Source organism: Flavobacterium bizetiae, assembly GCF_902804475.1.
Classification (GTDB): domain Bacteria; phylum Bacteroidota; class Bacteroidia; order Flavobacteriales; family Flavobacteriaceae; genus Flavobacterium; species Flavobacterium bizetiae.
This window is the reverse complement of the sequence record NZ_CADCSU010000087.1, coordinates 1-115343: the sequence shown is the minus strand read 5'-3', so window position 1 is coordinate 115343 and position 115343 is coordinate 1. Positions and strand designations below refer to the sequence as shown.

Annotated in this window: 101 protein-coding genes, 2 tRNA genes and 1 riboswitch (1 of these 104 running past the window's edge); of the genes, 60 read left to right on the top strand and 43 right to left on the bottom strand. The window is 33.4% G+C overall.

The features are described 5' to 3' along the window. From FLACOL7796_RS11120 to FLACOL7796_RS11110, 3 genes are all read left to right on the top strand, one after another. On the top strand, nt 1–230 hold the end of the coding sequence (locus FLACOL7796_RS11120; protein ID WP_173970858.1) for an energy transducer TonB. It extends 715 nt beyond the left edge of the window; only the last 230 of its 945 coding nucleotides appear in the window; its start codon lies beyond the left edge, outside the window; the stop codon is at nt 228–230. 87 nt (nt 231–317) lie between these two features. After that, nucleotides 318–584 (top strand): 30S ribosomal protein S15, encoded by a 267-nt coding sequence (gene rpsO, locus FLACOL7796_RS11115; protein WP_041516556.1) that lies wholly within the window; start codon nt 318–320, stop codon nt 582–584. 165 nt (nt 585–749) lie between these two features. Continuing rightward, a complete protein-coding gene (locus FLACOL7796_RS11110) occupies nt 750–2885 on the top strand; it encodes a polyribonucleotide nucleotidyltransferase (protein ID WP_173970857.1) in 2136 nt (711 codons plus the stop codon). Nucleotides 2886–2981: 96 nt separating this feature from the next. Here the strand turns inward: FLACOL7796_RS11110 and FLACOL7796_RS11105 are convergent, their stop codons facing one another. Together FLACOL7796_RS11105 and FLACOL7796_RS11100 are read right to left on the bottom strand one after the other, a co-directional pair. Further along, nucleotides 2982–3584, bottom strand: a complete 603-nt coding sequence (locus FLACOL7796_RS11105; protein WP_173970856.1) for a CDP-alcohol phosphatidyltransferase family protein — start codon at nt 3582–3584, stop codon at nt 2982–2984. 4 nt (nt 3585–3588) lie between these two features. Next, nucleotides 3589–4335 (bottom strand): LA_2272 family surface repeat-containing protein, encoded by a 747-nt coding sequence (locus FLACOL7796_RS11100; protein ID WP_173970855.1) that lies wholly within the window; start codon nt 4333–4335, stop codon nt 3589–3591. Nucleotides 4336–4437: 102 nt separating this feature from the next. Here FLACOL7796_RS11100 and FLACOL7796_RS11095 point away from each other — a divergent pair, with 102 nt between their 5' ends. The 7 genes from FLACOL7796_RS11095 to rpe all read left to right on the top strand — a co-directional run bounded on the left by FLACOL7796_RS11095 (nt 4438) and on the right by rpe (nt 11236). Next, entirely contained in the window at nt 4438–5400 is a 963-nt protein-coding gene (locus tag FLACOL7796_RS11095; protein ID WP_173970854.1) for a hypothetical protein, read from the top strand. 207 nt (nt 5401–5607) lie between these two features. Then, a complete protein-coding gene (locus tag FLACOL7796_RS11090; protein ID WP_173970853.1) occupies nt 5608–6030 on the top strand; it encodes a hypothetical protein in 423 nt (140 codons plus the stop codon). Nucleotides 6031–6175: 145 nt separating this feature from the next. After that, on the top strand, nt 6176–7906 hold the full coding sequence (locus tag FLACOL7796_RS11085) for a tetratricopeptide repeat-containing sensor histidine kinase (protein ID WP_173970852.1): 1731 nt from the start codon (nt 6176–6178) through the stop codon (nt 7904–7906). After that, nucleotides 7899–8645 carry a LytR/AlgR family response regulator transcription factor gene (locus FLACOL7796_RS11080; RefSeq protein ID WP_173970851.1) on the top strand — a complete coding sequence of 249 codons (747 nt, stop codon included), beginning with the start codon at nt 7899–7901 and terminating at the stop codon, nt 8643–8645. Before FLACOL7796_RS11085 ends, FLACOL7796_RS11080 begins: the two co-directional genes overlap by 8 nt. A 203-nt stretch (nt 8646–8848) precedes the next feature. After that, nucleotides 8849–9100, top strand: a complete 252-nt coding sequence (locus FLACOL7796_RS11075) for a hypothetical protein (protein WP_173970850.1) — start codon at nt 8849–8851, stop codon at nt 9098–9100. A 157-nt stretch (nt 9101–9257) separates the two neighbouring features. Continuing rightward, nucleotides 9258–10121 (top strand): sigma-70 family RNA polymerase sigma factor, encoded by an 864-nt coding sequence (locus tag FLACOL7796_RS11070; RefSeq protein WP_007804760.1) that lies wholly within the window; start codon nt 9258–9260, stop codon nt 10119–10121. A gap of 452 nt (nt 10122–10573) precedes the next feature. Next, the gene (gene rpe, locus FLACOL7796_RS11065; protein ID WP_173970849.1) at nt 10574–11236 is read left to right on the top strand and encodes a ribulose-phosphate 3-epimerase; all 663 of its coding nucleotides are present in this window, start codon (nt 10574–10576) and stop codon (nt 11234–11236) included. Nucleotides 11237–11580: 344 nt separating this feature from the next. Here rpe and FLACOL7796_RS11060 read toward each other — a convergent pair whose 3' ends face one another. Further along, complete coding sequence (locus tag FLACOL7796_RS11060) at nt 11581–12420, bottom strand: helix-turn-helix domain-containing protein (protein ID WP_173970848.1); 840 nt, start codon at nt 12418–12420, stop codon at nt 11581–11583. Between the two features lie 84 nt (nt 12421–12504). Between FLACOL7796_RS11060 and FLACOL7796_RS11055 the strand changes: the two genes are divergently transcribed. Beyond that, on the top strand, nt 12505–14040 hold the full coding sequence (locus FLACOL7796_RS11055) for an MFS transporter (protein WP_173970847.1): 1536 nt from the start codon (nt 12505–12507) through the stop codon (nt 14038–14040). A 210-nt stretch (nt 14041–14250) separates the two neighbouring features. Here the strand turns inward: FLACOL7796_RS11055 and FLACOL7796_RS11050 are convergent, their stop codons facing one another. Continuing rightward, nucleotides 14251–15030, bottom strand: coding sequence for a DNA/RNA non-specific endonuclease (locus FLACOL7796_RS11050; protein ID WP_173970846.1), 780 nt, complete (start codon nt 15028–15030; stop codon nt 14251–14253). A 144-nt stretch (nt 15031–15174) separates the two neighbouring features. Then, nucleotides 15175–17361, bottom strand: a complete 2187-nt coding sequence (locus FLACOL7796_RS11045; protein ID WP_173970845.1) for a carboxy terminal-processing peptidase — start codon at nt 17359–17361, stop codon at nt 15175–15177. 212 nt (nt 17362–17573) lie between these two features. Between FLACOL7796_RS11045 and surE the strand changes: the two genes are divergently transcribed. From surE to FLACOL7796_RS11020, 5 genes are all read left to right on the top strand, one after another. Then, nucleotides 17574–18353 carry a 5'/3'-nucleotidase SurE gene (surE, locus tag FLACOL7796_RS11040; RefSeq protein WP_173970844.1) on the top strand — a complete coding sequence of 260 codons (780 nt, stop codon included), beginning with the start codon at nt 17574–17576 and terminating at the stop codon, nt 18351–18353. Beyond that, the gene (locus FLACOL7796_RS11035) at nt 18346–18618 is read left to right on the top strand and encodes a hypothetical protein (RefSeq protein WP_173970843.1); all 273 of its coding nucleotides are present in this window, start codon (nt 18346–18348) and stop codon (nt 18616–18618) included. Before surE ends, FLACOL7796_RS11035 begins: the two co-directional genes overlap by 8 nt. 67 nt (nt 18619–18685) lie before the next feature. Then, nucleotides 18686–19798, top strand: coding sequence for a lipid-A-disaccharide synthase (gene lpxB / locus FLACOL7796_RS11030; protein WP_173970842.1), 1113 nt, complete (start codon nt 18686–18688; stop codon nt 19796–19798). Between the two features lie 15 nt (nt 19799–19813). After that, nucleotides 19814–20299 carry a C40 family peptidase gene (locus FLACOL7796_RS11025; RefSeq protein ID WP_173970841.1) on the top strand — a complete coding sequence of 162 codons (486 nt, stop codon included), beginning with the start codon at nt 19814–19816 and terminating at the stop codon, nt 20297–20299. Between the two features lie 56 nt (nt 20300–20355). Beyond that, complete coding sequence (locus FLACOL7796_RS11020; RefSeq protein WP_173970840.1) at nt 20356–22377, top strand: ComEC/Rec2 family competence protein; 2022 nt, start codon at nt 20356–20358, stop codon at nt 22375–22377. A gap of 12 nt (nt 22378–22389) precedes the next feature. On the opposite strand, the gene FLACOL7796_RS11015 is transcribed toward FLACOL7796_RS11020, so the two are convergent. The 7 genes from FLACOL7796_RS11015 to FLACOL7796_RS10985 all read right to left on the bottom strand — a co-directional run bounded on the left by FLACOL7796_RS11015 (nt 22390) and on the right by FLACOL7796_RS10985 (nt 31427). Next, on the bottom strand, nt 22390–22839 hold the full coding sequence (locus FLACOL7796_RS11015) for a thioredoxin domain-containing protein (RefSeq protein WP_173970839.1): 450 nt from the start codon (nt 22837–22839) through the stop codon (nt 22390–22392). A gap of 272 nt (nt 22840–23111) precedes the next feature. Then, complete coding sequence (locus FLACOL7796_RS11010) at nt 23112–23564, bottom strand: thioredoxin family protein (protein WP_173970838.1); 453 nt, start codon at nt 23562–23564, stop codon at nt 23112–23114. A gap of 223 nt (nt 23565–23787) precedes the next feature. After that, on the bottom strand, nt 23788–24255 hold the full coding sequence (locus tag FLACOL7796_RS11005; protein ID WP_173970837.1) for a thioredoxin family protein: 468 nt from the start codon (nt 24253–24255) through the stop codon (nt 23788–23790). 52 nt (nt 24256–24307) lie between these two features. Next, nucleotides 24308–25792 (bottom strand): peptide MFS transporter, encoded by a 1485-nt coding sequence (locus FLACOL7796_RS11000; RefSeq protein ID WP_173970836.1) that lies wholly within the window; start codon nt 25790–25792, stop codon nt 24308–24310. 15 nt (nt 25793–25807) lie between these two features. Further along, a complete protein-coding gene (locus tag FLACOL7796_RS10995; RefSeq protein WP_173970835.1) occupies nt 25808–27466 on the bottom strand; it encodes a peptide MFS transporter in 1659 nt (552 codons plus the stop codon). Nucleotides 27467–27542: 76 nt separating this feature from the next. Next, nucleotides 27543–29219 (bottom strand): peptide MFS transporter, encoded by a 1677-nt coding sequence (locus tag FLACOL7796_RS10990; RefSeq protein WP_173970834.1) that lies wholly within the window; start codon nt 29217–29219, stop codon nt 27543–27545. Between the two features lie 36 nt (nt 29220–29255). After that, entirely contained in the window at nt 29256–31427 is a 2172-nt protein-coding gene (locus tag FLACOL7796_RS10985) for a S9 family peptidase (protein WP_173970833.1), read from the bottom strand. A 183-nt stretch (nt 31428–31610) separates the two neighbouring features. On the opposite strand from FLACOL7796_RS10985, the gene FLACOL7796_RS10980 reads away from it, so the two are divergent. After that, a complete protein-coding gene (locus FLACOL7796_RS10980; protein ID WP_173970832.1) occupies nt 31611–32924 on the top strand; it encodes a hydroxymethylglutaryl-CoA reductase, degradative in 1314 nt (437 codons plus the stop codon). 101 nt (nt 32925–33025) lie between these two features. Beyond that, on the top strand, nt 33026–33946 hold the full coding sequence (locus tag FLACOL7796_RS10975) for a GYDIA family GHMP kinase (protein ID WP_173970831.1): 921 nt from the start codon (nt 33026–33028) through the stop codon (nt 33944–33946). 64 nt (nt 33947–34010) lie between these two features. Here the strand turns inward: FLACOL7796_RS10975 and FLACOL7796_RS10970 are convergent, their stop codons facing one another. The 7 genes from FLACOL7796_RS10970 to FLACOL7796_RS10940 form a co-directional block, all read right to left on the bottom strand. Beyond that, nucleotides 34011–34391: a hypothetical protein gene (locus tag FLACOL7796_RS10970; protein ID WP_232067354.1), complete on the bottom strand. Its 381-nt coding sequence runs from the start codon at nt 34389–34391 to the stop codon at nt 34011–34013. Between the two features lie 312 nt (nt 34392–34703). Continuing rightward, the gene (locus FLACOL7796_RS10965) at nt 34704–36803 is read right to left on the bottom strand and encodes a peptidylprolyl isomerase (protein ID WP_173970829.1); all 2100 of its coding nucleotides are present in this window, start codon (nt 36801–36803) and stop codon (nt 34704–34706) included. Nucleotides 36804–36911: 108 nt separating this feature from the next. Then, nucleotides 36912–38174, bottom strand: coding sequence for a hemolysin family protein (locus FLACOL7796_RS10960; RefSeq protein WP_173970828.1), 1263 nt, complete (start codon nt 38172–38174; stop codon nt 36912–36914). 3 nt (nt 38175–38177) lie between these two features. Beyond that, nucleotides 38178–38372: a hypothetical protein gene (locus tag FLACOL7796_RS10955; protein ID WP_173970827.1), complete on the bottom strand. Its 195-nt coding sequence runs from the start codon at nt 38370–38372 to the stop codon at nt 38178–38180. A gap of 2 nt (nt 38373–38374) precedes the next feature. Then, nucleotides 38375–38932 carry an LPS export ABC transporter periplasmic protein LptC gene (gene lptC, locus FLACOL7796_RS10950; protein WP_173970826.1) on the bottom strand — a complete coding sequence of 186 codons (558 nt, stop codon included), beginning with the start codon at nt 38930–38932 and terminating at the stop codon, nt 38375–38377. Between the two features lie 50 nt (nt 38933–38982). After that, nucleotides 38983–40212: a hypothetical protein gene (locus FLACOL7796_RS10945; RefSeq protein ID WP_173970825.1), complete on the bottom strand. Its 1230-nt coding sequence runs from the start codon at nt 40210–40212 to the stop codon at nt 38983–38985. Continuing rightward, nucleotides 40209–40940: a type III pantothenate kinase gene (locus FLACOL7796_RS10940; protein WP_173970824.1), complete on the bottom strand. Its 732-nt coding sequence runs from the start codon at nt 40938–40940 to the stop codon at nt 40209–40211. The genes FLACOL7796_RS10945 and FLACOL7796_RS10940 overlap by 4 nt, the downstream gene beginning before the upstream one ends. Nucleotides 40941–41044: 104 nt before the next feature. Between FLACOL7796_RS10940 and FLACOL7796_RS10935 the strand changes: the two genes are divergently transcribed. Continuing rightward, nucleotides 41045–41120: transfer RNA gene (locus tag FLACOL7796_RS10935), tRNA-Phe, on the top strand. Between the two features lie 388 nt (nt 41121–41508). Here FLACOL7796_RS10935 and FLACOL7796_RS10930 read toward each other — a convergent pair. Then, complete coding sequence (locus FLACOL7796_RS10930; protein ID WP_173970823.1) at nt 41509–42828, bottom strand: DUF5074 domain-containing protein; 1320 nt, start codon at nt 42826–42828, stop codon at nt 41509–41511. Nucleotides 42829–43141: 313 nt separating this feature from the next. Continuing rightward, a riboswitch (cobalamin riboswitch) is annotated at nt 43142–43333 on the bottom strand. Between the two features lie 244 nt (nt 43334–43577). Between FLACOL7796_RS10930 and FLACOL7796_RS10925 the strand changes: the two genes are divergently transcribed. Together FLACOL7796_RS10925 and FLACOL7796_RS10920 are read left to right on the top strand one after the other, a co-directional pair. Then, nucleotides 43578–45074: an MFS transporter gene (locus FLACOL7796_RS10925; RefSeq protein ID WP_173970822.1), complete on the top strand. Its 1497-nt coding sequence runs from the start codon at nt 43578–43580 to the stop codon at nt 45072–45074. Nucleotides 45075–45085: 11 nt separating this feature from the next. Continuing rightward, on the top strand, nt 45086–45313 hold the full coding sequence (locus FLACOL7796_RS10920) for a DUF6814 family protein (RefSeq protein ID WP_173970821.1): 228 nt from the start codon (nt 45086–45088) through the stop codon (nt 45311–45313). Nucleotides 45314–45421: 108 nt separating this feature from the next. Here FLACOL7796_RS10920 and FLACOL7796_RS10915 read toward each other — a convergent pair whose 3' ends face one another. The 4 genes from FLACOL7796_RS10915 to FLACOL7796_RS10900 all read right to left on the bottom strand — a co-directional run bounded on the left by FLACOL7796_RS10915 (nt 45422) and on the right by FLACOL7796_RS10900 (nt 53778). Next, nucleotides 45422–48295 carry an alpha-amylase family glycosyl hydrolase gene (locus tag FLACOL7796_RS10915; RefSeq protein ID WP_173970820.1) on the bottom strand — a complete coding sequence of 958 codons (2874 nt, stop codon included), beginning with the start codon at nt 48293–48295 and terminating at the stop codon, nt 45422–45424. Between the two features lie 73 nt (nt 48296–48368). Then, the gene (locus tag FLACOL7796_RS10910; protein WP_173970819.1) at nt 48369–49115 is read right to left on the bottom strand and encodes a SusE domain-containing protein; all 747 of its coding nucleotides are present in this window, start codon (nt 49113–49115) and stop codon (nt 48369–48371) included. 10 nt (nt 49116–49125) lie between these two features. Continuing rightward, nucleotides 49126–50691, bottom strand: coding sequence for a RagB/SusD family nutrient uptake outer membrane protein (locus tag FLACOL7796_RS10905; protein WP_173970818.1), 1566 nt, complete (start codon nt 50689–50691; stop codon nt 49126–49128). Nucleotides 50692–50706: 15 nt separating this feature from the next. Continuing rightward, nucleotides 50707–53778, bottom strand: a complete 3072-nt coding sequence (locus FLACOL7796_RS10900; RefSeq protein WP_173970817.1) for a SusC/RagA family TonB-linked outer membrane protein — start codon at nt 53776–53778, stop codon at nt 50707–50709. 235 nt (nt 53779–54013) lie between these two features. Between FLACOL7796_RS10900 and FLACOL7796_RS10895 the strand changes: the two genes are divergently transcribed. The 15 genes from FLACOL7796_RS10895 to FLACOL7796_RS10825 all read left to right on the top strand — a co-directional run bounded on the left by FLACOL7796_RS10895 (nt 54014) and on the right by FLACOL7796_RS10825 (nt 72504). Continuing rightward, nucleotides 54014–55045 (top strand): LacI family DNA-binding transcriptional regulator, encoded by a 1032-nt coding sequence (locus FLACOL7796_RS10895; protein WP_173970816.1) that lies wholly within the window; start codon nt 54014–54016, stop codon nt 55043–55045. A gap of 180 nt (nt 55046–55225) precedes the next feature. Next, nucleotides 55226–56578: an MFS transporter gene (locus tag FLACOL7796_RS10890; RefSeq protein ID WP_173970815.1), complete on the top strand. Its 1353-nt coding sequence runs from the start codon at nt 55226–55228 to the stop codon at nt 56576–56578. Between the two features lie 21 nt (nt 56579–56599). Further along, entirely contained in the window at nt 56600–57253 is a 654-nt protein-coding gene (pgmB, locus tag FLACOL7796_RS10885) for a beta-phosphoglucomutase (RefSeq protein ID WP_173970814.1), read from the top strand. A gap of 192 nt (nt 57254–57445) precedes the next feature. Further along, nucleotides 57446–59749 (top strand): glycoside hydrolase family 65 protein, encoded by a 2304-nt coding sequence (locus FLACOL7796_RS10880; protein WP_173970813.1) that lies wholly within the window; start codon nt 57446–57448, stop codon nt 59747–59749. Between the two features lie 29 nt (nt 59750–59778). Continuing rightward, nucleotides 59779–61893: a glycoside hydrolase family 97 protein gene (locus FLACOL7796_RS10875; protein WP_173970812.1), complete on the top strand. Its 2115-nt coding sequence runs from the start codon at nt 59779–59781 to the stop codon at nt 61891–61893. Between the two features lie 105 nt (nt 61894–61998). Then, entirely contained in the window at nt 61999–63876 is a 1878-nt protein-coding gene (locus tag FLACOL7796_RS10870; RefSeq protein ID WP_173970811.1) for a glycoside hydrolase family 13 protein, read from the top strand. A 402-nt stretch (nt 63877–64278) separates the two neighbouring features. Continuing rightward, nucleotides 64279–65868 (top strand): alpha-amylase family glycosyl hydrolase, encoded by a 1590-nt coding sequence (locus FLACOL7796_RS10865; RefSeq protein WP_173970810.1) that lies wholly within the window; start codon nt 64279–64281, stop codon nt 65866–65868. A gap of 302 nt (nt 65869–66170) precedes the next feature. Further along, nucleotides 66171–66848: a glycerophosphodiester phosphodiesterase gene (locus tag FLACOL7796_RS10860; protein WP_173970809.1), complete on the top strand. Its 678-nt coding sequence runs from the start codon at nt 66171–66173 to the stop codon at nt 66846–66848. 156 nt (nt 66849–67004) lie between these two features. After that, nucleotides 67005–68213 carry a BaiN/RdsA family NAD(P)/FAD-dependent oxidoreductase gene (locus FLACOL7796_RS10855; protein WP_173970808.1) on the top strand — a complete coding sequence of 403 codons (1209 nt, stop codon included), beginning with the start codon at nt 67005–67007 and terminating at the stop codon, nt 68211–68213. Nucleotides 68214–68217: 4 nt separating this feature from the next. Further along, nucleotides 68218–68865, top strand: coding sequence for an HAD family hydrolase (locus FLACOL7796_RS10850; RefSeq protein ID WP_173970807.1), 648 nt, complete (start codon nt 68218–68220; stop codon nt 68863–68865). A gap of 3 nt (nt 68866–68868) precedes the next feature. Beyond that, nucleotides 68869–69441 carry a Crp/Fnr family transcriptional regulator gene (locus tag FLACOL7796_RS10845; protein ID WP_173970806.1) on the top strand — a complete coding sequence of 191 codons (573 nt, stop codon included), beginning with the start codon at nt 68869–68871 and terminating at the stop codon, nt 69439–69441. 59 nt (nt 69442–69500) lie between these two features. Then, entirely contained in the window at nt 69501–70169 is a 669-nt protein-coding gene (locus FLACOL7796_RS10840) for an MBL fold metallo-hydrolase (protein WP_173970805.1), read from the top strand. A gap of 82 nt (nt 70170–70251) precedes the next feature. Beyond that, nucleotides 70252–70974, top strand: coding sequence for a hypothetical protein (locus tag FLACOL7796_RS10835; protein ID WP_173970804.1), 723 nt, complete (start codon nt 70252–70254; stop codon nt 70972–70974). Nucleotides 70975–70983: 9 nt separating this feature from the next. Next, entirely contained in the window at nt 70984–71733 is a 750-nt protein-coding gene (locus FLACOL7796_RS10830; protein ID WP_173970803.1) for a hypothetical protein, read from the top strand. Between the two features lie 21 nt (nt 71734–71754). Continuing rightward, complete coding sequence (locus tag FLACOL7796_RS10825) at nt 71755–72504, top strand: hypothetical protein (protein ID WP_173970802.1); 750 nt, start codon at nt 71755–71757, stop codon at nt 72502–72504. Between the two features lie 4 nt (nt 72505–72508). On the opposite strand, the gene FLACOL7796_RS10820 is transcribed toward FLACOL7796_RS10825, so the two are convergent. Continuing rightward, a complete protein-coding gene (locus FLACOL7796_RS10820; protein WP_173970923.1) occupies nt 72509–72985 on the bottom strand; it encodes a TspO/MBR family protein in 477 nt (158 codons plus the stop codon). Nucleotides 72986–73138: 153 nt separating this feature from the next. On the opposite strand from FLACOL7796_RS10820, the gene FLACOL7796_RS10815 reads away from it, so the two are divergent. The 5 genes from FLACOL7796_RS10815 (at nt 73139) to FLACOL7796_RS10795 (ending at nt 78313) form a co-directional block, all read left to right on the top strand. Then, on the top strand, nt 73139–74239 hold the full coding sequence (locus tag FLACOL7796_RS10815) for a diphosphomevalonate/mevalonate 3,5-bisphosphate decarboxylase family protein (RefSeq protein WP_173970801.1): 1101 nt from the start codon (nt 73139–73141) through the stop codon (nt 74237–74239). A 183-nt stretch (nt 74240–74422) separates the two neighbouring features. After that, nucleotides 74423–75361 (top strand): mevalonate kinase family protein, encoded by a 939-nt coding sequence (locus FLACOL7796_RS10810; RefSeq protein WP_173970800.1) that lies wholly within the window; start codon nt 74423–74425, stop codon nt 75359–75361. Nucleotides 75362–75436: 75 nt separating this feature from the next. After that, on the top strand, nt 75437–76027 hold the full coding sequence (locus tag FLACOL7796_RS10805) for a DUF502 domain-containing protein (protein ID WP_173970799.1): 591 nt from the start codon (nt 75437–75439) through the stop codon (nt 76025–76027). A 64-nt stretch (nt 76028–76091) separates the two neighbouring features. Beyond that, nucleotides 76092–77048 (top strand): geranylgeranylglycerol-phosphate geranylgeranyltransferase, encoded by a 957-nt coding sequence (locus FLACOL7796_RS10800; RefSeq protein ID WP_173970798.1) that lies wholly within the window; start codon nt 76092–76094, stop codon nt 77046–77048. A gap of 356 nt (nt 77049–77404) precedes the next feature. Further along, nucleotides 77405–78313 (top strand): pseudouridine synthase, encoded by a 909-nt coding sequence (locus FLACOL7796_RS10795; RefSeq protein ID WP_173970797.1) that lies wholly within the window; start codon nt 77405–77407, stop codon nt 78311–78313. A 67-nt stretch (nt 78314–78380) separates the two neighbouring features. Here the strand turns inward: FLACOL7796_RS10795 and FLACOL7796_RS10790 are convergent, their stop codons facing one another. Beyond that, nucleotides 78381–78983, bottom strand: coding sequence for a DUF937 domain-containing protein (locus tag FLACOL7796_RS10790; protein WP_173970796.1), 603 nt, complete (start codon nt 78981–78983; stop codon nt 78381–78383). 272 nt (nt 78984–79255) lie between these two features. Next, nucleotides 79256–79756, bottom strand: coding sequence for a DUF456 domain-containing protein (locus FLACOL7796_RS10785; protein WP_173970795.1), 501 nt, complete (start codon nt 79754–79756; stop codon nt 79256–79258). Nucleotides 79757–79805: 49 nt separating this feature from the next. Here FLACOL7796_RS10785 and FLACOL7796_RS10780 point away from each other — a divergent pair, with 49 nt between their 5' ends. Together FLACOL7796_RS10780 and FLACOL7796_RS10775 are read left to right on the top strand one after the other, a co-directional pair. Then, nucleotides 79806–80189: a hypothetical protein gene (locus FLACOL7796_RS10780; RefSeq protein WP_173970794.1), complete on the top strand. Its 384-nt coding sequence runs from the start codon at nt 79806–79808 to the stop codon at nt 80187–80189. A gap of 47 nt (nt 80190–80236) precedes the next feature. Next, complete coding sequence (locus FLACOL7796_RS10775; RefSeq protein ID WP_173970793.1) at nt 80237–80722, top strand: hypothetical protein; 486 nt, start codon at nt 80237–80239, stop codon at nt 80720–80722. A 399-nt stretch (nt 80723–81121) separates the two neighbouring features. On the opposite strand, the gene FLACOL7796_RS10770 is transcribed toward FLACOL7796_RS10775, so the two are convergent. Together FLACOL7796_RS10770 and FLACOL7796_RS10765 are read right to left on the bottom strand one after the other, a co-directional pair. After that, nucleotides 81122–82228, bottom strand: coding sequence for a glycosyltransferase family 2 protein (locus tag FLACOL7796_RS10770; RefSeq protein ID WP_394367909.1), 1107 nt, complete (start codon nt 82226–82228; stop codon nt 81122–81124). 204 nt (nt 82229–82432) lie between these two features. Next, on the bottom strand, nt 82433–83377 hold the full coding sequence (locus tag FLACOL7796_RS10765; RefSeq protein WP_173970921.1) for a lysylphosphatidylglycerol synthase transmembrane domain-containing protein: 945 nt from the start codon (nt 83375–83377) through the stop codon (nt 82433–82435). A gap of 178 nt (nt 83378–83555) precedes the next feature. Between FLACOL7796_RS10765 and FLACOL7796_RS10760 the strand changes: the two genes are divergently transcribed. From FLACOL7796_RS10760 to FLACOL7796_RS10725, 8 genes are all read left to right on the top strand, one after another. After that, nucleotides 83556–85229 (top strand): WG repeat-containing protein, encoded by a 1674-nt coding sequence (locus tag FLACOL7796_RS10760; protein WP_173970792.1) that lies wholly within the window; start codon nt 83556–83558, stop codon nt 85227–85229. A gap of 5 nt (nt 85230–85234) precedes the next feature. Beyond that, nucleotides 85235–85789 carry a crossover junction endodeoxyribonuclease RuvC gene (ruvC, locus tag FLACOL7796_RS10755; protein WP_099710470.1) on the top strand — a complete coding sequence of 185 codons (555 nt, stop codon included), beginning with the start codon at nt 85235–85237 and terminating at the stop codon, nt 85787–85789. A gap of 77 nt (nt 85790–85866) precedes the next feature. Beyond that, entirely contained in the window at nt 85867–87024 is a 1158-nt protein-coding gene (gene hemW / locus FLACOL7796_RS10750; RefSeq protein WP_173970791.1) for a radical SAM family heme chaperone HemW, read from the top strand. 87 nt (nt 87025–87111) lie between these two features. Beyond that, nucleotides 87112–87912 carry a cyclase family protein gene (locus FLACOL7796_RS10745; RefSeq protein WP_173970790.1) on the top strand — a complete coding sequence of 267 codons (801 nt, stop codon included), beginning with the start codon at nt 87112–87114 and terminating at the stop codon, nt 87910–87912. Between the two features lie 41 nt (nt 87913–87953). Next, nucleotides 87954–88352 (top strand): GNAT family N-acetyltransferase, encoded by a 399-nt coding sequence (locus tag FLACOL7796_RS10740; RefSeq protein ID WP_173970789.1) that lies wholly within the window; start codon nt 87954–87956, stop codon nt 88350–88352. Continuing rightward, nucleotides 88352–88702 carry a DUF4260 domain-containing protein gene (locus FLACOL7796_RS10735; RefSeq protein ID WP_173970920.1) on the top strand — a complete coding sequence of 117 codons (351 nt, stop codon included), beginning with the start codon at nt 88352–88354 and terminating at the stop codon, nt 88700–88702. Before FLACOL7796_RS10740 ends, FLACOL7796_RS10735 begins: the two co-directional genes overlap by 1 nt. Nucleotides 88703–88710: 8 nt before the next feature. After that, nucleotides 88711–89082, top strand: a complete 372-nt coding sequence (locus FLACOL7796_RS10730) for an MmcQ/YjbR family DNA-binding protein (protein WP_173970788.1) — start codon at nt 88711–88713, stop codon at nt 89080–89082. Between the two features lie 71 nt (nt 89083–89153). Beyond that, nucleotides 89154–89870: a PH domain-containing protein gene (locus FLACOL7796_RS10725; RefSeq protein ID WP_173970787.1), complete on the top strand. Its 717-nt coding sequence runs from the start codon at nt 89154–89156 to the stop codon at nt 89868–89870. A 114-nt stretch (nt 89871–89984) separates the two neighbouring features. On the opposite strand, the gene FLACOL7796_RS10720 is transcribed toward FLACOL7796_RS10725, so the two are convergent. Beyond that, entirely contained in the window at nt 89985–91085 is a 1101-nt protein-coding gene (locus tag FLACOL7796_RS10720) for a DUF4407 domain-containing protein (RefSeq protein ID WP_173970786.1), read from the bottom strand. Nucleotides 91086–91321: 236 nt separating this feature from the next. Here FLACOL7796_RS10720 and FLACOL7796_RS10715 point away from each other — a divergent pair, with 236 nt between their 5' ends. Together FLACOL7796_RS10715 and FLACOL7796_RS10710 are read left to right on the top strand one after the other, a co-directional pair. Continuing rightward, a complete protein-coding gene (locus FLACOL7796_RS10715) occupies nt 91322–94132 on the top strand; it encodes a TonB-dependent receptor (protein ID WP_173970785.1) in 2811 nt (936 codons plus the stop codon). A gap of 73 nt (nt 94133–94205) precedes the next feature. After that, complete coding sequence (locus FLACOL7796_RS10710) at nt 94206–95264, top strand: phytase (RefSeq protein ID WP_173970784.1); 1059 nt, start codon at nt 94206–94208, stop codon at nt 95262–95264. Between the two features lie 164 nt (nt 95265–95428). On the opposite strand, the gene pckA is transcribed toward FLACOL7796_RS10710, so the two are convergent. Together pckA and FLACOL7796_RS10700 are read right to left on the bottom strand one after the other, a co-directional pair. Then, nucleotides 95429–97033: a phosphoenolpyruvate carboxykinase (ATP) gene (pckA, locus tag FLACOL7796_RS10705; RefSeq protein ID WP_173970783.1), complete on the bottom strand. Its 1605-nt coding sequence runs from the start codon at nt 97031–97033 to the stop codon at nt 95429–95431. Between the two features lie 300 nt (nt 97034–97333). Continuing rightward, on the bottom strand, nt 97334–97720 hold the full coding sequence (locus FLACOL7796_RS10700) for a DUF423 domain-containing protein (RefSeq protein WP_173970782.1): 387 nt from the start codon (nt 97718–97720) through the stop codon (nt 97334–97336). Nucleotides 97721–97914: 194 nt separating this feature from the next. On the opposite strand from FLACOL7796_RS10700, the gene FLACOL7796_RS10695 reads away from it, so the two are divergent. After that, the gene (locus tag FLACOL7796_RS10695) at nt 97915–99279 is read left to right on the top strand and encodes a saccharopine dehydrogenase family protein (protein WP_173970781.1); all 1365 of its coding nucleotides are present in this window, start codon (nt 97915–97917) and stop codon (nt 99277–99279) included. A gap of 303 nt (nt 99280–99582) precedes the next feature. On the opposite strand, the gene FLACOL7796_RS10690 is transcribed toward FLACOL7796_RS10695, so the two are convergent. The 4 genes from FLACOL7796_RS10690 to FLACOL7796_RS10675 all read right to left on the bottom strand — a co-directional run bounded on the left by FLACOL7796_RS10690 (nt 99583) and on the right by FLACOL7796_RS10675 (nt 103912). Beyond that, on the bottom strand, nt 99583–100806 hold the full coding sequence (locus FLACOL7796_RS10690) for a M56 family metallopeptidase (RefSeq protein WP_173970780.1): 1224 nt from the start codon (nt 100804–100806) through the stop codon (nt 99583–99585). Beyond that, nucleotides 100803–101174, bottom strand: coding sequence for a BlaI/MecI/CopY family transcriptional regulator (locus tag FLACOL7796_RS10685; protein ID WP_173970779.1), 372 nt, complete (start codon nt 101172–101174; stop codon nt 100803–100805). Before FLACOL7796_RS10685 ends, FLACOL7796_RS10690 begins: the two co-directional genes overlap by 4 nt. Nucleotides 101175–101292: 118 nt before the next feature. Continuing rightward, nucleotides 101293–101715, bottom strand: coding sequence for a toxin-antitoxin system YwqK family antitoxin (locus FLACOL7796_RS10680; protein WP_173970778.1), 423 nt, complete (start codon nt 101713–101715; stop codon nt 101293–101295). Between the two features lie 808 nt (nt 101716–102523). After that, a complete protein-coding gene (locus tag FLACOL7796_RS10675) occupies nt 102524–103912 on the bottom strand; it encodes a dipeptidase (protein WP_173970777.1) in 1389 nt (462 codons plus the stop codon). A 109-nt stretch (nt 103913–104021) separates the two neighbouring features. On the opposite strand from FLACOL7796_RS10675, the gene FLACOL7796_RS10670 reads away from it, so the two are divergent. After that, a tRNA-Leu gene (locus FLACOL7796_RS10670) sits at nt 104022–104103 on the top strand. A gap of 192 nt (nt 104104–104295) precedes the next feature. Here FLACOL7796_RS10670 and FLACOL7796_RS10665 read toward each other — a convergent pair. Continuing rightward, on the bottom strand, nt 104296–104757 hold the full coding sequence (locus FLACOL7796_RS10665; protein ID WP_173970776.1) for a hypothetical protein: 462 nt from the start codon (nt 104755–104757) through the stop codon (nt 104296–104298). Between the two features lie 318 nt (nt 104758–105075). On the opposite strand from FLACOL7796_RS10665, the gene FLACOL7796_RS10660 reads away from it, so the two are divergent. Continuing rightward, on the top strand, nt 105076–105834 hold the full coding sequence (locus FLACOL7796_RS10660) for a hypothetical protein (protein ID WP_173970775.1): 759 nt from the start codon (nt 105076–105078) through the stop codon (nt 105832–105834). Between the two features lie 273 nt (nt 105835–106107). Here the strand turns inward: FLACOL7796_RS10660 and FLACOL7796_RS10655 are convergent, their stop codons facing one another. Next, a complete protein-coding gene (locus FLACOL7796_RS10655) occupies nt 106108–106341 on the bottom strand; it encodes a hypothetical protein (protein WP_173970774.1) in 234 nt (77 codons plus the stop codon). A gap of 86 nt (nt 106342–106427) precedes the next feature. On the opposite strand from FLACOL7796_RS10655, the gene FLACOL7796_RS10650 reads away from it, so the two are divergent. From FLACOL7796_RS10650 to FLACOL7796_RS10640, 3 genes are all read left to right on the top strand, one after another. Continuing rightward, nucleotides 106428–106658 carry a helix-turn-helix domain-containing protein gene (locus tag FLACOL7796_RS10650; RefSeq protein WP_173970773.1) on the top strand — a complete coding sequence of 77 codons (231 nt, stop codon included), beginning with the start codon at nt 106428–106430 and terminating at the stop codon, nt 106656–106658. Nucleotides 106659–106680: 22 nt separating this feature from the next. Continuing rightward, nucleotides 106681–107100, top strand: a complete 420-nt coding sequence (locus FLACOL7796_RS10645; RefSeq protein WP_173970772.1) for a hypothetical protein — start codon at nt 106681–106683, stop codon at nt 107098–107100. Nucleotides 107101–107223: 123 nt separating this feature from the next. After that, a complete protein-coding gene (locus tag FLACOL7796_RS10640; protein WP_173970771.1) occupies nt 107224–108150 on the top strand; it encodes a hypothetical protein in 927 nt (308 codons plus the stop codon). A gap of 79 nt (nt 108151–108229) precedes the next feature. Here FLACOL7796_RS10640 and FLACOL7796_RS10635 read toward each other — a convergent pair whose 3' ends face one another. Beyond that, entirely contained in the window at nt 108230–108889 is a 660-nt protein-coding gene (locus FLACOL7796_RS10635; protein WP_173970770.1) for an HAD family hydrolase, read from the bottom strand. A gap of 123 nt (nt 108890–109012) precedes the next feature. On the opposite strand from FLACOL7796_RS10635, the gene FLACOL7796_RS10630 reads away from it, so the two are divergent. Further along, nucleotides 109013–109669 carry a hypothetical protein gene (locus FLACOL7796_RS10630; RefSeq protein WP_173970769.1) on the top strand — a complete coding sequence of 219 codons (657 nt, stop codon included), beginning with the start codon at nt 109013–109015 and terminating at the stop codon, nt 109667–109669. 331 nt (nt 109670–110000) lie between these two features. On the opposite strand, the gene FLACOL7796_RS10625 is transcribed toward FLACOL7796_RS10630, so the two are convergent. From FLACOL7796_RS10625 to FLACOL7796_RS10610, 4 genes are all read right to left on the bottom strand, one after another. Continuing rightward, nucleotides 110001–111584, bottom strand: a complete 1584-nt coding sequence (locus FLACOL7796_RS10625; RefSeq protein WP_173970768.1) for an MFS transporter — start codon at nt 111582–111584, stop codon at nt 110001–110003. Nucleotide 111585: 1 nt separating this feature from the next. After that, a complete protein-coding gene (locus tag FLACOL7796_RS10620; protein ID WP_173970767.1) occupies nt 111586–112638 on the bottom strand; it encodes an HlyD family secretion protein in 1053 nt (350 codons plus the stop codon). Nucleotides 112639–112704: 66 nt separating this feature from the next. Further along, nucleotides 112705–114015 (bottom strand): TolC family protein, encoded by a 1311-nt coding sequence (locus FLACOL7796_RS10615; protein WP_232067353.1) that lies wholly within the window; start codon nt 114013–114015, stop codon nt 112705–112707. 323 nt (nt 114016–114338) lie between these two features. Further along, on the bottom strand, nt 114339–115160 hold the full coding sequence (locus FLACOL7796_RS10610; RefSeq protein WP_173970765.1) for an AraC family transcriptional regulator: 822 nt from the start codon (nt 115158–115160) through the stop codon (nt 114339–114341). Nucleotides 115161–115343 lie beyond the last annotated feature (183 nt).

The window sequence follows — 115343 nt, the reverse complement described above, 5'->3', positions numbered from 1 at the left end:
TGGATCTTCCTGAAAACAATATATGCGGCAGTATGTATATCTATTTTATCATCAATAAAGAAGGAACCCTGACTGAACTAAGAGTTTTAAAAGGACTTAGTACCGTTTTAAACGAAAGAGCAATAGCCACAATAATAAGTGCTGGAAAATGGAATCCGAGACTAATAAGAGGCATACCAGCACAGGGAAGCTATTCAATACCTATTACAATTGTAAAAAACAATCAATAAAATTCGTTTTTCCAAAAAAAAGTTCTAATTTTGCACCGTCTTACAAAAGATGTACGACATACATAAAAATCATTAAATAATATTGGAATGTATTTAACTAAAGAGAAAAAAGAAGAGATTTTCGCTCAACACGGTGAAGCAACAAACACTGGAAAAGCAGAAGCTCAAATCGCATTGTTTACTTACAGAATTAGTCACTTAACTGAGCACTTGAAAAAAAATCGTCATGATTACAACACTGAGCGTTCATTAGTATTACTAGTAGGTAAAAGAAGATCGTTGCTGGATTACTTGAAAAAGAAAGAGATCAACAGATATCGTGAGATTATCAAAGTATTGAATATCAGAAAATAATCAATATAGAAAAGAGGTGCGAGAGTGCCTCTTTTTGTTTTTACATTACAAGCATTTTATAAGAAAAAAAGTTTGGTTTTTCATTGGGTTTTAGATTAACAACAACTACACACACAACAACTACAACACAACTAAAACCCATTGTATAACCAATAAGGAAAAATTATGATTCCACAATTATTTGTAGAAAAAATCGATTTAGGTGATGGCAGAAGCATCACAATCGAGACAGGACGTTTAGCCAAACAAGCTGATGGTTCTGTAGTAGTAAGAATGGGCGACACTATGATACTTGCAACAGCAGTTTCAGCTCGCACTTCTAACCCAGGCGTTGATTTCTTACCATTAACGGTAGATTACCGCGAAAAATTCGCAGCAGCTGGTCGTTTCCCAGGAGGTTTCTTCAAGAGAGAAGCTCGTCCAAGCGATAGCGAAGTATTAACAATGAGATTAGTAGACCGTGTTTTACGTCCGCTTTTCCCAGACGATTACCATGCTGAAACACAAGTTATGATTCAATTAATGTCTCATGACGAAGAAGTTATGCCTGATGCTTTAGCTGGTTTAGCTGCATCTGCTGCATTAGCTGTTTCAGACATTCCTTTTTACAACTTAATCTCTGAAGTACGTGTTGCACGTATCGACGGTAAATTTGTAATCAACCCAAGCAGAGAAGACTTAGCAAAATCTGACATCGACATGATGATTGGTGCTTCTATGGACTCAGTTGCAATGGTTGAAGGAGAGATGAAAGAAATTTCAGAAGCAGAAATGGTAGAAGCTATCAAATTTGCTCACGAAGCGATAAAAATTCAAATTCAGGCTCAATTACGTTTGCAAGCTGCTTTTGGTAAAAAAGAAATTCGTATTTACGAAGGTGAGAAAGAAAACGAAGAAATTTACAAAAAAGTAAAAGCTGCAGCTTACGATAAAATTTATGCTATTGCAAAAGTTGGATCGGCTAAACACGAAAGATCTGCTGCATTTGCTGAAGTAAAAGAAGAAGTTAAAGCTTTATTTACTGAAGAAGAATTAGCTGCTGACGGAGATTTAGTTTCTAAATATTTCTACAAAACAAACAAAGAAGCTGTTCGTAATGTAGTATTAGAATTAGGTTTACGTTTAGATGGTAGAAAAACTACAGATATCAGACCAATCTGGTGTGAAACTGATTATTTACCAAGAGTTCACGGTTCATCTTTATTTACACGTGGAGAAACTCAGGCATTGGCTACTGTAACTTTAGGAACTTCAAGAGAAGCGAATCAAATCGATTCTCCATCTGAACAAGGTGAAGAGAAATTCTACTTACACTATAACTTCCCTCCTTTCTCTACTGGTGAAGCAAAACCACTAAGAGGAACTTCAAGAAGAGAAGTTGGTCACGGTAACTTAGCTCAAAGAGCATTAAAAAATATGATTCCTGCTGATTGTCCTTATACTATCCGTATTGTTTCTGAAGTTTTAGAATCTAATGGTTCTTCTTCTATGGCAACGGTTTGTGCAGGAACAATGGCTTTGATGGATGCTGGAGTTCAAATGGTAAAACCAGTTTCTGGAATTGCTATGGGATTGATTACTGATGGTGAGAAATTTGCTGTATTGTCAGATATTTTAGGTGATGAAGACCACTTAGGAGATATGGACTTTAAAGTAACAGGAACTGCTGACGGTATTACAGCTTGTCAAATGGATATTAAGATTGATGGTTTACGTTACGACATTATGGAGCAAGCTTTAGGGCAAGCACGTGAAGGACGTTTACACATTTTAGGAAAATTAACTGAAACTATCGCTGCTCCTAGAGCTGATGTTAAAGCACATTCTCCAAAAATCATCACCAGAACTATTCCTGGAAACTTTATTGGAGCATTAATTGGACCTGGTGGAAAAGTAATTCAGGAATTACAAAAAGCTACAGGAACAACTATTGTAATCAACGAAGTTGATGAGCAAGGTGTTATCGAAATTTTAGGTACAGATCCTGCAGGAATTGAAGCAGTATTGGCAAAAATCCAATCTATTACTTTCAAACCTCAAATGGGAGAAGCTTACGAAGTTAAAGTAATTAAAATGCTTGATTTTGGAGCTGTAGTAGAATATACTGCTGCACCAGGAAACGAAGTATTGCTTCACGTATCTGAACTAGCTTGGGAACGTACAGAAAACGTTACTGATGTAGTAAACATGGGAGATGTATTCCAGGTTAAGTATTTAGGACTTGATCCTAAAACAAGAAAAGAAAAAGTGTCAAGAAAAGCACTTTTACCAAGACCTCCACGTGAGGAGAAAAAAGAGTAATCAGATCTTAGTTTACTAAAGGTTTATTCATAGAAAACCCCAATTCAATTGAATTGGGGTTTTTCGTTTTTAGATCTCTTTCAAATCTTAGGTAATTTATCCATTAAACCATTTATGCCTCTTAATTGATTTTCCATCCCGAATTAAATAAGCATGATAAGAACTAGGCACGTCATGTGTCCATTTTGGTAAAAAGCAAATAATGAGATACACATCAATATGCCCTATTACTCCAAAAAATACTGCAAGAAAAAAAGGAATTCCTGCATGACCAAAACCTATCATCGAAACAAATGCAATAAGTAAAGTCACTCCCCATAATTTAGACAAGAGCGCATGTGTACATGTTTCTTTTCCAAATTTTAAAATGCTAAAAACGTACGTTAGTCCTTCCATTACAAAAATTGAAATAATAGCAAATTGGTGCTCAATTATTATTTCGGGATTTAATAACCACGTACACCAGCCCACGCAAAGCCAGAAAACCAAATCGACCTGACTATCCATTCTTCTTAATTTTTCAGACGACACACCTACCTTTCTGGCAATGATACCATCAAAAATATCAGTCAACAATCCAAATATCATTAATGACACTAAAATCATCCTAACGTAGGCAAAATTACTATTCGCAATAAAAATCATTACGAAACCCAACAGTAATCGAATACCAATAAGCAACACAGGAACTCTTTTCATGATTTTACCAGTTTAAAAAAGGCATTGACCTTTTATTGTTAACATTCCAAATCCCTAACTGAAAACCCTTAGAGTTCGACTTATTAAAAACTCCAACCTGTAAACCTTTATTAATTCTCGTTTGATTAAAAACCCCGATATGCAAACCACTTAACTGATACGATTGGTTGTAGACTCCAATCGTTGAACCACTCAAATTATTATTAGCATTATAAACACCAACCGAAAGTCCGTTTTGATGATCAGCAATCGTTCCTAAAACAGTCACCGAAAGTCCATTAAAATCCTTAAACTTATTTCCAGCCGAAATATTCAATCCGTTCATACTCGTCGTGGTAAAAAAACATCCAGAGCTAATATTCAAACCATTCAATTTCAATTCGGGCGTGTAACTCATGTTTTTAATTTTATAATCCTCTTCACTATTTCTAACGTAGTGGGTTCTTTTATTGTTTTTAATAATTTCCGGCAGATACATCAAAGACATAAATCCCATTAATGCCCCAACAGCCGGTGCCGGATTTGCTTCTATATTTACACCGTTAATTACCTGAGAACTTATATGTTTATTTTCAACATGGCCAACTCCAAGAACAAGTCCGTTTACTTTGTCTATTTTTTTAGAAATTGGAGAAAGACTAAAAATTTGCGAATGCAGTTTAACAGAATCAATAACCGGGCTTTTAATTGTATCCTGAGCATGTATTACTCCAAACACAAATAATAAGAGTACTAAAAATGATGTTTTCATAATTATAGTTTTAAAATTACAAGACAAACCTATTGCAATTATCACATATGAATTTGCATAAATCAATAAAACTATTTGCTATATTTGTGATTATCACAAATTATGAAATACCAGGAATCCTTATTAAAAGCAATTAGACTTAAAGTTTCTCCGTCAGTTTCTTTAATAGATGAGATAGCGGCTATTTTAGAAATTAGTTATGACGCTTCGCACCGCAGAATATCTCAAAAGAGCAAATTTTCTATAGATGAAGCAATAAAACTTGCCCATCATTTCAATATTTCTTTGGATAATTTATTTTCTAACAAAGAAAAAGTCATTGTCGAGAAAACCATCGAAATCGAGACTTTAAAAGATATGCTTCAGTATTTTAAATCTTCGGCAGAACAAGTTGAAATACTAACAAAGCATCCCGAAACCATACTTTACTATTCTGCAAAAGATATTCCGCTATTTTATTTTATGGACGGAACTATTCTGTCTAAATTCAAAGCTTTTGTCTGGCTGAATCTTTTAAATACAAATCAGAAAAAAGTTTCTTTTGAGAATTTTGTTATCGAAGAATCCTTTACCGAGTTCATGCAAAAACTAAAAAAAGCATACGAAAACACTTTTGTAAACGAAATCTGGAACGATACTACTATAAACAGCAGTCTACAGCAAATTCTGTATTTTCATGAAGCCGGTTTGCTCGATTTAAAAAGTGCCAATGCACTTTGCAAAGATTTAAAAAGGATTATCAATCTAATACAGGAAAAATGCAACAAACCCAATACTAATTTTGCTATTTATTACAACGAACTGATCTTACTCAACAACAACATGCTTATAGAAACTGACCAAAAATTAACCATGTTTGTCCCTTATACTTTACTTGGTTATTTTATCACTGACAATGATGATAGTTGCAAAAACGTACATCAGTTTTTTAAACAGCAAATTAGTAGCTCAAAACCTTTAGGACAATCAGGTATTAAAGAGCAAAACTTATTCTTTAACAGAGCCATTAGAAAGATTGACTATTATATCGAAAAAATAAACTCTCAAGTCGATCTGCTTTTTTAAAAACAGATTCGATTAAAGATTTACTTAAAAACCCAAATTCTTTAATAGAATTTGGGTTTCTTATTTTCCTGAAATTCAACATAAACCCTTATTTATTTTTTAACGGGAATTAAACTAAAAAAAACACATTAATTTTATCCTTTATTCGAAGAAAAAAAATAACTTTAACCCACCAAAAATAAACGTATTAACCCTAAAAACCCTATTATGACATTAAAAGTCGTTCAAAACAAAAAAATCAACTGTGAAGATTTTAAATTTAAAGATCCCCAAAATCTAACTTTCCCTATTCCTCCTCTGGCTTCCGCAAACTTTTATGACAATAAAGGAGTAAAAACCTTAAAGATCTGTGCTACATTGTATATCAATGCTGTAGAATCAGAAAAACCGACAGTGGATACAGCAATAGAAAAAGATGGTACTTTCACAATCTACTTTGACTATATATGGGACAAAGTCTCTCCGGATACTTATGATGTTTATTATGTAGAAACAGATTACACCTCTGATACTGTTGGAGATATAACAGAAGTGATCTCTTACTTGCAATATACAGTTCCTACTGTAGGTGGTGGACTAGGAGACGATCCAAAACTATCTAGAGGCACAAAGACAAGTTCGGCAGATTAATTCATCCATAGATAAGCTTAAACTTATTATATATTTGCCACGTTTTATAGAACCCTATCTTTTTGTGGCAAATATTTAATGACGATTAATCCATACAACATTCATACAATCCATTTTTTTTTGTGATTTTATAAAATGTCAATTAATGATTCAAAAAAAACACAACTTTCTTTTACTCTTTCTTTTCTTAACTTCAATTGCTTTATCACAGGAAAGTTTGAATTATTTTGATATTGCTATTCAAAAAAAAGCAAGTTCATTAAAAAAAGAAATTAATTTTAATAAAGCACAATCTTTTTTTTTTAAAGAAGAATGGGACTCCACATTGGTCTATTCAATGAAACAATTGAATTTCGATTCTGATTTAGAGACAAAAGAATATTGCCATTATTTTAGAGGTTATTCCTTAAAGAAGAAAGGACTTTACAAACAAGCACTAGTAGAATTTGGCTTAATAGACAAATCTTTCCAATACTATTATCTAGTCGATTACAATGTTGGACATTTATTTCATTTTGAAAAAAATTTTGAAAAAGCAATTGTTTATTTTTTAAAATCCGAAAATGAAATACTGAATCATAATGATGAAAATGAAATAGCCAATTTATATACAAATATTGGAATTTGTTATATGCATCTCAATAAATTTGACAATGCAGAATCTTATTTAAAAAAAGAGACTCTTTTAAATCCTAAAAAAGCCACAAAAAGCTTAGTTCGATCCTATATAAATATTGCAAACTTTTATTATGAACAATATAAAGACGAACAAGGTATCTATTATTTTCAGAAAGCCTATAAATTATCTAAAAACATAAAAGATTTCAAATTAAAAGAGAACTCAGCCTTCAACATGGCTGTCGTAGAAGAAAACAGAGCTGATTACAAAAAAGCTCTAGTCTATAGAAAAGAATCAGAGCAATGGAAAGATTCCTTAAATAATCAAAATAAAATTTGGGCCGTCGCTGACTTTGAGAAAAAGTTTGCAGTTGCTCAAAAACAAAAACAAATTAAAGTATTAGAAGTTGAAAACAAATTAAAAGATACACAACGTAACAGTTTGTTTTTTGCTTCAATAGGCTTACTACTAATTTTAACCGGAGGAGTTTATTTGTACGGTCAAAAAGTAAAAAATGCAAAAACTATTTTACTGCAAAAAAACAAACTCGATGAACTCAATGCTACTAAAGATCAGTTATTTTCTATTGTAAGTCATGATTTGAGATCGTCTGTAAATGCGTTAAAAACGAGTAATGCTAAATTATCCGCCACGCTCGAAACTAAAAATTATGATGAGCTCCACCAACTTATCATCCAAAATAGCACTATTGCCAATGGCGCTTATAGCTTATTAGATAATTTGCTGCATTGGGCAATGCTGCAAACCAAACAACTTTATTTTCACAAGGAATCTATTCACTTATATTCTATTGTACAGCAAATCGAATATAACTATAAACCTTTACTCCTCGACAAAGCCATTACTTTTGAAAATTCGGTTTCGAAAAATATCTTTATTTTTGTAGATCTTGATTCTTTAAAAATCGTACTTCGAAATTTATTAGACAATGCGATTAAGTTTTCTAATGAAAATGGCAAAATAAGTTTTTACACTCAGGAAACCAATCCTGATTTTTGCGATCTTATAATCGAAGATAACGGAATTGGAATGAGCGAAAACACCATTAAAGAATTACTGCAAGAAGGAGAACTTTTGGCTAAAAAAAGTGGTTCTGAAATTATAGGAACTGGTTTAGGCTTACAGTTATGCAAACAAATGATCAGGAAAAACAGCGGAACTTTAGCCATAGAAAGTGAGATTAACAAAGGGACCAAAATGATATTGAGTTTCCCAAAAACAAGAACCAATGGATAATATTAATGTTTTAATCATAGAAGACACTCCTGAACAAAGTGATGCACTTGTTAAGGTTCTGGTCGAGAACAATTATACCATTACAGGCGTAGCCACCAATTTTACAGATGCATTAAAACTTTTTTACGAGAATACGACAGATATTGTTATCATTGACGTTTTTCTGGACGGAAAACCAGACGGAATTACTTTTGCTGAATCTATTAATATAATTCCAAACGCTTCTAAACCCTTTGTGTTTTTAACCAGTTCTCAGGATCGTCAAATTTTTGAAAGAGCCAAACTTACCAAGCCTTTTAGTTTTTTGATGAAACCTTTTAATGAACTCGAAATTCTTTACGCTATAGAAATGGCGGTAGAGAAATTCTATGCTCAAACGAATGTTTTTATGAGCGAAGAACAAGATACCGTTGTGAGCAATGATTACTTGTTTATAAAGAAAAAAAACTCACTGAAAAAAGTAGCCATAAACGAGATTCTTTTCATAGAAGTCGAAGAGCGCTATTGTAATATTATTACCGAAAAAGAAAAATTTGTCATTCAGATCTCGCTGACCAAAATCAGTAATTTGCTTGATAAAAATAAATTCGTAAAAACGCATCGCAACACAATCGTGAATACAGATAAAATCGAAGAAATCATTCTGGCAGATAATCTTATCATTTTAAAAGGCGATCATAAAATAAACCTGAGCGATACTTATAAAGACTTTATAAAAAAGATGAATATTTTGTCTTAAAAAATTTCATCTAAAAAATAACAACATTAAAAATCCTCTTGAATAAAGAGGATTTTTTTATGCTTTGAAAGAAATATCCCAATCTGCTTGGGGTTTCTAAAATTTCATGACACAAAAAATAGCTTTCATGACATTTTTAACTTCAAACAAAAAAATCAAAATTACTTTTACGCTCAAGAAACCCCAAATAGTATCACCATAAAATGAGAATCGCACTAACCAAACAACCAGACATGAAAGTTTTATCTATTCTAAAAAAAATAAAAAATAATCCTTGGGTTGGTATTGCTGTTTCTTTAACATTGATTATCCCAAGTTTGTACGAAATCCTTGATGATGTTACTGTATTTCGAAAAGAATACATTCTCCTCATTTTTGCGTTTCCATTATATATAAAATCATTAAAAAGAATATTCGATGATATGTTAGATGTCTATGATGACTTATCTGAGTAAAAAAAGCTTGCCCCTTTTTCAACAAAAAACACTTCACACTTAAGCTTTTAAGTCTGGGTGTTTTTTTATTTTAAATAAAAATTTATTTTTTTGTAACCTTTTTGCATCTCTTTACGTATAACTACTTGTACACTTAAAAATTGAGGAGACAAAAAACATGAGACAACTTAAAATCACCAAGCAGGTAACCAATCGTGAAACTGCATCGTTAGACAAATACCTACAAGAAATTGGAAAAGTTGACCTAATTACCGCTGATGAAGAGGTAGAATTAGCACAAAGAATAAAGGCTGGTGATCAAAGAGCTTTAGAAAAATTAACAAAAGCCAACCTACGTTTCGTTGTATCGGTTGCTAAACAATATCAAAATCAAGGATTAACTCTTCCTGATTTAATTAATGAAGGAAACTTAGGTTTAATTAAAGCGGCTCAACGTTTTGATGAAACTCGTGGTTTCAAATTCATCTCTTACGCTGTATGGTGGATTCGTCAATCGATCCTTCAGGCTTTGGCAGAACAATCTCGTATCGTTCGTTTACCATTAAACAAAATTGGTTCTATCAATAAAATCAACAAAATGTACGCTTTATTAGAGCAATCTAACGAGCGTCCGCCTTCTGCTGAAGAAATTGCAAAAGAACTTGACATGACTGTAAATGACGTAAAAGAGTCTATGAAAAACTCTGGTCGTCACTTATCTATGGATGCACCTCTTGTTGAAGGTGAAGATTCTAACCTTTATGACGTTTTACGTTCTGGAGAATCTCCAAACCCGGACAGAGAGTTGATTCACGAATCTTTACGTACTGAAATCGAGCGTTCATTAGAAACATTAACTCCTAGAGAGGCAGATGTTGTTCGTTTGTATTTTGGTCTTGGCGATCAACACCCAATGACTTTAGAAGAAATTGGAGAAACTTTCGACTTAACTCGTGAGCGTGTTCGTCAGATTAAAGAAAAAGCAATCCGCAGATTAAAACATACTTCAAGAAGTAAAATCCTTAAAACTTACTTAGGATAATTTAAAACATAAATCCAATATTTTTAAATTCCAAATTCCAATTATTTGATTGGGATTTGGAATTTATTACGAAAGTGCTTATATTGGACTTTAAAGCAAACAACAGTTTGATTGACTGTTCGTTTTTTGATTGATGATTGAAACTCCGGCTGATTACCGGAGTTTTTTATTTTTATGATGGATGGTGTTTTTTTAACCACAAAGTTTTATTTAACCGCAATCCCGATAGCTATCGGGAGCAAAGATTTACGCAAAGTTCGCAAGGGTTTGTATAAGTTTTTTTTTTTAGAAATGCCAACTACACAAAGCTTTGCGAACTCTGCGTTTTTTATACATTGCAAAAAATAAAAATGCTTTGCTCCCGATAGCTATCGGGATTGCGGTTAAATTTCAATGCAAATCATAAAAAAATCTATCTTTGCAAAAAATAACACAACACACAACTACACAAAATGAAGAATACACTTATTGCTCCTTCTGTTCTTGCAGCTGATTTTGCCAATTTACAACGTGATGTCGAGATGATCAACAACAGTCAGGCTGATTGGTTTCATATTGACATTATGGATGGCGTTTTTGTTCCGAATATTTCTTTTGGAATGCCAGTTTTAGAAGCAATTTCAAGACATGCAAACAAATATATCGATGTACACCTAATGATTATCGATCCGGATAGATACATCAAAACCTTCGCTGATTTAGGCGCTAACGGCTTAACAGTTCATTATGAAGCTTGTACACATCTACACAGAACATTACAAGCTATAAAAGCTGAAGGAATGAAAGCCGGAGTTGCCATTAATCCTCATACTAATATCGACTTATTAGAAGATGTTATTAATGATATTGATTTAGTTTGTATCATGAGTGTGAATCCTGGTTTTGGAGGACAATCATTTATTGAAAATACTTATGATAAAGTAAAAAAATTAAAAGATTTAATTACTCGTAAAAACGCTTCGACAATTATTGAAATCGACGGTGGTGTAACAAGTAAAAATGCTAAACAATTAGTAGAAGCCGGAGCTGATGTTTTAGTTGCCGGAAGTTTTGTTTTTAAAGCAGAAAATCCAACTCAGACTATTGCAGAATTAAAAGCTTTGACAACTTTCTAAGTTTTAAACGAAATAAAAAACCAAGCCGAAGAGAAATCTTCGGCTTTTTTATGTGATTTAATTTCAAAATTAAATCTGCAGGATCTGCGTAAAAAAACTTTATAATCTTTTTAATTCTATCTAACCCTTTGTCAAAGGAACGCGGATCATACGGATTCGCTAAAGCGAAAACACGGATTAAGCGGATTTTATTTTTGATTATTTTAAAATCCGTTTTTAATCTGCGATTTTACTTTTGTAAATCTGTGTCATCCGCGTTCCTTTATAGACAATTCAAGTTAAAGACTCTTCTATGTCAAAGCCCTCAACAATAACTTTCTTGAATATGTAGCTAAAAAGCAAAATCAATTCGATAAAACTTTAGCTTTTCTATACGCAGTAAGACTGATCTCTTTATGTTTCTTAAAGAATTTGTTGAGATGACTTTCGTCTGAAAAACCAAATTCTTCCACAATTTCGTTAATTCTCATATCGCTAAAACGCAATCGATGTTCTATCAGCCGTATTTTATAATTTGAAATAAAAGACTGAATCGTTTCTCCGGAATGATTTTTAAAATAACTTCCCAAATACGTATCAGAGATATCAAATTCCTTTGCTACTGCCGAAGCTTTCAGTTTTTGAGGACAAAAAATATGAGCCTGAATATAATTAATGATCTCCAGGATTCTTTTATCTGCACTTTCTTTTACTCCTGTTGGTTTTATTTTCGCAATGTTTCTGGCGGCAATTACAATAAGAGCATTTACATAATGAGTAATTAAATCTTCATCGTAAATATCCTTATTGGCTATCGCATGAATCAACGAATCTGATATCGATTTTACAAGAAATTCATCTGCTTTTTGCTTTAAAATACAACCGGATAAATGTGTTGCATAGTGCAATAAACAACCTATATGATCGATACTTTTTGATTTGTATTCTTTTACATATTCGCTATTAATTTTCACCAATAAAAACTCTGTCGTATTTATAATATCAAAGTTATGATAATCATTTGGTGTCAGTAGCATTAGATTGCCTGCCTGATAGGATATGGCGTTCCCATTAATATGAAGAAATCCATTTCCTGAAATCACATAAACCATCTGAAAAAAACTGAATTGTGAATTTACAATTGGGCACTCATCTACTTTTTTGTAAAGCACTTCTACCGATTGATGCATGTTTTCTTTTCTCATACCACAAAAGTACTTTTTTATCATTAAATTATACTGATAAAAGAACAATACTCAGTTTATTTTTGCTAAAAATATAATTTAAAAATGAAGCAAAAATTATCCTCTACCAAAAACAACATCGCTTTAGTCGCTATTTGCCTGGCAACCTTGATGTTCTCTCTTGAAATTTCGAGTGTTCCGGTCATCCTTCCCACACTTGAAAAAGTACTAAACGCAAATCTAAAAGACATGCAATGGATCATGAATATTTATACCATAGGCTGTACCACAGTTTTAATGGCAGCCGGAACTCTGGCCGACCGCTACGGCCGAAAACGTATATTGATCATTACCTTAATTTTATTTAGTATCTCATCATTAGTTTGCGGTTTGGCAGACAATGTAGCTTTATTAGTAATCAGTCGTTTTTTTCAGGGAGTAAGCGGCGGCGCGATGCTAATTTGCCAGATAGCTACTTTATCACATCAATTTCAGGAAGGAAAAGAACGCAGCAGGGCTTTTAGTATCTGGGGAATTATTCTTGGTGTCGGATTGGGTTTTGGTCCCATAATAGGCGGTTCTATTATCGCAATATTATCCTGGCAATGGGTATTTTTAATACACGTACCTATTGCGGTTCTTGCTGCAATTCTCGTTTATGGTTATGTAGATGAATCTAAAGATGCTGACGCTAAAAAAATAGATCTATGGGGAATGATTACATTATCTTTCGCCGTATTTGGATTAACGTATTTTATCACGCAAGGACCTGATCTTGGTTTTACAAGCCCAATAGCTTTGGGCATTTTAGCAGTTACATTAATAAGCTTTGTATTGTTTTTATGGGTAGAAAAAACCAATCCTTATCCCATGTTTGATTTTTCGGTTTTTAAAATACGTAATTTTTCAGGGGCCATTTTTGGATCTATTGGTATGAATTTCAGCTTTTGGCCTTTCATCATTTATCTCCCTATTTATTTTCAAAGTTGTCTGGGATACGATGTTGTAACCGTAGGGCTTTCTTTATTAGCTTATACTCTTCCTACTTTAGTAATTCCGCCTTTTGCCGAATATCTTTCGGTTCGATATCGCTCCGGAATTGTAATTCCGTTAGGGTTATTTGTTATAGGATTGGGTTTTATCGTTATGAGATACGGCAGCATTGCAGAACACGCCAGCTGGCTCACAATGCTTCCGGGCTCTTTACTGGCAGGAATTGGGTTAGGTTTAACCAATACGCCAGTTACCAACACCACTACAAGCTCAGTGCCTGCAAATCGGTCAGGTATGGCTTCGGGAATCGATATGAGTGCCAGATTAATTACTTTATCAATAAATATCGCTTTGATGGGTTTTATTCTTGTACAAGGAATACTCTCGTATTTAAACAATGCTTTTTCAGGAGCTATTGATTCAAAAACATTACAATCTATTTCAGAAAAAGTTGCGGCTGGAAATTTCTCATCTCTTAATCAGGATTTTCCTCAATTAGCAACACTAGATTCATCCCAATCCATATTACATGATGCATTGGCTCATGGTTTCGAAATGATATTGCTTTACGGGGGAATTGGCGTCTGGATTTTGGCTATAATGAGTTTTATATTGTTTAATCCAAAGAAAACTCAAAGCAATTTATAATTAAAGGTCTACAGTTTGTGCCGTTAGGCACTAAATATTGGTAAAAAATTAAGCTCTAAGATCCTGGCGTGCCGTAGGTACGCAACAAAACGATAACTATTGCGTACCTACGGCACGCTAAATATTTCTATTCCTGTTTTCTACCAATATTTTAGTGCCTAACGGCACATTTAAACTTTTGATTAAGATTTATAAATCTACTTTTAGCAACTAAAAATCTTTACTGCTTTTTAGGTTTTTTAAATTCGGGAAGAAATCAATTCCGGTCATTTTTTCTAAAGTTTCGATAGGCACTACAAAATCGTAAAGTGATTTATTACTATCTTGATTAGGAACCAAGAAAGCAATTGCTTTATGTTCTTTGCCTTTTTTAGCTAAAATAATTTTATAAAAATATTTAGGAACAGCTACTTTTCCTGTTCCTATTTTTTTATCCGAATCTTTCAAAATCCCTCCCGTTACTACATAAATATCATTGTATTTATCAGCCCAATAACGTGTTTTTTGTTCTAAACGATTCCAGATTCCGCTATTAAAAGCGTGATCCTGTGGCGAGATATTCGAAGTATAAAATGTATCATTATAGGCTTTCTGATCAAATTCCATATCTCCGGCAGGGCAAAGATGTCCTTTATCATAACCGGATTTTTTATAATTTCTCCAATCTGCAGAACCCGTCGTTACACTTGGATCTTCAATAAAATAAGGACGTTTATAATTCCCGTTTTTCAAATACTCTTTCTTCAGTTCATACGCAACCCATTCTGCCTGCTCAAACTTTTCATTATAGGATAGGGTATAATACTGATGTTTTACAATTTGCTTGGTTGTAGAAGTTGGCAAATAAGCATAAGTATATAACGAATCTGTACTGTTTTGATTAGAAACAAAAGACGTTTGTGCTTCCTGTAATTCGCCATTGCTATCTATTTCTTTTTTACACGACAATAACATAAAGCCTATCAAACCTAAAACAATATAATTCTTCATTCCTTTACTATTTTTATTTTTCTTCTAAAATTCAGCTTTAGCAAAAAGCCACTTCTTACAAAAATACAATATAACCGCACAAAAAAACGCTCCAGAAATTTAAATTTTCTGAAGCGTTTTCTAACAAATTAATTCTTTAAAGAATTAAGATTTTACTAATTTATCCTTTTTCATTTTAGGAGAAACTGATCCTTTTACCACACTACCTTTAGATTGCAAATCATCCAAAACATTTAATGCTTCTTCAACATAAACATCTTTAGATAAAGCCTGATGCCAGGCATCTCTTTTTTCTTTTAAACTTGCGTCAGCTTTCATTTCAAGCTCTTCGTAAGGTAACGATTTAAATACCAAGTCATTTTTATAATCTGAAATTGGTTTGTATTTCTTACCCTCGTTTTCTACTTGTTCCTGAGTCGCTTTAAAACTATTGATATTTAAGCTATAGGTGTTTTCTTTATTTTTAACATCAATCCATTTCGCATTGTCTTCAATTAATTTGAATTGAGCATTTTGAGCGATTCTGTCTTTACTATTGGCAATTGCTTTAGTAAAATTCTCATTTGATTTCCATGTGCTGTAATCTGCTGGATCTATTTTATCCCACGGCATAGCATTTTCATTATCACGTTCTCCCATTTTTAGATAAGCATAACGATCTGGCATCACAACATCACTATGAACACCTTCTAACTGAGTAGAACCTCCGTTAATTCTGTAAAACTTCTGTCCTGTAATTTTTAAAGCTCCTAAATCACCATAGTTTGCATTACGAACAAATTGGTTCAAATCAAGAACGTTTTGTACAGTTCCTTTACCATAAGTTTGTTTACTACCAATGATAACTCCACGTTTGTAATCCTGAATTGCAGCAGCCAAAATCTCTGATGCCGAAGCTGAGAAACTGTTTACCATAATTACTAACGGTCCGTCCCACTCGATTTTTTTATCTTTATCGTATAAAACTTCTTTCTTTTTACCTGCAGATTTCACCTGAACAATTGGTCCTTCTTCAATAAATAAACCAGCAATATCAACCACTGTAGATAAAGATCCACCACCATCATCACGAACATCCAGCACAATACCGCTAATATCTTCTTTTTTCAGTCTTTCCACTTCAAGAGCGATATCTTTACCGGCATCACGACCATCTTTATTTTCAAAATCGATATAAAATTTCGGTAAATAGATTACTCCATATTTTAAACCATTTCTTTCTACAATACTAGATTTAGCATAGGTTTCTTCAATTTCGACAATATCTCTAATAATCGAAATAACTTTAGTTGTTCCGTCTACTTTTTTAACTGTAAGTTTTACTTCAGTACCTTTATGACCTTTAATTTTTTTCACCACATCGTCTAAACGCATCCCTACAACATCTACAGGCTCTTCGTTTCCTTGTGCTACTTTCAAAATTAAATCTCCGGCTTCCAATTGTTTTCCTTTCCAGGCTGGTCCTCCTGAAGTTAATTCATCAATTTGAGTAAAATCATTTTTCTTCGTTAATCTCGCTCCAATACCTTCTAATTTACCGCTGATGTTTACATCAAAACGATCTTTTTCTTCTGGTGCAAAATAACTTGTATGCGGATCAAATCGACCCATAATTGAGTTTACATATACAGAAAACCAATCTTCTTTATTCAAATCTTTAATCAAACTAAAGTTATCATCTAAAGATTTTAAAGAACTATCTCGAGTCTCTTTTTCTAAAGTTTCAAAAGATTTCACCTTATAATTAGGATCTTCTTTCTTTTTGTCTTCTTCTAATTTTTGCTTTGTTACCAAAGAAGAAAGCGTCGATAACTTAATTTGTTTTCTCCATCTTTCATTGATTTCTGTTGCATTTTTTGCATAAGGCAACTTATCGTAATCAGCATTAAAAGTCTCATCAACATCATAGTTGAAGGGCTGTGCTAAAATAGTTTTATAACGTTTTTTGCTTTCTTCCATACGTTTCATCAATCTTGTATAAGTAAGATTGAAAAACGTTAGATCTCTATTCAAAAACTGATCGTCTAATTGCAGCTCATATTGTTTAAATTCATCAATATCAGATTGCAAAAAGAATCTTTTCGAAGGATCTAATGCCTCAACGTAATCTTTAAAAATTCCTTTAGAAAATTCATCATTTATTTCTGCCGGACTATAGTGTCCTTTTTCGATAACAAATGCCAATAATTCTAAAAGTGTTTTATCTCTGTTCGGGTCCGGATCAACTGACTTATCTGCATTAATTTTAAAAGCAAATAAGGTTAAAGACAAGCATAATACGGCTATAAGTATTTTATAATTTCTTTTCATAAACTTAATAATAGCATTCATCAAATTTTTTAATCTAAGTTAACTGTAAAAATTGTGCCAACTTGCCAAGTTCGCTATAATTTTTTGTTAAAGATATAAAAATGTTTGAACCTTAAAAGTCTTCTTGAATTAAGTTTATAATTTTTGCTCATTTGTTAGTATTCTACCAAAATCAGTTACTACATTTGCTTTTACAAGCTTTAATTTTGATAAATCGAGATAAAAACCACAGCATGGAAAATGAAAAACCTTTAATATTAGTCACCAATGATGACGGAATTCTTGCGCCGGGAATTAGAGCTTTAATTAGCGTTATGGAAACTATTGGAGAAGTTATCGTAGTAGCGCCAGACAAGCCTCAAAGCGCAATGGGTCATGCAATTACAATAAACAATACTTTATTTCTCGACAAAATTTCGAAAGAAGAAGATCCTGTAACAGAATATAGCTGCTCCGGAACTCCTGTTGATTGTGTGAAACTGGCAGTAAATGAAATTTTAAAAAGAAAACCTGATTTATGTGTTTCCGGAATTAATCACGGAACAAATTCGTCTATAAATGTAATTTATTCAGGAACCATGAGCGCTGCAGTTGAAGCGGGAATAGAAGGAATTCAGGCAATCGGATTTTCTTTATTAGATTTTGACTGGAATGCTGATTTTGAACAAATAAAATCATTTGTTAGAAAAATAGCTTTAGAAACGCTCAAAAATAAATTGCCACCAGGTGTCGTTTTAAACGTTAATTTTCCAAAATTAAAAGAAAACGAGATTAAGGGCATAAAAATTTGTCGTCAGGCAAAAGCCTATTATGCACAGAAATTTGACAAACGACAAACTCCTTTTGGAAAAGATTATTACTGGCTTACCGGAAAATTTACCAATGAAGATCAGGGAGAAGATACTGACGAATGGGCTTTAGAGAATGGTTATATCTCTGTAGTTCCTGTTCAGTTTGATTTAACGGCTCATCATTCTATGCAACAACTTAATACCTGGAATCTAAATGAATAAAAAAGACTTACTTATAGGTTTTGTAATCGGAATTTTTACGGCATTGCTGGGAAGTTATTTGTTTGTTACTTTCTTTACCAAATTTGATTTTGCAACAGGACTTCAAACCATAAAAAAAGAAGGTTATTTAGGAAAAGTAATCACTATAGGTACGGTTTTGGATCTTGCTGTTTTTTGGATTTTATTAAAAAGAAATGAAGAACTTAAAGCAAGAGGCGTAGTTTTGGCAGTGATTGTTCTGGCTATTTCTACTTTATTTATTTAAATCTTATCTTTGCTTTGCAAAAAAAATGTTGTTTTTAAATTTAAAACACACTTTCAATACCATTCATATGAAATACTACATAATCGCAGGTGAAGCCTCGGGAGATCTACACGGTTCAAATTTAATGAAAGCTTTATACGAAGAAGATCCTCAGGCCGATATTAGATTTTGGGGAGGTGACCTTATGCAAAAAGCAGGCGGAACCTTAGTAAAACACTATCGTGAATTGGCTTTTATGGGTTTTGTTGAAGTGATTTTTAATCTAAAAACCATTTTAAACAATATCAAAATTTGCAAAAAAGACATCTTAGAATTCCAGCCTAATGTTTTAATTTTTATTGATTATCCGGGTTTTAATATGCGTATTGCCAAATGGGCCAAAGCATTAAATTATAAAACTCATTATTATATTTCTCCTCAAATCTGGGCGTGGAAAGAAAACCGAATCAAAGCGATCAAACAGGACGTTGATAAAATGTTTGTTATTTTACCGTTTGAAAAAAGTTTCTACGAAGACAAACATCATTTTCCTGTCGATTTTGTTGGACATCCTTTAATCGATGCTATACAAAATCAGCCTGCTTTTGATGAAGTTTCTTTTAGAAAAGAACACCAATTAGGCGAAAAACCTATTATTGCCGTTTTACCAGGAAGCCGTAAACAGGAAATTACCAAAATGCTGAGCGTTATGCTTAGTGTGGTGGATGATTTTCAGGATTACGAATTTGTAATTGCAGGTGCTCCTAGTCAGGATTATGAATTTTATCAGCAGTTTATAAAAAACAAAAACATTGCATTCGTTTCCAACAAAACGTATGATCTATTGCGTTCGTCGACTGCGGCTTTAGTAACATCAGGAACTGCAACGCTCGAAACCGCTCTTTTTAAAGTTCCGGAAGTGGTTTGCTATAAAGGAAGTGCCATCTCCTATCAAATTGCAAAGCGTATTATTACTTTAAAATACATTTCGCTTGTTAATCTAATCATGGATCAGGAAGTGGTGACAGAATTGATTCAGAGCGATTGTAATACCAAACGCATTAAAGAAGAATTGCAAAAATTATTAGAACCAAATTACCGCGAAAAACTACTTAAGAATTATGATATTCTGGAGCAAAAACTAGGCGGAGTTGGCGCAAGTAAAAAAACAGCAAAACTTATTGTAGCTGATTTGAAATAATTTAAAATTTTTGGTTTGAAAAAAATACTCCTTTTAGCTCTTTTGGCTGTCTTTTTTACTTCTTGTAAATCGACATCAACTACTGTGAGCAAAAAAGAATCGAAGTCAGAAAACAAGTATGTAGTCAATCATTTGATTGAAAAAGCAACTGATAATATTGGTGTACGCTATAAAGCCGGCGGTACATCAAAAAGTGGTTACGACTGTTCAGGACTGGTTTTTACGACATTTCAATCAGAAAATATTACGCTGCCGAGAAGTTCTTATGATCAGGCTAAAATTGGAAAAGTTATTAAGTTTAATGATGCTAAAAAGGGCGATTTGATCTTTTTTAAAACCAACCGAAGCAAACAAATTAATCACGTTGGACTCATTACTGAAGTAAATTCAAGTGAAATCAAATTTGTTCATTCGTCAACGTCAAAAGGGGTAATAATTTCTTCTACCAAAGAAGCTTATTACCAAAATTCATTTGTACAAATCAACCGGATTGTCGAGTAAATTTAATTAAATAAAATATATCTTTTTTCTTACAAAATATTTAATACTTTTAAACCATGAAAGTATTAGATTTTCCGTTAACCAAAATTACAATTTGGTTTCTATTAAGTATTTTGTTTTGCTATTATTGTCAACCATCAATATATATTGTTATTTCATGCTTTATTGTTGGTCTCCTTATATTTTCGATCTGCTATTTTTTGATTAGAAGAAATAAAAAATTCATTCCCCTTTTTGGAATAAACACTTATTTCATTTCTTTTTTCATTGGTGTTTTAGCCTTATTGCTTCACACCAATTCTCTTCAAAAATCAAATTATATTCATTGCAAAAAAGCATTTGAAACTCCGGAAATCATAACTTTTACTTTACGGGAAAAACTTAAAAGCAATACTTATAATGATCGATTTACTGCAATAATCAACAGCATCAGCGGTAAAAATTATTTCGGTAAAATCATTGTCAACATTCAAAAAGACAGTCTTAAAAGTCTGATTATAGGAGATATTATAAAAGCAAAAACGGTTTTACAACCCAATGGCATAAATAAAAATCCCAATCAGTTCGATTACTGTAAATATCTGGCAGACAAGCAAATTTATGCACAAGTGTATATTAACAAAGCAGAAATTGATATTCATAAAACTCCTAAAAAAGACATTTGGTATTATTCCGGTCGTTTGCATTCCCGTATTGTTCGCAATCTGGAAAAAGCTAATTTTAATAAAGAAGAAATGAATGTTGCACTGGCTCTTATTTTAGGGCAACAACAAGAAATTTCGTCTGATATTATTCAGGATTATCAATACTCCGGCGCTACACACATACTTTCGGTTTCAGGATTGCATGTTGGTTTTATAATGCTTTTTATCAATTTTGTTTTAAAACCAATTCCAAATACACGAAAAGGTTCTTTTGTAAAACTAATTTCAATTTTAGTATCATTAGGCGCATTTGCAATAATTTCAGGTTTATCTCCTTCTGTTTTAAGATCTGTTGTTATGTTTTCGTTTTTAGCCATCGGAAACCATTTACGACGAAGCGGAAGTATCTATCATACTTTGCTAGTCTCGATGTTGCTAATATTACTTTTTGAACCTTATTTTCTATTTGATGTTGGTTTTCAACTAAGTTACCTTGCTTTATTTTTTATTGTCTGGTTACAACCGTTATTAAAAACAATCTGGACTCCAAAGCGAAAAATTCAAGTCACCATCTGGAATGCGTTAACGGTTTCTTTTGCTGCACAAATTGGCACTCTGCCTTTATGTTTGTATTATTTTCATCAATTTCCGGGATTATTTTTTGTGACCAATATTGTTATCATTCCTATTTTATCTTTTATCATGATCGCAGGAATCATCGTTATGATTCTGGCAATTTTCACTTCTCCGCCATTAATCATTATTGAGATTTTCGAAAAAAGCATTTATCTTTTAAACAAAACGATTCATATTGTAGCTTCTTTTGAATGGTTTGTAATACGCGATATCAGCTTCAATTTTTATTATTTGATTACTTTTTATCTCTTTATTATTTCAGCCATTATTTGGAGTAAAAATCCCAATTACAGTAAATTGTTGTTTTTATTATCCAGCATAATTTTATTGCAGATTTCTGTATTATATACCAAAAGAGAAATCGAGAATAATGAGGAAATGATTGTTTACAACACAAAGAAAAATACATTAATTTCTAAACGCACAGGAAAAGACATCACTATTTTCACCAGTGATACACTTTCTAAAAACAACGTTCTAATTCCTTACCTGGTTGGAAATTTTAGCCGTTTACAATCCCGGAAGAAAATAGAAAACACGTTATTTTTTAATGGGAAAAGAATTCTTGTCATTGATAGTTCAGGGATTTATCCCACCAAAATTCAGCCAGATATTTTGATCCTTACGCAGACGCCTAAAATAAATTTAGATCGTATGTTACAAGACTTACACCCGAGAATAATCATTGCCGATGGTTCGAATTCTTATGCCATTCAGAAAACATGGAAAACCAGTTGCATCAAAAACAACATTCTTTTTCATGCCACGAACGAAAAAGGATTTTATAAAATAGAATAAAATGAAGTTTATTTAATCTCCATTCAATATTGCTTTAACTTCCGAGATCCACTTTTTTGCTCCACCTGTATTGTATTCCAGCAGGCCCAACTTATTGATTGTGGGTTTATTTCTTCGAATAGAAGCCGTAGCAATGCAAACTTTAGGCAATTCCTCTATACCTAATGCTTCTTTCAACTTCACATTTTGTTCTCTTTCTTCGGCAGATAAAGAAGCATCCGACAAATCGAGTTTTAGTAAAATAATATTCTTCTCTGACCAATCTAAAAAATCTTTCGTTGCAAAAACTTCGTTCTGAATCGCCGGAGAAATTCCTGCGGATGTAAAAAAAATCAAAAGCGGTTTTCTTTGTTCATCGCACATTTTAAGGGCATCATTCATGTTTGTTTTCCATGCTAAATTTTGTGAATGCAAAAAAGAAAACCCTAGAATAAATAAAAAAATAAGTAATTTTTGCTTCATATCTGATCACGTTTAAATTATATTTATTTCACTAATTTAACAACAATGATATTAAAATCACATTAAAAATTAATTTATTTAACCAAAATTCAACACAAATAAACAATAGATAATAAATCACTATTTTTTTATTGGTTTAATAAAAAACAACGGCATATAATTAATAAACAATTGATTTGCAGTAGAAATAGCTGGTAAAAAAATATCCCTTTTCGCTTAAAAACGAAAAGGGAATCTACAAATTAAACTAAGAAACTTAATTTAAATTTAATTCATTCACTAGGATGCAAGATAGCATTAGATTCTGCTATCCATGCTTTTGCTCCACCTGGTTTGTAGGCAATTTTTCCTAAAGCACTAAATGTTGTTTTATTTTTTCGGATTGAAGCACTTGCAAAACATACCTCAGGTAATTCCTGCACACCAAATGCATTTTTTAATTTAATGTTTTGCTCTTTATCACTTTGCTCAATAGTAGAGTCTGAAAGATCAAGTTTTACAAGAACGACATTGTCACGTGACCAGACTGCAAAATCTGGGGTTTTAAAAATTTCGTTCTGAAGATTTTCCGGTACACCTGAGGCAGTGAATAAAATCAGCATTGGTCTTCTAAGCTCATTACTTATGGCAATCGCATCAGTCATGTTTGTTCTCCAAACTAAATTTTGTGCTTGCAGAAAAAATGAACCTAAAAAAAATAGTAGGATAAGTAATTTTTTAGTCATATTCTAATTGGTTTTGGTTAGTATAGCATGACGAAATTAACATATTATTTTAATTTTCCAATTTTTATTAATACAAAAAATACATTATATGTTTTTTTTCACATAATAAAATATCAAAGCCTTAAAAACACCAAAACAAATGAATAACTTTTCTTACTAAACAAAAAAACTCCTTACGATAACGTAAGGAGTTTCTATACTTATTATTGAGTATGTTTTTTTTTTAAGATTTCTTTGGATGCACAATTCCTTCAGCAACTGTTAACCAGGCAGATGGCCCTCCGGCAACATATCCGGTTTGTCCCAATCCTTTAAAATTTACTTTACCATCTTTTGCCTCAGCACTTGTAAAGTAAATAGTTGGAAATCCCTGAATCCCGAAAGCTTGTTGCAATTCGTTATTCTGATTTTTAATTTCAGGAGTTTGCGGTGTTCTTCTTGGGTAATCCAATTCAACCAAAACGACATTATCTTTAGCCCATTTAGTAAATTCAGGTGTTTTTAAAACTTCATTCTGTAAACGAATACACCAACCACACCAATCACTTCCGGTAAAAAACATCAACATTGGTTTTTGTTCTTTATTACTAACCGTAATTGCTTCTCTTACATCAGTATACCATTTTAATTCTTGCGCCTGCACTGCAAATGCTCCAACTAAAAACAAGGTTATTAAAAATATTTTTTTCATGGTCATTTTAATTTTTCACAAATTTAAACAAAAAAAGAATCCATATATACGTCTACTTTACTTCTTGCATTAATTTCCTGATAATTGGCGAAATTGCCAATAAAATTAATCCTGCAACAAGTGAATAAATTGCCAGTTGATAATATCCTTCTGTATACGATTGTAATTTAGAAACTAAAGTATCTCCTGTATTCGATCTCGAAATCTCTGCTCCTAGTTTACCTGCTGCCAACTGACCAAAAGCACTTGCTAAAAACCATAATCCCATCATCATTCCAAACAGTCTTTTTGGAGACAATTTTGTAATGATCGACATTCCGATTGGCCCTAAGCAAAGCTCACCAATTGTCGTTATTAAATAAGCAAAAGTAAACACATTCAATGAAGTAATTCCTTTAGAATCTGCAAAGAACTTAGTCAAATAGAAGATATAGAATGAAGCGGCAAGGAATAAAAATCCAATTCCGAATTTAATTAAAGTATTAGGTTCTATTTTTCTTTTCCCTAACCAGATCCATAATAAACCAATAAGCGGACTTAATACTACTACAAAAAATGTATTCGAGCTGTTATTGACAACATTAGGGTCTATTGTAAAAAACAATAGTTTATCATTTAGATTATCTTTTGCAAAAAGCGATAAAGATCCTCCACTTTGCTCGTAAATAGAGTTGAACAAGAAATAGAAAAATACAAACAGAAAAGCTGCAAATAATTTCTTTTGCATTTTAGCATCTCCCAACTTAATCAGTTCGTAAACAAAATACAAAACAGCAACTGTACCAATTGTATACATGAAATAATCTGTATAGTCTGTATTTTTTACCATTATAAAAATAAACGGCAAACTTAAAATTGACAAAGCATATACTGCTATTTCACGAATTCTTCTTTTAGCAGGCGCTAAATTCAATAAAGGAGAATCTCCAATTGGCCCCAGATTTTTTTTAGTAAATAAAAACGTAACCAATCCTAAAAACATCACAATTGCAGCTGACAAAAAGCATAACTGCCATGAATAGTATTTTCCTAAATAAACACATAAGGCACCACCAAATAGTCCCCCAACATTTATTCCGGCATAAAACATTCCATAACCGGCATCTCTACGTCCATCGTTTTCATGATACAATTCTCCCACCATCGAAGAAACGTTTGGCTTAAAAAAACCAGTTCCGATGATAGAGAATGCGATTCCATAATAAAACATATCATGAGGCGCGACAGCAATCAAAAGATTACCCAGAATCATAACGATTCCTCCAAAAAATAATGATTTTTTAAACCCTAAAACTTTATCGGCAAAAATACCGCCAATAAAAGTAAAAGCATATACAAAAGCCTGAATAGCACCATATTGCTCACTAGCATGATCTTCTTTTAAAAAAAGTTGATCTACCATAAAAATAACCAAAACACCACGCATTCCGTAAAAGCAAAAACGCTCCCACATTTCAACAAAAAACAAATACCACAATTGTTTCGGGTAATTGCCTTTAAAATTTTGAATTTCCTCTAAAGTGATCTTCTGCTCCATTTATTTATAAATAATTTAATTGATTCCTCGTTCTTTCATCACCTTGTTAAGTTGCTTTACTAACGCAAACATTAGTACAGTTGCAAACATTAACAATGCAAAATTAACCCAAAAAAAGTTAGCTTTATTATCGTACGTATCCCACATACTCGCCAAAACTCCACTTAACTTATTTCCTATCGATGTCGACAAAAACCAGCCGCCCATCATTAACGAAGTAATATTAACAGGACTCAATTTCGACACAACCGATAATCCCATCGGACTTAAAAATAATTCTCCAATTGTTATGATTCCGTAATTGGCTACCAACCACCATGCACTCACTTTTTCTGCTCCGTCATGGCCAATTTGTACTGCAGCAACCATCACCAAAACTGACAGGGCCGAAATTAACAAACCAAAAGCAATTTTCGTAGGTGTTGAAGGTTCTTTTTTTCTGGCTCGTAAAAAAGAAAAAAATGCCACAACCAAAGGTGTTAATATAATAACCCATGCCGGATTAATTGACTGACTTAAGTTGGTCGCCCAAAGGTGTACTTTCGCTCCTTCTGCAGGCAATTTTTCAGGGGCAACATTTCTAAAATATAAAGGGTAATTTACTTCTGTTTCGACAACTCCATTTACTTTTTGCAAACGAAACTGCTGATCATAAACTTCAGTGGTTGCTTTTTTGTATTCTACTTCTTTCGCTAATTTTAATTTACCAACAACCTGACCTGCTGTTCCCGCTACTTCTCTGTCAGTATAACGATCTGCCCAGGTAGTAAGCGCCGAGCCATTAAGTTTAAATACGGCCCAAAATAAAATTACAACTCCAAAAATAGCCAATAAAGCCCCAATCGGGCGTTTGTCTTCTACTTTGGCTTTAAAATAAAGTGATCCGTAAAAGAAAACAATCGGAATACAGGCAAAAATAAAAGCATCTGTACTATCTGAACCAAAAATATAACTATCTAAATTAGTTTCTGAAGCAACTCCTTTGATCAACCATCCAATGGCACCAAAAACAAAAGAAGGCAATAGAATAAACAGGATAATTTTATAAAATGGCATATCACCTTCCTGAACTCCTTTTTTCTGGTCGTATCCTACATAATGTTTTGTCCCTAATAAAAACACAATAACGCCAATAAACATACCTACACCCGCAGCCATAAAAGCCCAATGCCAGCCTAAAAGAATCTGCAATGCAGCGCCAAAGAAATTACAAATAAACGCTCCAACATTAATTCCCATGTAGAAAATATTGTAGCCTTCATCCTTTTTATCTTTATACTCTTCTTTAGAATAAAAACTTCCTAATAATGTCGAAATATTCGGCTTAAAAAACCCATTTCCCACAATTACCAAAGTCATGGCAATATAAAGTACCGTTATATCATGTACTCCCATTAAGAAGTACCCAATACCCATTAAAATTCCGCCAAAAACAATAGATTTTTTATAGCCTAAATACCTGTCAGCAACAAGTCCGCCAATAAAAGGAGTTAAAAAAACCAATGCGATAAAAGTTCCGTAAAGATCCGAAGCCTCTTTCTCTGTCATTGCAAAACCATCTTTTACATCTTTTAGATATAAAGTAAAAATTCCGATCATTAAATAATAACCAAAACGCTCCCACATTTCAGATAAAAACAAATAAGGAAGGGCTTTTGGGTGTTTTTTCCACATAGCTGTATCTCTTTAAAATTAAAATTACCTACAAGTCTGAACCTGTAGGTAATTTTTTATATATTATTATTACTATTTATCGAACACCGTGCATCATCTTTTTCAAGAATGGAGTCAAAGCAAATAAAATAATTGCCGCGATACCGGTTAAAACAACAAATACCATAAAAAATTCATATAAGTTATGGATTTCGAATCCTGCAAAAAAGTGGTTATGAGCACTAATTTGATGTTGATCTAACAAAGCTACCTGCTCTGCTGTTGGCACAACTTTATTGTCTAAAACTGCCTGAAGATCAATTCCTAATTCTTTTGCTTTTGCAAATTTATCTCCGGTTGCAGGCAAGATAGAACCTAAAGTTCCTCCTAAAGCATAACCAGAAGCATTTGACAAGAAGAAAACTCCATATAATAAAGAAGAAAAACGTTTTGGAGATAATTTACCAACCAATGATAAACCAATTGGAGATAAACATAATTCAGCACATGTATTTAAGAAATACAATAAGATAAGCCATTTAACTAATAATAATCCTGAAGTTCCGATATAAGAAACCTGAGTAGCGATCATAAAGAAACTAATAGAGATTACCACTAAACCTACCGCTAATTTTACCGGAGAAATTGGTTCTTTGTCTTTAGCTCTTAAAGTATCCCAAAGAATACTGAAAGGGACTGCCAAGATAACCACAAATAATCCGTTAAAGATTTGAACCATAGATGGAGGCATTTGCCAGCCAAAGAAGTTTCTGTCTGTTTGGTTATCTGCAATAAAAGTTAATGATGAACCAGCTTGTTCAAAAGCCGCCCAGAAGAAAATAATAAAGAATGAAACGATATAAATTACAATAATTCTATCTCTTTCAACTTTAGTTAAAGAAGTATCCGAAATAATTAATCCGGCTAATGATAAACCGCTTGAATAAATCAGTGTATAAATTAAGTTTTGCCCTACTACATAATGAAAAAAGAATCCTAAAGCGATAAATGCAATTCCTGCAATTGTAAGCGCTTTATTAGAAAAGTTGGCTTTTTGAGCTTCTCCTTCTTCAAAATCTGAAGCTTCATTTTTAGAAGGCAATCCTCCTAATGGTTTTCCATCCGGAGAAACTACATATTTATTTTTTAAAAAGTAAAAAAGTAAAGTTCCTAACAACATTGCGATAGAAGCCGCTAAGAATCCCCATCTAAAAGCATGAATATCTCTAATTCCGCCAGCATCTTTCACATCTCCCAATAAAGGACAGATTGACTGACCTAAAAAAGCTCCGATGTTGATACCCATATAGAAAATAGTAAAAGCACTATCTAATTTTGTTTTTTCTTGTTTAGGATACAAACTCCCCACCATACTAGAAATGTTTGGCTTAAAGAATCCGTTACCAAAAACAATAACTCCTAACGCAGTATACATGATGATAGTAGCAAAAGCTCTGTTACCTTCAAAAACACTTCCACTAGTAAACAATAACAATTGTCCAATTGCCATTAATAATCCGCCTAATAAAATACAGTTTCTGTTACCTAAAAAACGATCCGCAACAAAACCTCCCAACATTGGTGTCAAATAACAAAGTCCAAGGAAACCTCCATAAATCAAAGACGCTTCTTCTTCCTTCATCAATAATGAATTCACAAGAAATAAAGTTAATAAAGCTCGCATTCCATAAAAGTTGAATCGCTCCCACATCTCCGTTCCAAACAATACCCAAAGTCCTTTTGGATGCGCAGTTTTTACTTGAGTTTCTCCCATATTATTTATTATTTGATTAAGGTTTAAAGTTTTATATTATAAATTTTCTTTGATAAAGTTAGTCATTTTATTATAAAGCTGAATTCGAGTCGCTCCACCATAAATACCGTGATTTTTGTCCGGATATATCTGAGAATCAAATTGTTTATTCGCCTGAATCAACGCTTCCATCATTTGCATAGAGTTCTGTACATGAACGTTGTCATCACCAGATCCGTGAATCAATAAAAACTTACCTTTTAATTTAGAAACGTGATTTATAGGAGAGTTTTGATCGTATCCGCTTGCATTTTCCTGTGGAGTCTGCATGTATCTTTCTGTGTAAACAGAATCATAAAAACGCCAGTTTGTTACCGGAGCAACTGCAATTGCCATTTTAAATACGTCATTCCCCTGAAAAATACAGTTTGAAGCCATAAATCCACCATAACTCCATCCAAAGATTCCAATTCTTGCCGCATCAACATAAGGATAAGTCCCAATTACTTTAGCAGCATCAATTTGATCTTGTACTTCGTATTTTCCTAATTCTTTTTGAGTTACTTTTTTGAAATCAGCACCTTTAAAACCAGTTCCTCTTCCGTCAATACAAGCTACGATATAACCTTGTTGCGTAAGAGATGCGAACCAGTAATCATCAGAATTATTCCAGTCATTATTTACCTGTTGAGATCCCGGACCAGAATATTGGTACATGAAAACAGGATATTTTTTAGAAGGATCAAAATCTTTAGGTTTCAAAATCCACGCATTCAATTCATTTCCTTTTGCTGTTTTTAAAACAAAGAATTCTTTTGTTGGCAAATTATACGCTTTCAATTTAGCTGCAAGAGCCTGATTGTTTTCGATCACCTGGATTTCTTTACCTGTTTTAGACTCATTTAAAGTATAAGTCGTCGGCTGAGAAGCACTTGAGAATGTATTGATAAAAAATTGGAAGTTAGGACTAAAAGTCGCCGCGCTTGTTCCAACTTTAGAAGTTAAACGTACTTTACTTTTTCCGTCTAAACCAATTCTGTAGATATCTCTGTTGATAGAACCATTTTCTGTAGATTGGTAGAAAATAGTTTTGTTTTTTTCGTCGAAACCGTAGTACGATACTACTTCCCAGTTTCCTTTTGTAACCTGATTTTTAAGTTTTCCTGTTTTATCATACAAATAGATATGATTAAAACCGTCTTTTTCGCTTGTCCAAATGAAGCTATTATCTTTTAAGAAAGTCAAATTGTCTGTAACATCAACATATGCTTTATCTTTTTCGTTTAGAACCACTTTTGCAGTAGCTGTAGTTCCGTCAACAAATAACAAATCAAGATTATCCTGGTGGCGGTTTAAAACCTGAGCCGATAATATGTTGTTATCATTTGTCCATTGTAATCTCGCAATATAAAAGTCATTATAATTGGCAAGATCTACTTTTTTAGTACTATTTCCGGCCGCATCATATATATGTAATGAAACTACCGAATTTTTTTCTCCCGCTTTAGGATATTTAAACGTTTCGATTGTTGGGTATAAATCTTTATGAAACATCGACATCGAAAATTCCGGAACCTGACTTTCATCAAAACGAATGTAAGCTAGTTTTTTACTGTCTTTACTCCAGTCAAAAGCCCGCACAAATGCAAATTCTTCTTCGTAAACCCAATCCGTAATACCATTAATGATCGCATTTTTCTTTCCGTCAGTCGTAACTGCAGTAGATTTTTTAGATGCTACATCATATACATAAAGGTTGTTTTCTTTTGCGTAAGCGATTTTAGTTCCGTCAGGCGAAAAAGTTGGTTCCTGAACCTGAAAATCAAAAAGTTTGGTAAGTGATTTTGTAGTTATATCGTATAAAAAATAATCTGCCCTAAAAGAGTGACGAAAGATTTTATTTAAATTACAAGCAATTAAGATCTTTTTTTCAGAAGCATCAAAAGTATAGCTGTCAATTCCGTCTGCAAGATCCTTATGATTTTTTGTATCAATTAAGTTCGATACTTTTTTTAGCGTCGCAAAGTCATACAAATCGATCTGCATGCTTCTACTCGCCTGATCTACATTTAAAACTGTATATTGGTCTGTATTCTTTAGGGATTGCAACTCATCCATTCCTTTTGCCCGAAATGCTCCGCTATAAATATCTTCGACAGTAATTTTTTGTTGGCCAAAAACAGTAGCCACTAAAAATAAAAGTATTACAGTAATTTTACTCGTATTCATTGAGAATTATTTTAAATATAAAAAAGAGCCCAATTTTAGTAAAAAAAATGAACATAATACACATTTCAACTGTTAAATGTTAAAAAAAATAACGTTTGCGTACTTTTCAAATTTCAAATACATTGCAAACAAAACTCTTAAAATGGTATCTTTGCCGCAACATTATTATTTAAAATACTGAGAATGAACAACGCTGTTGCCGGATTTTCTAAATTATCCAAAAAAGAAAAAATAAACTGGATTGCCAATACCTATTTTTTAAGCCCTGAAGAAGCTCTAAATATTATAAGAAATTACACAAATTCAGATGAGAAGCTGCAGCAATTGCATGACGAATTTATCGAAAACACCATTACAAACCTTTATATTCCACTTGGAGTTGCTCCTAATTTTTTAATAAACGGACAATACAAAACGATTCCAATGGCAATTGAGGAGAGTTCTGTGGTGGCAGCGGCATCAAAATCAGCAAAATACTGGTCAACACGAGGTGGTTTTAAAGCCACTGTAATTGATACCGAAAAAATTGGTCAGGTACATTTTACTTTCAACGGAGACGCAGCAAAACTACATTCATTCTTTGATCAAATAAAACCAAAATTTTTCTCTGACACACAAAGCATTACAAAAAACATGCAACAACGTGGCGGCGGAATTTTAGATATAAAACTAAAAGACAAAAGAAGTTTATTAGAAAATTATTATCAGCTTCACGCCACTTTTGAGACAAAAGACAGCATGGGAGCCAATTTTATTAACTCTTGTCTGGAACAATTTGCCACGACTTTAAAAGATGAATTTCAGGATTCTGATCTTTTTTCAGAAGATGAAACCCTAAAAGTTGTGATGAGCATTTTATCTAATTATGTTCCTAATTGCATTGTTAGAGCCGAAGTTTCCTGCCCTATCGAAGATTTAGCAGAAAAGCACATCACCAATCCGCAAGAATTTGCGGAGCGCTTTTTACAAGCTGTACAAATTGCCGAAGTCGAACCCTTTAGAGCCGTAACCCATAATAAAGGAATCATGAACGGAGTTGACGCGGTAATTCTCGCAACCGGAAATGATTTTAGAGCCGTAGAAGCCGGAGTTCACGCATACGCTTCAAAAAATGGTCAATACGCCAGTTTATCCCACGCTAAAATCGAGAACGGAATTTTTACTTTCTGGCTCGAACTTCCTTTAGCATTAGGAACCGTAGGAGGATTAACCTCTTTACATCCTTTGGTGAAACTATGTTTTGACATACTCGAAAAACCTTCTGCAAAAGAATTAATGCAAATTGTTGCCGTTGCAGGTTTGGCGCAAAACTTTGCCGCATTGCGTTCATTGACGACTACCGGAATTCAGGAAGGTCATATGAAAATGCACCTAAACAACATCATCAATCAATTTGAAGCTACCGAAGACGAGCGTCGTTTAATTAAATCTCATTTTAAGAAAAACGCCGTATCTCATAGCGCCGTTGTAGAATTTATCGAAACCATAAGAAAATAAACAAAAATTCCAAATATTACAGCTTTCGAATAAAATCCCAAATCCCATTGCTAATTGGAATTTGGAATTTAAAATATTGGAATTTATTTTAAAAATACAGAATGAAAACAACTTTTTATAGTAACGGAAAACTCCTGATTACAGGCGAATATTTAGTTTTAGATGGCGCCAGGGCTTTTGCATTACCCACAAAATTTGGACAAAATTTAATTGTAGAAAACGGTTCAAATCATGAAATTCAATGGGAAAGCTATGATTTTGATGAAAACATCTGGTATCAGGATACTATTTCATTTTCTGAAATCACAAATCCTGTCGATGCAAAAATTGAAACTGTAAAAACGACTTTAATTCAGATTTTACACGAAGCCTATCTTTTAAACCCAGATTTTACAAATAATTCTGAAGGATATAAAATTAGTACCCAACTTACATTTCCTAAAAAATGGGGACTGGGCACTTCTTCTACATTACTAAACAATATTGCCCAATGGACCAATATTGATGCTTTTACGCTCTTAAAAAATAGTTTTGGCGGAAGCGGTTACGACATTGCTTGCGCACAAAATGATACTCCTATCGTGTACCGCCTGGAACAGAATTTACCTATTGTAGAAACGGTTGATTTTAATCCTGATTTTACCCAAAACATCTATTTTGTATATCTTAATAAAAAACAAAATAGCAAGGCCGCGATTAATGCGTATTACAACAATAAGAATCAACATTTAGCGCATAATATCATCGATAACAATAAAATCACCGATACGATCTTAAATGCAAAAACAATAAAAGAATTTGCCGCTGCAGTAGAAAAACATGAAATTCACATGAGCGATATTCTCGAAATACGCACTATTAAAGAAGTTGCTTTTTCTGATTTTAGTGGAGTTGTAAAAAGCCTTGGAGCCTGGGGTGGTGATTTTGTAATGGCAATTTCAAAAGAAGATCCTACAACCTATTTTAGTTCAAAAGGATACGAGACAATTCTATCTTATGATGAAATGATATTACAGCAATAAAACAACAATCTATTACCGATGCAAAATAAAAAAAGTAAATTCAACAGTTTACTTTTTTTTTATTTCACGATGTTTTCTCCAGATGTCGAACTTTTTGAGTTTCCAGTTCGTTTGACTCTATCAATGTATTGTGCAAACGTTCTGCCATTTTTTCTATACTGTTATTAATAGAATCATACACAACTTCCATCCTGCGATGTTTCTCTTCCTTCACGGCTTTCAAAACATCTTCAACAAAAGCTTTATCATATTTTTCAGCAACAGAATCACGAGTGTTCGTTAGTCGTATTACATAATCATTACTCATGATGGTAACTTTAAAATGCTGCTCTTCATTACTCAAATAATATTTGCCTCCCAACTCATCGCTATTGATGTCAGTACTGCTTAGTTTTAAAAGCTCTGTGATTATTCCAAAAATGTGATTTTCGATTTTAGAATACACTCTGGGCCTTTTTCTCAACAAATTAAACATACACATGAAACGCTTGATTATTAAAATATGTACTCATTATCTTTTATAATATTATTTAAAAACTTCTCTATAAGTAAAGTAAAAATCTGAACAAATTAACTGTAATATTCTGAATATCACAAACTTTTTAATCACATTTCTACTATTCCTATATTACTTAAGAAAATACGATGATAATTATTACAAAAAGTAATTTCATGAGTTATTAAAACAAAAGAAAAACCCGAAACATTCATGAGAACGTTTCGGGTTTTTATATGTAAACCTTTTATTTACTAGAAACTAGTAATTAAACTGTAATCTGTTATCTTCAATTTTAGCGTTAGCTTTTAATGCAGGTAAGATTCTGCTTGCATCAGATGCACTTTGAGCTTTTACTTTAGCAACGTACTCAGCGTGGTTAGCCGGAGCTGGAGCTTTGATAGTACTAATATTTTTTACAACATATACTCCTGTATTTCCTTCAATTGGAGCAGAAATTTTATTTGCAGTTAATGCAAATGCATTACCAACAACTTTAGGCTCTTGTCCAACTCCACCAGGTAAAACCGGATTATCCATAGTAACATTAGTTGCTTGTTGAACTGCTACACCAGCACTTTTAGCTACAGCTTCGATAGTAGAACCTGTCATTTTAGCTTTTAAAAGTTCAGCTTTTTTCTTGTTTTTCAAGATTGGCTCAACGTATGGTCTTGCTACTGTTACAGATACTAAACCTGATTTGTTTTCGCTTTTGTATTGAGCAATTACGTGTCCAATATTAGCGATTTCAAAACGTTTTACGTCTCCAACACTAGTTTCTTTGTCATAAGCCCATCTGATGATGTTACGTTGGTTTCCTAAAGGACCAAACGCTTCATCCATAGCTTTTGCTGTTACAGGAGGAGCTACTTTTAAACCTAACTCTTTTGCTGTCGCATTAAAATCTTTCTTAGCAGCGTCCATTTCGAACTTAGTTGCTAATGTAAATACTTTATCAGAAGTAGCCTCAGATGGCTCAATTTTTTGAGCAATTGTTGCTAAACGAATTCCGTCTTGTTTATCAGTAATTTTGATAATGTGGAAACCGAAAGGAGTTTCAACTAAACCAACTTTTCCAATTCCGTTACTGAATACAAAATCATTGAATGGTTTTACCATTTGGTTTGGACCAAAATATCCTAAATCACCACCTTGTTGTGCAGATGAATCATCAGAACTTGTAAAAGCCAACATCATGAAACTATCTGGATTTGCCTGAACCTGAGCAAGAATTTCTTCTGCTTTAGCTTTAGCTTCTTCTTTTGTTCTTTTCTCTTTTTGGTTTGGAGTTTGAGATCCTTCGTAACCAATTAAGATATGACTTGCTTTTGCGTTAACACCAGCTTTAAATCCTAAAGATTTAGAGATAGCATAATATCTTCCGTAAATGTATGGTCCGTAGATTGCTCCTGCAGGTAAGCTGAATAATTTATCAGCATCTAAAGCTGGTAAAGCATTTTTAGGAACATAAGTAGAATCGTAAGGAACATCAGAATTTGAGTTCACAAATTCAGCAATATTAGTTGCGTTTCTAAAACCTGGTAAAGTATCGTTTTTACCTGTTTTTGCGTTATATTCTACTCTTCCGTTTAATAAAGCAGTAATTTTAGATTTGATTTCAGCTTCGTCTTCTTTTGAAGCTTTGTCTTCTACTAAAACGTATTGAATTTCACGAGTTGCATCCGCTTTGAATTTTTTCTCGTTTTTCTTCATATAATCTACGATATCTGAATCAGAAATTTTTACTTCGCTATCTTTAATTGAAGAATATAATGCAGCAGCATAAGCAAAGTTTACTTTGTTAGCTTCCATTTCATATTTCAATTTTCCTTCGCTTACAGTAGTATAAAGACCTGCTTTTACTAATGTGCTGTAGATTTGGAATTTTGCGTTTAATTCAGCATCTTTTTCTTTTTCAGAAATATATTGTGCTGCTTCAGGATTAGCTTTAAAGTATTCTTTAAATTTCGCTACATCAAAAGCACCAGCAGCATTTAGGAACATTGGGTTTTTACCAATGTTTGGATCTGATTTTAAAACTTCAAGTAAGTGTTTTTCACCTACTCTTAATCCTAACTTATCAAACTGAGAAGACAATAATGCGATTGAAACTTCTTGATCCCAAACTCTGTTTGCAGCTTCAGTGGAAGTAATTCCTTGCCCACTTTTTTCAACATTACTAACTTTAACTCTAAAGTCTTCAAATGAAATATCTTTTCCATCGATGCTTCCTACATCTTTTGAACTTTGACCGAAACTTCCTCTAGTGAATAGATCTTGTATTATAAATGCAAATAATGCAAGTGCAATAACTCCTATCAATAAAGCGGAACGCTGTCTAATTTTTGCTAAAACTGCCATTTTTATTATCGTTAATTTTATATTCAGTTTGCGAAAATACAATTATCTAGTTAATAACAATACAACTAGCGTTTTATTTTACACAATTTTTTTCATTAATTAAAAAAATCACTCTTTTATTGTCAATTTAACCAATTCAATTTTCTTATTTGTGGCCTCTTCAATCACAAAATGATAGCTGTCAATCACGATTTCATCGCCCTTTTGAGGGATTTCTTTGGTAAAATTCACAATAAAGCCTCCTAATGTTCCGTAAGAATCTTCTTCAGGAATGTTCAACTTATATTCTTCATTAAGATACTCAACATCTAATCTTGTAGAGAACAAATACTTACCATCTCCCAACTCTTTTTCGATCAGTTCTTCTTCTTCAGAATCATGTTCGTCTTCAATTTCTCCAAAAAGCTCTTCGACTATATCCTCAATAGTAATTATACCTGAAGTTCCTCCATATTCATCTAAAACAACTGCTACGTTTTTTCGTTTTTTAATCAACAAATTCAAAGCATCTTTTATCAAAATAGTTTCCGGAACAAACTCAACGGTCATCAAAACTGATTTTATCGTTTTAGGCTTTTTAAACAAATCAAATGAATGCACATAACCCACAATATCATCAAGCGAATTTTGACTCACTACTATTTTAGAATAGCCTGTTTCTATAAACAACGCCTTAAGGTCCTCGATACTGTCAAATAAATCGATATCGACTATTTCTGTACGAGGTGTCATAATATCACGCGCTTTTACACCCGAAAATTCTAATGCGTTCTGAAAAATCTGAATTTCCGAATCGACTTCTTCATCGTCTTCTACAGAATTCATTTGCTCTGTAATATAATTACCCAATTCTATTTTACTAAAATACAACTGAACCTGATCGCCTTCTGTTTTGAAAAATTTCCTCAATACAAAATCCGAAATCCAGATAAAAAAAGTAGAGATATAATAAAATAGTCGATAAAACAGATAAGCCGGAATCGCAAAAAATTTGATTAGCGAGTTAGCATAAATCTGAAAAAAGACTTTTGGGAAAAATTCTGCTGTAATTAAAACTACAAAAGTCGAGATTATGGTCTGAACCAATAAACTGGTCAGATTAGAAAAATGAAACCCTAAATTGTCGATACATTTTAGAATTAAATCTCCCATAAAAAAACCGTATACTACCAGTGCTACATTGTTTCCAATAAGCATCGCAGCAATAAATTTTGAAGGATTTTCTGTGAGTTTGGTTAGGATTCGGGATAAAAAATTATCTTGTTTTTTTTCGATTTCAAGATAAATTTTATTCGAAGAAATAAAAGCTATTTCCATTCCTGAAAAAAAGGCTGATAGTATTAAACATAGTATTATAATACTAATTTCCATTTTTTATTGTTTTTTATAATGGTCGTCAAATTTCTTGGCATATTTTCTCCTGAAAAAAAACATAAAAACACTCACTCCTGCAATTATAAAGCTTAACCAAGGATTTTCACCAGGAGAATTTAGCTTTGTAACTCCATCATAAATGAAAGCAGCTGCAATTAATAAATAAAGATACTGTGTGTATTTTAAAATGCCCATAATTATAATTTTTCGTCTGATTCAAATTCACCCGTAACACGTTGTGAATTAATCACTTTAAAGTCTTTACTAAAATCGATTCCCTGACCGTAAGAAACGCCTTTAGCATCTGTAAGCTTAAATTTTCTTTCGGTATAAAACCATTCGTTTTTCTGATCAAAATACAACTGCTCCGTCTCCAGCATCTGTCCGGTTTCTGAAGTAATCTTAACCTTTCCCTGCAAATCTATTATGCCTGTGAGTTTGTATGAAACTGCATAATTGGACACTATAAAAGTACGCTTTTGTTTTTTATCGTATAAAGTAACGTCAATTCCTATTGGAAATTCTGTAAACGGAAAATCCAAATTAGAATAATCTAACATTTTAGGACTTTTCAAAACTCCGGTTATAAGTCCGGAATCTGTATATTTTATATTTACAGTATCAGCATCACTTCCCGGAACAAACTCTGAGAAGTTGATTTTTTGAACTTCTTTAAAATTACTTTCGCATCCAAAAAACAGTGTCACAGTAAAAACTGTGACAGCCGCTATGATATATCTTTTTGGTAAATTCATTTGCCAAATGTAGTAAATTGTACTAGCTTATAAAAATACAATTTTTATCCTTAATTGAATTTACTCTTCACGAACCATCTGTCGTTGAAAGAAAAACTCAAACTAAAGTTGAAATAATTCTCCTGAACTAAAGCTGCAGATGTTGTTCCTCTTTTACCAAACTCTAATCCAACGTTTACATTTGAAAAAGTTCCTCCACCAATTGGAATTCCGGCTCCTAAAGACATCCCGACATCATTGATTGATTCGTTATTCACTATTAGACCCAATTTTTCATATTTCAATCCAGCTCTGTAGGTAATTCTTTTTAAGTAACTTGTAAAAGAAGCGTAGTTAGGTATAAAATATCCACCCACTGCATATTTTTGATATTTTTCGTAACGCACATTATTACCTGCATTATAGTAATTAGCAAGCTCTCCGTTACCCTGAAAAGCAACTGTTGTACCTACTAACCATTTTCTTGCCTGACCAATACCTGCACCAATTGTAATTTTGTTTGGTAACTTTAATTTATTGTCCTGCCCTGGAACTTCATAAGGATCAGGATCTCCGTCTACCGCAATAGCTCTTGTATTATTTGAATTTAAAGTACTAGCAAACGTATAAGCCAAACTCGTAAATAAACTTAATTTTTTATCGATTTTTGTTTGATACATTGTACCAACATTAAAACTAACACCTGATAATTCAGCAGCATTAGTTTCTCTTGTACCATTTTGAACTCCTGTAGCAAGTTCTATAGAGGTAGTGGTAATTTTTCCGAAATTATATTGTGCATCAACTCCAATATTCCACTTAGGTGTAATTTTATATCCTAAACCTAAAAACACTTTATTAACTCCACCTTTTCCCTGAAGCTGAGAACTTGTTCCGTCAGTTACATTTGTCTGGTCATTTAAGATTCTATAATCAACAGAAGTTACCGGAACCAAACCAAACGCTGCACCAAATTTTCCCATTGGGATTCCTAATGCTAAATAATCAAAGGTAGATCTTTGTGATTTTGCAGATTCGTCAGTTGTTTTAAGTTTTGCACTTCCAAAAGTTCCTCCAACTGTAAAAGTAGTTTGTCTCAAACTGGCATAACTTGCCGGATTTTCAATATTCAAATGGATACTATCCTGCTCTACCGAAACTCCTGCCATAGATCTATTTTCAAGAGTTCCTTTAAATCTAACATCACCAATTCCGAAGAAAGAATAAGGAGATGCACCCTGTTGAGCAAATGAAACGAACGAGATAAGCAAACAAGCGCTTACTATAATTTTTTTAATCATTGTCGATTTTTATATTGAAATGTTTGGTTCAAACTTTCTAAAAGGAAATTTGAATTGGCAAATATGGTATTTTTTAATCGTTTAGCCAAAAAAACTGCATCACCTCCCGTTAAAATTATTATAAAATTTGAAAAGTTTGCCCGATATTCATCGATAAAACCATCAATCTCATAGACGAAGCCATTGACAACTCCGGAGTGAATAGCCTGTTTTGTTGAGTTTCCTATGTAGTTTTCAGGTGTTTCAAAAGTCAGCAAAGGCAACTTGGCGGTGTAGTTGTGCAATGCCTCGTATCGTAATCGTAAGCCCGGAGAAATTGCTCCGCCTAAATAATTATCATTTTCGTCGATAAAATCGTAGGTAATACAAGTTCCCGCATCAATAACTAACCTGTTTTGTTTTGGGAATTGCAAAGTTGCTCCTGAAGCCAAAATCATTCGGTCGATTCCTAGAGTTTTTGGCGTTGCATATTTATTTACAAAAGGAAAAACATCTTCGTGAGTTAAAAAATGAACATTTAAATCTTTTTCGAATGCCGAAAAAGATTCTTTTTCGATTTTTCCGACCGATGCAACGACCAAATCAGTGCAGTTTGAAAATTTTTTTAAAATTTTTTGAATATTTTCTTCCAGCTCATTTTTCTCAAAAACAAAATTTTCAAGAACAGTACTCTCCTCAAAAACAGCAGCTTTAATTCGAGTATTACCCACATCAATTGTTAAAATCATAATTATTTCTTTACCAATGCGAAGATACGAATTGATTTTTTTAAAAAAATGTTTTGGATAAACGAAAAATGATCCTATATTTGCACCCGCATTGAGCACAAGACGGTACCTTAGCTCAGATGGTAGAGCAATGGACTGAAAATCCATGTGTCCCTGGTTCGATCCCTGGAGGTACCACCAAAACCCGAATAGCAATATTCGGGTTTTTTGTTTTTAATACTTTCTTGATTTATTTTTTTACCGCAAAGGTCGCTAAGATTTTATTTAACGTTACGGTAAGAAAAACACAAAGTTCGCAAAGCTTTATGGTAAACTTTGCGACAAAGAATCCAATGAATCTTGCCAATATTGTGTCCCAACGGTTAAAACCGTTGGCTATGTTTGTATTGTATTAAAAAAATTCAAAAATTAATCTACATCCTTAATTCTTCTTATTTTTTTAATATAGCCCGTGATTTCAACCACGGGATGCTTGATAATACACACAAAAAAAGGTTCGCAAAGCATAAATAACTTTGCGAACCTTTGCATAAATCTTAGCGCTCTTTACGGTTAAAAAACAAAAAGATTACTGGTGAAACACAGAAACTGCCGGGAAATAATATCCTGAATAGTTTACTGATGCTGTTTTAACTCCTGAATCGGCATTAAATATATACAGGTTATTGATAGAGAAATTCACTCCAAAACCTTCATTTAATGTATTTACTACTAAAGCATTTTTCTTTCTGTCATAACCAATTCCTGCACCGTATAAGATATTTGAATTTGTTAATGTAATAAACGGCGTTGCCAATGACTCTGGAGTTCCTGTGTACTTATAAATTTGTTTACCACCGCTAAAGCTTCCGTTTTTAGCAATAAAAATATCATTTTTAGCCGCCGTTATAGATCCCGGATGCCATGCTCCCCAGCTTCCGTAAGCCTGGAAACCTAATGCAATTTCTTTTACTTCAAGTGTATTCGAATCTATACTTATAAGATTCTTACCTCCTGCTGCCCATACTTTTTTATCATCGGTAACAGCAAATCCTAAAACAATACCCGGAATAGTTTTTTCTACCACCAATGTCGCGGCATTAATAACAACAACACCTTTTGAGGCAGACAATGCAAAAATATAACCATTGGCCTTAACAATATCTCCTACCTGACCTGTAACACCATCGATTTGCCCGTCCAGCTCCATCGTATTAAGATTAAGCTTAAATATTCCTTTACCAGAAGTAAGCAACGCCTGATTTTCGTTAACACCTACTACTGCACGCCAATCGTTTCCGCCTTTGGCCGCGATTCTTTTTTCTTCTTTAAGCGAATAAGCATCAGCTACGACAACTGGTCCGCCAACTTTAGAAACTAAGAATAGTTTTTTATTAATGATAGTTCCAAATTCTAATGTAGAAGTTGCCGGTTTTAAGTCTTTATCCGGATTTACTTTTACAAAAACACTGTCTTCTATAGCTTTTGTATCATATCTATAAAATCCTAAAGTTCCTGTTCCGTGACCAAACCATCCTTCATTAACCATAAAGAAACCATTTTCATACGCTGCGTAGGCATGAATATCGTAAGTAAGAGCTACTTTTCCACCATCATTTTTGGCTGTCATTGTAAGCTTAAAATCTCCTCTTGTTTCCGGTTTAAAAATATAAACAGAATCAGATCCTACTACTTTTCCGTCTACAGCCCATTCAAACGAAACATTTTTTCTATCCGCTAATTTTGAGCTTAATTGTAATGTTTTCCCAACAGTTAAAGTGTCTTTTAATTGTAGTTCGCCTTTTATTACCGGAGGTGCTGTAAAATCGTCATCATTATTACATGAAACCGTTAACATTACTAAAGAAGCAATTGCAATTAATGGTTTGGAGAAAAATTGGTTTTTCATTATTAAATATTTAAAATTATATTACTTAAATTTTTAAATCGAAATACAATTAACCCTTGCAAAAGCCTCATAAATAAACTTTTGCAAAAGCACAATAAATTGTACAGCGACATGTTTTAATGATTTTTTTATAGGAGAAAAAGAAAATACCGCGAAGAAGAACATCCCGGAGAATGCTTTTACGATATCATATTTGCAGAAAAAAAATCTCATAAATCCATTTTTGGCTTACGAGAATAAAATAATCAGACAATACCATATCACACAATGTGAAAGTATTGTTCTTAATTCAAGCTTCAATCCCCGAAAGCTATTTATTACTATAAAAATGGCAGGTCTTCTGACTTGCTCCCTACACCCAGCCTTCCCTTTCAAATGAAAAGTGACGTATTAAAGGGTTTCAGTTAATGAGCTTACAGCTGCGGGACAGTTTCGGATTTACACCAAATTCCCTTTTAATGTCAATATTTATTCAAATACGACAACCATTTTCTGTTTTAAATTTGAGCTGCAAAACTAGTGTTTTCTTTCCTAAAAAAAGCAATAGTTCTTTATTTTTAAAGGCCTTCGCCAGATCTTCAAACTATATTTTTTTTCGAATCAACAAGCTTTGATTTACAGAATAAATGTCAAATCAACAAATAATAACCATTTGTTAAAAAAGTATCAATTAAATAAAAAATTATCTTTTATATTCGTGAAAAAATATTTAATACTTTTAATTATTACCAAGTACACAAAATTAGTTTATGAGCAAAACTTCTACAAAAGGCATCTGGAAAGTAATTTCGGCCTCATCGATGGGAACAATGATTGAATGGTATGATTTCTATATTTTTGGAAGTTTGGCCGTCGTAATTTCAACAAAATTTTTTCCGAGTGATAATCCTACCGCAGCATTTTTATCCACTTTGGCCACTTTTGCAGCCGGATTTGTAGTGCGCCCTTTCGGGGCATTATTCTTCGGAAGACTGGGAGATATTATTGGCCGTAAATATACTTTTATGGCTACTTTATTATTAATGGGAGGATCTACATTTTTAATAGGCTGTATTCCGAGTTATGAAACCATTGGCTTTATGGCGCCTTTATTAGTTTTAATTCTGCGATTATTACAAGGATTAGCCCTTGGAGGAGAATATGGCGGAGCCGCCACTTATGTTGCTGAGCATGCTCCGGTGGGACAAAAAGGATATTGGACTTCCTGGATTCAGACCACAGCAACAGTTGGTTTATTTATTTCATTAATGGTAATATTAGCTACAAAAAACATTCTTACACCTACAGATTTTGATTCCTGGGGATGGCGTGTTCCGTTTTGGGTTTCTATTGTAATGGTAGGAGTTTCCTATTTGATACGTAAAAATATGGATGAATCTCCGGTTTTTGCCAAAGCGAAAAAAGAAGGAACGACGAGTGCAAATCCACTAAAGGAAAGTTTTGGAAACCGTTATAATTTAAAATTTGTTTTGCTGGCACTTTTTGGCGCTACAATGGGGCAAGGTGTTGTCTGGTACACGGGACAGTTTTATGCCATGAGTTTTATGAAAACGGTAATGAATATCGATTCCTCACAAGTAGATGGATTACTAGGTATTGCATTATTAATAGGTACGCCATTTTTTATTTTCTTTGGATGGCTAAGTGATAAAGTAGGGCGAAAATATATTATGATGAGCGGAATGCTTTTGGCAATCTTATTCTACAGACCCATTTATAAGATGATGTACAATACGACTTCTGTAAGCTATAAAACTGAAATCGTAGAAAAAACCAGCCAAACTATTGAAACAACAAAAAATAATGACACAATAACTTCAATTTCAAAAACCTATACTGACGGAACTACGTATATCGAAAAGAAAACAGACTTTGCAGATAAAAAAGAATCTCAAAGCAATATTTCAATCAATATAAATTCGAGCGACGAGTGGACATTAATTTTCTTAGTTTTTATTCAGGTTTTATTTGTTACAATGGTTTATGGTCCAATCGCAGCTTTTTTAGTAGAAATGTTTCCTACTAAGATCAGATATACTTCAATGTCTTTGCCTTACCATGTGGGTAATGGTATTTTTGGGGGGTTACTCCCAGCTATTTCGACTTATTTTGTTACACATGCCAAATACGCGGGAAAACCTGATTTTTATCTCGACGGACTTTGGTATCCTATTATTATAGCATCAATTTGCTTTGTAATTGGAATGATTTATATCGATAATAAAAACAAAACAAATCACCTTTAATATTATACATTATGAATGCGATCAAACAAATTTTAGGTGTTTTATGGATTATACTGGCAATTGCAGCGGCATATTTTTGCATTTTCGAATTTGGCTTACCCAAACTCCTTTCAGACCAACAAGATGACTTAGTATTTGGAATTATTATCCTTTTTATTCTTACTCCTCTTATTGTTTTAGGCTTGGGAACTTTTGGTTATTTTGCCGTAATTGGAGAATACAACAACAAAGAAAAATAATCAACAAATTACTACATTAGAAAAGGGCTGTCTATATTACATAGAACAGCCCTTTTGCATTACTAACCAAACCAAAATCTTAATCTGTTAGAGATATATCTTAAATATTTATTTTTTTATAAACTTCATCACTTGTGTTTTACCGCTTTCATCCGAGGCTTTTATAATATATAAACCTGTTTGTAATTCGCTTACGCCAAATTGAAAATCGACATTCCCATTTGAAGCAAAACTTTTAACCAACTGACCGGAAATTGAATAAACCTGAACTTTGGCAACAGCAGTATTTAAAGTAAAATAGTCCAAAACCGGATTTGGATATAAATTGACAGTACTTTCTTTTTCAAAATCTTCGATTGCTAAATTTGCTGTTTTGTTACCGTAAATTCTATATTCTCCCGGAAGCAAATTTATTGGAGCGTTTATATCCGTGACATTTATAGTCGTATTATCCATTAAATTATACCAAGTTCCTGCATAAGGAAAACCTGTTACAACATTTTGAGCCGTAACATCAAAATTGGCCAGAATCAAAACATCTTTTAGTTGTGTCGAAGCTAAACCAGCATTGGTTATTTTAATATTTACCGTTAATGAATTAGAATTTGGAATTGTAGAAGTTCCTAAAAATACAGGTTCCGTTTTTTTAAGCGTAATCATTTTAGCCCAATCGTTATAAATTTTATTACGATTTGAATTTCCTATCCAATTGTTTACCCATTGAGGCTGTGGTTTTGTATCTAATTTACAATCTCCCGGAGCAGCATCTGAATCTGTATTAACCGAATTATCATTACAAGTAAAAATAGAACTCTCCCATCCTAATTCTCCAAAATGCCAAATCATTTTTGGCCCGGGAATTAACAATGAAATTGCTCCAATTGCCGACATTCTGGACAAAGCTGTATTTAAATTTTTCACATTATAAGTTCCACCAGAAGCACCATATTGTACATTTTTATACATCAAACGCTCTTCGTCATGACTTTCAGCATAACCTATTAAACGATTGGCCGCAAACCCACGATTTACACTCGACATTTTCGAGATGTTAGTTTCAGTCGCATATCCCATAGACAATTGATTGTACTCTTTTGTCATTTTCCCCCACATCATAATTCCTTTACTTGGCGTTTCAGTAATTTTATAATCTGCCCATTGTTTTTCTTCGGTTTCGGTTCCTAAATGCTCAAAAATGGTGTAATGTGTCGGATCTAAACTCCAGGAATAATCAGCATACTTCTTTAGTACATCTACTCTATCCTGGTGATAAGCATTAGTACAAGCTTCATCTGAGGCAGTACAGGCTTGTGTAAAACCCTTCGTTAAATCCCAGCGGAAACCATCAATTTTATATTCCTGAATCCATTGTTTAATTACACGTTCTACATAATATTGTGTTCTCGCCGATTGGTGATTAAAATCTTCTCCTACACTATACGTATGTTTTGCAACAGTATTAAAATAAGGATTTTCGGTTGTTGGCGCACCAAATCCATCACCGTCAGGATCGTTCATCCACATTCTGACCATCGGATTTCTGCCAAAAGCATGATTTAAGGCAACATCCAGAATAACCGCAATTCCGTTTTGATGACAAACATCAATTAATTCTTTTAATTTATCCGATGTGCCATAAAATTTATCCAAAGCCATGTGAAATGACGTATTATAACCCCAGCTTTCATTGCCCTCAAACTCCATTACAGGCATTAATTCGATAGCGTTTATTTTTAATGATTTAAAATATTCTATCTTATCTATTAAACTCTGATAATTTTTACCAGCGTCAAAATCACGAACTAAAACCTCATAAATTACCAATTTTTCCTTCTCAGGTTTTATGAAATTAGTTACTTGCCAGTTGTATGGCGTTTGTCCTGTTTTAAGAACTGTAACTTCAAAGTTTTGTCCTGCTGGATAAACTGGCATATTTGGATAAGAAGCTGCAAGAATAAAAGGATCATCATAAGGAGACAACACCAAAGTTGAATAAGGATCAGCCGTTTTTACTAAAGAAGGTGAGTTTGCAATTGGGTTCGTTTTTACCACCCAATATTGATAGGTATTATTTACACCAGAAACTAATCCGTTTAATTCTAACCAAAATTTTCCGGAAACAGGATCTTTTTTCATGGCATACGCCGATGAAGGCTGCCAATTATTAAAACTTCCGGCAACGTAAACAAAATCCTTAAAAGGTGCATCCAGGACCAAAGTTGCTTTTGTCGCATCGGCCGAATTATAATTAATTCCGTCAATCAATCCTGCCGGCATTGCCTGCGAAACTGTATTTGGATTTACTATTACCGAAAATTTCTTTACAATTGTAGTTCCTGCCTGAGTAACAGTCAGCTCATAACTCTGATTATTTGTAACACCAATATGAGAATAAGAATAGCTCGCGGTACTTGTATTTGTATTAATAACGGTTCCGTTTGCTTTTAAAGAATAACTTGCCGCACCATTTGTATTTGTTGCAGTTATATTAAAATTAGATCCCGATGCTATAATTGAAGCGCTATTTTCTACCGGAGAAGTCAATGAAACCTGAAAAGAACCAACTTCGACTAAAATATCCTGTGATTGCTTAGTCCCTGTTCCGTCTTTAGCTTTAACAAGAAAACCTATTTTTCCAATTCCGTTTCTATAAAAATATACCGATGGTGTAAATGTTTTTGTATAAGTATCGGTTGCTGAATTATACGTAAACTTACTGGCTTCATTTGATGCAGTCCAGGATCCGTTAGAAGGAGAATCCAGTTGAGTGGTATCGTTTACATCATAAGACCATGACCAAAGATATAATGCATTCCCGGTGACTCCCCAGGTACTTTCATTAATACTTGTACCATTAATAGTAATGGTAATGGGTGTAATATCTTCAAAAGTTGAAGGATTAATGGAGTAAGTTGCCGTTTGTTTTTGTGCAAAAGCAACTACTGCCATCAATAAAAATATTGATAGTAAAGTTTTTTTCATAATGTGGTTGGTTAGTTAATTTATAAAAAAAGGCTATCATAGAGACAGCCTTTCTTTTAATTATCACAAAACGTTAGTTTTTTGTAATGGTGTATTTTTTTGCAACAAAATCAACAATGATTTTATAGTTTCCTGCAACAGTAACTGGAATGTTAGCACCTCCGGCTTCTAATGTTAAATCATTACCATTATCACCATAGTTAGTGTCCCATTTATCGTCAAGTCTAAATTTGTAATCTCCAACTTTTAATGGTCCAGTGTACGAGTATGTTTTAGTGGCTAAATCATACTCTAAATTAGTATCCGGATCATCCCATCCATTAGGAGTTGCAGAACCGATAAGTCCCCAGTTGTCCCATGCAGAATATGACGTAATAGCTAGTTTAATAACATTTGAGTACTGAGCAATGCCTCGCGCACCAACATACGATTTAACACGAATGTCTGCATCTTGAGATTGAAAAGCTGTTAATCCGGCATTTACCGCTGCTGCATTAAGTTCTCCGCTTGTTACGGCTACTTTATTTGTTGTAGTTACAGAAACAACAACCACATCTTTGAAGTCTGTTCCTGATTTTGCCATTTCAACCTGATAAGTTACCGGTGTTGACTCACCTGCATATTGCGCAGCATCCCATGTAAAAGTTGCCGCTACTTTGTTAGGTTCTGCTTTATCAAGAACATAAACTGATCCTTCAGCAGGAACTGCTAATACAGCCGCTTTTGTTGGCGTTACTACAGTTAGATCATCATCTGAATCACAAGCTGTAGCTGATATAAACAACAGTGCAAATGCACTTAGTTTTAATATATTTTTCATATTTCTCGTATTAAGATGAATAACCTGGATTTTGTGTTAACTGTGGATTTGCCTGTAACGCAGTTGTAGGAATTGGGTACAAGTTGTAAGTTTCAGGAATTGCAACTCCATCTTTTACTCCACCTTTCCAAGGCCATAGGTAAGATCCTCCGGTAAATTTTCCAAATCGAATTAAATCCTGTCTTCTGTGTCCTTCAAGATTTAATTCTCTTCCTCTTTCTTTCAAAATAAAATCAAGGTTTAATTCTCCCGCATTTATTTCTCCCGCATGCGATCTTGTTCTCACTTTATTTACATATTCTAAAGCTAATCCTGCAGAACCTCCACTTGCTCCTCTTACAACACATTCAGCATACATTAAGTAAGCATCAGCCAATCTGAACAAAGGAAAATCTGTGTTTGCAAAACTTGTTGCATTCGTAGGTCCTACAAAGTTTTTGTTTGTAAATTTTACACTAGGATAACCGTCAGTCCATTTTTTATAATCATTCATTTCATAAGAATGTCCTGTAGTAAAGAATAATTTTGCTCTGTCATCCGGAGAATCAACTAAGTTTCCGTTATTAAATAATCCGTACCATGCTTTAGTAGCTCTGTGACCAGTCCAGGCATCAATAGCACCATAATTATTAGGGTTCATTGTTTCTGTACTAAGGTTTCCGTTAATGATATAAGTTGTATTACCATAACCCTGACTTACTACAGCATCTGCAATTAAAAAGTAGATGATTTCCGGCGAAGTATTATTATCTCCTGAAAATACACTTCCAAAATTTGGCGCAAGAGTATAACCACCTTCATCGATTACTTTTTTAGAATACAATAAAGCATCATCATATCTTTGAGTTCCTGTATACACTTCTGCATTTAGGTATAATTTTGCTAAAAGCATTCTTACTACATTTTTATCTGCTTTACCGTAAGATTTTGTTGCTGTAATAGTACCTTCAACTTCTTTTAATTCAGATTCTAAAAAGGCAAAAAGCTCTTTTCTTGTAGATTCTTTTTTTGGAGTCGTTGTATTAATATCAGCTTCGGTTGTAATAGCTCCTTTACCAAAACAATCTGTAAGATAGTAATAAGCCAATGCTCTTAAAAAACGCAATTCTGCAATATGATTTTCTTTGTTTGGAACATCTACTTTCGTCGTTTTTAAAATCTGAATTAAATTACTTGACTGAGATATCGTGTAATAAGCCCTATCGTATAAATATCTAAAGAATTTATTACCAGGATTCCAACCAGTTGTTGTAGTCAACTGATCTAAACCATCATCTCCCCAACGGTTTTTCATACCATCTGCAGAAAAATCTTGTAAGTTGATAATACTTCTTAAAAAAGCCGCTTCTCCAGCATCTTTTGTAGTAACATCTGAAGTACCTGGGCCGTCAGGACCTGAAAGAGCAAAAGTTCCATAAATTTTAGAAACTAAACCGTCTATCGCATTTGGATCCTGCTCTAAAAGCTTATCCAAAGTCAATTCTACTTTTGGTTCTGTATTTAAGTCATCTACACAAGCAGTGAATAAGAATAGAACTAAAGCAGCTCCTATAATCTTAAATTTAAATTGATTCATCTTTATATTTTTTTATTAAAAGTCTAAATTCAGACCAAAACTGAAAGTTCTTGATCTTGGATAGAAATTATTATCAATTGCATTGAAATTCTCCGGATCAACCCCTGTATAATTGGTTACAATAAATACATTATTAGCTGAAGCATACAATCTTAAAGTAGCACCTTTAATTGCTTTGTCAAAATTATATCCAAGAGTTATGTTCTGACAACGTAAAAAGCTTGCATCTTCTAAGTAATAATCAGAAAATGGAACGTTTCCGTTTATAGTTTGAAAATCAAATTCAGTATTTAACACATTCGTTAAACTAGTTGAATTTGCAGGCAATGCTTTATCAATAAACCCAGACTGAAGTTTTCTTGCATTGTATACTTTCCCTCCTATTTGACCATTGAAAGTTGTTGATAAATCAAACTGTTTGTACGAAGCTGTTAATCCTAAACCATAAGTCCAGTTTGGTCTCAAAGCCACATAATATCTGTCACCATCATCGATAACACCATCTCCGTTTTTGTCAACAAAAGCATTTTCTACCGGTTTGTTGTTTGAATCATAAACTTGTTGAAATACCCAAGCTGAATAAGGTTGCTGACCAACTGTATTGTAAGCAATCTTTTGTCCTGTTCCTACCGGAATGTTCGATGCGTTATCTACGTTTGTCGTTCTGTTATTCAAATCTGTAATTTTACCAATATTATAAGCAATGTTTCCATTTACAGCTAAATTGAAATCATCACTATTGATCACTTTTACATTTAAGTTTCCTTCAACACCTTTATTTTTCATGTCTCCAACATTAGCAACAAACTCATTTGTTAAAGCTTGTCCAGGAGCTGCTGAAACTACAGAAAGTAAATCTTTTGTATATTTTTGATACGCATCGATACTACCTGTAACAATACTTTTTTCAAAAAGATCAAAATCAATACCTACGTTATAGGTAGTTGTTTTTTCCCATGTTAAATCCTCGTTATAAGGTTTAGCATAATAACCATTTACTCCAGGAATATAAGTACTTGAGGTACCAGTTGGTGCAAATAATGCACTGTAAGGATAAGAACCTGCAACACCTGTTATATCTTGTTGTCCTGTAATACCGTAACCTAATCTTAATTTTAAGTCTTTAAAGGTTTTAGAATCTTTTAAGAATGATTCGTCTTTCATTCTCCATGCAACACCCGCTGCAGGGAAATAACCCCATCTTTTATCTTCTTTAAATAAAGAAGATCCATCTGCTCTTAAAGTAAACGTAAATAAATATTTGTCTACTAAATCAAAATTTGCTCTTCCAAAAAACGATTGTAAGTTTCTCTCGTTATAGTATCTGTTATTAGCATTATTCGCTGGGTTTGGAGTTAACTCTCTTAAACCGTTTACAGTACTATATCTGTAATTTTCCTTAGTTCCATCAGTTTTAAAGTTTTGATAAGAATAACCTGCCTGAGCATCTACTCTTGTTACAAATCCTGTTAAGCTTTTGTTGTATACAAAATAAGCATCTAATGTTTTATTTGTAACGGTTTGATCTTCGGCATAATTTAAACCTGGATTAAACACATAAGTTGGAGGAGTTGTTCCGGCAGAGTTGTCTAATTGATAAGTCTGAAGAGCATTCTCTGAATATGATTCTCTAATTTTTGATTTAGATGCTTCGATACCACCATTAACAACAGCTCTTAAAGCTTCGAAAAATGGCATTTTATAATCTAATTCAATGTTTCCTAATAATTTCTGAACTTCCTCTGGACGAGATCTCTGATTCAAGATTGCCAATGGATTTTGTGCTCCATTAATAGATTTATTAGTATTAAGCAACTGATAGTATCCTCCAAAAATATTATTTGGTGAATTAGGATCAGCATAAGCTGGTTTAGTAGGATCCATTCCTAAAGCACTACCAATAACAGCATCAGCATCTATAGCATTCTTTTTAACAGAAATACCTTTAGCATTCACATCAATTTTTAAATGATTATCTAATAAAACCGGTGAAAGTTTAATAGATCCTGTATATCTTTCAAGATCATTTGTTCTTACAACACCTTCATTTTTAGCATAACCAACAGAAGCTCTAAATGGAATTTTACCAAATAAATTTGCTCTTGCACTAAAGTTATTATCACTAGAGAATGATGTTCTGTAAATTAAATCCTGCCAGTCTGTATTGTATAATTTTCTTCCTTCTATTTGAGGAGTTGCAGGATTATCTAATGCACCTGTACCATCAGGAACACCTAATAAATTAGTGTAATCAGGGTGATACTTTTGCATGAAAGAAGTAAATTGAGGCCCTGTCATCATATCAACCGGATTATTTACTTTACCAACAGTTATATTAGATGAAAAAGTAAATTTTGGAGCACCGCTAACACCTCTTTTAGTAGTAACAATGATAACACCATTAGACGCTCTTGAACCATAGATAGCTGTAGCAGATGCATCTTTTAATATTGTAAACGAATCAATATCATTAGGGTTAATCAATGTTAACGGGTTAGAGATTCCCGCCGGATTGGTATTATCAATTGGCACACCATCTATAATAATTAACGGATTGTTGTTACCTGATAATGAACTTCCACCTCTAATTCTAATGTTTGGGTTAGCATCTGGCATACCACCATCTGTAGTTATTCTAACTCCTGAAGCTCTACCTACAAGTAATTGATCTGCAGAACCAACCGGTCCTTTATTAAGCTGATTGGCAGACAAAACTGTCACCGCACCTGTAGCATCTTTTTTCTTAACAGTACCATAACCTACCTGTACCACAACTTCTTTAAGCTGATTGGTATCTTCCTCTAAAGAAATCGATATAGTTTTTTGACCGCTAAATACTATTGTTGACGTTTTGTATCCAATAAATGAAACCAAAATTTTGTCTCCATTTTTTAAATTAGATAACTGAAATTTACCGTCAAAATCTGTCGATGATCCGCCTGGAGCACCTTGTACATTTACGTTTACTCCCGGGATTGGTTGCCCCGTTGCCAGATCGGCAACTGTTCCTGTCAAGGTACTTTGAGCTAGTACACTAAACGGTAACAGTAGGAATAAAAATAACAACTTTTTGTAAATTGTTTTCATACTTTTTGTTTAAATTAGTTTGAGTTTTTGATTGTTAGTTAAGTTTTTAATTTTACTTCGAATCTCAAAATTATGAATTTATTAACGTGCTCGACCAGAGACCTTTTTTATTGAGTTACGAAAACGTGGTAGTGTTGAAAACTTTCTGTTTTTTGTAATCTTTTCAGTCAAAAAATGTCAAATCAAAAAATAAAAGATACCTTTATTAATAATTAGATTTTTTTCAACTAATCCTATGAAACGTAAAATAACCCTAAAACAGATTGCAAAGGAACTCGACGTTTCTATTTCAACTGTTTCAAAATCACTTAGAAACAGCTTAGAAATAGGAGAAGAAACACGTCTAAAAGTTCAGGCTTTTGCGAAGTTTTACAACTATAAACCCAACAACATTGCCCTTAGTCTAAAAAACCGAAAAACCAAAAGTATTGGTATTATCATTCCGGAAATTGTACATTATTTTTTCTCTACGGTAATCAACGGAATCGAACAGGTCGCAAACGAAAATGGCTATAGTGTTGTCATATGTTTATCTGATGATTCTTTCGATAAAGAAGTCTTAAATATGGAAATGTTAGCCAACGGAAGTATCGATGGTTTTATCATGTCTCTCTCTAAAGAAACCCAATATAAAGGCGATTTTCACCACATTACAGAAGTCATCAATCAGGGAATGCCGGTAGTAATGTTCGATCGTGTTACCAATGATATTTTATGTGACAAAGTTATTATTGATGATAAAGCTGCGGCCTACGAAGCCGTTCAGAGTTTGATTGATAACGGAAGAAAAAAAATTGCTCTGGTTACCACTGTTGATTATGTAAGTGTTGGAAAACTAAGAACTGATGGTTACGAAAAAGCACTTCTAGACAACGGATTACCGTTTAATGAAGATTTGATTATCAAAATTGAAGATGTAGATACTTGCGAAATAACAATCAGTCAACTTTTACACGACAGGGCTTTTGATGCCGTTTTTGCTGTAAATGAACTTTTTGCCGTAACAATTATTAAAACAGCCAACAAAATGGGACTTAAAGTTCCTGAAGATCTTGCGGTAATTGCTTTTACTGACGGAATTATTTCTAAATACTCCACTCCAAGCATTACAACCGTAAGTCAAAGTGGCGAAAAAATGGGTAATAAAGCAGCTAAAATGCTGATCGAAAGACTCGAAGCTGAACATGATGACGACGATGAAGAAAACGAAAATTACACGACAGAAGTTATCGAAACACACCTAATACAAAGAGAATCTACTGACTAATTTTCTTAAAATCAACCTATTCCAAAGCCATAAATATTATTTATGGTTTTTTTATGCTTTGAATTAAAAAAATAATTAATACTTTTACGGCTGCTCAAAGCTTTTACTTTTACTTCGAAACCATAAGTAAGTTTTGATAAGCAAAGCGCTTATCGTCTAATTAATTTTTTAATTACGATAATGGAAAAGCGTAAATTAAGTTTCTGGGAAATTTGGAACATGAGTTTCGGTTTCTTGGGAATACAAATGGGGTTTGCACTTCAGAATGCAAATGCCAGCAGAATTCTTCAAATTTTTGGTGCCGACGTACATGAATTATCATGGTTCTGGATTATTGCTCCCCTTATGGGATTAATAGTGCAGCCCATCATTGGTCATTATAGCGACAAAACCTGGGGACGATTTGGCAGACGAAAGCCGTTTTTTCTAGTAGGTGCTATTTTAGCTTCGGTAGGTTTAATTTTAATGCCCCAAGCTAATATTTTTATTTCAGTATTACCTGCCTTATGGGTTGGAGCCGGAATGTTAATGATCATGGACGCTTCTTTCAACATTGCCATGGAGCCTTTTCGCGCTTTAGTTGGTGATAATTTAAGAACAGATCAGCGTACTGCAGGCTTTAGTATTCAAACTTCATTAATCGGTTTTGGAGCCGTAATTGGTTCAGCACTACCCTATGTTTTAACAAAGTATTTTCATGTTTCAAACAGTACAGTTCCAGGAAGTGTGCCTTTGAACCTGACCCTTTCCTTTATCATTGGAGCTGCCGTTTTAATAGCTTCTATTCTGGTAACGATGTTTACAACTAAAGAATATTCACCAGAAGAATTATCTAAGTTTGAAGATCCTCAGAGTGAAATAGATGTTCCTACTGAAGAAAAATCAAAACTTACAGACATTTTTACAGACTTTGCGAAAATGCCAACAACAATGCGTCAGCTTAGTTGGGTACAATTTTTCTCGTGGTTTGGATTATTTGGTATGTGGGTTTTTACAACTCCAGCCATTGCACATCACATTTACGGATTACCATTAAGTGACGCTTCAAGCCAGCAATATCAGGATGCAGGAGACTGGGTTGGAATTCTGTTTGGAGTTTACAATTTAGTTTCTGCTATTATCGCACTGTTTTTCCTTCCGTATATCGCTAAAAAAATCGGAAGAAAATCAACTCACGCACTTTCATTAATCATTGGAGGAATTGGATTAATCTCTATTTATTTTATGCCCGATGAAAACTGGGTTATATTACCAATGATTTTAATTGGAGTTGCCTGGGCTAGTATTCTGGCAATGCCATATGCAATTCTTGCAGGATCTATTGCTCCTAAAAAAATGGGCGTTTACATGGGAATTTTCAATTTTTTCGTTGTTATCCCTCAAATTGTAAATGCACTTATTGGAGGTCCAATTGTAAAATACCTTTACAACGGTGATGCTATTTACGCCTTAATTACAAGCGGAGTAAGCTTTTTAATCGCTGCCCTTTTAGTCTACAAAGTAAAAGATGTAGACGACACTATTCAAAAATAATAAAGAACAATTTCTAATATAATGAGCAAAAAAGCATTCATATTCGACCTTGACGGCGTAATTGTCGATACCGCTAAATATCACTTTTTAGCATGGCAGAAAATAGCCCAATCATTAAACATAAATTTTACACATGAAGACAACGAGCTTCTAAAAGGTGTAAGTAGAGTTCGTTCGTTGGATATTATACTTGGATTAGGAAATGTTCAGGCTTCGCAGGAAGATAAAGACAAATGGCTGATTCAAAAAAATGAAGATTATTTATCTTATTTGGTTGACATGGACGAAAGCGAGATTCTTCCGGGAGTTTTTAAAATTCTGCAACTATTAAAAGAAAAAAATCAAGGAATCGCTTTAGGTTCTGCCAGTAAAAATGCAAGACCAATTCTGGAGAAAACCGGAATCATCTCGTATTTTGATGTTATTGTTGACGGAAACGACGTTACCAATGCCAAACCAGATCCGGAAGTTTTCCTGAAAGCAGCTCAATTATTACATATTGATCCAAAAGATTCAATTGTATTCGAAGATTCTGTTGCCGGAATTCAGGCAGCAAACATTGCAGAAATGGTAAGTGTAGGAATTGGTGAGAAAACAATTTTACATGAAGCCCAATACATCTTTAAAGATTTTACCGAAATAGACGAAAGCTTTATCGGGAAATTAATCAATTAGAGAATGTGTCAATTAGAAAATGAGATAATTTATTAAAACTGAATTATCAAATTGAAACAAACTCGTAAATCGTTACAAATCATCAATCAAAAAAGTAAAACAATCAACAATTAGAAATCGACCAAAAAAGTAATTATTTAACTACCCAACTGACCCATTTTCTAATTAAAGAATTATCTAATTAAAGAAAAAATGAATCAAGATTATATAAAACCAGATAACTGGTCTATCATCGAAGAAGGATTTGATGCCGAAAGAGTAAAATCGTCTGAAAGTCTTTTTAGTATCGGGAACGGTGCTATGGGACAACGTGCGAATTTTGAAGAAACCTATTCTGGAGAAACTTTTCAGGGAAGCTATATTGCCGGAATTTATTATCCTGATAAAACCAAAGTAGGCTGGTGGAAAAACGGGTACCCAAAATATTTTGCAAAAGTATTAAATGCCCCAAACTGGATTGGAATTGACGTTGAAATCAACGAAGAAAATCTTGATTTGAATAGCTGTACTGAGGTGAGAAACTTCCGTAGAGAATTGAATATGAAAGAAGGATGGTACAATCGTTCTTTTGAAGCAATTTTAAAAAACGGAACCGAAATCGCCGTAAACATTCGTCGTTTTCTTTCTTTAGATTTGGATGAAGCTGGAGTTATCAAATTCGATATTACTCCTTTAAACAAAGATGCAAAAATTGTTTACAAGCCTTATATCGATGCTGGTGTAACCAATGAAGATGCCAACTGGGAAGAAAAATTCTGGGAACCACTTGAAGTAAAAAAAGGTACAAATGAAGCTTTTGTAACGGCTCAAACATTTAAAACGCATTTTAAAGTTACGACTTTCATGCACAATACGATTTTGGCAAATGACGAAAACATTCATGTTTCGCCTTCTACAATCGATTCAACATCAGATAAAGTGCAGTTTACTTACGGAACTATTATTGCTAAAGGACAAACCTCATCTATCCAGAAAATTGGAGGATATACCGTTTCTTTAAACCACGATAATACTTTGGCTGCAGCCGAAAAAGTAATAAAATCTGCCCTTAATTTAGGATACGACGCTTTACTTCAAAATCAAATTGATGCCTGGGCAAAAATCTGGGAAATGTCAGATATTACTATTGATGGCGATGTAAAAGCACAACAGGGAATCCGTTTCAATATCTTTCAATTGAACCAAACTTATTTAGGAAAAGATTCTCGTTTGAATATTGGACCAAAAGGTTTTACAGGAGAAAAATACGGAGGATCTACTTATTGGGATACTGAGGCTTATTGTATTCCGTTTTACATGGCAACTAAAGATCAGCAAGTTGCGAGAAACTTATTAACGTATCGTTTCAATCAATTAGACAAAGCGATCGAAAATGCTAAAGACAATTTAGGTTTCAAAAATGGCGCTGCATTATACCCAATGGTGACCATGAATGGCGAAGAATGCCATAACGAATGGGAAATCACACACGAAGAAATTCATAGAAATGGTGCCATTGCTTTTGCCATTTTCAACTACAACCGTTTTACCGGAGATTACTCTTATATTCCTGAAAAAGGTCTTGAAGTTTTAATTGGTATTGCACGTTTCTGGCACCAAAGAGCTTCTTTCTCTAAAGATAAAAATCAATATGTAATTCTTGGAGTTACAGGTCCAAACGAATACGAAAACAACATCAACAATAATTTCTATACCAATTATATTGCAAAATGGTGTATTGATTATACTGAGGAACAAATTAATAAAGTTGCTGCAGAATATCCTGCAGATCACAAACGTATTTTAGAAAAAGTAAATCTTGCTGCTGCTGAAATTCAGGAATGGAAAAAAGTGGCAGATAATATGTATTTCCCAACTTCTGAAGCATTGGGTGTTTACTTACAACAAGACGGATTTTTAGACAAAGATTTAGTTCCTGTAAAAGATCTGGACAAATCACAACGTCCAATTAATCAAAAATGGTCTTGGGATCGTGTTTTACGTTCGCCTTATATCAAACAAGCCGACGTTTTACAATGTTTCTATTTCTTTGAAGATCATTTTTCTAAAGAAGAACTAAAACGCAACTTCGAATTTTACGAATCATTTACCGTTCATGAAAGTTCACTTTCGCCTTGCGTACACTCTATTCAGGCTGCTCATTTAGACAAAATGGATATGGCATATACTTTCTATTTAAGAACTTCTCGTCTTGATCTTGATGATTATAACAAAGAAGTTGAAGAAGGTTGTCACATTACTTCAATGGCCGGAACATGGATGAGTATTGTAGAAGGTTTTGGCGGAATGAGAGTAAAAAATGATCAATTGCATTTTGCTCCAAAAATTCCAAAAGAATGGAAAGGTTACTCTTTTAAAATAAATTTTAGAAATCAAATTCTGAAAGTATCTGTAAATCACAACGAAACGACATTTACTGTAGATGGTGACCAAAATTTAACAATTGTGGTAAACGGAAATCCTATAATTGCAAGTAAATTTGTACAAATTAATTAAATTACAATACCCTTAAAAACTAAAAAAACATGAAAAACTTATTTTTCGCAAGTTTAATCTTGTTTGCTTTTAGCACTATTGCAGAAGCGCAACAATTAAAGTCACCCGAAGGCAAGTTCGTAATGGAATTTTCGCTTCAAAACGACGGAACTCCAACTTATAATCTGAAATACAAGAACAAAGAGGTTATTAAAACCAGTAAATTAGGTCTTGAACTTAAAGATGATAAAAAATCTTTATTGAATGATTTTACAGTTGTTGATTCTAAAACTTCCACTTTTGATGAAACCTGGAAACCAGTTTGGGGCGAAGTAGATAAAATTAGAAATCATTATAATGAGTTGGCAGTTACTTTAAATCAAAAAGGAACTGAAAGACAAATCGTAATTCGTTTTCGTTTATTTGATGACGGACTTGGATTTAGATATGAATTTCCAACACAAAAAAATCTTACTTATTTCGTAATCAAAGAAGAAAGATCTCAATTTGCAATGGCGGGCGACCACACTGCTTTTTGGATTCCGGGAGATTACGATACTCAGGAATACGATTATACAAAATCTAAATTATCTGAAATTAGAGGTTTATCTCAAAAAGCATATACTGCAAATGTTTCGCAAAAAAACTTTTCACCAACAGGAGTTCAAACAGCTCTTATGATGAAAACAAATGATGGTTTATACATCAACTTACACGAAGCAGCTTTGATCAACTATTCTTGTATGCACTTGAATCTTGATGATAAAAGCATGACTTTCACTTCTTGGTTAACGCCAGATGCAAAAGGAGATAAAGGATACATGCAAGCACCAAGTCATTCGCCTTGGAGAACGGTTATGGTAAGCGACGACGCGAGAGAAATCTTAGCTTCAAAAATGACGTATAACTTAAATGATCCATCAAAAATCGAGAATACTTCTTGGATTAAACCAGTAAAATACATTGGTGTTTGGTGGGAAATGATTACAGGAAAAAGCTCTTGGTCATACACAAACGATTTTCCAACAGTACAACTGGGAGTTTCTGATTTCTCTAAAGCAAAACCAAATGGTACGCACGGAGCAAACAATGCTAACGTAAAAAAATACATTGATTTTGCTGCAGCAAATGGTTTTGACGCAGTTTTAGTTGAAGGTTGGAACGAAGGTTGGGAAGACTGGTTTGGTCACTCAAAAGACTACGTTTTTGATTTCGTAACACCTTACCCTGATTTTGATGTAAAAGGTTTGCACGAATATGCAAAATCTAAAGGGGTAAAAATCATCATGCACCACGAAACTTCAGGTTCTGTTCGTAACTACGAGCGCCACATGGATGCAGCTTATAAATTCATGAACGATAACGGATACGATGCTGTAAAAAGCGGTTATGTTGGAGATATTTTGCCTCGCGGTGAAAACCATTACAACCAATGGATCGTGAACCACTACCAATATGCTATCGAAAAAGCCGCTGATTACAAAATTATGGTAAATGCTCACGAAGCAGTTCGTCCAACAGGAATTGCGAGAACATATCCTAACTTAATCGGAAACGAATCTGCAAGAGGAACAGAATACCAAGCTTTTGGAGGTTCTAAACCTAATCACGTTACCGTTTTACCATTTACACGCTTAATTGGTGGACCAATGGATTATACTCCTGGAATCTTCGAAATGGATATCAGCAAAATGAATCCTGATAACAAATCGCATGTAAACAGCACAATTGCAAATCAATTGGCATTATACGTTACTATGTACAGCCCATTACAAATGGCAGCTGATACTCCAGAGAACTACAACCGTTTTCCAGATGCATTCCAATTTATTAAAGATGTGGCTGTAGATTGGTCAGAAAGTAAATATATTGAGGCTGAACCAGGAGATTTCATCACAGTTGCCCGTAAAGCAAAAGGAACAAACAACTGGTTTGTTGGAAACGTAAACGGAGAAACAGCCCGTACATCAAACATTGATTTCAGTTTCCTTGAAAAAGGTAAAAAATATACCGCTACAATTTATGCTGATGCAAAAGATGCACATTACAAAACAAATCCGCAAGCTTATACCATCAAGAAAATTGCTGTAACAAACAAATCAAAATTATCACAATTATCTGTTCCAGGCGGAGGTTATGCAATAAGCATTATCGAAACTAAATAATTTAATTAATCTTATAAAGAAATGTAAGTCCATTTAATTTGAAGCATCATTCGTTTTTTCTTAAATGTTCTTACATTTCTTATATGGTTTAAATGCTACTTTACTATGAATATCCAAAAAAGAACACTCAACCTCAACCATTCATTCTATACATTACTTTTATTGGTTCTGTTATTTTCCGCTTCCGCGAAAGCGCAAATCCAGAAAGTAGAGCCCCCATTTTGGTACGCAGGAATGAAAAATCCGGAACTACAAATTATGTTCTACGGAAAAAACATTGCACAATACGAAGCTTCGGTTTCGAATAATGTGGTAATTAAAAATATTGAAAAAACAGAAAATCCAAACTATCTTTTTGTTACTATTGATACACAAAACTTAAAAGCATCTGAACTGGTTTTCTCTTTTAAAAACAAAAACAAAGTTGCCTTTACGCAGAAATATTCTCTTAAAGAAAGAAGAGCAAATTCGGCTAACAGAAAAAGTTATGATGCATCAGATATGATGTACCTGATTATGCCGGATCGTTTTGCTAACGGAAATCCTAAAAATGATAGCAATGCTGCTTTAACAGAAAAAGGAAACAGACAAGATCCAAGCGGTCGTCATGGTGGAGACATTGAAGGAATCATTAAAAACTTAGATTATATTTCTTCTCTTGGTGCAACTACAATCTGGAATACGCCATTATGCGAAGACAACGACAAACAACATTCGTATCATACTTACGGACAATCTGATGTTTACAAAATAGATCCTCGTTACGGAACCAATGAAGATTATGTTCGTTTGGCTGCAGAAATGCACAAAAAGAACATGAAACTGGTTATGGATTATGTTACCAATCACTGGGGAATTACACACTGGATGATTAACGACATGCCAACTAAAACCTGGTTCAATCAATTTGATACTTTCACGCAAACACATCACCGTCGTGAAGTAATTACAGATATTCACGCTTCAAAATTAGATAAGGAAGTTTGTATCGATGGATGGTTCGTTCCTTCTATGCCAGACTTAAACCTTAGAAATCCTTTGGTGGCAAAATACTTAACTCAAAATGCTATTTGGTGGATTGAATACGCAGATCTTGACGGATTTAGAGTAGATACTTATAACTATTCTGATCAAACGGCTATGGCAAATTGGGCAAAATCAATTACAAATGAATACCCTAACTTTAATATCGTTGGAGAAATCTGGATGCACAATCAGGCCAATTTAGCTTATTGGCAAAAAGACAGTAAAATTGGAGCTATCGAAAACTACAATTCAAATCTTCCAAGTGTAATGGATTTTACGCTTCAAAGTCAGATTGGGTCTGCTTTTAACGAAAATGAACCAAGCTGGGACAACGGATTGATTAAATTCTACAACAATTTTGCAATGGATTTTTTATATCCAAACACGAATAATATTTTGGTATTTGCTGAGAATCATGATACAGATCGTATCAATCATACTTTCAAATATGATTTAGCAAAATACAAACTAACCATGACTTTATTGGCAACCGTTCGCGGAATTCCACAAGTGTATTACGGTTCAGAAATTGGAATGGGCGGTGATAAAGGTAAAGGCGGCGATGCCGATATTCGTCAGGACTTTCCTGGAGGATGGGCTGGTGATAAAAACAATGCTTTTACCGCAGCAGGAAGAACAACAGAACAAGCAAAATACTTTGATTTTACTTCGAAATTATTCAACTGGAGAAAAACAAATGAAGCAGTTCATTTCGGAAAAATGACACATTATATCCCGGAAAATAACACGTATGTTTATTTCAGATATACAGATGCCAAAACCGTAATGGTAGTTTTCAATAACAATGCTACAGCGCAAACTATTAAAACCAATCGTTTCAAAGAAAACATCAAAAACTTTAAATCAGGAAAAGATGTTATAACTGGAAAAACATTCGATTTAGCTTCTGAAATTACTTTAGAGCCAAAATCCGCTATTGTTTTAGAATTGGAATAAAAACTAACCGCAAGGTTCGCAACTTTTTTTGCCACATATTAAAGGATTAACTCAGATTTAAAAAATCATTTTAATCATTTAATCTGTGGCATTTTTTTCAACCTAAATGTATCGTAGAGACGCACAGCAGTGCGTCTTACACAACCTTTCTCCGCCACGAATTCACGAATTTTCATCCTCAAAGATTGTCAAAAAATAATTCGTGAATTCGTGGCATTTTTTTTATCGCATAAATATGATTAATTCGTGAATTTTCGAAGACTTATTTTCCTACAAATTACAAATACATGTTAAATTTAAAATAAACAATAAAATCCATTTTCCTTTCTTTATCTTTAATATCGTTTGTACCTAAAGACGCATTGCTGTGCGTCTCTACAATAAATATCAAAATTAGTTGCAATGAATAATGACAATACTTCGAAAGTTCCTTTCGTTTGGGAAGGAGCAAATGTTTATTTTTTACTTACCGATCGTTTTTACAACGGAGACACTTCTAACGTTCTAAATTTTAACCGAACCAAAACAACCGGAAAACTACGCGGTTTTGAAGGCGGCGATATCATCGGAATCATAAAAAAAATCGACGAAGGTTACTTCGATCAATTAGGCATAAATGTTATTTGGCTTACGCCGATAGTGGAACAAATTCATGACGGAGTCGACGAAGGAACCGGGCTCAGTTATGGCTATCACGGTTATTGGGCAAGAGACTGGACTTCTTTAGATCCTAATTTTGGCACAAAAGAAGACTTAGGTAATCTGGTCAAAAAAGCCCATGCAAAAGGCATCAGGATTATGCTTGATGGCGTAATCAATCATACCGGCCCCGTAACTCCCGAAGATCCTATGTGGCCGGAAGACTGGGTAAGAACCGGAGTGGTTTGCGATTACAAATCATTCGAAAATACTACAATGTGTACATTAGTAGATAATCTTCCGGATGTGAGAACCGAAAGCAATCAGGAAGTGGCAATACCGTTTTTTTTAATCGAAAAATGGAATAAAGAAGGTCGATACGAAAAAGAAATTGCTTCGATCAATGAATTCTTCAAAAGAACCAGTTATCCCAGAACACCCAAATATTACATTATAAAATGGCTGACAGATTATATCGTAGAATTTGGAATTGACGGTTACAGAGCTGATACCGTAAAACACACAGAAGAAAATGTTTGGTTAGATTTTAAAAAAGAATGTGATTATGCATTCGAAACCTGGAAACAAAACCATCCAACAGAAGTATTAGATCAGAATCCGTTTTACAGCATTGCCGAAGTTTACGGTTACGGCATAAATGGTGGACTTTATTATGATTTTGGAGATCGAAAAGTAAATTACTTCGAAAATGGTTTTAACTGTATGATCAATTTTGAGTTTAAGCTGGATGCACAAAACGACTATGAATTTATATTTTCGAAATATTCGAACAAACTTCAAAATGAATTAAAAGGCTATAGCGTTCTTAACTATGTATCGTCCCACGATGATCCTGATCCTTTTGATGCGCATCGTAACCGAACTTTCGAATCCGGAACCAAATTATTGCTTTCACCCGGAATCTCTCAGGTTTATTATGGCGATGAATCAGGTCGCTCTCTGGTTATCGAAGGCACAGTAGGCGATGCAACTTTGCGATCTTTCATGAATTGGGATGATATTCAAAATAATCCCGAAACACAAAGAATACTTTTGCATTGGCAAAAACTAGGGCAATTCCGTAGAAATCATCCTGCAGTTGGGGCAGGAATACATAATATGATCTCTCAAAAACCGTATATTTTCTCCAGAAGTTATACAAATGAAAATTATACAGACAAAGTCATCATTGGTTTAGATCTTGGTGTTGGTTTAAAAGAACTTCCCGTAGCATCTATTTTTGAGAATGGTACAAAACTAAAAGATGCTTTTTCTGGTGAAGAAACAGAAGTTGAAGACGGAAAAGCATTTGTACATTCTGAATTCGGACTTGTTTTATTAGAGCGTATTTAATCACAACGTTTTTTTTGCCACTCCCGATAGCTATCGGGATAAAAAGATTAAAAGGATTTTCAAATCTGGGCTAATCCTTTTAATCTGTGGCTAACTTTTTTTCTCTCGCAGATTCCGCAGATAAAGCAGATTAAAAAATCTATACCTATTATTTATAAATACATTCTAAAAAATCTGCAAAATCTGCGTGAAACAAAAATCATTTTAATCCTATAATCTGTGGCTAACTTTTTATCTAATCCTTAGCGCACTTTGCGTAAAACTTTGCGACCTTTGCAGTTAAACGGTTAAACTCTCAATACATGCTAAAAATAGCTCATCGCGGTGCCAGAGGATACGAACCTGAGAACACTCTAAAGTCCTTTCAGAAAGCATTAGATTTAAATGCTGACGGAATTGAACTAGATGTTCACCTTAGTTCTGACGGACATTTAATCGTAATTCATGACGAGACAATCGACAGAACCACCAACGGAAAAGGTTTTGTAAATGCTTTTACTTTAGCTGAATTAAAAACGTTTTTGATTGATGATCAATACGAAATTCCAACTTTAAAAGAGGTTTTTGATTTGGTAAACAAAAAATGCCTGATCAATATCGAACTAAAAGGTTTAGGAACTGCAGATAAAGTTGCCGCTTTAATCGAAGAATATATAGTTGATCAAAACTGGAATTACGGACATTTTATCGTTTCTAGTTTTAATTGGGATTTACTGCAAGAAACATCAAATCTAAATTCAAATATTGCGATTGGAGTTTTAACCGAAGAAGATGTCGAAAAAGCTTTGGCTTTCGCCGAAGTAATAGAAGCACATGCCATTCATCCCGATTATCAATTATTGAATCTGGAGAATGTTCAGGAAATACAGGAAAAAGGTTTTCTGGTTTTACCCTGGACAGTAAACAATCCAGAAGACATTCAAAAAATAAAAAGTTACCAAGTAGACGGAATTATCTCTGATTTTCCCGATAGATTATAATAAGAATAGCACAGATTACATAGATTAAATAGATTTTTAAAATCTGTGTGAATCATTTAATCTGTGGCAAAAAATAAGACAAACCATCAGATTTAAAATTTGTGCTAATTCGTGCAATTCGTGGCAAAAAAACAAATCAATGGCAAAAAATAAAATATGATCAAAAATTTCGACATAATAATTGTTGGCGGAGGCGCTGCAGGTTTTTTTACTGCGATTAATATCGCAGAGAAAAATCCGAAACTTAAAATTGCAATTTTAGAAAGAGGAAAAGAAGTACTTTCTAAAGTTCGCGTTTCCGGCGGTGGAAGATGCAATGTAACCCACGCTTGTTTTGAACCTAACGAATTAGTAAAATTTTATCCGCGTGGCGAGAAGGAACTTCGTGGTCCTTTTCATCAGTTTTGTTCCGGAGATACCATCGAATGGTTCGAAAAACACGGTGTCGAATTAAAAATCGAAGACGACGGAAGAATGTTTCCCGTTTCGAATACATCACAAACTATTATTGATTGTTTCCTCGAAGCAACCGGAAAATTAGGTATAAAAGTACTAACAGGTCAAAGTGTACAATCGATTTTTAAAGCCGAGAATCACTGGAAAATTGATACTCAGGATGAAAATTATGCTACCGAAAAATTAGTTTTAGCAACAGGAAGTAATCCTAAAATTTGGGAAATGCTACAAACGCAAGGACACGCTATTGTAAGTCCTGTCCCTTCCCTATTTACATTCAACATCAAAGATTCCCGCATCAAAGAATTACCCGGCGTTGCGGCACAAGTTACCGTAAACGTAAAAGATACCAAACTCGAATCGACAGGTCCTTTATTAATCACACATTGGGGAATGAGCGGTCCGGCCATTTTAAAACTTTCGGCTTGGGGTGCGCGTACTTTATTCGATAAAAATTATCAGTTTACGATTTATGTCAATTGGTTAAACGATGTCGACACAGAAGATGCCGAGAAAATTCTGAAAGACCTAAAACAAGAACACGCCAAAAAAGCAGTTTCTAAAAAATCCCCTTTCGATTTCCCGAATCGTTTATGGGAAAGTCTGGTTTTAGCATCTGGAATTGAAGCAGAGACAAAATGGGCTGATTTATCTAAAACTCAATTGCAAAACTTAGCTGCTCAACTTACAAAAGCCGAATTTAAAGTAAACGGAAAAAGTACTTTTAAAGAAGAATTTGTTACCGCCGGAGGAATAGATTTAAAAGAAATCAACTTTAAAACCATGGAAAGTAAACTGCATCAAAATCTTTACTTTGCTGGAGAAATCGTTAATATCGATGCCATTACCGGAGGTTTTAACTTTCAGAATGCCTGGACAAGCGGGTTTATTTTAGCCAATAATATATAATACAATGAAATTTAAAGGAATTATTTTTGATTTAGACGGAACGCTGGTCAATTCATTAGAAGACATTTCAGATGCGATGAATACAGTACTTACCAATCTAAACTACCCTACTCATACTTACGACACTTATCAATATTTTATCGGAAGCGGTTTACGAAATTTGGTTAGTAAAGCCTTGCCTGCATCCAATAATTCTGAAGATCAAATTGAAACATGCTTTGATTGCATGATTACGGAATATCGTGAAATTTGCACCTTAAAAACAAAACCGTACGAAGGCATTATCGAATTATTAGATACTTTGGCTTCAAAAAACATCAAATTAGCGGTCTTTTCTAACAAAGCCGATGAATTGACTAAAAAAATCGCAGCAGAAATATTTCCTGATTATTTTGAAGCTGCCGTTGGTTTGAGTACCGAAGAACTTAAAAAACCTAATCCGTTTGAGGCGATAGAAATTAGCAAAAACTGGAACTTAAAAACAGAAGAAATCCTCTTTGTAGGAGATTCAGATATTGATATGCAAACCGCCAATAATGCCAATATGTTTGCAGTTGGGGTTTCCTGGGGTTACAGAACCGAACAAGAATTGAAAAATAGTGGTGCAAAATTGGTAATTAATAATCCTTCGGAATTAATTGAGATAGTATAAATCATGAATTCTTCATTACAAAAACAAATACTATCGATCGCTTCGTTTTCTGAAAATGAAATCGAAAAGATCGATTCTTGTTTTGAATATCAAAATTTTACTGCCAAAGAATTTCTTTCTTCAATAGGAAAAATTAGCAGTAAAATATTTTTTATTGTTGAAGGTTTAGCGCGGGTTTATTATTTAAAAGAAGGAAAAGAAATCACCACTTATTTAAGCTGTGATGGCGGTTTTATTGCTTCGTATTCTAGTTTTATAAATCAATCGCCTTCTTTTGAAAATATACAATGCATTGAAGATTGTGAAGTTTTTTCTATCACTTTCGAAAAAATGCAGCTTTTGTATAAAGAAATTCCAAACTGGGAACGTGTCGGCAGAATTCTGGCCGAGCAGAATTATCTTTGCATGGCTGACCGTGTTTTAAAATTGCAAATGATTCCTGCAAAAGAAAAATATCACACTTTTTTAGGATCGGCTCCAGCCAAAATAATTCAACGAACACCTTTACTTTATATTGCTTCATTTCTCGGAATTACGCCCGAATCTTTAAGCAGAATTCGTCAAAACATTTCTTAACATTTATCAAGTGAATTGAAAAATGGAATTCAAATCTTTGTCAATATAAAATTCAACAAATGAAAAATATTGCCAAGGACGTTTATCAAATACCATTATTTCCCAGAAATGCTATTAACTGCTATGTAATTGAAGATACTTTAATTGATGCCGGAATCCGCAGTTCAGACAGAATAATTCTAAAAGCATTAAAAGACAAATCAATAACAAAACATGCACTTACTCACGCCCATGCCGATCATCAGGGAAGTAGTAAAGTAATCTGTGAAACACTGAATATTCCACTTTTATGCAGTGAACCTGAGAAAGAATTTGCAGAAAACGGGAATGTCATCACAGAATATCCAAATCCAAATCATATTATTTCGAAATTTCAGAAAAACTTTTGGGCAGGAAAAGGACATTTCGTTTCTGAAATCTTAAAAGAAGGAGATCAGATTGGGGGATTTACAGTTATTGAAACGCCTGGACATTCAAGCGGACATCTCTCTTTCTTCAGGGAAAAAGACGGAATTTTGATTGTTGGCGATGTTATGACCAACATGAACTTATTAACGACAATGGCAGGCCTGAACGAACCTCCTAATTTATTTACCGCTGATAAAGAAACCAATAGAAAATCGATTCTAAAGCTAGTATCATTAAAGCCTAAAATATTGTGTTTTGGTCATGGCCCTGTTTTATTTGATAATGGTGATCTGGAAAAATTTGTTCAAAAACTCGATTGACTTTATTAACAAGAATTTACATGTTCCGTAAGTTTTCATTAAGACTATTCTAATAATTTTACGCTCAGCTAAATACCACTAGATGAAAGTAAAATTACTCACCACAATTTCTTTTTTTACCTACCAGCTCTCTACTTCTCAAACAGAAAAATTACTTCACGGAAAAGTAATATCCAATAATAGTCCGCTTAATAAAGTTGAGGTTATCAATAAAACAGCGAAAACCAGTACGAGAACAAATGAATTGGGAGAGTTTTCTATTTTAGCTAAAGCACAAGATAGTCTTATTTTTTTCTCTAAAAATTACTTCTTTAAAAGATTAAAACTTAACGAAAAAGATCTTCAGGTAAATAATTTAATTGTTGAATTAAACCCAACGGCAGAGGAATTAGATGATGTTATTATAACGAACATTAAAGCTCCAAAAATCATTAACAACGCTTATAATAGAGACGAAATAAGGAAAATTAAAATTCGTAAGCAATTTGATGATGTAACTTCAAGGGTTAATGTTTATGACGGAAAAATTGATAAAGCAATAAATTACAGTCATGCTATTTTTGATAAACCGAAGGAAAAAATTGAAGAAGATGATCGCTTTAAAAAACTTGTAATTGCTTATTGCCCACATGATTTTTTCGTTCAGAATTTAAACCTAAAACCTGAAGAAAAAGAAATTTTCCTAAACTTTTGTGATGTTGATCCACAATCAAAAGCCCTTTTAGAGCATCCCAATGCTTTAGCTTTTATGGAATTTTTAAATGCTAAGAATGAAGAGTTTAAGAAAACAAAAATTAAAAACTAATTTTTTTAGATGAAAGCAAAATTACTCACCACAATTTCTTTTTTTACCTACCAGCTCTCTACTTCTCAAACAGAGAAAATGCTTCACGGAAAGGTTTTTTCTGAGAGCGTTTTACTTAAAAATGTCGAAGTAATCAATAAAACTTCAAAAATCAATACAAAAACAAATGAAGCTGGGGAATTTTCGATTGTAGTTCATGTTAAAGACAGTTTAATATTTTATGCTAAAGGTTACACTTTTAAAAGGCTAAAACTCACTGAACATGATTTTGAAAACAATGACCTTGTGGTCAATATGATGATTCAACCTTTAGAACTAGATGAAATTGTTATTTCAAAGATACCGTCAAAACAGGTTTTTCTCACCAAAGAAGATATAACAGAAATTAAATTAAACTCTCATAAATCAAAAGAAGGATTAAAAATTTTAGGTTATCAAGAAGCCAAAAACGGACCATTAGATGTTGATTTTATTCGACTGGGTAAGCAAATTCATAACCTATTCAAAAAAGAAAAAATTCATCAAAAAGAAAACCCTGAAATTAATTTTATCCAACTTGTAAAAAGCACTTTAAATCCTGATTTTTTTTCAAAAGATTTAAAATTAAAACCGGAAGAAGAAGAATTATTTCTTGACTTTTGCGATGCTGATCCAAAATCTAAAATCGTTCTCCAACATCCCAATATTTTAGCAACAATAGATTTTTTACATATAAAAAACATAGAATTTCAGAAACTGAAAACAGAACCTAAAAATTAAAAAAGATTAAAATAATCTCTAATGAAAATACAACTGCTTACCACAATTTCTTTTTTAACTTATCAGCTTTCTATTTCTCAGACAGAAAAAATGCTTCACGGAAAAGTGCTGTCGAACAATTTTCCTCTTACAAAAGTAGAGGTGATTAATAAAACAGCTATGACAAGCACCACAACAGATTATTTAGGAGACTTTTCTATTTTGGTTAAACCTAAAGACAGTTTGCTGTTTTTTCATAAAAATCACTTTTTTAAAAGATTAAAAATATCTCCCGAAAATATTGACAAAAATAATATTGTTGTGAACATGATTCCAAAACCTGAAGAATTAAACGAAGTTGTAATAACCAATATGAAACTTCAGCCGTTTAAAATTTCGCAACAAGATCTTGATAACGTAAAATTCGAAAAAGATGCTGCGTCATTACAAAAATACACTGGCGTTTACGACGGAACAATTCCAAATGGGATGGACTTTGCACGAATGGGAACAGGAATTTTAAATCTGTTTAAAAGCGACAAGAAAGAAGAACTAGAAAAGAAAACAGAGAACAGCAGTTTTAAGAAACTTATTGCGGCCTCTATTCCTTCTACTTTTTTTACAACCGATTTAAAATTAAAACCCGAAGAAAAAGATCTTTTTATTGAATTTTGCGATGCAGACCCAAGATCTAAAACTCTTATAGAAAACAATAACATATTAACTACAATGGATTTTTTGTATGCTAAAAATGAAATGTTTAAAAAAGTAAAAGCAGAACTTAAAAATTAAATCTTTATCTGTTCAACCACCAAATACTTGCATTCAAAATTCCGGCAAAAGCAACCCAGGCCATATAGGGAATCAATAAATAACCGGCAGTCTTATTGATTTTGCTGAATTTTAAATACGTTTCGTAAATCATCAGCCATAATAGCACAATTTCTATCAAAGCCAACATTGGATTTTTTAGTCCGAAGAATATATACGACCAAATAGCATTCAAAGTCAATTGAATCAAAAAGAATCCTAATGCAACTTTTACCTCTTGATTTTGTTCTTTTATTTTATCCCAAACCAATCCTGCTGCCACCGCCATTAAAATATAAAGTAATGTCCAAACCGGCATAAAAATCCAGTTAGGCGGATTAAAAACAGGTTTTGCAATTGTCGGATACCAGGTTTCAACGCTTGGTCTTGTAACGATACTTGCAGAATATCCTACCATTAAACAAATTGCTAGCGCTATGACGATTTTGGTGATCTTGTTTATTTTCATTCTATTCAATTTTTAGTCAAAAATAGTTAAAAAGAAAGTTTAAACCATATAAGTTATATAAGTTCATTTTAGTTTCGCTTACATTTTCTTATATAACTTATATGGTAAAAATATTTAAAAACTATCTTTGCCAAAATTTTATAATTCATGTTTACAGCAACTGATTTTATTCCCAAAAAATATACTTCGACCATCGAAAACGGAAATTTTGAGTGGAGCGCTCCCAGCAATATTGCATTAGTAAAATATTGGGGGAAAAAAGAGCATCAAATTCCGGCAAATCCTTCAGTAAGTTTTACGCTTAATAATTGCAAAACGATTACTAAATTAGGTTTTGAGAAGAAAGACGCTTCGACTTCGCTCAGCGTGACAAATGGATTCTCTTTTGATTTATTATTTGAAGGAAAACCTAAAGAGGATTTCAAACCAAAAATTCAGAAGTTTCTGGAGCGAGTTGAAGTTTATTTGCCTTTTTTGAAAGAGTATCATTTTACGATTGATACACAAAATACATTTCCGCATAGTTCAGGAATTGCCTCTTCGGCTTCAGGAATGGCGGCTTTGGCGATGAATTTTATGAGTTTAGAAAAAGTGCTGAATCCGGAAATGACTGATCAATATTTCTACCAAAAAGCATCTTTTTTAGCTCGTTTAGGTTCTGGAAGCGCTTGTAGAAGTGTAAAGGGAAATGTTGTTGCATGGGGAAATCAGGCAAATATTGAAGGAAGCTCAGACTTATACGGAGTGGAATTTCCGTACGCTATTCATGAGAATTTCAAAAATTATCAGGATACTATTTTATTGGTCGATAAAGGCGAAAAACAAGTTTCAAGTACTGTTGGACATGATTTAATGCACAATCATCCTTATGCCGAAAGACGTTTTGCTCAGGCACATGAAAATATGGATCAGTTGATTGCAATTTTTGAAAGCGGAAATTTAGATGAATTCATAAAAGTGGTCGAAAGCGAAGCTTTGACATTACACGCCATGATGATGACATCGATGCCGTATTTTATTTTAATGAAACCAAATACGTTACAAATCATAAATGCAATCTGGAAATTCAGAAATGAAACACAAATTCCGGTTTGTTTTACACTTGATGCCGGAGCAAATGTTCATGTACTTTATCCCGAAAACGTTAGCGAGAAAGTATTACAGTTTATTCAGGACGAATTAGTTGTATTTTGTCAGAATCGTCAGTACATTTGCGACAAAATTGGAGACGGTGCAATTGCATTATAATTTTCCGTATCTTTAATTAAAATTTTGATTGATGGGCATCAAAGCGGAAAAAATCAAAGTAATGAAATTGATTATGGAATGTAACAATCCTATAATCATAAGAAAAGTTAGAGAGATTCTCGAGAAGGGATTAAATAAAAAATCTTCTACACCAAATAAAATAAAGAAAGACATAAAATAAACATGAAAGGACCATTATTTTACTCAAAAATATTACTCTTTGGAGAATACGGAATCATCCGCGACTCTAAAGGACTTTCTATTCCTTATAATTTTTACAATGGTGCATTGAAGAAATCCGAAGATCCTTCGGCTGAAGCAATCGCATCAAATGCAAGTTTACAACGTTTTGCAACTTATCTTGAAACTTTACAAACAGAACAACCGGAATTGGTTGCTTTTGATTTGGTAAGTTTAAAGAATGATGTTGAAACCGGAATGTATTTCGATTCAAGTATTCCGCAAGGATACGGAGTTGGTAGTAGTGGTGCTCTTGTAGCTGCTATTTACGACAAATATGCTACACACAAAATAACCGTTTTAGAGAATTTAACTCGCGAAAAACTGTTACAACTTAAAAATATATTCTCTCAAATGGAGAGTTTTTTCCACGGAAAAAGCTCTGGTTTAGATCCTTTAAACAGTTATTTGAGTATCCCGATTTTAATTAATTCTAAGGATAATATCGAAGCAACCGGAATTCCTACTCAAAGTTTTGACGGAAAAGGTGCTGTGTTTTTATTAGATTCTGGAATTGTTGGAGAAACTGCACCAATGGTAAACATTTTCATGGAAAACCTAAAAGACAAAGGTTTCCGTGCAATGCTTAAAAACCAATTCGTAAAATATACTGATGCTTGTGTAGAGAACTTTTTGCATGGCGACATGAAATCGTTGTTTACTAACACTAAAAAGCTTTCAAAAGTAGTTCTGAATAACTTCAAGCCAATGATCCCGGAACAATTTCACGGAATCTGGCAAAACGGAATCGATACAAATGATTATTACTTAAAACTTTGTGGTTCTGGCGGAGGTGGTTATATTCTTGGTTTTACTGAGGATTTAGAGCGCGCTAAAGTGTCTTTGAAAGATTATAAACTAGAAGTTGTTTATCAGTTCTAAATTTAAGTTTCTTTAAAAAACGCAAGCGTATTGAATATCCCTTTCTAGACATCACCACCCTAAAAGTTATTTAATATGAAGAATATTTTAAAGATTATCAAAGCAACTTTTTTAGGCGGAATTCTATTTTTAGCACCATTAGTTTTACTGCTGGTTCTTTTAGAAAAAGGATATCATATTATTCAAAAAATCACGCTTCCGATTATCAATCATTTTCCGAAAGTGAAAATTTTAGGATTGGCAATTGAAGAAATTGTAGCCATCTTAATCATCTTCATTATTTGCATTAGTGCTGGCTTAATTGCCAGAACAAGCTACGCAAAGAAACTCATCGAAAGATTAGAAAACGGAATTTTAAGCTTCGTTCCCGGTTATTCGTTTATGAAAAAAACGAACGAAAACATTATGGGTTTTGAATCTAATGAAAATTTAAAAGTAGTTTTAGTTCCTACAGATGCAGGTTTGCAATTTGCTTTTTTAATAGAACAAATCAACGAAGACAATTTTACGGTGTTTGTTCCTGACGCGCCAAGTCCCTGGACCGGTTCTGTTTGTTTTGTAAACAAAAAAGACATTACAGAAGTTGGATTATCTCAAAAAGAAGCCTTAGCTTGCATTCGAAAATTAGGCATTGGTTCTGCAGCATTGTTAAAAGACAAACTTTAACATTTGCTTAGAAACTCACCTCAAAAATAAGCCTTAAATTAAAATCCCAAACGAAATTTAAAAAATGTTAAGCAGACAGCACAAACTTTTAGTCATGAAAATTGTTAGTTTGTTCTCGGTAGTGAGAGGCTATAACATCCCGATTATTGTTTTGGCGCAATATTTATCTGCGATTTTTATATTGGCTCCTGAGAAAAGAGCGCTTGACATTTTACTAGATTTCAATTTATTCTTGATTGTTTTTGCTTCGGCAATTACCATTGCTTCCGGATATATTATCAATAACTTTTATGACAGTCAGAAGGATTTAATCAATAGGCCCAACAAATCGATGCTGGATCGTTTGGTGAGTCAAAAAACGAAACTGTCGGTTTATTTTACGCTTAATTTTATTGGCGCTTTGATGGCTTTGATTGTTTCCTGGCGTGCTTTTTTATTCTTTTCGGCATATATTTTCCTGATTTGGTTTTACTCTCATAAAATAAAAAAATATCCTATTGTAGGCAATTTGACTGCTGCATTTTTGGCTGTTTTGCCTTTTTTTGCGATTTTGTTGTATTTCTATAATAAGATTTCGTTTGAAGAGATCGAGGATCATATGAGTCATTTTATGGTGATTTCGGCACATGCGGTTTTCTTGTTTTTGTTATTATTGATTCGCGAAATGATAAAAGATTTAGAGAATCTAAAAGGAGATCTGGCAAACAATTACAGAACAATTCCGATTATTTATAACGAAGCAGTTTCTAAACAAATAATCACCGCTTTGACAATCCTGACAGTTGTTCCGGTATATATTTTAATCAACATTTATGATGTGGGTTATATGGATATTTACTTTTATGTGTGTTTTGGAGTTTTATTGTTTTTCCTGATTTATTTATGGAAATCGGATTCTAAAGAACAATATTTACTGCTTCATAACGTATTGAAGTTTTTGATTGTTTCCGGCGTTTGTTGCATTGTTTTGATTAATCCGAGTATTTTGTGGCACGGGAAGAATTTGCTATTAAAGTCTTAGAAGATTTGCTCAAGTATTTAACTGATTTTGCTGGTTTTCGCTGATTTTTGTTTGAAAGAATAATAACAGAATTACACAAAGCTTAAAAAAACTTAGTGAATCTTTGTGGCAAAACCCTACTCTCAAAATGTCTAAAAAAAGCCAATTGCCTGAAAAATAGCCCCGATTGCGTGGAAATCCTTTTGTTTTTTTTCTTTAAAAAAACAAAAGATTGGAACAAAAGCGGGAAAACATGCCTAAAAAAAGCCGATTGTACTGCTCCTGCAAGTCCAAAAAATAATAGCTATTAATCTAAGAACAATGAACTTAGGATTATTTAGCAAGAATAAACTATCTTTGCACAAATTACAGAATTTATGAACAATAAGGAAGGCAATAATAAAAGAGGTGGTTCTAGGCCAAATAGCTCTAGACCAAACTCTAACAAGCCAAAACCTCCTATGGCGAAGCGCGCCCAAGGGCCGAAAAAAGTGAAACCTGCTGTTAAGGCTGCGGAAGAAGAAGCCGCACAAAAACTTAAAAAACAGAATCAGGCTCCAAAAAGACAAAAAGCTGCAGACGAAATTCGTTTGAACAAATACATCTCTAATTCTGGTGTTTGTTCGCGTCGTGATGCTGATATATACATTCAGTCTGGAAACGTTAAAGTAAACGGTGTTCCGGTAACTGAAATGGGTTATTTAGTAAAATTGAATGATGTTATTAATTTTGATGGTGTTGTTTTAACTCCTGAAAAGAAAGAATACATCTTATTGAACAAACCTAAAAACTTTACTACGGCTCTTGACGAAGGTCAGGAATACCGTAACGTTCTTGAACTTGTTCGTGGTTCTACAACGGCAAAAATTGCTCCGATTGGAAGAATGGACAAGAATACGACTGGTTTGTTGTTGTTTACGAATGATACTGATATGATTCGTAAATTTACTTTACCGAGTCAGAAATCATCTAAAATTTATCAGGTTTCTCTAGATAAAAACTTGAAATTTGAAGATTTAGAAAAAATAAGCAAAGGTTTGGTTCTTGACGGACACCGCGTTTTTGTTGAAGAAATTAGTTATATCGAGAAAGAAGCGAAGAGCGAAGTGGGCCTTAAATTACGTTCATCGAATGTAAAAGTGGTTCGTGCAATTTTCGAAAGCTTTGATTATGACGTTCTGCGTATTGACCGTGTATCGTTTGCTGGTTTAACCAAAAAGAATTTACCAAGAGGTAACTGGCGCTTTTTGACAGACCAGGAAATCATCAACTTGAAGAACGTTTAAGAACGCTTTAAAAAATTGATCTAAATATAGAATCCTGTTTTACTTTGTAAGGCGGGATTTTTTTATTCTAGAAACTGAAAAAGTTATGACCGAAAAGGGTAAAAATGGATCTTCCGATAGATTGGTTTTTTTCTTCTACTGTTTCGTAACATGAAAAACCTAAGATAATTTTGATTCCGGGAGGAATGCTATTAAGAATATCTCTTTTTTGATCGTCTAGTAGTAGTTTTAGACTGTCTAACAATTGGATATTGTTTTTAAGATAAGAAGCAACTAATAAGGCTGAAAAGTTTAAGATCTCTCTTGCTGTCTCACTTTTGATTCCGACTTCGTTGGAGATCATTTCAGAAATTCTACCTTTTTTATTGGTAAAAATTTCTTTCAGTAACGAGTTTCCTTCTAAACGGTAACAATCATCTACTGATAAAATTCGACCGGATGTAAAATCGACTTCCTGATAAAAGGTCGAATCTTCTTCTATTTGCGAGACAACGTCTTTGCAAAAATCCGGTTCCTCGGCCCTATTATATAACCCCATTAAAACTGTACCTATCGAAACATCAATTCCCTTTATTAAAAGTGCATCATTTTCAAAATAAAACTTGTTTAACTTTGAAACAACATTAGAAGAAATAAAACGTCTAAGTTCAATTTGTAGGTTTGGAGTCATACTTAAATGGTTTAAAATTATTTAAATCTATTCAAAATAACCGATAAAGTGAGGCTTTTTATCGTTTATCAGGATAAAAATATAAAATATTTTAACATTTCCAAAAAATAAGTGAAATACATGCGCGATCGATTAACAGTTGTTTAACAAAAAAAACTGCTCGTGTCAGCAAACATAACCCTTTCGTTATCAAACCAAAGTGAAATTATTTTTTTGTAAATTTTACTAAAAAAAGCAAAAAATAAGAAAAAAGCTAAATAATTGTTACACAATTAAAACAAAAAGTTTCGATATTCCCATGTCACACTCAAAAATATACCTAGAAATATAATGCAAAACATAAAATTGATAAAACTAGAAGCCAGAAAACCGAGTAAGGATCCTGTTGCCGCTTTTAGTGCTCGTTTGTGATTTTTAGAATCGTAAATAATCTCGCCCACAAAAGCCCCTACAAAAGGACCAATGATAACTCCAAAAGGTATGGGAGCCAGAATTCCAACGATCAACCCAATATTAGTTCCCCAAATTCCGTACGAACTTCCGCCAAATTTCTTGGTTCCTTTTGCCGGAATTACATAATCGAGAACCGTAATTATGATCGTGATAACAAGCGTAATACCCAAAACCCAATAATTATTCTCGACCGCTTTTGTCATATACAGCAATAACAAGCCGACCCAACAACAGGACAAACCTGGCAAAACAGGCAGAAAACTACCCAAAATGCCCACAATCATACATATAAAACCAAGCAACAACAATAGTAAATCCATATATTTTTTTGTAATTTTGCACCTACAAACTTTTTAAAAAAGCCCGTAAATGCGCAGACTTTTGCAATTTGTATTATTTGTTTTTTTGATTATTTTAATCAACAATACTACTTACGCACAAGTTAAAAAACTGTCTGTCGACGATCAATTAATTCAGGATAGTATTTATAAAAGTAAGAAGAAAAAAGTTTTAAATTTTTCTATGAAAGAATTTGACACACTTTTCTTTGAATACTTTAATCGCAAAAATGATCCAAATGTTGTTTTAACAAGAAAAGATTTTTACAACTACACGGTTCAAATCGCTACTTTTTCAGACCGATTGTCTGCCTTATATCCTGATCAAAAAGAAGTTGCAGCAGAAAACAAAGAAAAATGGCTTTTAGAAAGCTATGAAGATTATCTGCAATACAAAGCTTCTCAAAAAAAATAATCGTATTTTTATACCATAATTTGTTCATTCAATTCAACATCAAAATCTTGAAGCAGTTTTTCCTTTTTTTAGTTATCTTATCTTTCAATTCTTGTCAATATATTGACAAGCAGGTTCCGTCTGAAAAAGAGTTACTTCAAAAAGAATTAAAATCAATCAACTGGAAAGAAGTTGACGAATATCCATCTGTAGCAAATTGCGAAAAAATCGCCAATAAAAAACAACGCCAACAATGCTTTTTTGAAGTTATGGCGCAACTTATTCAGCAAAAACTAGATATAGACACTCTTTCAATATTGTATCCTGAACTCGACACAATTCAGGTAAAAGTAACGGTTTATCCTAACTCGACCATGAAATTCGAACCGCAATTTCCTAAAGATTCTGTTGCTTACGACACCATCAAAATCGATAGTATTTTGCATGCGAGGTTAGTCGATTTTCCTAAAATAAATCCTGCCTTAAAACGCGGACTTCCGGTAAAAACCCAATTTATTTTGCCTGTTATTCTTAAAGAAAAAGGGAAAGAATAGTTTTTTCTTCACCATATAAGTGATGTAAGTTCATTTAAATAATTATTTTTTTACTGGATTTTTAGGAGCTATTTCCTGCTGTTCCTTCCAATCTTTTATGCCGAACACCGGCACAAAAGGATTTTCCCTCCCATCAGGGCTAGGGATTCTGTTTTCATCATAAGAAATATTTTTTTAACACGCAGATTTTTAAACATTTCCATATATCAACATGTAACACGACAAAGATTGACGAATTTCTTTACAGAGTTTTATGTGTGATCCTTCGTTCCTCAGGATGACAAAATTGAGAATAAAATAAAAAAATCCGCATAAATCCGCGCTTTCGCAAAGCGAATCAGTGTCATCCGCGTGCTATTTTATCGTTCCCAAAAACAACAACAAAATAAAATTTGAGATTTATTTCCCAAATCTTCTTCCCTTCCATTCATACGTTCCAAACAAACTATACAAAGCTACAGCTGAACTAAAAAAAGGATATAGTAAACTACTTAAAATCAAATTCTTTATTCTCGATTTCGTTAAAAACTGATTGGCTTTATAAAGCAAAACAAAGTCAATTATAAATTTAAAAAAGACAAACAAAACAAAAAATGGATAAGGCCAAATCCCAAAAACAAAGGCAAAAAAACCAATTACAAAACTCAGATTCCCAAAGAAAACAATCAATCCCAAAATCTTTCCGAAACTGCTTTGATATGAGCTTGTCTTTGCTGCCCAACGCACTCGTTGATAGAATAATGTTTTCCAGTTTTCAGTTGGTTTTGTAACCACAATGGCATCTTCTGCTTTTAAATAATGCATTTTATCCGGGAACAAATTAGCCGCTTTTTGCAATAAAAAAACATCATCGCCACTGGCTATTGTATCATTTCCATCAAACCCTTTTAATGTTTCAAACAAAAATTTCGTGTAGGCAAAATTGGCTCCGTTGCACATAAAAGCTTTATGAAGTCCAAAACTTCCTATAGTAGCACCTTGCAAACTCGTTAAATCCAATTGCTGAAAATGATCCAGAAATGAATTTTTACATTCATAAGTTACGGCGCCCGCCAACATCGAAACATCATTTTGCTGAATATAATTATCGAACGTTAAAAGCCAGTTTTCAGGCACCAGACTATCAGCATCTGTAGTAATAACCCAATTGGTTTTTACGTGTTGCATTGCCGTAGAAATAGCATCTTTTTTAGGGGAATTCGAAACTCTAATATTATCGATTATAGAAACCTGGAATTTGGAATTTAAAGTTTGGAATTTTTCGCTAGAATTGTCATCCACTAAAATTACTTCGAATAAATCCTTCGGATAATTTAAGTTTGAAAGGCTTTGCAAAAGGTTTGGTAAATTCTCTTCTTCATTCCTGAACGGAACTATAACGGTAAAACTCGTTTGAGGTTTTAGATTGTTATTTTGGTACTTTTTTACTTTGGTAAAACCATAAATAAGCAAGCCAATACTTGAAAAATAAATAACTAAAATTACACTAAGAATAATGGCAATCATAACGTTTATTTTAAATCATTTTTCATGAATAAATGTAGTCCCTACGGGACATTTTACCGATGTTGTTTCTATTATTTCTACCAACATTTAACTCCTAACGCAGTATATCTCGTAGAGATTAAATATTGGTAACAAAATTACTTTGTCAAAAATATTTTGTCCCGGAGGGACTATACAATATTACTTAATCATTAAAAACTGATCTTAAATCTTCGGAGAACTTTTAAAATTCAACACATAATAAGCACCGATAACTACAGGCAAAACCACATTAAGAAACCACATCAAAGTGCTGATAAAAACTACAATCCATTCGTTTACACCTAAAATTCCGAAGAAATAAATAGCAACACTTCCTTTTACCGCAAAATCCAAAAACTGAAAAGTAGGCAATGACGAAGCTAAAAAGTAAACTACAGCAATGGTCGCAATTAGTGTAAAATAAGGCAAATCGACATCAAAAGCCAAAAACAGAACATAATATTGATGTGAGAAAACCAGATAACGCAAAACGCCTAAAAGAATGTTTTTGCGATGAACCGCTTTCGGGATTTCATTGATTTTATGCAATAACTTTTCGATCGAATATCCTTTGATTTTTATTTTCTTTAGTGAAAACAAAACAATAAAAAGCAATACAAAACCTCCAAATAAAATCGCTACCGTTCGAGTCGTAATAACCTCATATTTAGCATTAAAATACAACAATCCAAAAAGACCAAAAATCACCGTTAAAATCATTTGGATTCCGTTGCAAATCAAGTTCAGAAAAACCACTTGTTTAGCTTCAGATTTCGGGTAAAACAAAGCTTTTCCGGCGTACTCTCCTACTCCGTTTGGTGTGAAGATTCCGGCTGTAAGTGCCGCTAAAACTTGTTTTGTCGCTTCATCTAATGAAATTTCATGAATTACTTTGGCCAGATTCTGCCATTTCAAAATCTCGAAATAACGATTCAAAACACTTAGAAGCAATATAAATCCAATTCCTAAAACCGATTGATTTTTGCGAAACAGCGTAATGAACTTTTGCCAATCGAGTTTGTCATTATTCGCTAACTGATTATAAATAAAATAAAATGCACCACCTACAATCAAAAGTTTGATCAGAAGAACTAGGAATTGTTTAGCTTTGTGAGGAATTGAAATCATGCCGCAAAAGTAATCAATTTGAGTACGAATAATATTCGTTTTTCTAAAGATTAAAATCATCGATTATCCATATCAAAATATGATAAAACTATTCATTAAAATATTCTTAGTATCCTTCCTATTCTATTCATGTAATAAAGTTGACTCTAAAAACCAACCTAGAACATATATTAGAATCATGGGAGAAAATTCTTGGGGATTTAATGATGAAAAAGGAAATTCTATTATCCCTTTAGGAAAATATAAATTTTTAAATCCTATTGATGAGAAAGGAATGATATTAGCTGAATTAGGCAATAAACATGGTTATATTGATATTAATCAAAAAATTATAGTTCCTTTCGAATATGATGACATTGATCTATTTAATCATGAATTGGCTTCAGTCAAAAAAAATGGTAAGTATGGTTTCGTAAATAGAAAAGGAAAAATAGTAATCCCTATTCAATTTGATAATAATAGCGATTTTACAAACTCTGGATTAGCACTTGTAGAAAAAAATAATAAGTTTGGATTTATAAATCAAACAGGAAAAGAGATAATTTCAATCAATTATCAAAATGCCAATGAAGCTACATTTGACAGTTTAATTACATTGAACAAAAAAGGGAAATGGGCATTTTTCGATTATAAGGGAAAACAAAAAACAGATTTTATATATGATGAAATTTTTGTAACGGACATTAGTTTAAAAGGAGAAAATGGAAGTACTTTTTGGAGAAACGGATTGATTTTGGTTAGAAAAAATAATCAAACCGCATATTTAGATAAAAATTTAAAAGAAGTAATTCCTTTTGGAAAATATGATTCCGGAGAAAGATTCAATCAAAATAGAATTGCAATTGTTTCTAAAAATCACAAATATGGAATTATAAATGAATTTGGAAAAGAAATAGTTAAACCGGAATATGATACATTAGAACATCCCGAAGAAGATTATCATGAATCTGAAATCTTCGAAGGAAAAAATAAAAATTATATTACTTTACTAGATAAAAGCGGAAATAAAATCTATGACAAAATAAAAGATTATCGCTTTGATTTTAGTCGATTGGGCAAAAAAATTCATAGAGTTTATATCATTCAGAATTTTAAAAAACAGTATGGCGTAGTTGATGCTCAAGGACAAATAATTATTCCTTTCATGTATGATGTAATTCAAGATTTTAACGGAACAGCAAATACAGTAGTCGAACTCAAAGGAAAATCTGGTATTATTAGTTCAGATAACCAAATTTTATATCCAATAGACAATGATGCAATAATGACTGGGAAAGATCTCGATTATTATATCATAAGCAAAAACGACAAAGCCGGAATTATCGGTAAAAATTTAAAAACAATTTTAAATTTCGATTATCAGGATTTGTCTCCTTGTTTTTATGACAATAAAAACTTTTTCATAGCTAAACAAAATAATAAATATGGCGTTATAAATAGATTAGGAAGAATAGTTATTCCTTTTGAATATAGTGAAATGTCAAATTGGGTCGAATATGGTCCAGGTTCTAATTATCATTTTGTTAGCAAAAACAATAAGAATGGTTTGATTACCAAAGAAGGAAAAACTGTGATTCCGGTTATTTATGATAGTTTGTTTTACATCGATAATAACAAAATTATTCTTTCTAAAAATGGCAAATATGGCGTGGTAAACATTAATAATAAAAGTATAATACCTCTTGAGTATGAAAAAATATATACAGATTTAGCCTTTGCTGCAAAAAAGGAAGTAGATGAATTTTATGTTTTAAAAAATGGAAAGTATTTCATTATAAATAATAAAAACAAAATAATTAAAGAGAATATCTCTAAGGAAGAAGTTGAAAAGAAATTCTCTTATTTAAATTAAAAAACTTGACAAAAGAACGCATCATATTAGGTATTGACCCCGGAACCACCATTATGGGTTTTGGTTTGATAAAAGTCATCAATAAAAAAATGGAGTTTTTGCAATTGAACGAATTGCAATTGTCCAAATATGACAATCATTACCAAAAACTAAAAATCATTTTTGAGCGTACCATTGAACTAATCGAAACGCACAATCCTGACGAGATTGCTATTGAAGCGCCTTTCTTTGGTAAAAACGTGCAATCGATGTTAAAGTTGGGGCGTGCACAAGGTGTTGCAATGGCAGCGGGACTTTCGAGAGATATTCCGATTACTGAGTACGAACCTAAAAAGATAAAAATGGCGATTACCGGAAACGGAAATGCCAGTAAAGAACAAGTTGCCAAAATGCTGCAACAACTTTTAGGTTTAAAAGAATTACCTAAAAACCTAGACTCAACAGATGGTTTGGCAGCAGCAGTTTGTCATTTCTTTAACTCAGGCAAAATAGTTGCCGGAAAAAGCTATACGGGCTGGGATGCTTTTGTAAAACAAAACGAAGACAAGATTAGAAAATAGTTTACAGTCGCAGTCACAGTTTACAGCTGAGACTGAGACTGTAAACTGAGACTGAGACTGAGACTGAAAACTACAAAATGAGCGGTATCTACATTCATATTCCTTTCTGCAAGCAAGCTTGCCACTATTGCGACTTTCATTTTTCGACTTCGATGAAAAAGAAAGATGATATGGTTTTGGCTTTAGCCAAAGAAATTGTCATGCGCAAGAATGAGTTCGAGCTTTTCGACTCCGCTCAAAGTGACAATCAAATTGAAACTATTTATTTTGGAGGAGGAACGCCTTCGGTGTTGACGAATGACGAAATAAACTTTTTAATATCTGAAATTTATAACAATTATAATGTTGTCGAAAATCCGGAAATCACGCTCGAAGCCAATCCTGATGATTTATCTGCAGAACGAATTTTCGAATTATCAAAAAGTTCAATAAACCGTTTAAGCATTGGTATTCAGTCTTTTTATGAAGAAGATTTAAAGATGATGAATCGCGCTCATAATTCGGCGGAAGCCATAAATTGTTTAACAGAAGCAACAAAATATTTCGATAATATCTCGCTCGATTTAATTTACGGAATCCCTGGATTAACCGACGAAATGTGGAAGAAAAACATCGAAACGGCTTTGAGTTTTGGAATCCCACATATATCGAGTTATGCTTTGACAGTTGAACCAAAAACAGCTTTAAGAAAATTAATCGATACCGGAAAAATTGCTGAACCTCAAGATGAAGTGGCTTCGAATCATTTTATGATTCTGGTCGAAACGCTTCAGAAAAATGGCTTTATTCATTACGAATTATCGAATTTTGGTAAAGAAGGTTATTTCTCTAAAAACAATTCGGCTTATTGGTTGGGTAAAAAATATATCGGAATTGGGCCTTCGGCACATAGCTATGATGGCGAAAAAAGAGGCTGGAATGTAGCGAATAATTCACTTTACTTAAAGTCGATTCAAAATGATGAACTTCCAATCGAGACAGAAACCTTAACAATTTCTGATCGTTATAACGAATATATTATGACAGGATTGCGAACCATTTGGGGTGTTTCATTAGAAAGAATCGAAAAGGAATTTGGATTGGAATATTTGACTTATCTGAAAAAACAATCTCAAAAATTCTTAAACGACGAATTGCTTTCAATAGAAAACAATATCCTAAAACCAACCGCAAAAGGAAAATTTTTAACGGATGGAATTGCTTCAGATTTATTTTATCTAAATTTGGAAGAATAAAAATTGGACGCTGATTAAACGGATGCAAGCAACGCTGATAAATCTGTAAAATCTGCGTTAGAATATCCGTAAAATCCGTGTTCCATTATGCTAGCACTTATAGACAATAAATATCAAATCGACTTATCAAAACCCATTGATATCTCTATCCCATTAACCAATACAGACGAAAACCCGATTGCTTGGTATATCGAAAAACCGGTTATTGAACCCGTAGTTTTTGGAGATTGGATTGGGAAAGTTTCTGAAGGAAAATCATCAACAAACTTTAATAATATTTTCTTCAATCCGCATGGTCACGGAACGCACACGGAATGTTTAGGACATATTACCAATGATTTTTACAGCATTAATCAGACATTAAAAAATTTCTTCTTTTTTGCAAAACTAATTACGGTTGAACCTGAAAAGATTGGGGATGATTTGGTGATTACGAAAGAAAGCATTTCGACTTTGCTCACTGTGACATCACTGGGCAGCGCTTCGACTCCGCTCAGCAAGACAAAGGCTTTAATTATCAGAACACTTCCAAATCAAAAAGATAAAAAATCAAGAAAATATTCGAATACAAATCCACCTTATTTATCTGAAGAAGCAGCGATTTTCATCCGCGAAAGCGAAATTCAACATTTGCTAATCGATTTACCAAGTGTTGACAAAGAACATGACGAAGGAAAATTATTAGCACACAAAGCATTCTGGAACGTAAAAGATACTTTACATTTAAATGCTGATGCCAGATTGAATGCTACAATTACAGAGATGATTTATGTTCAGGACGAAATTGAAGATGGAGAATACATACTAAATCTTCAAATCGCTTCGTTTGAAAATGATGCAAGTCCTAGCAAACCAATATTATATAAAATTGTAGATTTTAAAGGGTAGATTTTAGATTTACTGAATACTTAAAACTGAGACTGGATACTATGATTAACGTTTCTACAGATAAAACTAAACTTGACGTTCCGTTTATACAAAACTTTCTAAAAGACATTTATTGGGCTGCGGGAAGAACCATCGAAGAAGTTCAGACTACAATTGATGCTTCGGTTTGTTTTGGAATTTACCTGAACGACAAACAAATTGGTTTTGCAAGAGTAATTACCGATTATGTAGTTTTCGGTTACGTGCTGGATGTTTTTATTACCGAAGAACATCGTGGCAAAGGTTATTCGTCTATTTTAATTGAAAATATGATGAATGAACCTATTCTTAAAAACATTCAAATATGGCGATTGGCCACTACTGATGCACATTTTTTATATCGTAAATTTGGTTTTACTGAATTGGAACATCCAGAAAAATTAATGGAGAAAAAATTATGATGAAAACAATACTTAAACTCGAAGAAGCTGCTTTATTTATTTTAGGAATCTATTTGTTCAGCCGTTTGAGTTTTGAATGGTGGTGGTTTTTAGTTTTAATTTTAGCCCCTGATTTATCAATGTTAGGTTATCTTTTTGGAAATAAAAGCGGTGCGTTTTTTTATAACGTATTTCATCATAAAGGAATCGCGCTTTTAATTTATGCTTTAGGATGTTATTTCAGTATCGAAATTATTCAATTAACGGGAATTATTTTATTTTCGCATTCAGCAATGGATCGAATTTTTGGTTACGGTTTAAAATACGAAAGTGGCTTTAAATATACTCATTTGGGCGAAATTGGTAAATAGAAATTATTATGAATCTGGAAACATATTACGAATATTGTCTTTCGAAAAAAGGAGCTAGCGAACATTTTCCTTTTGATGAAGATACTTTGGTTTTTAAAGTAGGCGGAAAAATGTTTGCTTTATCTTCTCTTTTACAATGGGAAAAAAATGAGCCTTCGGTAAACTTAAAATGTGATCCGGAACGCGCCCAGGAACTAAGAGCAGAATATGACGACATAAAACCAGGCTTTCATATGAGCAAAGTACATTGGAATACGATTGCTTTAAACGGAAGTTTATCGAATACTTTGATCAAGGAATTAATAGATCATTCGTATGAATTGGTTTTCAAAAGTTTGACAAAGAAAATTCAGAATGAAATTATTGAATTAGAAAATTAGGCATTACATTTGCATCATAAGAAAAAAACTTAGCAACTTAGTTACTAGATAACTTAGCAACTTATACAACCATGAAAGAACAATTTAAAAAATTTCTGAACGAAGAACAAGATCCAAAAGCGATTGAAAAAGTCACTTCAAAACTCAATGATTTATTGATGAAAGGTGAAGAAATTGGATATATTGCCGTTCAAAAAAAACCGGCACTTACTGTTTTTCCTGACAGTATTGTATTAACAAACAAGCGAATCATTATTTGTCAGCCTAAAAATTTAGGTCTTTCGATGGATTTTACAGATTATACCTGGGATAATGTTGCGGGTGCTTTTGTAAAAGAAAATATTTTAGGTTCTGAATTCTCATTCAATACTAATACTGATTTATCAATTTCGATTGATTATATCCCGAAAATCCAGGCCAGAAAAATATATACTTACGCAAAAGAACAATTAGATTTAATAAAAAATCCTGTTGTTGCCGAAACACCAATTGTAGAAACTGCTCAGGTTGTTGAAGAAGAAGATGATATCGAAGAGGAAGTTGAAGAAGTTGAAACTGAAGAAGTAACAAGTTTTGCTGAAATTATGCCAGCTGCTACTCCATCTTATACAGAAACTTATGAGCCAATTCAGCCAGCTCAACCTGCAACTGGAGATCGTAAATTAAGTGATTTATCTAAAGAAGAACTTTTTGATAAATTACAGAATTATAAAAAGCTGCTTGATAACGGTTTGATCATGCAAGGTGAATATGATGCTTACAAAAAAGAAATACTAAGCTATATGTAAAATGTAGTTTGTGAGAAGTGAAATGACTTCTTATTAGAAATAAAAAAAGTCTTAAGCTCTAATTGAACTTAAGACTTTTTACATTTTACAGATTACTTTTTTACAAACTACATTTTACAAAGTAGCTTTCTGCTTTTCTACAAAACTATTCGATTGCAATTCTAATAACTCCTTTGCATTTTTACGCTGCAGATCGTATAAGCTTTTATCTTCGGCGATATCAGCATAAACTTTATCATGCATTTCGGCACTTGTTTTTACTAATAAATCACGTTGGTATTTGTTTTGTGCCAAAGTTGCTTTCATGGCCGTTTCGGCTTCCTCTTGTTTAAAATCGAATTCGCCTTTTGGAGCTAGTAATTTCGCAATAATAGGAGAAGTTTCGATCGCCAGAAACAGCAACATAATAAAGAATGAAGGTAACCACGGCAATTTATCCAAAGCATTTATACGCGCCATTAAACCATCAAAACCTTCGATGATGGGTTGTGTTTGCGATACTTTTTTATCTAAATCCGCTTGCAATTGTTTGCCTGCTTTTTCTTTCTCGGCAATTTTTGCTTCGTTGGTGGCTTTTAGAGTTTCAAACTCTTTGAGAGCTGCATCGTGTTTTTCTCGTTTCTCTTTATAAACAGGACCTTTACCTAATTTTTTAGTTCCGGTTGTCCCTTCAGCTTCTGTGATATAAGTAGAATAAAGTGCGTTTACTTCTTTTTCTTTGTTCAGTATATCTGTTTTCAGAGCTGCAATCTCAGCTTTATTTTTATCTAAATCTGATTTGAAATAATTACCAACTTGTTTTTTATTGGCCAATTCCATTTCATTTTTTTCTTTTAATAAAACGGTATTGATTTCTTTTTCGAAAATTTTAATCTCTAATGGTTTCGAAATTACGATGGCAATAATAACTGCCAACATAATACGAGGCGTTGCTTGTAGAAATTCATCAAAAAAACGATCTCTTTTTTTAATCGTCGAAACGATAAATCGGTCTAAATTAAAGATTAATAAACTCCATACAAATCCAAAAATTAAAGCCGGATAAATAGAGTCAAAAACAGTAAAAAGCGCGTAAGCACTGGCAAGAAAAGCCATAACGGCTGTAAAAAAAACGGTGGCACCAATACCAACATATTTGGTTTGTTCGCCTTCTGAGCAACCTTTGAGCAGGTCACGATCAGCTCCTGAACACAGGATAAAAAATTGTTTAAGCATGATTGATGATTTTTGATTGTGATTGATAGGGCAAATTTAGCGCCAAAAATTTAATTCTGAGATAAATAGTTGATTTGTTTTTAGTTGCAGGCCATAAAAAATCCTTTTTTATTAAATGTTATTTTAACATTAATCTATTTCTAATCTTGAGGGGAATCATAACACTATGTTAATTTTTTTCAACGTCTTTAATAACATTAAGGTTCTAGTTTCGCAATTAAACAAACTAAAACACAATGAAAAAAATTTATTTAGTAGTAACATTTATGCTATTAGCCTTTTCGGGTTATGCCCAAAAAGCCATAATCTCAGGAAAAGTATTAGATGTTGATGACAAACTTCCGTTACCGGGAGCAATGATTCAAATTGTAGGAGAAAACAAATACACAGTTTCAGATTACAACGGACGTTTTGAGTTATTAAACATTAATGTTGGAACTTACAAAGTCGAAGTAAAATATATAGGATATACTGCCATAACTCATGAAATTACAGTAGAACAAGGAAAAAATAACGTACTAGATTTTGCACTTAAAACTTCGGGAACTGAATTGAACGAAGTAGTTGTTGGGGACATCTTAAAAGGTCAGGCTAAAGCTTTGAATCAACAAAAAAACAGTAAAAACATCGGAAACATTATTTCATCTGATCAAATGGGGCGTTTTCCGGATGCCAATGTTGGAGATGCTTTAAAACGTGTTCCTGGTATCACGATGCAAAATGATCAGGGTGAAGCGCGTAACATTATTATTAGAGGTTTGGCTCCATCTTTAAACTCTGTAACTTTAAACGGTGACAGAATCCCTTCTGCAGAAGGAGACAACAGAAACGTTCAAATGGATTTAATTCCGTCTGACATGATTTCGACTATCGAAGTTAACAAAACCCTGACTTCAGACATGGACGCTGATGCTATAGGAGGTTCTGTAAATTTAGTAACAAGAGCAACTCCAAATGGTGAAAGAATTTCAGCAACACTTGCGGGTGGATATATGCCAATTCGCGAACATGCTACTTACACCGCTGGTTTAGTTTACGGAAATCGTTTTTTAGACAATAAACTTGGAGCTGTTTTTAGCGGATCTTACAATAATGTAAATTATGGTTCTGATAATATCGAAAACGAATGGGTAAAAGATAAATTCGGGAATGAATATCTGCAAGCATCAGAAATTAGAAAATATGATGTACAACGTATTCGTCGTAGCGGATCTGTAGCTTTAGACTATAAATTTGATGAAAATAACACCATTTTTGCCAATGCTATTTATAACTGGAGAGACGATAGAGAAAACCGTTTTAGAACTACTTATGATGATATCGAACCTATTTATAACGGAGAACAAATTACAGGTTTTGAAGGTCGTGTAAAACGTCAGACAAAAGGTGGAATCGATAATAATCGTGATAAAAACAGAAGATTAGAAGACCAACGTGTTCAGAATTACTCGATTCGCGGAGAGCATTTAATCAATTCTAAATTAGACTTAGACTGGTCTGCCAATTATGCAAAAGCAAGAGAATATCGTCCGGGAGAACGTTATATCGAATACCGTCAGAAAGGTCTTGATATGACTCAGGATTTATCAGATACCAGATTTCCTTTAGTTACAACAACTGGAGAAGCTTTAGATAAATTCAAATTTCAAACGGTTACTGAAAATACAGATGAAACCAGCGAAAGCGAATTTGGAGCAAAAATTAATATTCGTTTCCCTTTTACCATTATTCCTTCTGAAAAAGGAAGATTAAGAACCGGACTTAGACTTCGATTGAAAGAAAAAGAAAGAGATAACAATTTCTACGCTTACACGCCAATTGGTACAGACATGGCTTTGTTATCGCAAGTTCCAAACAGTTATTATGATGGTCAAAATTTTAATCCGGGAAGCAAATATGTTCCGGGAAATTTTGCTTCGGCAGGCTTTTTAGGAAGTTTAGATTTAAATAATGCTACTTTATTTGATAAATCAGCGGATCCTGCAGAATATTTAGCAGTAAATTACAATGCCAAAGAAAGTATTTATGCTGCTTACGTAAGATGGGATCAGGATTTTAATGATAAATTATCTATGGTTTTAGGTTTCAGAGTCGAAAATACACATATTGACTATACCGGAAATCGTGTTTTGGATGAAGAAGAATTAGAAAGCCAAATCAATACTAAAAACTCGTATACTAATTTATTGCCAAGTATCTCTTTACAATATAATGCTACAAAAGATTTAGTTTTAAGAGCTGCTGTTACAACTGCTTTAGCAAGACCTAACTATTATGCATTGGCTCCTTATGTAAACAATATTGTTGCTGATAAAGAAATTACAGCCGGAAATCCAGATCTTGAGGCAACTTACTCGTACAATTATGATTTCATGGCCGAGAATTATTTTAAATCTGTTGGTTTAATTTCAGGAGGTGTTTTCTATAAAAAATTAGACAACTTCATTTACAATTATAGCGATAATCAATACGATGCTGCAAAATTTGCTGCTGACTTCCCTAATCAGACTAATCCAATTCCAGCGGGAGAAAACTGGTCGTTCCTGCAATCAAGAAACGGAGATACAGTTGATGTTTATGGTTTCGAAGTTGCATTTCAACGTCAGTTAGATTTCCTTCCAGGTAAATTTCTTAAAGGATTTGGTATTTATTTGAACTATACTTACACAAAATCTAAAGCAAAAGGAATTGCTGACGAAGACGGGAACGAAAGAAACAATATTAGTCTTCCGGGAACAACACCACATATGTTTAACGGATCTTTATCTTGGGAAAACAAACGTTTTTCTGCGAGAGTTTCGACTAATTTCACTTCAGATTATTTAGATGAATTAGGTTCAGAATCGTACAAAGACAGTTATTACGACAAACAATTTTTCTTAGATGCGAATGCTTCTTACAAGATTACACCAAAACTTCGTCTTTTTGCTGAAGCCAACAACTTAACTAACCAGCCTTTACGTTACTACCAGGGAGTTCAGGCGCATACCAAACAAGCAGAGTACTACCAGGCCAGATATAATTTTGGTTTGAAACTTGACTTGTAATAATCAATTTATAAAATGCTTAAATTAGACAGAACTTAGCGGTTCTGTCTAGTTTTATTAAATAAAATCCATAATGAAAAATAAATCTATAATAGCCTTTTTACTTTTAAGTACTTTATTCATCGCTTGTAAAGATGACAAACTTGCTCCTGTTGCTGCAAATGCAGTAAAACCTACAGTTGTTACCGAAGCTTTGCCTCACGATACAGATGATCCTTCGATTTGGATTCACCCAACTGATGCTTCTAAAAGTATTATCGTAGGAACAGATAAAGATACAGACGGTGCTTTGTATGCTTTTGATTTAAAGGGAAAAATAGTTGCAAAATCTGAAGTTTTAAAGCGCCCGAATAATGTTGATATCGCTTACGGTTTATTAATAGACGGAAAGAAAGTAGATGTTGCAGTAACCACAGAACGCGAATCAAACAAAATAAGAGTTTTTAGTTTGCCTGATTTAAAAGCAATTGACAATGGCGGAATTGCTGTTTTTGAAGGTGAAGAATTACGTGACCCAATGGGAATTGCTTTATACACCAGAAAAAGCGACGGTAAAATTTTTGCTATTGTAGGCAGAAAATCAGGACCATCAGGAAGTTATTTATGGCAATATGAACTTTCCGGAAACGGCAAATTTGCAACAGCAAAAGTAGTTCGTAAGTTTGGTGCTTACAGCGGAAAGAAAGAAATTGAAGCTATTGCGGTTGACAACGAGTTAGGAACTGTTTTATATTGCGACGAACAATTCGGAATCAGAAAATACAAAGCCGATCCCGCTTTAAATGATAATAAGGAATTGACAATTTTTGGAAAAACAGGCTTTAAAGCCGATAATGAAGGAATCGCTATTTACAAAAAAACAGATTCTACGGGATATATTTTAGTGTCAAACCAACAAGCAAATACTTTTATGGTATACCCAAGAGAAGGTGCAAAAGGCAATCCGAACGATTATCCTTTATTGGCTGAAATTCCAACATCGACTATTGAATGTGATGGTGCAGATGTTACCAGCGTAAATTTAGGAGGAAATTTCAAAAACGGACTTTTCGTAGCCATGAGCAACGGAATGACGTTTCATTATTACGCCTGGGATTTAATCCAGAAACGTATCGACGAATCTAAGAAATAAGTATTCAGTCACAGTCTCAGTTTTCAGTTTCTTAACTATGACTGAAAACTGAAACTGAAAACTGAGATTGAGACTGAAAACTGAGACTGAGACTGAGACTGAGATATAAACAAAAAAGCTGTTCATAACGAACAGCTTTTTTTAGTTTGAATTAGTAATCTTCCTTATTCTGTAATTGGCGCGCCGGCTAAAATTTCAGCATTGGCAAACTCTTCAAATTTGGCGAAATTCGCTTTGAATTTCTGAGCCAATTCAATTGCTTTTTTATCGTATAAATCTTTGTCTTCCCAAGTATTTCTAGGATTTAAAATTTCAGCTGGAACATTTGGGCAAGATTGTGGTTTTGCGATTCCAAATACGGCATGATTTTTAAACTCTACATTGTCCAATTCTCCGTTTAATGCAGCGGTAATCATGGCACGAGTATATTTTAATTTCATACGGGTTCCTGTTCCGTAAGCTCCGCCTGTCCAACCTGTATTGATCAACCAAACTTTTACGTCTGCGTCTTTCATTTTTTTAGTTAGCATTTCTGCGTAACGTGTTGGGTGTAATGGCATAAATGGTGCTCCAAAACAAGCCGAGAAATTAGGTTGTGGTTCTGTAACTCCTGCTTCTGTTCCGGCAACTTTCGCTGTATATCCTGAGATAAAATGGTAAGCGGCCTGACCCGGAGTTAATTTAGAAATTGGAGGCAAAATTCCGAAAGAATCTGCCGTTAAGAAAAATATATTTTTAGGATTATGTCCTATAGATCCTGGCTGAATATTATCAATATGTGTTATTGGGTAACTTACACGTGTATTTTGAGTGATTGAAACATCATCATAATCAACCTCGTTTGTTCCCGGTTTGAAAACCACATTTTCTAAAAGTGCTCCTTTTTTGATTGCTCTAAAAATGTCCGGTTCGTTTTCTTCGGTTAAATTGATAACTTTTGCATAGCAACCACCTTCAAAGTTAAAAACAGTATTTTCTGCAGTCCAACCGTGCTCATCGTCTCCAATTAACTTACGTGCAGGATCTGCTGATAAAGTTGTTTTTCCGGTTCCTGATAATCCAAAGAAAATTGCAGTATCTCCGGCTTCACCAACATTAGCACTACAGTGCATTGGTAATGTATTTTTGAAAACTGGTAAAATGAAGTTCAAAGCAGAAAAAATTCCTTTTTTCATTTCTCCAGTATAACCTGTTCCTCCAATAAGTGCAATTTTTTTAGTAAAATCTAAAATCGCAAAATTAGACTGGCGTGTTCCGTCTACCGCAGGATCTGCCATAAAACTTGGTGCACAAACCACCGTCCATTCCGGAGTAAAGTTGGCTAACTCAGATTCTTCTGGTCTTAAGAACATATTGTAGCAAAACAAGTTCGACCATGCCGTTTCTGTAACAACACGAACATTTAATCTATAATTGGCATCAGAACAAACATAAGAATCACGAACAAAAACTTCTTTGTTTGATAAAAACTGAGTTACCTTATTATACAATTTTTCAAAAGCAGTTGGGTCGAAAGGAATATTTACATTTCCCCACCAAACCTGATCTTCTGTAATACTATCTTTTACAATAAAACGATCCTGAGGAGAACGTCCTGTAAATTCACCTGTATTAATTGCCAATGCGCCTGTAGAGTTCTCAACACCTTGGCCTAATTGCAAAGTGATCGCATGCAATTCATCAGCAGATAATTGGTAACGAACTTTTGCATTTTCAATTCCTAACTCCTTTAGCGAAATCGATTGCGTGAAAACGGTGTGACTGTCCATAAATTTTAAGTTGTGTGTGATATTTAGTAAGAAGCAAAATTACAGATTTATTGTTAATCCTTTAAAAAAAATTAAATTTTACTTTTATTTATATCAATAAAGTAAAATTTGATCTTTAAAATCAATAAAATAAAAAAATAACCGCTTCAAATTTGTTTTCTTATAATCCATTAAATGAATTTGTTATATTATTTACTCATTAAAGTAAAAAACAAGAAAAATTCACATAAATAAGATTATATGTTATTTATGAGACAAAATTAAAGATTAATTTTTAGATAAAATTTTTTATTCGGGATTTTATGATTTTCTCCTCAAAATCGTAACAAATAATACCGCCCAAGCAATAATTAATAAAAAACCACCCACAGGTGTTGCGAATACGATAATTTTGAAATCAAAAACTGTAAGACTTTTTGTAGCTAATAAATAGATCGAACCGCTAAAAAGAAGTACACCTGCAACAACTAAATTATAGATTGCTTTTAAGGTTTTTTCGGCGATATCTTTTCTGGTAGAAAGAAAGAGTAAAAACAGAGCGTGATACATTTGATAACGAACACCAACTTCAAAAGTATTAAGTTCTTCTATAGATAAATATCTCTTTAATAAATGTGCACCAAAAGCGCCCAAAATAATCGATAACATTCCCATAAAAGCTGCTGCTAAAACAATTCTTCTTTTCATATTTTCTATACTTTTTTTATTCTTCAACAAAAATACTTCAATACATTTTAAAAAGCATTTTAGTTTTCAAAAATCTTTTACGGAAAAAGAAATTCATGACAATTTAGCTTCAAATCAAAAAATAATGCACTTTTACAAAATTATAATTGTTACATATTTAACAATTTAATATATTTGTGTTACAAATTTAAAACATGAGAAGCATTTTAATCTTTGGAGCAGGCAGATCTGCATCGTCGCTAATTCGTTATTTATTAGCCAAATCAGAAAGCGAAAACCTACATCTTATTGTGGCAGACTTGTCTTTGGCTTTGGCCGAAAAAAAGACTCAGAATCATCCTAACGCTACTCCAATTGCTTTAAATATTTTTGATACCGAACAAAGAAAAGCAGCGATTCAGCAAGCATCAATCGTGATCTCGATGTTGCCAGCTCATTTGCATATCGAAATTGCCAAAGATTGTATCGAATTCAAAAAACACCTTGTTACAGCTTCTTATATAAGTGATGCAATGCAGGCTCTTGATGAAGAAGCTAAGAAAAATAATTTGATTTTCATGAACGAAATTGGCCTTGATCCCGGAATCGATCATATGAGTGCCATGAAAGTTATTGATGAAATCAGAGCAAAAGGCGGTAATATGTTGCTTTTTGAATCTTTTTGCGGCGGATTAGTCGCTCCTGAATGTGATAATAATTTATGGAATTACAAATTTACCTGGGCGCCCAGAAATGTAGTTTTGGCGGGACAAGGCGGCGCGGCAAAGTTTATTCAGGAAGGTACTTATAAATATATCCCATACGCAACTGTATTTCGCAGAACCGAATTTCTGGAGGTTGAAGGTTACGGAAAATTCGAAGCGTATTCGAATCGGGATTCTCTTAAATACAGATCGATTTATGGTTTAGATGATATCCTGACTTTATATCGCGGAACGATTAGAAGAGTGGGTTACTCAAAAGCATGGAACATGTTTGTGCAATTGGGCATGACGGACGATAGTTATATTATGGAGGATTCTGAAAACATGAGTTATCGCCAGTTCGTTAATTCATTTTTGCCATATCATCCAACAGATTCTGTAGAGATTAAAACGCGATTGATTTTAAAAATCGATCAGGACGATATTATGTGGGATAAACTTCTGGAACTGGATTTATTTAATCCGGACAAAAAGGTCGATTTGCCTAATGCTACTCCTGCTCAGATATTAGAAAAAATCTTATCAGACAGTTGGACTCTTGAGCCTAACGATAAAGATATGATTGTCATGTACCATAAGTTTGGCTATGAACTGAATGGTAAAAAACAGCAAATCGATTCTAAAATGGTTTGTATTGGCGACGATCAAACTTATACTGCTATGGCAAAAACGGTGGGATTGCCGGTTGCAATGGCAACATTATTGATTTTGAATGGAGAAATTACAACTCCGGGCGTACAACTTCCGATAAAAAAAGAAGTTTATCAGCCTATCTTAAAGGAGTTAGAGGAATATGGGGTGATTTTTAATGAACAAAACATGCCTTACTTTGGATATAATCCAGACTTATTTTAAGGCCTGGTTTTGTTGGTTTTTTTAGAATTTTTTTTTTAGTTTTTAATTTTATCCGCTTCTCCTGACTAGAAGCGGATTTTTTCTTTTTAAGGGACAAAGGTGCAGAGGGACAAAGGCACTAAGACACAAATGTTTTTGAATAATTGTTGTAGAATTATCTAAAATATATGCTGGTTGGATTAAATATTTCAGCTAAAGCCAAATCTTTCTAAAGAAAAACTCCAGCTTTAGCTGGAGTCTATTAATATCAAAAGAAACCTCTGAACCTTTGTCCCTCTGCTCCTTTGAACCTCAAAAGAAAACTTATTTATTAGACTGAATCGTAATTGGCAAACTGTACATCACTCGAACGGGTTTTCCTTCCTGAGTTGCAGCTGTCCATTTTGGAGAAAGCTTCAGGACGCGGGTTGCCTCATCGCCTATCCCGTAACCAGGATCTTGTAGTGTTTTAATGTCTGATAAGCTTCCGTCTTTTTCGATTATAAATTGCATATAAGCTTTCCCTTCAAGCTTATTTTTTTGAGCTTCTGCGGGCATTTTAAATTTTTTGCCAATAAATTTATAGAATTCCGTAAGTCCGCCCGGAAACTCAGGCAGTTTCTCAATATTGGCCATCGTATAAAGATCTTTATCTTTTACATCTGATTTATTTGATCCTTTTTGAGCAGTCGCTTTTGTACTAAAAACAAACAATAATAAAGCATACATTACGCCTACACTAAATACTTTTAATACAATTTTAATTGGAGATTCTTTTTTGGTCATCATCAGTAAACGTTTTTTAGTTATTAGATAATTAATATTACTTGCCAGAGCAACTGTGTTTTTATTTGAAGCAAAATCTAATAATAGATTCTGATAATTTCTAACAGATTGAAATTGAATATTTACAACTTCATCTGCCAAAAATTCATGATTGAGTTTGATTGCTTTTTTATAAAACAAAAGCAAAGGATTGAACCAAAAAACGATTTGAAAAATTTCTATAAAAAGAATATCCAACGTATGTTTTTGATCTAAATGTGCTTTTTCGTGCGCTATTAATTCTGATGGAATTTTACCTTTTTCGAATTCATTTTTATTGATAAAAATAGATTTCCAAAACGAATGCGGTAAAACAGGCTCTTCGATTAAAACTATTTTTTCTCCTTGTACAAATTGTATCTCATTATTTTTTGTTCTTTTATAAAATGAATACAAATTCAAAACAAAGCGAATCGATAACATCAAAACGACAAAAACATAAACCATTGCAATAAAAACGGTTGCAAAATCATCAAAAGAAATTGTTCCCAGTTTTTCATTGCTCTTTTGAATGACCAACTCTTCTAATTGAATGAATCCAATTTTGTTCGAAAAACCAGCATTAAACGAAATAACCTGCAACGGAATCACGAAACTAAACACCAAACTTCCTAACAAATAAATGCGATTGAAACGAAACATTTTTTCGTTTTCAAGCCACAATTTATATACTGCGTAAAAAACCAAAAGCAGTATTCCTGATTTTAGAAGATAGAGTATCATTTTTTCTTTTTTTGAATTTCTGAATCGATTATTTTTCTAAGTTCTTCTAATTCTGATGCTGACAAATTGGTTCCCTTTGTAAAAAAAGAAGCAAATTGTGATGCCGAATTATTGAAAAAACTGCTGATTAATCCGTTTACGTGTTTCGAGAAATAAACCGTCTTTTCGACCAAAGGATAATATTCTCTCGAATTTCCGAATTCGTTATAGGCTACGAATTTCTTATCGATCATTCGTTTCAAAAGCGTTGCAACGGTTGTTGTTGCCGGTTTTGGTTCAGGATAGGCTTCGAGTAAATCTTTCATAAAAGCTTTTTCAAGCTTCCAAAGATGTTCCATTAATTGTTCTTCTGAGTTTGATAGTTGCATATTTCTAAGGTGCTAAGGTTCTGAGATTCTAAGTTGCTGAGTTTTTTTGATGATTAAGAACAATCTATATTCTAAAAAAAAATCCGCGACAATCCGTTTAATTCGCTAAATCTGTGGGCTATTGTATTTCTTGCTCTGAAATTAAATTACCATTATTATACTTCCTGACTTCGGTTAGTTTCCCTTTATCCGAGTAAAATTTCCAGACTCCAAAATAAAACCAATGTGTTTCGACAGCATCGACTTCGATTTTTGTTTTTCCTTTTGATTGTAGTTTTCCGTTTTCATAATAATATTTTACAATGCAGATTCCGTTTTTGTATTTTTCGGTTTTGTAAATTTTTCCGTTAATGTAGGATTTCCATTTTTTTATGGGTTGATCGCTTTTGTAATATTCTAACGATTTGTATGTAATGCTATCCTGTTGGTAATTATCAATCCAAAGACCTTCTTTCTTTTTATCAATCTTTTGATTGATGGGTTTACTTTTACAACTTAAAAGCATGATTCCACAAAAAAATAGCAAAAGAAGGTTTTTCATATTTTTCGAATTAACTCTACAATTATAGATGTTGCTCTACAAATGTAGAGTTATTTTTTTAATAAGCAAAAAAAAGTTACTAAGACTCTAAGTTACTAAGGTTCTGAGGTTTTTTTTTAGGTTCAAAGGTGCAGAGATGCAAAGGGGTAAAGGTTTTGAATAGGCTCCAGCTTCAGCTGGGGTTTATAATAAATGTGAAGGAAATGGCTTTAGCCGATTTTTTTTAGGCTCAAAGGTGCAGAGATACAAAGGGGCAAAGGTTTTCAATAGGCTCCAGCTTCAGCTGGGGTTTAGAATAAATGAGGAGAAAATGGCTTTAGCCAATTTTTTTTAGGCTCAAAGGTGCAAAGATTCAAAGCAGCAAAGGTTTTGAATAGGCTCCAGCTTCAGCTGGGGTTTATAATAAATGTGAAGGAAATGGCTTTAGCCGAATAAATACACCTATAAAAAATTTAAAGAATTCGGCTAAAGCCAATTACTCTTTTCACAAAAAACTCCAGCTGAAGCTGGAGGCTATTCAATTTTGATGCGAAAAACCTTTGTCACTTTGTTCCTTAGCAACTTTGCACCTTTTTTAGCGTTAGGGATAGAGGCGGTATCCTTTTATGAAGTGAAACGGAATAAAAGATATAGCCGAAAGCCCGACCGAAGGGAACGCCCAAAAACATATTAAACTCCAAATTCCAAAAAAAAAATCCGCTCATTTCTGAACGGATTTTATATGGTTTGAGATTCAGCTTTGTCAAAGTTTAGAACTTTGACAAAGAGCTAAACCTAAAAAACTTTGTCTTTGTGCCTTAGTGGCAATTTACTTAGAAAGCTCTACAAAATATTTGTAAAACAACGGGATAGTTTCGATTCCTTTTAAGAAATTGAAGATTCCGAAGTGCTCGTTTGGTGAGTGAATCGCGTCGCTGTCTAAACCGAAGCCCATAAGGATGGTTTTGCTTTTTAATTCTTTTTCGAATAAAGCCACAATTGGAATACTTCCGCCTGAACGAACCGGAATCGCAGGAACTCCAAAAGTCTCTGTGTAAGCTTTGTTTGCTGCCTGATATCCAACGCTGTCAATTGGCGTAACATAACCTTGTCCACCGTGATGTGGCGTAACTTTTACGGTAACTCCAGATGGTGCAATGCTTGTGAAATGTTTAGTGAAAAGTTCTGTGATTTCATGCCAATCCTGATTAGGAACCAAACGCATTGAGATTTTAGCAAATGCTTTACTCGCAATAACGGTTTTTGCTCCTTCGCCTTGGTATCCGCCCCAAATTCCGTTTACGTCTAATGTTGGACGAATTGAGTTGCGCTCATTGGTAACATATCCTTTTTCGCCATAAACGTCGTTTAAGTCTAAGGCTTTTTTATATTTTTCTAAGCTAAAAGGTGCTTTTGCCATTTCGGCTCTTTCCTCTGCAGATAATTCCTGCACTTTATCGTAGAAACCAGGAATAGTAATATGATTGTCTTCGTCATGCAAAGAAGCAATCATTTTTGCCAAAACATTGATTGGGTTCGCCACTGCTCCACCGTATAATCCTGAATGCAAATCACGATTTGGTCCGGTAACTTCTACCTCTACATAACTTAAACCACGTAAACCTGTCGTGATCGACGGTTGTTGGTTTGAGATCATTCCGGTATCTGAAATAAGAATTACGTCGTTTTTCAATTTCTCCTGATTGCGCTCTACGAACCAGGCCAAACTTGCTGAACCTACTTCTTCTTCGCCTTCGATCATGAATTTTACGTTACATGGCAAAGTATTGGTTTGCACCATAAGCTCAAGGGCTTTTACGTGCATGTACATTTGCCCTTTGTCATCGCAGGCTCCACGGGCAAAAATTGCGCCTTCTGGGTGAATTTCGGTTTTTTTAATTACGGGTTCGAATGGTGGCGAAGTCCATAATTCGATAGGATCTGGTGGTTGAACATCATAATGTCCGTAAACTAGAACTGTAGGTAAATTTGGGTCGATTATTTTCTCTCCATAAATGATTGGATAGCCCGGAGTATCGCAAATTTCGACAAAATCGCAGCCTGCTTTTGTTAAACTTTCCTTAACAGCTTCTGCAGTATCGATCACATCTTGCGAATATGCAGTGTCGGCACTTACCGACGGAATTTTTAATAATTCGATCAATTCGTTGATAAACCGATCTTTATGTTGTTGAACGTAAGACTTAATATTTTCCATTTCAATTATTTTTATAGAAATTCAAAAATACGAAAAAGAGAATTAATATTTTTTTTGAAAAAATGTTTTGAAATCTAGAAGTTATGTTTATCTTTGCACCCACAATTGAGCGGATATGGTGAAATTGGTAGACATGCCAGACTTAGGATCTGGTGCCGCAAGGCGTGTAGGTTCGAGTCCTATTATCCGCACTGAACAAAAGCTTCTGAGAAATCAGAAGCTTTTTTGTTTTTGGTCTTTCACCAAATATTGCCATTATTTGAACCATATAAGTAATATAAGTTCATTTTAGTTTTATGTGATTAAATCTTTTAAAAAGACAAAGCCTCTGTAAAAGAGAACAATAAAAAACCCGATTACATTTCTGCATCGGGCGTAAAATGTTAACTACCTTTTTCTGTACTATCTATACTAAATAACTTTTGCAAATTCTTTAAGGTAAGCACACCTCCAATATGTTTGACCGATTCATTTTGTATTGTTATAAACTGAATACTTTTAACTCCCAGCATTTTATCATAACGAATTGTGACTATGTCGCCTCTCCAATTTTTATAATCAAAACGCTCTCCTTTTTTATACTCAACACTGTTCATAGCTCTAAAAACTTCATTATAAATCTCCATCATCTCTGATTTTTTAAGCATGTAACTCCATTTCGCATCACTTTTAGTAGTTAAATCAGGCATTTGTAAGATATAAGTTTCTCCAAACCTACTTATTTCCGTAGTACCCATATTTACCGAAATCACTTCGTCGGGCTTGTTTTCTCCTGAACGCATTACTATTTGCGCATTAACATTAAAACCTAAAATCAAGACAACTACTAATAATAATTTTTTCATGTTTTTTTTCTTAAATTAATAATAGACAAATGTAGTCCTGCGCAAATCAGTCATTTTACGGCTTTCCATAAAAGAGTAATTTATTTTCTGATTGTTTAAAGATTTTTAGGTTTTGGCTTTCGCCGAAATTTAAACGCAATATTACTTATTGCCGATTACAACTATCTAGAATGGATTAAAATCCATTCCTACAATATATTTCGTTCCTCTGGATATTTCTATGTAAAACCTCCAACAAATCATTTACTTTATCGTAACAGCAAAATTTAGTTTGTCATTCTTTTTTAATTTAGATTCGTGACATAAAAAGAACTAATAATGATAGAAAAATACTTTTTAGCATTTTTTAATAACTGGTTGAAACCTATAATATTCTGGATTGTTTCTATTGTACTTTTAATAGTTGCTAACTCTTTTAATAATCCCACCTTAGAAAAGGTTTGTTTTACGATATTCTGTCTCGGATTAATTGGTTTATTGATTTCAGCATTTTACCAATTATCAAAAAAGAAATGGCTTAAAACAATCCTGACCTTAGTTTTATTTGGCAGCACAATAGTTATTGGACTCATTATATTTCTTACGCTATTTTTTATAAATCAAGAAACACCCGATACTTGGGCCAAAAATTTAAAAATTCCAAAAAACATACAAATTGACAATCCTGTTGACATGGAATTTGGCAATAATTTTGACTCTAAAAAACCCGACAGTATAACAAATAGAATTGTTGAACATACTGAATTTCAGCTTTACAATTCATTCCAGCCGGGAATTTATGAATATGAATTTTGGATTGGAAAAATAGAACGCGGAACAATTTATTTAAAGGCTTTTGAAATCACTCAAAATATTAGTCTTTCTGACGACAAATTACCAAAAAACAGTTCTATTAAAATTTACAATCCTACAGATAGTATAAAAAAATTTAGCTTAGCTGATGATTTTAAAATTTACGAAGGAGATTGGGGACAACCATATGCCGCAAGATTCGAAGTTTGGTTTAAACCTGACAATGGCAAAAAAGAACGAAAATTATTTTTTAAAAATTATAAGATTGAAGGATGGATGCGATAATGCATTCTATATGATTGCAACTTTATCAATAATAACCTTAATCCCTACAATATATTTTGTTCTTCCGGAACTCTTTCTAAAATTCCGAAGGAATGATTTATTTTGTAGCAAGTCCCGATAGCTATCGAAATCAATCCCTTGAAACGCAACGTAACTCCAATATTGTCATTTCGACCGAAGGGAGAAATCACAATAGAAATCAGCAAAGATTGGCGACATTCTGTGCGGAGTTCGCGTGTGATTTCTCGTTCCTCGAAATGACAAACTGTGTGGTTAATCAATATCCAAATAAGGATCTAAAGCTTCTGCCAATCTATTGAGCCAATAGAAATTATCTTCTATATTTTTTACTTCAGATTCTACCGTTTCGCATCCTCGCATTACGCATAAAGAAAGTGCATAATTTATTTGTCGAATTATTTTTGCCATTTCTTCGGGATCCATAACATCAATAAAAAAATCTTTTATTCTTGTTTCAACTTCTTTTGAAAGTTCATTTGTAGTCATTGTCTTATTTTTTATTTGAAACAAATATAATAATTTGTATGCTAATTAGCCTACATGAACAAAATAAATCTTTTCACTTTTGGAATATGAATATTTCAGAAGAAACTTTTCTCATTAATCTTGGTATTCACGTTAGACAATTACGTGAAAAGAAAGGCTTATCCCAACAAAGCTTAGCTGATGATTGCAATATTAACAAATCTCAAATAGCAAGATTAGAAGTTGCGAAAGTAAATACTGGCATAAAGACCCTAGCAAAAATTGCCAATGCTTTAGATGTTGAACTTAAAGAATTGTTTGATTTTCCTTTAAAATAAACCCAGTAAATCATTTACACAAATGAAATTATCAAAACAAAGAAAAACAGAAATCCTGATTTTTATTATTTTGATAGTATTTGGCGCAATCTTTTATTTAAACTTTAAAAATCTTCACGTAAAGTTTTACAATAAAACTGGAGAAAATATTGATTCTTTGGTAATTGCAGGAACTTTTATTGGTGATTTAAAAAATGGAAGCTCAACAGAATACATAGATTATAAGGAATTTCTTTTTGATAGTGGAATCCCATACGAACAAATTAGCGGAATTTTAAATACTAAAAAAATACATGAGCTCAATTGGAGCGATTGTGGCACAGAGAGAAATAAAGAATCTAAAGGATCTTATGTCTTTGACATAAAAAAAGGAACAGATGAAGACGGTAAAACATGTATGTTTTTAGTAGGTCATAATCAAAAAATCTTCTGGGAAGAATAATAAATTTCTCGAAATAAAAATTTTGCGGTTACACAAGTGCGTAAAACACTTTTATCAAAGTTTAAAATTTTGACATTTTTAATTTTACAGTAAGTTACAAATAGCTGAAACAATTCTATTAAGATGAAAAAGACAATTCAAACCATAATCCTTCTTTATTCTTTAGCTTCATTCTCGCAGACTGTAATTAAGGTCGAACCAGATGAAGAAAAAAATAAATACTTCAATTACTATTTATTAGATGAAAATGATAGTATGCATCATTTAGGCATTGATGAAAATAATGGCTTTTACAACTTAAAAAATTTAAAACTGGATAGTCTGAAAACCTATCGTTTATATCTAGACGATCGCCGGTTTGTAAAAATTGATCAGGAATTAAACCTGAAAAACAATGATACTTTAATCATAAAATTAAAACCTAACCCAAACTGCAATTGCAAATCATTTTCAAAAGACGTTTTTGTTTCTCCTTGCCCTTATTTTACTTTTGCACCTTATGTACCAAAAGAACCTCGAAATATTGATGATGATTTGCCAATAATTATATCGCAGAAAATTAAAGATTATCTACGCTTAAGGGTAGGCGAAGATTTTTACAAAAATGTTTATTTTAAACAAGGTCAGACATTAGACAGCGTTCATTATAAAAAATATTTTAAGATAAATAATCTAACTACGCGATATCACTACTATTTATGTTTTGCTTATTCAAACCCGGAAAAAGGAATTGGAGAATATACTTCTAATGTACAATTAGACGAATTTGGCAATATAATTAAGGATATAAATTTTCCTAAAAACAATTCTAAGATCAATGAATTTGTATCTTTTAAAGAAATTAAAAACAAAGCCATTGCTAAAAAATTTTATAATGAAAAAACACAAATAGAAATGTATTATGACCCCAACAAAAACATTTTGATTTGGAAATTCATTAATCCGGAATTTAAACCCAATGGCGTCTTTCTTTTAAAGGAACTAACCTATAATGCACATACTGGGCAATATTTAGGTTTAAAGACTAACGAAGGTCAGTGGATTGAATAAAAAAACCTTTGTCAAAGTTTTAAACTTTGACAAAGGCTGTATTTAAATGAACTTATATCACTTATATGGTTTAAAAATTCTAGCTGTTTAATAACTCCAAAACCTTATCGACATTTACTTCGCTATAATCATTGATGTAAAAACTACATGGCGGAAGCTGTTCTTTTGTATGGGTACTCAAAACACCTACGACTTTCATTCCTGCATTTAATCCTGCTGTAACGCCCGAAAATGAATCTTCGAAAACAATACAATCAGACGGTGCAACGCCAACGCGTTTTGCAGATTCTAAATATACTTCGGGATTTGGTTTATGAAATTTTACATCTTCGCTTGACATAACAGAATCCATTTTGTCCTGGAATTGCAACGCTCCCATAATTAAATCAAGATTGGCGCGTGGTGCAGATGTTGCAACAGCGGTTTTAAAGCCTCTCGATTTCAGTTCGGCTAAAAAGTCGAGATAATGCGGAATGGTTTCGACTTTGTCCTTATAAATCTCACGAAACATTCCTTCTTTTTCGTCTTCGAGTTTTACGAGTTCTTCTCCTGTAATGGGACGCTTGAAGAAATGAGTCATAATATAACCATTATGTTTTCCGTACATATGTTCTTCAAACTCTTGTTCTGAATGAGGAATTTGATATTTATCGAAAAATGCTTCGAAAGCTTTTGCATGATGCGGATTGGTGTGACAAATCACGCCGTCCATATCAAAAATAACACATTGCTGCTTCATTATATATTTTGTTTTTTTAACGGTTGCAAGATACAATGATTTATATTTTTTATCGAATTTAAAATTCCGAATATCTTTACAATGTCATTTTTTATAACTTCGCCAATACAGAATTAAATTATTATGAAAAGCGCAAAATACAATGGCAAAAATGTGATCTGGGAAAGCAAAACCAAGCAAATATTTTTGATTATTATTTGCTTTGCGTTTACTTTTATGGCATTATGGGCTGGAAAAATCAATTCAGTTCGTTTTTGGTTTCCCTTAATTTTATTTGGCGGAGGCGGTATTTTTATACTCATTAGATTTCTAAATCCAAAAAATATTTTTGTTTCTCTAAATTCAAAACTGGCACAAGAAATATTTTCTTCACAAGCTGTAGAAAATCAAGATGATCCCGGGATATTTGAATACAACGAAAATGGTTTTAAAATTACTGATGAAAACAGTTTTAATACTTATGAATGGAATAACATTGAAACTGTTCTGGCTTACAAAATAGATTTACTTACGTATGACGAAATTTGTATAGATGTTTATACTGATGATTTAAACAAATTCACTATTTCAGAATCCACCTGGGGATGGTTTCAATTTATCAGCAGATTAAGTGAAAACATCAAAGCAATCCAAATTGATTGGTACATTACTATTGCAAACCCAGCGTTTGAAAAAAATCTAACTCTACTATACGATAAAAACAATCGCACAATAGAGGAAATAATAAAAGCACAATACTACTTTCCAGAAAATCCAAAAACACATAATTCCAATAGCTAAAAAGAATCGCAAAGGTTCCTCGAGGAGATTTTAATTTCTCGCAAAGTCGCGAAGCTGCAAAGTTTATTAAGCAATAATTACATCGTACTACAAACTAAACAGAAATGCAATTATGAAAATGATTGCCCTAGCCCCGATAGAAGTGGAAATCCTTTTGTGCCGGGGTTCGGCACAAAAGATTGGAACGTATAGCGGGATTAGCTCCTAAAAAAAATTAAATCAACACTCAAATCACACAAAAAAACCCGTGTAATCAGCACGGGTTTCATCATCATCAATCGAAAAAATCAAGGTAATCACTCCTCAATATATTTTTATTTTGAAAGGCATTTTAGCCTATCCAAATTTTACTTTTAACTAATGTCATTGTTTGTCGCAAATGCTGGTTGCAAGCGATAAGAATAATCAGAACGACAAGACCGTATCCTACGATGGTATAAATCTCCATATCGGCCAATAAAGTGGCTTGTTTGGCAACGGTTCCGAATACTTTTTTTAATGCTAATGTATTCGCATTATCTGCTGAATATCCTTTTGCCATAAAACTCTGTGCTGTTGTAGCAATGGTTTGCTGGGCTTCGGGATTTTCGCCGGTTACAAATTGGCTTAGTTTTAAAAAGTGTTTTTTGTTTAAAAATACGACTGCATTCTGCATCACACAAAAACCAATTGTACTCCCCCAGAAACGTCCGGAAACTCCAACAATTCCGGATGAAACGGCCATTTTTGCCGGAACAGACGATGTGGTAAACAAAATAAGCGGAACGAATAAAAACCCAACTCCAATGCCTTGTAAAACATACGGAATAATAATATCTGACAATGCTACATCAGGCACAAAAAGAAACGTAAACCAAAAATGAAACAAGGCAATAAGCGAAAACCCGATCATAAAAATGACTTTGGTCGAAACGGATTTCATCAGGAAAAAAGCGGCTAAAATTAATCCTATTACGTTTCCTAATCCGTTGATGTATTGTACTCCGGCAACTCGTGACGGATCCCAGTTCCAGATCGAGAACATTGCTGAGTGACAAAGACTAAGCGTTGCTCTACTGATATAAAAGAGGAAAAACAATAAAAATCCGATTCGGAGATTGGCGTATTTAAAGACTTCGAAATCAAAAGTGGGTCTTTTTACCAAAAGTTCTTTAAATATGAATAATCCTCCTGTAATTAGCGCAATCATGAGCATTAAAACCATGTGCGAAGACTCGAACCAGTATTTTTTTTCGGCATAAACAAAGAAATAAGCGCCACAAAGAATCGCCGTTAAAACCAAAATATAACTGATCCAGTCGATTTGATACAAAGGGATTTTCTTGGTAATTCTGTGTCCGCGAAAAGTGATCAGGATCAAAAAGACGTTTAAAACCTGAAGTCCGCCTGATACATACAACATGTATTTCCAGTCGTAATGATCCAGAAACCAAACGGCAATATTCATAATAAACGGCGTTGACAATAACAATGAACCGTAGTAGAATGAAAAACCTATTATGATGGCGTTTTTAGAATTGAACTGCTCTATCAATAATTGCCTAATTGTGATTACCGGAAGCGCCATCAGGATTCCCTCGGCAACTCTTAATAATAAAAAAAGATAAAAATTGGTAATATAAGCCGATGAAATAATAGTAATTCCGATTACGGAATAGACCGCCATAAGGTAATTTTTTGCCGGAAAAAAACTCGAAAATCTACTTTCGATCAAAATCGTTGCCAGCAAAGTTCCGTAGGTAACGCACATTGCAAACTGCAAATCTTCTGGCTCAATGTCAAGAAAACTTGCCGCATAGGTTACGTTTGAAGTATAAACTCCTAATAAAATCATGGAATGCAGCAAACAGACAAACAAAATAATAATGATTGCCCATTTGGGAACCCAGGATTTAAAAATACTTTTATCTTCCATTTTATTTGTGCTCGGCAATAACGGTAATATTCATTCCGGCTCTTAAAAAATCAGCTTGTTTATCGGCATCTTTTAACTGAATACGAACCGGGATTCTTTGTTCGATTTTTACGAAGTTTCCTGTTGCATTATCCGGAGGCAATAGCGAGAATCTCGCACCACTTGCAGGAGATAACGACATTACAATTCCTGTAAATTCTTTACCATTTATAGCATCGGCCTGAATTTTTACTTCCTGTCCAACGGTTAAATATTGCAATTGCGTTTCTTTAAAATTGGCAGTAATCCATTTTTCTTTGCTTACTATCGAAAGCAATGATTGTCCTTCTTTTACCATTTGCCCTGGCTGAATCGTTCTTTTGCCCACCCAACCGTCATAAGGCGCGGTAATGATGGTATACGAAAGAAACAATGCTGCATTGTCTGCCACAGCTTGTTTCGACGCAATATTGGTTTGCATGGTAGGCACGTTTGCCTGCGCCTGAGAAGTACTTAAGTTCGAAGACTGAATTCTGTCTCGCATTTCCTGAAAATGGGCTTGCGCCGATTCGTAATCTGCCTTCACTTTTTCTAATTGTTGCGAAGTTGCAGCTTCATCTTTAACCAAAGCTTTGTATCTGTCGTATTCTAATTTTGTTTTCCAAAGATTGGTTTTGGCTGCAGCCAATTGCGATTCTCCAATTGCGGTTGAACTTGCGGTTGTTGCTACATTTTTCTCGGCCACAACACTGCTTTGTTTCGCACTTTGTACATCGGCAAGAGCCACATTCAATTTTGACTGATATTCTCTGTTATCGATAACTACCAAAGTATCTCCTTTATGCACGAATTGATTTTCATCAAAACGAACCTCTTGTACATAACCTGTAATTCTGGACATAATAGGTGTTACATATTGCTCGACCTGAGCATCATTGGTTTCTTCGTGATTTCTGTTAAACACATAAAACCAAATTCCTAAAATGATTCCGCTTGCCACCAAAACGCAAGCTATAATTGTTATTAATATATGAAACGTTCTGTTTCTTCTAGTTTCATTTTTTATCTTAACCATAATAAACTGTATATCTTTTCTTTGTTCTGTTTTCTATTTTCTTACTTCTAAAATCTTGCTTCGATCTTAAATCTGCTCCGGCATTATCCCAGCCGTATGAAGCAATTCGTAATGTTTTAAAATCGCGTCTAATCGGGTAGAAATCTTATTGTATTTCGCTTGTAATAAAGCGTTATCCGCATCGACCATTTCAGTTATTAAAACCAATTGATTTAAATATTTCAGCTTTACAATTCGGTAATTTTCATTGGCCAAATCCAACGCTTTGTCTACTACCACAAACTTCTCGAGGATTTCCTGATATTGCGTATGCTCTTTAAACAGCTTATCCTGAATTTCATCCTTGATAATTTCGCTTTGCATTTTTTGCCATTCGATTTGCGTAGTTGCCTGTTCTACTTTGGTTTTATTTTTATATAAAGCCGAAAGATCAAAATGCGCTTCGATACCAATTTGTCCTAAAGTGTACAAATACGGATTTGGCGGAAAGAATTTGTAGTTAGGATAATAAAAACCATAGTTACCAAAAAAGTTTACCGTAGGCAGATAATTTCCTTTTACCAGTTTTAGTTCCGTTTTTTTGATGTTTAATTCCTGGCTTGCTATTCGCATTTCTTCATTATTGAAAGCTTTATTCAAATAAAAGTCATACGGATCTAAACCTTTCATTTCATCCATATTCGCCGTAGTATCGATTGCGACTTCTTCGTTTTCAGGAATCTGAATCAAAGTCTTTAAATCATGCAAAGCGATTTTTATATTCTTAGAATTCGTCAATGAACTTAATTCACGATCCGAAAGTTGTAACTCAGCTCTAATAACTTCGTTTTTGGTTACCGTTCCGTGTTTTTGCAAAGACTGCACTTCTTTCAATCGGCTTTTTTCTTCTTTGATGTTTTCTTCGAAAATTTTTTGAAGTTCCATCATTTTATAAATCGCCAGATAATTTGCCACAACTTCGAGCTCGATATCATTTTCAGTCTTTTCGCTTTTTATTTTAGCGATTTCATTTTCCTGATTAGCAATCTTAATAGCATTATTGATCTTATTCCCTGCATAAATTGGCATTTTAAAAGTAGAGTTAACCTCATAAATTTCAGGAATTGCTTTGGTGACTTCTTTATCTTTCAGAAAACCACTTCCTTTGAATTCCGTAATATTGGTAATTCTGGAATACACACCGTTTAATTCGATATCCGGCAAACGGAGTTCTTTTCTTTCTTTGATGTTTTGCTCTGAGAGCGTTGTCTCTAATTGAGATCTAAGGATTTTTTTATTGTTTTCTTTGGCCAGTTTCACTGCTTCGCTTAACGAAACCGAATGAATTTCCTGAGCTTGTAAATTACTGAATGTTAATACGATTAGAAATATCAACATGATTTTGAGAAAACAATCTTCTGTAGAATTTGTTGTTTTAAGGAACATGAATGTATAAAAATTTTAGTACTGCAAAGTTCCTTCATTTTTTCGTTGACTGATAATTCTAAAAAGTCAATATCATATTCATTTCGGACAAATGTTAAAATTTTATTTCCCGAAAACGATATATTAAAATATTGAAAAACAATACGTTGTGAAAAATTATACAAATTGGGGTTTCACGCAGATTTAAAAAGATTAAAGCTAATTTTGCAGATATTATAATAATAAACCCGTCTGAATCTGTTTAAATCAGTAAAATCCGTGGGCAAAAAAGCTTTCTATTTAGTTCTCAGGATATCTTCTCCATTTAAGTAATCAGAAGGTCTTTGTCCGAGGAATTTAAAGAAAGTATTACTAAACGTCGGCACGCTGCTGTAACCAACTTCCTGAGCTACCTCTTTTACGGAAAGTTTTCTTTCTAATAAGAGTTCAATCGCTTTTAATATTCTTCGAATGGTATAATATTGAATAAAAGACATATTAAGGTCTTTTTGAAATAAGCGATACAAAGAGCGTTCGCTATAGCCAAATTGATGCGCAACCTCAGCAAATAAAATGGTTTCTCCCAGATTATTTTCAATATGGCGTAAAATTTTACTCAAACGCGGATCTTTTGGTTGTGGTAATTCTAAAGGTAAATTGGTCAGACAAATTTGAGGTAATATTGCCTTGATCGCTTTTGCAATCGCAAAATTCGGACTTCCTTTTTTAAGATCGCCATTCCACCTATTGGTAAAAAGCATCATTTGCAACAATAAATTATTGACCGGATAAATACCTTCTACTTTATAAAAATCATCTTCGTCTTTTTCAACCGGAAAATATAAATTCCGCATGGTCACACTTTCAGATTTTGGTTCGATGCTGTGCGCAACACCACTAGGAATCCAGATAAAATGTCTTGCTGGCAAAAAATACGTTTTGGTTTCTGTTGTTACAAAAACCACATCGCCTTCAGCATACAACAATTGTGCTTTGTCATGTTTATGTGTAGGCACAAACAATTCTCCCATTAAATCATGGTGACAATAAATGCTTTTTTTGTCGGCATCTACTTTTTTGATGTAATATTTATCTAGTTTCTGACCGGAATGTTCCATTGAAGCAATTGAATATCTTTCGATATATAAATGTAGGGAAATTTAAATTCCAAAATTTTAAAAAATTCCAAAACTGGATTGTGCAGATTTAACCGCAAAGATTCTGTGTTGATTTCCAAATTTAAATCTTAATTTTTATTAGTTTTGCTTTTCAAGACAGTCATTGAGCTAGTCTCTATAGCG

Coding starts and splice junctions, on each gene's coding strand:
- FLACOL7796_RS10725 (WP_173970787.1), top strand. CDS start 89,154: ATGAAAGAACAATTTAAAAAATTTCTGAACGAAGAACAAGATCCAAAA.
- FLACOL7796_RS10995 (WP_173970835.1), bottom strand. CDS start 27,466: ATGTGGAAAAAACACCCAAAAGCCCTTCCTTATTTGTTTTTATCTGAA.
- pckA (WP_173970783.1), bottom strand. CDS start 97,033: ATGGACAGTCACACCGTTTTCACGCAATCGATTTCGCTAAAGGAGTTA.
- FLACOL7796_RS11070 (WP_007804760.1), top strand. CDS start 9,258: ATGAGACAACTTAAAATCACCAAGCAGGTAACCAATCGTGAAACTGCA.
- hemW (WP_173970791.1), top strand. CDS start 85,867: ATGAGCGGTATCTACATTCATATTCCTTTCTGCAAGCAAGCTTGCCAC.
- FLACOL7796_RS10945 (WP_173970825.1), bottom strand. CDS start 40,212: ATGATTAAAAAAATTATAGTAAGCGCTTGTTTGCTTATCTCGTTCGTT.
- FLACOL7796_RS10960 (WP_173970828.1), bottom strand. CDS start 38,174: ATGGAAATTAGTATTATAATACTATGTTTAATACTATCAGCCTTTTTT.
- FLACOL7796_RS10815 (WP_173970801.1), top strand. CDS start 73,139: ATGTTTACAGCAACTGATTTTATTCCCAAAAAATATACTTCGACCATC.
- FLACOL7796_RS11045 (WP_173970845.1), bottom strand. CDS start 17,361: ATGAATGCTATTATTAAGTTTATGAAAAGAAATTATAAAATACTTATA.
- FLACOL7796_RS10920 (WP_173970821.1), top strand. CDS start 45,086: ATGAATGCGATCAAACAAATTTTAGGTGTTTTATGGATTATACTGGCA.
- FLACOL7796_RS10735 (WP_173970920.1), top strand. CDS start 88,352: ATGAAAACAATACTTAAACTCGAAGAAGCTGCTTTATTTATTTTAGGA.
- FLACOL7796_RS10635 (WP_173970770.1), bottom strand. CDS start 108,889: ATGAAGCAGCAATGTGTTATTTTTGATATGGACGGCGTGATTTGTCAC.
- pgmB (WP_173970814.1), top strand. CDS start 56,600: ATGAGCAAAAAAGCATTCATATTCGACCTTGACGGCGTAATTGTCGAT.
- FLACOL7796_RS10985 (WP_173970833.1), bottom strand. CDS start 31,427: ATGAATACGAGTAAAATTACTGTAATACTTTTATTTTTAGTGGCTACT.
- FLACOL7796_RS11015 (WP_173970839.1), bottom strand. CDS start 22,839: ATGAAGCAAAAATTACTTATTTTTTTATTTATTCTAGGGTTTTCTTTT.
- FLACOL7796_RS10980 (WP_173970832.1), top strand. CDS start 31,611: ATGAACAACGCTGTTGCCGGATTTTCTAAATTATCCAAAAAAGAAAAA.
- FLACOL7796_RS10855 (WP_173970808.1), top strand. CDS start 67,005: ATGATCAAAAATTTCGACATAATAATTGTTGGCGGAGGCGCTGCAGGT.
- lptC (WP_173970826.1), bottom strand. CDS start 38,932: ATGAATTTACCAAAAAGATATATCATAGCGGCTGTCACAGTTTTTACT.
- FLACOL7796_RS10800 (WP_173970798.1), top strand. CDS start 76,092: ATGTTAAGCAGACAGCACAAACTTTTAGTCATGAAAATTGTTAGTTTG.
- FLACOL7796_RS10805 (WP_173970799.1), top strand. CDS start 75,437: ATGAAGAATATTTTAAAGATTATCAAAGCAACTTTTTTAGGCGGAATT.
- FLACOL7796_RS11000 (WP_173970836.1), bottom strand. CDS start 25,792: ATGGAGCAGAAGATCACTTTAGAGGAAATTCAAAATTTTAAAGGCAAT.
- FLACOL7796_RS10860 (WP_173970809.1), top strand. CDS start 66,171: ATGCTAAAAATAGCTCATCGCGGTGCCAGAGGATACGAACCTGAGAAC.
- FLACOL7796_RS11080 (WP_173970851.1), top strand. CDS start 7,899: ATGGATAATATTAATGTTTTAATCATAGAAGACACTCCTGAACAAAGT.
- FLACOL7796_RS11055 (WP_173970847.1), top strand. CDS start 12,505: ATGAAGCAAAAATTATCCTCTACCAAAAACAACATCGCTTTAGTCGCT.
- FLACOL7796_RS11020 (WP_173970840.1), top strand. CDS start 20,356: ATGAAAGTATTAGATTTTCCGTTAACCAAAATTACAATTTGGTTTCTA.
- FLACOL7796_RS10645 (WP_173970772.1), top strand. CDS start 106,681: ATGAAATTATCAAAACAAAGAAAAACAGAAATCCTGATTTTTATTATT.
- FLACOL7796_RS10845 (WP_173970806.1), top strand. CDS start 68,869: ATGAATTCTTCATTACAAAAACAAATACTATCGATCGCTTCGTTTTCT.
- FLACOL7796_RS10695 (WP_173970781.1), top strand. CDS start 97,915: ATGAGAAGCATTTTAATCTTTGGAGCAGGCAGATCTGCATCGTCGCTA.
- FLACOL7796_RS10910 (WP_173970819.1), bottom strand. CDS start 49,115: ATGAAAAATATATTAAAACTAAGTGCATTTGCACTGTTGTTTATATCA.
- FLACOL7796_RS10650 (WP_173970773.1), top strand. CDS start 106,428: ATGAATATTTCAGAAGAAACTTTTCTCATTAATCTTGGTATTCACGTT.
- FLACOL7796_RS10825 (WP_173970802.1), top strand. CDS start 71,755: ATGAAAATACAACTGCTTACCACAATTTCTTTTTTAACTTATCAGCTT.
- FLACOL7796_RS10830 (WP_173970803.1), top strand. CDS start 70,984: ATGAAAGCAAAATTACTCACCACAATTTCTTTTTTTACCTACCAGCTC.
- FLACOL7796_RS10865 (WP_173970810.1), top strand. CDS start 64,279: ATGAATAATGACAATACTTCGAAAGTTCCTTTCGTTTGGGAAGGAGCA.
- FLACOL7796_RS10640 (WP_173970771.1), top strand. CDS start 107,224: ATGAAAAAGACAATTCAAACCATAATCCTTCTTTATTCTTTAGCTTCA.
- FLACOL7796_RS10615 (WP_232067353.1), bottom strand. CDS start 114,015: ATGTTGATATTTCTAATCGTATTAACATTCAGTAATTTACAAGCTCAG.
- FLACOL7796_RS10610 (WP_173970765.1), bottom strand. CDS start 115,160: ATGGAACATTCCGGTCAGAAACTAGATAAATATTACATCAAAAAAGTA.
- FLACOL7796_RS10655 (WP_173970774.1), bottom strand. CDS start 106,341: ATGACTACAAATGAACTTTCAAAAGAAGTTGAAACAAGAATAAAAGAT.
- lpxB (WP_173970842.1), top strand. CDS start 18,686: ATGAAATACTACATAATCGCAGGTGAAGCCTCGGGAGATCTACACGGT.
- FLACOL7796_RS10700 (WP_173970782.1), bottom strand. CDS start 97,720: ATGAAAAGAAGAATTGTTTTAGCAGCAGCTTTTATGGGAATGTTATCG.
- FLACOL7796_RS11010 (WP_173970838.1), bottom strand. CDS start 23,564: ATGACTAAAAAATTACTTATCCTACTATTTTTTTTAGGTTCATTTTTT.
- FLACOL7796_RS10730 (WP_173970788.1), top strand. CDS start 88,711: ATGAATCTGGAAACATATTACGAATATTGTCTTTCGAAAAAAGGAGCT.
- FLACOL7796_RS11005 (WP_173970837.1), bottom strand. CDS start 24,255: ATGAAAAAAATATTTTTAATAACCTTGTTTTTAGTTGGAGCATTTGCA.
- FLACOL7796_RS10895 (WP_173970816.1), top strand. CDS start 54,014: ATGAAACGTAAAATAACCCTAAAACAGATTGCAAAGGAACTCGACGTT.
- FLACOL7796_RS10780 (WP_173970794.1), top strand. CDS start 79,806: ATGCGCAGACTTTTGCAATTTGTATTATTTGTTTTTTTGATTATTTTA.
- rpsO (WP_041516556.1), top strand. CDS start 318: ATGTATTTAACTAAAGAGAAAAAAGAAGAGATTTTCGCTCAACACGGT.
- FLACOL7796_RS10900 (WP_173970817.1), bottom strand. CDS start 53,778: ATGAAAACAATTTACAAAAAGTTGTTATTTTTATTCCTACTGTTACCG.
- FLACOL7796_RS10915 (WP_173970820.1), bottom strand. CDS start 48,295: ATGAAAAAAACTTTACTATCAATATTTTTATTGATGGCAGTAGTTGCT.
- FLACOL7796_RS10930 (WP_173970823.1), bottom strand. CDS start 42,828: ATGAAAAACCAATTTTTCTCCAAACCATTAATTGCAATTGCTTCTTTA.
- FLACOL7796_RS10715 (WP_173970785.1), top strand. CDS start 91,322: ATGAAAAAAATTTATTTAGTAGTAACATTTATGCTATTAGCCTTTTCG.
- FLACOL7796_RS11090 (WP_173970853.1), top strand. CDS start 5,608: ATGACATTAAAAGTCGTTCAAAACAAAAAAATCAACTGTGAAGATTTT.
- FLACOL7796_RS10790 (WP_173970796.1), bottom strand. CDS start 78,983: ATGACTCCAAACCTACAAATTGAACTTAGACGTTTTATTTCTTCTAAT.
- FLACOL7796_RS10870 (WP_173970811.1), top strand. CDS start 61,999: ATGAATATCCAAAAAAGAACACTCAACCTCAACCATTCATTCTATACA.
- FLACOL7796_RS10875 (WP_173970812.1), top strand. CDS start 59,779: ATGAAAAACTTATTTTTCGCAAGTTTAATCTTGTTTGCTTTTAGCACT.
- FLACOL7796_RS11085 (WP_173970852.1), top strand. CDS start 6,176: ATGATTCAAAAAAAACACAACTTTCTTTTACTCTTTCTTTTCTTAACT.
- FLACOL7796_RS10765 (WP_173970921.1), bottom strand. CDS start 83,377: ATGATTTCAATTCCTCACAAAGCTAAACAATTCCTAGTTCTTCTGATC.
- FLACOL7796_RS10770 (WP_394367909.1), bottom strand. CDS start 82,228: ATGATTGCCATTATTCTTAGTGTAATTTTAGTTATTTATTTTTCAAGT.
- rpe (WP_173970849.1), top strand. CDS start 10,574: ATGAAGAATACACTTATTGCTCCTTCTGTTCTTGCAGCTGATTTTGCC.
- FLACOL7796_RS10850 (WP_173970807.1), top strand. CDS start 68,218: ATGAAATTTAAAGGAATTATTTTTGATTTAGACGGAACGCTGGTCAAT.
- FLACOL7796_RS10685 (WP_173970779.1), bottom strand. CDS start 101,174: ATGCAACTATCAAACTCAGAAGAACAATTAATGGAACATCTTTGGAAG.
- FLACOL7796_RS11050 (WP_173970846.1), bottom strand. CDS start 15,030: ATGAAGAATTATATTGTTTTAGGTTTGATAGGCTTTATGTTATTGTCG.
- FLACOL7796_RS10795 (WP_173970797.1), top strand. CDS start 77,405: ATGAACAATAAGGAAGGCAATAATAAAAGAGGTGGTTCTAGGCCAAAT.
- FLACOL7796_RS10625 (WP_173970768.1), bottom strand. CDS start 111,584: ATGGAAGATAAAAGTATTTTTAAATCCTGGGTTCCCAAATGGGCAATC.
- FLACOL7796_RS10740 (WP_173970789.1), top strand. CDS start 87,954: ATGATTAACGTTTCTACAGATAAAACTAAACTTGACGTTCCGTTTATA.
- FLACOL7796_RS11110 (WP_173970857.1), top strand. CDS start 750: ATGATTCCACAATTATTTGTAGAAAAAATCGATTTAGGTGATGGCAGA.
- FLACOL7796_RS10620 (WP_173970767.1), bottom strand. CDS start 112,638: ATGGTTAAGATAAAAAATGAAACTAGAAGAAACAGAACGTTTCATATA.
- FLACOL7796_RS10675 (WP_173970777.1), bottom strand. CDS start 103,912: ATGGAAAATATTAAGTCTTACGTTCAACAACATAAAGATCGGTTTATC.
- FLACOL7796_RS10840 (WP_173970805.1), top strand. CDS start 69,501: ATGAAAAATATTGCCAAGGACGTTTATCAAATACCATTATTTCCCAGA.
- FLACOL7796_RS10745 (WP_173970790.1), top strand. CDS start 87,112: ATGCTAGCACTTATAGACAATAAATATCAAATCGACTTATCAAAACCC.
- FLACOL7796_RS11100 (WP_173970855.1), bottom strand. CDS start 4,335: ATGAAAACATCATTTTTAGTACTCTTATTATTTGTGTTTGGAGTAATA.
- FLACOL7796_RS10630 (WP_173970769.1), top strand. CDS start 109,013: ATGAAAAGCGCAAAATACAATGGCAAAAATGTGATCTGGGAAAGCAAA.
- FLACOL7796_RS10720 (WP_173970786.1), bottom strand. CDS start 91,085: ATGCTTAAACAATTTTTTATCCTGTGTTCAGGAGCTGATCGTGACCTG.
- FLACOL7796_RS10925 (WP_173970822.1), top strand. CDS start 43,578: ATGAGCAAAACTTCTACAAAAGGCATCTGGAAAGTAATTTCGGCCTCA.
- FLACOL7796_RS10660 (WP_173970775.1), top strand. CDS start 105,076: ATGATAGAAAAATACTTTTTAGCATTTTTTAATAACTGGTTGAAACCT.
- FLACOL7796_RS10990 (WP_173970834.1), bottom strand. CDS start 29,219: ATGGGAGAAACTCAAGTAAAAACTGCGCATCCAAAAGGACTTTGGGTA.
- FLACOL7796_RS10690 (WP_173970780.1), bottom strand. CDS start 100,806: ATGATACTCTATCTTCTAAAATCAGGAATACTGCTTTTGGTTTTTTAC.
- FLACOL7796_RS11060 (WP_173970848.1), bottom strand. CDS start 12,420: ATGAGAAAAGAAAACATGCATCAATCGGTAGAAGTGCTTTACAAAAAA.
- FLACOL7796_RS10975 (WP_173970831.1), top strand. CDS start 33,026: ATGAAAACAACTTTTTATAGTAACGGAAAACTCCTGATTACAGGCGAA.
- FLACOL7796_RS10665 (WP_173970776.1), bottom strand. CDS start 104,757: ATGAAAAAATTATTATTAGTAGTTGTCTTGATTTTAGGTTTTAATGTT.
- FLACOL7796_RS10880 (WP_173970813.1), top strand. CDS start 57,446: ATGAATCAAGATTATATAAAACCAGATAACTGGTCTATCATCGAAGAA.
- FLACOL7796_RS11095 (WP_173970854.1), top strand. CDS start 4,438: ATGAAATACCAGGAATCCTTATTAAAAGCAATTAGACTTAAAGTTTCT.
- FLACOL7796_RS10940 (WP_173970824.1), bottom strand. CDS start 40,940: ATGATTTTAACAATTGATGTGGGTAATACTCGAATTAAAGCTGCTGTT.
- FLACOL7796_RS10965 (WP_173970829.1), bottom strand. CDS start 36,803: ATGGCAGTTTTAGCAAAAATTAGACAGCGTTCCGCTTTATTGATAGGA.
- FLACOL7796_RS10890 (WP_173970815.1), top strand. CDS start 55,226: ATGGAAAAGCGTAAATTAAGTTTCTGGGAAATTTGGAACATGAGTTTC.
- FLACOL7796_RS11105 (WP_173970856.1), bottom strand. CDS start 3,584: ATGAAAAGAGTTCCTGTGTTGCTTATTGGTATTCGATTACTGTTGGGT.
- FLACOL7796_RS10835 (WP_173970804.1), top strand. CDS start 70,252: ATGAAAGTAAAATTACTCACCACAATTTCTTTTTTTACCTACCAGCTC.
- FLACOL7796_RS10785 (WP_173970795.1), bottom strand. CDS start 79,756: ATGGATTTACTATTGTTGTTGCTTGGTTTTATATGTATGATTGTGGGC.
- FLACOL7796_RS11075 (WP_173970850.1), top strand. CDS start 8,849: ATGAGAATCGCACTAACCAAACAACCAGACATGAAAGTTTTATCTATT.
- FLACOL7796_RS10810 (WP_173970800.1), top strand. CDS start 74,423: ATGAAAGGACCATTATTTTACTCAAAAATATTACTCTTTGGAGAATAC.
- surE (WP_173970844.1), top strand. CDS start 17,574: ATGGAAAATGAAAAACCTTTAATATTAGTCACCAATGATGACGGAATT.
- FLACOL7796_RS10710 (WP_173970784.1), top strand. CDS start 94,206: ATGAAAAATAAATCTATAATAGCCTTTTTACTTTTAAGTACTTTATTC.
- FLACOL7796_RS10955 (WP_173970827.1), bottom strand. CDS start 38,372: ATGGGCATTTTAAAATACACACAGTATCTTTATTTATTAATTGCAGCT.
- FLACOL7796_RS10680 (WP_173970778.1), bottom strand. CDS start 101,715: ATGAAAAACCTTCTTTTGCTATTTTTTTGTGGAATCATGCTTTTAAGT.
- FLACOL7796_RS10905 (WP_173970818.1), bottom strand. CDS start 50,691: ATGAATCAATTTAAATTTAAGATTATAGGAGCTGCTTTAGTTCTATTC.
- FLACOL7796_RS11035 (WP_173970843.1), top strand. CDS start 18,346: ATGAATAAAAAAGACTTACTTATAGGTTTTGTAATCGGAATTTTTACG.
- FLACOL7796_RS10760 (WP_173970792.1), top strand. CDS start 83,556: ATGGGAGAAAATTCTTGGGGATTTAATGATGAAAAAGGAAATTCTATT.